We start from the raw sequence: 111,994 nt of genomic DNA, 5'->3' as shown, positions 1-111,994 counted from the left end.
GTTGAGCTGGCAGTTCTTGCGGAAGGCGGTGGACGGGGAGTCGCCGCCGACCTGCGCGAGGTAGTCGCTGTAGGTCACCGTGAAGGCCGTGTTGTCGGAAGAGACCGCGACGGCGGCCGTTCCCTTCGGACATCCGGAGCCGTTGACCGTCGCGACCTCGATCACGATCTTGTCCGGCGGCGGGTCGGTGATGACGGACGGGCTCTGCTGGGCGGGGAGCGCGGAGGCGAACAGCGCTGCCATCGCGCCGCTCACGAGCAGTCCACCGGTCATGGGTTCTCCTATCCATTGCTGTCGGTGCCGGGCGGTCGGGCACAGAGGTGCCGACCGCCGGGTGGGGGGTGCGGTCTGTCGCCATGGGGGCGAAGGCCGTCACGGACCAAAGGCGCTGGACCGAGCTCTGGTTCGACGGGCGGCTGTCGTGCGGTTGAAGCGTTGTGACGCCCCATATGGTTGAAGCATCATGCGCATGACATAGCTGCCCGAGGCTCCCGGGCAGCGGAGCCCGGGAGTTGCTCGAATGGTAGGAACCAGTGAAGACATGCGACTAGAGCGATGTCCGGCCATTCGGAGCGGCCGTGGTGCCAAGGGCGCGGCTCAATCCAGCAACCGGAGCGCCGTGTCCGCGATGCCGAAGGACACCGACTGGCCCCATGTGAGGCTCAGCGCATCACCCTCCATGCCGTCGCCGAAGACCACCAGCCGGTCCGACTCCACCGTCAGACGCAGTCGCTGCCCCCGCCCCAACGAACCCGACACCTGCGCCGTCCCGGTCGAGGGTGACGGCCAGGCCTCCCGAACGAACCACACGAGCCGCGGATCGGTGGGCGCGGGAAGGGCGAGCGTGCTGCTGCGCTCCTGCCACAGCGACCGTAGCCAGCCCGTCGCGCCGGTGCCCGTGCCGATCAGCACCCCCGAGGACGCCTGGGCCTCCGCTCCGGCCCCCTTCATGTCCGTGCTCAGCCGGTAGCGGGCCGTCTGGTGGCCGGGCCGCCCCAGATAGATCTCGTTGAGCGCAGGCAGCCGCTGGGTGTCGTCGGCGACGGCCTCCACCATCGTGAGCTCGTCCGCCGCACGGCCCGGCAGGACGGCCGAGCGCAGCAGCCGCCCCGCGTCTTCGGCCCGATGGCGCACCAGGACGCCCGGATTGCGACCGGGTTCCGTGTCGATGCCCACCACCGGCTGGCCGGAGAGGTACTTGGCGGTGTTGGCGACCAGCCCGTCCTGGCCCACCACGACCACCACGTCCTCGGGGGCGAAGAGGAACCGGTCCAGGTCGCTGCGCTCGACCCGGGCCTGCCGCCACTGCAGCGGAACGGCGGCCGACACCTCGGCCAGGGCGCGCTGCGTCCCGCGGTGCCGCTGCGCCACCTCCGCGATGCTCCGGCCCCGCGACGACAGGAAGAAGTCGGCCTGCCCATGGGTGCCGTGCCGGGCGAGCAACTCCTCGTACTCGGTGACCCGGTGGACCAGAACGGCACGCGGGGCCAGGCTCACGAGCGTGCTCCGCCGCCGGCCCCGCCCTGTCGGCCCTCGCCGCTCTGCCGAGCCTGGCCATGGTGCTCTCCCGGTCCGCTGAGTCTGGCCAGCAGGCCGGTCAGGACGTCGGGGGAGAGGGTGACGCTGTCGATGCGCGGCAGATTCTCCGCGAGCCTGGTCACGGCGAGCGCGTGCAGGGTCGCGCAGTCCACGTCGCCGTGCACCCGCAGCCAGGCGGACTGCGCTCCTGCTCTGGCCTCGCCGACCTCCTTGGCGGCAGCTGCCTCGGCGCGGGCGAGACGCACCTTGCGCTTCCCCTCCGCATCGGCGCGTACGGCGTCGGCCGCCGCGCTCTCCTCGGCCTGACGGCGTGCGTTGGTGCCGTTCTGCTCGACCAACTGCTCCTCACGCCGGGCCAGTTCGATCTTGCTGGCGAGTTCGTTCTCGGCGATGGCGCGCTCACGCTCCACCGCGACGGCCCTGCGCTCGTACGTCGCGCGGTCCGCCTCCTGCTGGATCTGCTCGCGCGCCGGTGTCCGCAGGGCACGTTCGACCTCCGGCTCGGGGCGGATGGCGACGACCCGGACCGCGACCACCTCGATGCCCGTGGCGGGCAGCCGGGGCTCGGCGGAAAGCCCGTCCGTGATGCGTGCGCGGACGGCTGCGACACCGTCCGCGAGGGCCGCCGACAGCGGGGTGCGGGCGAGGATGTCGAGCGCGTGCTGCTGCGCGGTCTCCGTGAGCAGTGTGGCGATCTGCTCGAGCGGTGCCGCGCGCCACGCCCCCGTGTCGGGGTCGACGGAGAAGTCCAGCCGTGCGGCCGCCGTCGCCGGCTCGCTGATCCGGTAGGTCACCGTCGCCTGGACCGCGACGTCCTGGAAGTCGGACGTGCGGGCGTGAAAGGAGACCGCCAACTCACGGTCGTCGACCGGAACTTCGGACAGGGCGGCGGTGAGTGCGCGGAACCAGAAGCTCAGGCCGGGTCCGTCGTGGACGAGCCGTCCGCGCCTGTGGTGCCGTACATGAGCGGTGGGCGCGGCGCGCAGGTGGCGCCAACCGAGCCGTGCGGTGATGTCTGCCATGACAGGGCCCCTCTTTTCGTCTCTTCGACGATATAGAGTCCATGGGGTTATCGTCAATGCGACGAAAGGCGGTTGCGGTGCGGTACGAGGCCGGCGACGCGCTCCTGTCGATCCCTCAGCCGCTACGCTCAGCCGCGATGTTCACCACCCAGGGTCCCACTCTCCGCGAACTCGCCGTACAGGCGCTCTCCTCGATCGAGCGCGGCTACGACCTGCTCGCCCCCAAGTTCGACCGGACGCCGTTCCGCACCCCGGACCGGGTGCTGGAGGCGGTGACCCATGCGCTGCGGCCGCTCGGTCCCTTCGCGGCCGGACTCGACATCTGCTGCGGCACCGGGGCGGGCGTCGGTGTCCTGCGGCAGCTGTGCGAAGAGCGCGTCACCGGCGTCGACTTCAGCGCCGGCATGCTCGCCGCCGCGGCTGCCGCAACATCCGCCGACACGGCCGGGCCGGCCGTCTCCTGGGTGCGGGCGGACGTGCGGGCGCTGCCCTTCGCGCCGGCCTTCGACCTGGCCGTCAGCTTCGGCGCCTTCGGTCACTTCCTGCCGCGCGAGCGCCCGTTGCTCTTCGCCGAGGCCTACGGGGCACTGCGGCCCGGAGGCGTGTTCTCGTTCCCGGTGCTCGCGCCTCCAGGGCCGCGTTCATGGCTCTACTGGGCCCTGCTGGGATTCGACGTGACGATGCGGGTGCGCAACGCGGTGTGGCGACCGCAGTTCGTGATGTACTACCGCACCTTTCCGCTTTCTGGAGTGCTCTTCGACCTGGACCGGGCCGGATTCGCGGTGGAGCTGCGGCCATTGCCCGAGCTGGGGCGCCTTGCGGACGGCGGCCCGCGGGCCCGCCTGGTGGTGGCGCGCAGACCCGGGGACGCGTGACGGGCGCGTGCCTGAGGGACGGCAGACTCCCGGCGGATCCGGAGTGGGAAGTGAAGTTCCGGACGCAGCCGGGTCAGCCGACCGTGTGGACGCGCTGCGAGGTCAGCTCGTAGCGCGCGCCGACGACGGCCAGCTTCCCGGTCGCGATCCTGGCCGCGAGGTCCGGCTCCCGCCTGAGGTGGTCGGTCACCCTGCCCACATTGCGGGTGATCGTGGAGTCGATGCGTGCCTGGCCCTGCTGGGAGTGGTCGATGGCGGGCCGTATCCGGTCCGCGATGTACTGGATGTGCGTGGGGAGTTCCTCGCCGGTCTCCTCAGCGTGCACCGCCGCGGTCACCGCACCGCAGGACTGGTGCCCGAGCACCATGACCAGCGGGATGTCCAGGTCCAGGACGCCGTACGCGACGCTGCCGAGAACGGCCTCGTCGAGCACCTCGCCGGCGGACCGCACGGTCATCAGGTCCCCGAGGCCCTGGTCGAGGACCAGCTCAGGAGGTACCCGTGAGTCGATGCAGCCCAGTATGACGGCGAACGGATGCTGACCGGATATCAGGGTCTCGCGCACGGCGGCCGTCTCGTGCGGATGCCGCTGGCACAGGCTCCGCCAGCGGCGGTTGCCGGCGGCCAGCTCCCGCAGGGCCTGCGCGGGTGTTCCGGGGCGGTGGCGGGTTGCCGCGGGGCGGGGCGCTGCAGGACGGGGTGACGCCGATGCCGGCGCGGTGCCGAGTGCCAGAGTTCCGGAGGAGGCCAGGGCGCCGCCCGCGATCGCGGCCCGCAGCAGGGTGCGGCGGCTTCCGCCGACGGGCGTGTTCGTTCGGAGTGTCTGCTTCACGAGTCGAACGTAGATCGCTCCCTGGCCGGTATGTTCGGATCGCCGGGTCCTTTGCGCATACTTGAACAGGCTTTACCTTTCCCCCACTTCGGGTCGCATACATGAACCACAGCCGGTGGCGCCCGCACATGACGGGACTCAGACCAGCGGCTTCACCGACATCAGCAGATGCCGGTGGGAGTGCTCCACTGTCTCCCCGGCGGTGGTCTCCCCCGCGGCGGACGCGCCGCTGAGCAGGGCGCGCCGGCCCGGGCCCAGAAGCTGGAACCGTACGACCGTCGCGTCGAAGGAGGACAGGGCGTCGACGAGATACGAGGGATTGAACGCCACTGTCATCTCGGGCGCTCCGTCCAGGTCGGCGGGCAACCGCTGGGAGGCGACATCGTCCTCGTAGCCCGCCTGGAGGCGGACCGAGTCCGCCGAGAACGCCAGCCGCAGCGGGCTGTCGCCCTCGGCCACGACCGCCACGCGCTTGACCGCGTCGAGCAGCGGCACCCGGTCGGTGAGAGCCACGACCCCTTCCGGGAGGGCGAACAACTTGTCGTGGCGCGGAAGTCGGCCGTCGAGGAGACGTGTGGTGATGCGCATCCCCGCGTTCTCGAAGCCGATCGTACCCCCGTCCAGCGCGATGCGGACCATGCCGGACCGGTCCAGCGAACGCGCGATGTCGGTGAGCCGGCGGGCCGACACCACAACATCGGCGGACTCCTGCGGCGAGCGGGGCTTCCATCCGAGCGTGCGCACCGCGTACCGGTACCGGTCCGTCGCGGCCAGTGTCATCGTCCCGCCGTCGACGCCGAGGCGGATGCCGGTCAGCACGGGCAGCGAGTCGTCGCGCCCGGCGGCCACCGCCACATGGCCGACGGCGGCGGCGAACACCTGGGCGTCCACCTCCCCGCGGAGCTCCGGCAGCGCGGGCAGGGCCGGACAGTCGTCACGCGGCAGCACCGACAGACCGAACCGGGCGCCGTCACAGCTCATCGAGAAACGTGAGCCGTCGACCGCGCACAGCACCGGCCCGCCCGGCAGCACCCGGCAGATGTCGAGCAGCCTGCGGCCCATGACGAGCACCCGCCCGGGCAGCACGACGTCCGCCTCGACCTCGATGCGGGCGGACGCCTCGTAGTCCAGCCCCGAGATCCGCAGCAGACCGGCATCGGCCTCCAGCAGCAACCCGCCCAGCACCGGCACAGGGGACCGTGCGGGCAGTACCCGGGCCGCCCAGGCGACCGCCTCGGCCAGCTCGCCGCGCTCGATCCGGAACTCCATGCGCACCTCTTTCATCGACGGAGCGGCGACGCTATCGGCGACCACTGACAACGACCGGTGCGGCGGGTGGCAAGATCTCCGGTTCAAGGGGACACGCTCAACGGCGTGAGCAGGGTGTGAGGCGTGGACGGGGTGTTCGGCGTGGACGGGCGGGCAGCATGAACGGCGGCGGCAGCGGCATCCGGTCCTGGAGGCCGCACCGAAGGGGCGTGGACGGCAGCGGCCGCTCACGCTTCGAGCGCGGTCGTGTCGTCGCGGCGCTCGCAGTCCTCCTCGCCCTCCTGCTCGCCCTCCACTCCGCCGTACCCAACGCCGTCGGCCGGATCGGCAGTCTTCTCGAGACCTTCCTGCCGTGGCTCGGACTCGCCGTGCCGGTGCTGCTGGTCGCCGCACTGCTGCGCCGCTCCGTCACCGCGCTGATCGCAGTGCTGCTGCCGGCCGCCGCGTGGCTCGGTCTCTTCGGCGCGCTGCTGCTTCCTCCCTCCGACAAGCCGGCCGATCTTGTCGTGGTGCAGCACAACGTCAGCGACGTGAACACCGACCCCGCCGGCACGGCGCGGGCCCTGGCACGTGTGAGTCCGGATCTCGTCGCGCTGGAGGAGCTGATGCCCTCCGCCCTGCCCGCCTACCGCAAGGCGCTGGCGCCCGGTCTTCCCCACCACGCGGTCGTGGGCACGGTGGGGCTGTGGTCGCGTCATCCGCTGGAGGACGTACGGCCGCTGGACATCAAGCCGCGCGGCGTCGGCCCCGGCTGGAACCGCGGGCTGCGCGCCACCATGGTGACCCCTGGGGCGACCGTCGCCGTCCATGTCGCCCACCTGCCGTCGGTGCGCCTCGGTCTCCGGCACGGTTTCAGCTCGGACCGTCGCGACGAGAGCGCCCGACTCCTCGGTGCCGCGCTCGCCGCGGAGAAGCAGGACCGGGTGATCCTGCTGGGTGATCTCAACAGCACCGTCGACGACCGGGGCCTCGACCCGGTCCGCGCCCATGTGGACGTCGCCGCGCCGGGGTTCGTCTACAGCTGGCCCGCCTCGTTCCCCGTCGCCCGGATCGATCAGATCATGACCCGGTCGGCGTCGGTGACCCGTCTCCGGTCGCTGCCCCCGACGGGCAGCGACCATCTGCCGATCGTTGCCCGAGTCACCCTCTGAGGCCCTGCGCTGCGGCGAGTCGGGCGTGAACCCTCCGCGCGGGCTGCTGCCGGACGCTCCGCGCAGGGGCTGCCGGCGGCCCTGCGCGTCGAAGCCAGGGGGCGGATGAACGTCCGCCGTGCCGCGCCCGTACTCCATGGCAGCGATCGAGCCCGAAGGAGGTCCGCAGCCGATGACCGGACGCCGCCGCGCCCCCGTTGCCGTCACCGCCGCCGCACTGGCCGGCACCGTGCCGCTGGCCCTCTTGGCCGCCACCGGTACCGCCCGGGCCCACGGGGCGCCCACCGATCCGGTCAGCCGCGCCGCCGTCTGCGGGCTCGACGGCGCGCAGCGCGCTTCGGCGGCGTGCAGGGCCGCCGTGGCCGCGAACGGGGGAGCGGCGACGGGTGCGTGGGACAACCTGCGGCTGCCCGGTGTCGGCGGCAGGGACCGCGAGGCCGTGCCGGACGGGCAGTTGTGCAGCGCGGGCATCGACGCCTACCGCGGGCTGGACGTCGCACGGGCCGACTGGCCGGCCACCCCACTGCGGGCGGGCGGTGAATTCACGCTCACCTACCGGTCCACCATCCCGCACAAGGGGACGTTCAGCCTGTACCTGACCGAGCAGGGGTACGACCCGGCCGAGCCGCTGCGGTGGGCCGATCTCGCCGCCCGCCCCTTCGCCACCGCCACGGACCCGGAGCTGGAGGACGGGGCATACCGGATCAGCGGGCGCCTGCCGGAAGGATTGACGGGGCGTCATATGTTGTACACGGTATGGCGGAACACGGACACCCCCGATACGTACTACGCGTGCTCCGACGTCGTTCTCACCCCCGGAGAAGACGGGCAGCAGGCCGCCGAACCGGCCGGTCCGCCTCCGGGCGAGGAACCCGGTCCGCAGGCCACCGGCCAGGAGGAGCCCGGTGAGATCTCCCCGTCTGCCGAGCCGAACCCTGCCGAACCCACCCCAGCGGACAGCGCCGCCGGGCCCGCCGGTACCCCAACTGCCTTTCCCTCCGCGGGACAGGCGGTTCCGGCGTCCTCCGACCGCGCCATCGGCGAGCGTCCTGCCGTCCTGTTCGGTGCCGGCGCCGCCGCACTTGCCCTTGTGTCCGTCTGCGGATCCGTGGCGCTCAGGCGCCGAGCGCGACTCTGACTGCTCCGGGGGCGGGCCCGAGCCGACTGGCCGTTTCGAAAGCGGCCGCGCCGACGAGCCGTTCCCTGGCGGCGCGGCGCCGACAGGCAGCGGCCCCTTGGCGCGCCCGCGAACAGCCCAATTCACGGTAACGAACCGGTGTCCGTCCCACGATGGGAGCAACCTCCGCGACCCGTCGGCCATCTCCTCTCCATGCAACGGGCTGCGGGGAAGCAGTCCGCCCGCACCACAGCGCATGGAGTGAGATGACAACGGTCCATACTTCGGTCGTCGTACCGTGCTTCAACGAGAGCGAGGTGATCGAGGCCTTCCACAAGGAACTCGTCTGCGCTCTCGAACCGACCGGCACGGCTTTTGAGATCTGCTACGTCGACGACGGCAGCAGCGACCGGACCAGGGCACACCTCAAGGAACTCGCGGCAGCGGACCCCCGGGTCCGCTACACCTCCTTCAGCCGGAATTTCGGCAAGGAGTCCGCGATGCTGGCAGGGCTGCGCATGTCGCGCGGGGACGTGGTCGTCCTGATGGACGCCGACCTGCAACACCCGCCCCACCTGGTCCCGCGCATGCTGGAACTGCACCGCCACGGCTACGACCAGGTCGTCGCGCAGCGGGACCGCACCGGAGAAGGCGCCGTACGGACCGTGCTCAGCCAGGCCTACTACCGCGTCGTGCGCCGCTTCATGGACGTCGAAGTCATCGACGGCGCAGGGGATTTCAGGCTCCTGTCCCGCAGGGCGGTCAATGCCCTGCTGGCCCTGCCGGAGTCCAACCGCTTCTCCAAGGGGCTCTTCTCCTGGATCGGCTTCGACACCGTCACGTTCACCTACACCAACGTGCAGCGTGCCGCCGGCAGCTCCAAGTGGGGCGGCCGGCGGCTGCTCAACTACGGGATCGACGGGCTGCTCTCCTTCAACAGCCGCCCGCTGCGCATGGCCATCCACACAGGGCTGTGGCTCTTCCTGTCCGCCCTCGCCTACGCCCTGTGGATCATTGCCAACGTCGTCCTCGACGGTGTCGAAACCCCCGGCTACGCGACTCTGATCACCGCCATCGTCGGCCTCGGCGGCATCCAGCTCACCACGCTCGGGGTCATCGGCGAGTACGTGGGCCGGATCTACCACGAGGCCAAGCGCCGGCCCCACTACGTGATCCGTGAGACCGACGAAAGCGCCCCCGCCAAGCCGCAGGAGCTCGTCAGGGAAGCTGCGTGGAGTAAGTGACCTTGTCCAGGCGGTAGTAGTCGGCGACGCACTGGGCCGGCCACACCCTGCGGCCCTGCTGGCTGAACGGCTCCAGCATTCTCGCCACCGGGAGCGGCGTGTACGGGAGTTCCTTCGCTCCCCGCGCCGCTCCCTCGTGCAGAGAGCGGTCCTGGCGGTCCCACCGTTCGGCCCGCACCTGCATGTCGTGCGCCAGGCCGACGAGCGGACCCACCAGGCCCAGGACGGTCACGGCGCACACCGCAGCGGCCGCTGCCGTAGCCGCCCCCGTGCGCCGCCCACGCACGCGCAGAGCCCGTCCGAGGAACGCCCCGCCGGCCACCAGCAGCAGGACGTACAGCAGCAGATAGTCGTTCCACGTCCGCTCGGTCGTCACCACCTTCGCGCCGAAGACCGGGTAGGTGATGACGGTGCACAGGTAGCCGGAGACGAGGAACGCCCCGGCGCCGAGGACACCCAGCAGCACCGGCCTGGGGGGCAGGAGAGCCACCGTGCGGCCCGCACGGCCGCGCGCCACCAGCCCCAGCAGCACTCCCGCCGCGACCGCGCCCAGGTACTGCCACGTCGTGAACACGCTCTGGAGGATGTGCGCGTAGCCACGCAGGGAGCCCACCAGGGACTCCGGGGCGAACATGGAGGCGCTCTGGGCCCCGTACCGCTCCCGCCGGTTGAGCGAGCCGGGGGACGTCATCAGCACGACGGTGCCGACGGCGACGCCCGCCATGCCCGCCAGCGACCAGAGGCGCACGAAGCGCCGTACACGGGCGGCGAAGATGCGGTGGGCGAAGAGCACCACGGCGGCCAGCACCACGAGGGCGACCACGGAGGCCTCTTCGGAGAGCGTGCCCATGAAAGCGCCCGCGGCCACCACGGTCACCACCGCGGCGATCCGGCCGCGCCGGCCGTGCGCGCGCAGCAGGGGCAGGGCCGCCGCGCAGGCGAGCACCGGAGCGACCGTGTGGGAGACGGAGGCGGCGGGCCAGTAGAACGTCTTGTACGTGTTGGGCGTGGCGAACAGGAAGACGGCGGTGACCATGGAGGCCACCAGCAGGGGCACGCCCATCGGCACCCGGGTGCCGGTGCGGCGCAGCACCGTGACGGTCAGAGCCCACAGCAGGCCCAGCATGAGCACGCCGCTGACCAGCCCGAACCACTGGTGCCCGGCCACGGGGAACTTCGCGTAGAGCCCGACGAGCAGGCCGTTGCCCACACGGCCGTTGTCGGTGAAGTAGAACTTGCCGACCAGGCCCGAGATGCCGTCCTCCCGGACGAGGGGCAGGAAGCACCACTCGTCCGCGCTGGGCCGCACATGGCGGCCGAACCACGAGGCCAGTCCGAGCAGCCCGAGCGGCAGCAGCGCCAGTGCCATGGGCCAGAGGGTCCGCCTTCGCACGACGGGGCCGGGGCCGCCCCCTTGCTCCGGTGCGGGTCTTTCGCCCGGTTCTCGTGCGACGTTGACGCTCGATGCGTCGACGGACATACCACCACTGCCTTTCGGGAAACCATGGAATCGACACCGAAGAGGTGAATCCCCGGTGTCGCGTTCCATCTTCCTCGCCGCAAGATCGCCAGGCCGTCATCGGCAAGCAGTGTCCACTCGTCGAACCGATGAAGCAGCGCGGCCCCGGCGGGCCCGTGTCGGGTCGTGAACCGAGGGCCGCTCACGCGGAGTTCAGGCCGCGCCCTCCGTGCGGGCGTGGGCGAGGGCCGACGGGGTCAGCTGGCCGACGATGGCCGGGGCCTCCCGGACGAGGGCGTCGTTCTCCACCGCGTCGACCATGAAAAGGGCGAAGTCCACGCGACGGGTCAGGTTGCTTGCGAGGACGGGGTCCCCGACATGCCGACTCCACACCGGCAGGCCCTGGCTCTCGCCCTCCTCCAGGTCACTGCCGCGGACGACCGTCCATCGGGTGTCGCTGGCGAAGATTCTTCGGCATGCCTCCACTTGGTCGTCCAGGTCCGCCACACGAGCCAGTCGTGCCAGCCGTCCGAAAACTGCCACGATCGTTCTGAGCTTCCGGGTGTACACGTCCTTCCCGTCGCGTGTGATGTGCCATCCGCAGGAGAACACCAGCCGGGCTCCCGCAGGCGCGTGGTCCAGCACGGCCTGGGCCGTCCCCGAGGAGTAGCGGTGCATCCCCCAGGGGACCAGTACCGTGAGCACCGCCTGGCATCCGCCGACCGCCCGTGCGACGACCGCACGGTCGTCGGTCGCTCCGGGGATCACCGCGATCCGCCCCTCGAACTCGGCGAGCTTGTCGACGCTCTGCGCCCGGCACACGCCGACGACCTCGTAGCCCCGGTCCAGCAGGTGCCGCACCATGTACCGCCCGAGCTTCCCGGACGCGCCGACGACGCACACCCTGGTTCGCGGACCCCGTCTTCGGGCCTCCTGCGAGTCGATCGTTTCCATGACCTTGTCCCTCCCTCTCCCCACCCCGTGCTTACGGCGTAAGGGTGTGCCTTACGAAGTAAGGTTGTCAACCGGCGACGCCGGCCCGAGGAGGATTCCACCACCGACCCCGCGACCCCCGTGAGGCCGCGGCCGCACGGCCCGCGGCCTCACGGCGCGACAATGGTCGGGTACGGGACGCGCGCTGCCGTTGCCGAGAGGCGGGAATGTGATGCGCTACGTGACGGTAACTGCTCTGAGCCATCCCGGGCTGGTCCGCGATCAAAACGAGGACAGCCTGGTGGTCGGCCCGTGGACGCTGTGCGCCACGGTGACCGAGAATCCGCAGACGCTTGTCTTCCCTCTCGGCACTCCGCTCGTCGTCGCGGTCGCCGACGGCATCGGAGGGCAGCCGGGCGGCGAAGTGGCCAGTGCGCTGGTCGTCCGGCAGCTGGCGTCGTCCGGCCCTTCCCTGGACAGCGAGGAAGTCGTCCGTGACGTGCTGAATGCCTGTAATCACGCCGTGTACGCGGCGGCCGACCGCGATCGCGCGCTGACCACGATGGGCACCACTGTCGCGGGCGCCGTGGTGCTGGAGGAGTCACTGCTGGTGTTCAACGTGGGCGACAGCAGAGTGCTCGACGCGTCCGGGGACGTTCTCCGCCGCCTGAGCGTGGACGACAGCCCTCCGCTGCTGCCGGGGCAGCGCACCACGTCACTGGTCACCCAGGCGCTCGGCGGCGCACACCGGTTCAGTGCCGTCGCGCCTCACGTCACGCTGGCGCCGCTCTCCGCCGTCGATCGCTGTCTCGTGTGCACGGACGGCCTGACCGACCCCGTGCCCGAGGACACGCTCGGCGACCTGCTGCGCGCCCATGACGGCGGCAGGGCCGCGTTCGAAATGTGGAAGGCCGCCATCGAGGCAGGGGGGCCCGACAACATCACCCTCGCGTTGATCGGCATCGGCACGTGACGGACCGATGCCGGGCCGGTGCCGGACCGCCGAGCTCGTGGAGAGGTGGTGCGAGTGGCCCTGGCCGTGCAAGAGGGGAATGATCGGCAGCTCGCTCCCGGTCGGGCCGGTCAGCACCGGTACATGAAGTCGACGCTCGCCGTGTGCCGGGACGGAGAGATGACCCACAGCTCCGCCCCGGCCCGGTACTCGCCCCGGCCGTGGAAGGTCCACAGCAAATGGAGGCGGGCCTGCTTCTGTCCTCGCACCACCTTCTCCTGCAGCGGTCCCGAGCCGGTGCCGTCGCTGCGGACCCACTGGTAGGTGAGCGTGCCGGGCCGCCCGTCGGTCCGCACCGTGCCCACGACGTCCGCGGTCCCGTCGCAGCCCGGCCCGGCGGGAGACGTCGTCACCATCACCTCCCGTACGGCGACCTCCGGGCCGTAGTGCTGCCAGGCGAGGAAGCCGAGCACCGCCGCCAGCACTGCGGCGGCCAGCGCGTAGCGGCGCAGGCCACGCCGTCGACCGCCGCCGGTCTCGGCGGGCGGGTGGGCGGAAGTCCCGGTCCACAGGTCGACAGCCGTGGTGCCGCTGCCGCGCTGCCGCACGAAGGCGGTGACACCGGGGCCGAAGCGCAGCACGTCGCCCTCGACGCGGTCGGGAACCGGAACCGGAGCCGGAACCGGAGCCGGAACCGGAGCCGGAACCGCGTTCTCGCCCGGCCGTTCGAACCAGTGGCTGGCCAACTCGGTCGCGCTGTACTCGTCGTCGGCGCCGCCGGGAGGAACGCGTCGATCGTTCACTGGACCGCGCACCCCCGTCCCGCGCGGAGCTGCTGGGTGGACGAGCCGTTGGCGGCGGCCGGGTCCGTCGTCGCCTGCACACTCCAGTAGCAGCCCTTGCCCTGGAAGGTGTGGTCGAGGGCCAGGGTGTACTGCGTCGAGCCGCTCCGCTCGAACGACTGCGTGCTCTCGACAGCACCCGGTTCGCCCTTCGTGTCGCCGGTGAACCACGAGACGACGATCCTCACCGGCCCCGCTCCGTCCGTGGCGACGTCGACGGAGGACGTGGCGGTCGCCTCGCCGGTCCGCTGGAAGGCCGTGACCGAGACGGACTTCACCCGCACCGGAGCGAGCGTCGGAGGCGGGCTGGTGGTCACTTCCGTGGACGGCTCGGTGGACGCGGTCGGGGCGGACGGCGTCGCCGGCGGGGGAGCGGGCGGCCCGGTGGTCGTGCTCGCGGAAGCGGACGGGGACCCCTCGGTGGCCGGAGCGGTCGGCGAACCGGCCGACGGAGAAGGCTCTGTGGAGCCGCCCGTGTCCGGCGACACAGTGCCCTCCTCGTCCGGCAGCGCGCTGGTGGTGGCGACGGCCTGAGCCGTCGCCTTCGGCGACGCGTCCTCGCCGGCCCGCGCCGCGACGGCGACCAGTGCGGCCACGGCCAGCGCTGCGACACCCGCCAGGACCTTGCGCAGAGCCGGTGGCAGCCATCCGCCGATGCCGGTGCCGATACCCGCACCGGCGCCAGGACCCGCGCCGCTGCCGGAGCCGATCGCGGTCGTCGCGTGGTCGGTTCCCGCGGAGGGTCCCGCGGACGGGAACAGCAGGGGCAGCAACGCGGCGAGCGCCGCGAGCCTCCGCTGGCCGCGCGCCTCCCAGTCGGGGCCGTATGCCGCTCGGGCGATCTGCTCCAGCTCGGCCACGAAGGCCGCCGCGTGCTCGGGACGGTCCGCGGGCGACTTGGCGAGTCCGCGCCGGATGAGCGGCCGTACGGGCTCCGGAGTGTCGCCCTCCGGGATCGGCGCGCCGATGTGCTGCAATGCGAGTTCGGCGACGTTCTCTCCGCGGTACGGCTTGTGGCCGGTCAGGCACTCGTAGAACGTGACGGTCGCCGCGTAGACGTCGGCCGCCGGTGAGGCGGGCTCACCGTTCCACTGCTCCGGGGCCATGTACGCGGGGGTGCCCGCCACTCCCGGCGTGGCGCCGCGGCGCGCGGCGATGCCGAAGTCGACGAGCTTGGACGAGCCGTCCGCCGCTACCAGTACGTTCTCCGGCTTGTAGTCGCGGTGCACCACCCCTTCGCCATGTGCGGCGGCAAGCCCCAGCAGGGAGCCCTTCAGGACCACGAGCGCCGCCTCCGGGCCGGTCGCCCCCTCCCGCAGCAGCAGGGCACGCAACGCGACACCGTCGACGACCTCCATCACGATGGCGGCGCCCTGCGGTGCCTCCACGTACTCGTAGAGCCGCACCACGAAAGGCGAATCGAGGTTGCCGAGCAGCTGCGCCTCCGCGCGGAACTCGCGGACGAAGCCGGCGTCCGCGCGCAGTCTCTCGTTGAGGTACTTCACCGCCACCGGCACAGCGGTGGCGTCGTGGACGGCGAGTACGACACGCCCGCAGCCCCCCGACCCGAGCTCCCGGGACTCCGTGTACCCGGGCACGGACCACGCGTTCATAACGTCCCCCACACATGGGAGCCGCAGTGCGGCGGTTCCCGTTGTACGCCGTGCCGTCGCGCCGTCAAGGCGGTCCCGCACGGAAGCCCACGTGCTGTCCCCCTCACAGACACATTTCCCTCACGCCCGGTTCCCGCCAGGAGTCGCCCGGTTCCCTCCGGAGACGCCCGGGTCCACTATTGGCATGGACCTGCCCGATTCTATCGGCTACGCTCCGGCGGAGCGCTGCTGAGAGCGCTCTCAGAAGGTGCGCTTGTTCCGCCCCCGCCTCGCAGGAACAACCGAAAGGTCAACGCCTTGAGACGCATGACAGTCATACGCACGGGCCTGTCCGCACTCCTCCTCCTCGGCGCCTGGGCCGGCGTCGGCGCCGGCCCGGCCGCCGCCGCGCCCGAACCGGCTCCCGCCGTGGAGCCGCAGCTCTCCCCGGGCCTGCTCGCCGCCATGCAGCGCGACCTGGGGCTCGACGCGAAGCAGGCCGAGGCCCGGCTCGCTGCGGAGAAGACCGCGACCGTCGTCGAAGGGAAGGCGCGGCGCGCCGCCGGAACAGCCTTCGGCGGCTCCTGGTTCGACGTGAGAACGAGCAAACTGACCGTGGCCGTCACCGACGTCCGCAAGGCCGATGCCGTGCGGGCAACGGGTGCCAGGGCCGCGCTGGTGTCGCACAGTGCGCGGCACCTCGACTCGGTCAAGCGTGAGATCGACGGGCTGAAGGCCCCCGCAGGGGTGAGTAGTTGGCATGTCGATCCGCAGGCCAACCGGGTCGTCGTGAACGTGGTCGCCTCCGAGCGGCGTGACAACGATGTCCAGGCGTTCCTGGGCCGGGCGCGGCAGGCCGGTCCGATCGCGGTCGAGGAGACCGCCGAGGCCCCGACGCCCTTCGCGGCCGGAACCGTCGGCGGCGACCCGTACTACACCGGCAACGTCCGCTGCTCCATCGGCTTCTCCGTGCACGGCGGCTTCGTCACCGCCGGGCACTGCGGCCGGACGGGCGCGGCGGTCCGCGGCTGGGACGGCTCACACATCGGCACCTTCCAGGGCTCGTCGTTCCCCGGCGACGACTACGCATGGGTGAGTGTCGGCAGCGGCTGGTGGACCGTCCCCGTGGTCCTCGGGTGGGGAACCGTGCCCGACCGGCTGGTCCGTGGCTCGGCCGAAGCCCCGATCGGCGCGTCGGTCTGCCGCTCGGGCTCCACGACGCACTGGCACTGCGGCAACGTGCTCGCCAAGAACGAGACCGTCAACTACAGCCAGGGCGCGGTCCATCAGATGACCAGGACGAGCGTGTGCGCCGAACCCGGAGACTCGGGCGGCTCGTTCATCAGCGGCGACCAGGCGCAGGGCGTGACCTCTGGCGGCTGGGGCAACTGCAGCGGCGGCGGCCAGACATGGCACCAGCCGGTCAACGAGATCCTCGGTCGCTACGGCCTGCGCCTCCACACGGCCTGACACAGCGGGAGCACCACCACCACTGGCCGGAGGCCGTCCATGCGGCCGGCCTCCGACCACCACCTACGCCCGCAGCACCCGGCCGAAGTAGTCGGCCGGCTCCGGGCCCCCGGCCGGGCCGAGGCGCAGCCCGACATGGCCGTCCGGGCGGACCACGAACCCGGCTGGGCCCTGCACGCCGTACAAGCGCCGGAACTCGCCACGGCCGTCCCGCCACGCCTGCACATCCGTGCCGTCGCCGCTCGGGTCGGCCCGCACATCGGGATGGAGAACGAGGTGGCAGTCCACCTGCCCGTGCGTCAGACGGAAGGCTGTGACAGCCAGTTCACGCAGGGGCCGCAACGCGCCGTCGTCGTCCGCGTACAGCAGCAGTGCGTGTCCGTCGCATCCGCGCAGCACGTCGAACAGGCGCACGGGGAACGTGGCGATCGGTCCGACGAGCCCGCCGCAGTCGGGCGCCCGGTCGCCGGCGTCGGGTCCGTCATGGTCCGAGGTGCGGGCCCCGACGACGGGGCTGCCGGGGTAGCCGACCAGTAGTTGGGCCTCCCGCATCATGAGCATTTCCGGATCGTCCGGGTCGGCCTGCACGCCGCCCGCGCTGGCATGCCGCACCGTGCGGCCCACCACTTCCTCGCCGACCGGCCGGCGCTCGGCGTCGTAACTCTCGAGCAACCGGGGGTGCGCGGTTCCCGCCACGGCGAGGGCCAGCTTCCACGCCAGGTTGTAGGCGTCCTGGACGCCGGTGTTCATGCCCTGGGCGCCGGTCGGTGGATGGATGTGGGCGGCGTCGCCCGCGACGAACACCCGGTCGTGCCCGTAACGGTCCACCAGACGGTGGCTGATGCGGAAGACGGACGACCAGCGCAGTGCGGAGGCCGTGGTGGGCTCGGGTGCCAGTCGGTCCAGGACGGCCTGGACATGCTCCAGCCCTGGGGTGCGGCCGCCTTCCAGGCCGTGCGCAACCCCGTCCGCTTCCGGCTGTGCCTTCACCGACAGCTCCGGCGGGACGAGCATGGACATGCGGTAGCGGGACCGCCCGGGCAGCGGGATGCACACCAGGATGTCGTCCATGGCACCGTCGCTCCGGTGTATGGAACGCACGCCGTAGCCTGCCGGCAGACTCCAGTCCACCTCGACGTCGGCGAGCATGTACTCCTCGGGGAACGCCCCGCCCTCGAAGGTGAGTCCCAGCCACTTGCGGACGATGCTGTGCGCCCCGTCGCAGCCCACCAGGTAGCGGGATCGGACCTCTTCCTCTGCACCGGACGGCGTGGCGATCCTGCTCCACACCCCACCCGCGTCCTGCTCGAACGACACCAGTGTCGTGCTCCGCTCGATCCGGGTGTCCCAGCGTGCGAGGTGTTCCTCGAGGATCCGTTCCGTCTCGTACTGAGGCAGCGCGGCGAAGCCGTACGGGATGTCCGGCGGCAGCTTGAGGTCGATACGCCCCTGGTCCGCGCCGTTGACGTAGATCAGCTGGCCGCGCATCGGCGCTGCGGCGGCCGAGGCCGTGCGGGCCACGCCCATCCGGTCCCAGATCTCGAAGGTCCTGGGCTGGATACCGACGGCCTTCGCGTACGGCAGGCGGGCCGGCAGCCGGTCTATGATCCGGCACCCGACGCCCCGTCTGCGCAGCTCCACCGCCGCGGTCAGCCCGACCGGGCCCGCGCCCACGACCAGCACATCGGTGTGCACCACTGGCATCTCCTGTCGAAGAGCCCCCCTGCCCGCCGACCACCGTCGCCCCCTCGTGTCATCGTGCCCTCATGCCATCGTGACCCCGCCGACGGCGTCCGGCGAGTCCTGCGAGGGTGCCGCCCCGGCGTCGATCGGCGCGTCTCGCCGGTGGCGCGGAACAGGAACCGCGACGCCGGCGTCCCGGTTACCGGCTCGTCGTCCGGGAGTCGACCACCCGTCCCGGGCCGATCACGTCAAGTCCTCGTCCCGCACGCAGGCGTTGAACGCAGTCGGTCCTGTCCGGCGCGCGGGACCGGGTACCGTGCTGATGTGGTGATCACAGCGGAGAACCGGGGGAACCGGGAGAACACGGCACCCGGGACCGCGCTGCTCCTGGCAGCCGCTCCCACGGGCAAAGGACGTCTCATCGACGCCGCGTCCGCGCTGCCCGCCCTCGCGGCCGTACCGGCGGACGTCCTCGCCGGCACGGCAGGCGCCACCGCGGCCACGGTGATCGAGCTCGCGGACCCGCTCGACCCCCAGACCGTCCTCACCCGCATCCGCGCCGCGGCCGCCGCACCGGGACCGCTGCACGTGTATCTCGCAGGGCAGTTGCACGTGGACCGCAAGCAGCGGCTGCTGCACCTCGCCCTCGGCCGTACGGCGCAATCGACGCTGCGCTACACCGCCCTGCCCTGGCACTGGCTGGCCGGTGAGATCAAGGCCAGGCGGCCGGGCACCACCACGGTGGTCCTCGACCTCGTCGCGGACACGGAAGCCTGGCGGCAGGTGACCGGCGGCCACACGGACCTCGGTCCCGGAAGCAGGGTGTACGGGAGGATCGCGCCCGCCACCGGTCGCCGTACCGTCGTGGCCCCCCTCTATCTGAAGGCGATCGCCGCGATCTGGCGCAGCGGTGCGCGGCCGCCGCTACCACAGCTGCATGAACAAGCCGTCATGCAGGCAGGCGCCGACGGTGCACTGGTTTTCGCTGCAGGCCCGGGAACCGTCACCGCACACGAGTACGCGCGTGCCGACGTGTCCGGCCCCGGACCGTCGCCCGCCGCACCGCCGCCCGACGGGACTGACCCGCACCCGGCGATACTGGCCGCCGCGGCGGCGGGACGCCACGCCGAGGCCGCGGCCGCCGCCGCGGCCCGCGAGAACGAGGCGCTGCGCGCCCATGGTCCTGGGTCGCCGCAGGCCCTGCACTGGCTGGAAGTACGGGCGGATCTCGCGCGCCTCGCCCAGGAACCGGCGCGCAGCTGCGAGTTGTGGATGACCGCCGCCGACGTCCGTCTCGGACGACAGCAGACCGTGGACGATCCGGAGGTCGAGGGGGCCGTGGACCGCGCCCACCACCAGTGGGAGCAGATCCGCGACGGGGCGCGAGCCCGTCAACTCGCCCCCGGGCTGGTCGCGTTGCGGCGGCGCGTACCGGGCCGCCAGCGCGGCGCGCTGCAGCTGCTTCAGCGTCGCCTGGAACAGCTCCACGACGATCGCACCGGGACGGCGCCTTCGACGCCGTAAAGGCGAACCAGGCCTTGCGGGTGGCGGCTCCGGTCAGTGATGATCTTGCCCGGATCGGATGTGAACCAGGGGAGGACCGAACCATGCGAGTGAAGGACTTCGACCACTTGGTGCTCAATGTCCAGGACGTGGAGCGCGCTCTGGAGTTCTACTGCGGACTGCTCGGCCTGGAGCCCGTTCGCGTCGACGAATGGCGGGCGGGCAAGGCGCCGTTCCCATCCGTGCGGATCACGCCCACCACGATCATCGACTTCGTCAGCCGGCCCCGCGGCGAGTCCAACGTCGACCACATCTGCCTGGTCGTCGACCCGCTGGACTGGCAGCAGGTCATCGACTCGGGGACGTTCACCGTGCTGGAGGGGCCGGTCGACCGTTACGGCGCCCGCGGTGACGCCCAGTCGATCTACGTGCAGGACCCCGACGGCAACACCGTCGAGCTGCGCTGGTACCCGCAGGACGTCGCCGAGTAGCCCGGTCGCGCTCATGCTGCCCGACACCGAAGGCGGGCCGCCGCCCAGTCGGCGTGGTCGTGCGCTTGCCGTCGCCGCCGTCCGCCACCCGCAGACGGAGCCGCTGCGCTCCGGCGACGGACGCCTGCACGTGGACGGCCGCACCTCCTGACCTGAGCACGTCGGTCACATGAACGCGCCTCGTGTCGGCGTACCCCTCGAAAACGACACTGCCGCGCCGGCCCGTTTCGACGTCCACGCCGACATCGGCGGTGAACGTCGAGCAGTTGCCGCCCAGGTGGACCTCCACAGCGTTTCCACACAGTGCCTTCGTTGCGTCCAGGGCGTCGCGGGCATCGGCGTACGGAGCCGGCGGCGCGTGGGCACCTGCCTGCCCCGTTCCCGGCGCGCCGCCGACCGTGGCCGCCTGGCCGGGCCCGTGAACGCACCCGACCCCGGGCGCGGGAAACCGCGACCGGGGTCGGGTGGGGGCCTGCGCGGCCCGGGGCGGACCGAGCGGGGGGTGTGCGCGGCCGAGCGGGGGCGCTCCTCGGGCCGGGGAGGAGAATCAGTAGGCGGAGTCGACGTTGTCGATGGAGCCGTACTTGTCGGCCGCGTAGTTGGCGGCCGCGGTGATGTTGGCGACCGGGTCGGTCAGGTCATGCGGGGTGCCGGCGACGTGGTAGGCCTCGAACGTCGGCTGGATGACCTGGAGCAGGCCCTTCGACGGCGTGCCGTTCTGCGCGTTCACGTCCCAGTTGTTCTGGGCGTTCGGGTTGCCGGAGGACTCACGCATGATGTTGCGGTGCAGGCCCTCGTAGCTGCCGGGAATGTCCTTGGCCTTCATGATGTCCAGGGCTTCCTTGATCCAGCCGTCGAGGTTGTCGGCGTACTGCTTCTTCCCCTTGGCCTTCTTCGCCGCCGGAGCGTCCGCCGCCGACACCTGAGCCGCCGAGACGCTCGCCGACACCGGTGCTGCCTGAGCGGCCGAAGGGGCCAGCATGAGGGCCGCTGCTGCGGCACCCGCGGTGGCCATGCCTGCGACGGAAAGCCTGCGGAATCGGGCGATGCGGCTGGTGTTCTGGGTGGTGGCGGTCATACGGGAGTAACTCCATCTGAAGACGACGTGGGGATGCCGACCGGATGCGGTGCGGCGTAGGCGGGAGACCTCCGCCTGGCGGCCGGAGCGGTCGAGCGGACATGTTCTGCTGTCCGGCTCGGCACCGGGCTCCCCGGAACGACTGCCATGGTTAGGGGCGCCTCGAGGGCAGCGCAAGGATGTGACGTACTACCCGACTACGGAGTAAATGTCCGAAATCAACTGGCCCGGCGCGTCCGGTGCCGGATGGAGGGCCCTGGGGCTACTACCTTCCGTAGGACGTGACGTGGCTCCTATGCTGGGCATCACAGCCAGGACGCTTTTCGGGGGTGCCCGCACGACTCACCGTCGGCGAATCTCACGCTGCGTGCCTGTGCCCGCATCGCATCCGCAGGCCCCAGCCGCAGAGGCATGCCCCGCACGTCGTCACGGCGGCCCACTGACACAATCCGGCCGTGGATGCGCATACGAAGGCAGGCGAGATACATGCGGCGGACCGGATGGTGCCGGGCTTGAAGCCGGACCGCCCCATGGAATGGGCCATGCGCCCCGCGCAGCCGGCGGATGTCGAGGCGATCGCGGAGCTACGAGCCGTGGTGATGCGCCCGGACCTGGAGCGGCTGGGGCGGTTCGACGAGCACCGGGTCCGGCAGCGGCTGCGGGATTCCTTCTCCCCGCAGTGCACGTCGGTCATCGTGGTCGGTGGCTCCTTCGCGGGCTGCGTCACATTGCGTCCGGCCGAGGGCGGGCAGTGGCTGGAGCACTTCTATCTCGCCCCAGGTGTCCAGGGCCGAGGGCTCGGCTCGGCCGTTCTGCGCACACTGCTGGACAGGGCCGCTACCGAGGGCCTGTCCGTCCACCTGAACGTCCTGCAGGGCAGCGCCGCCCGGCGGCTGTACGAGCGCCACGGGTTCACCGTGGAGACTCAGGACCCGATCGACGTCTACATGGTGCGACGACCGGGAGCGGCAGCCCTCGGAACGTGACGTCTTTCCGAAGGCAGCAGGTGGGCGGCGGGACCCCATCGGTCCCGCCGCCCCGCCGTAGGCTTCCCTCCCCTGCGTCAGGGACGCTTCTCGGGCACGCCGCTACAGCCCTGCCGCGCGGGCAGGCCGTCGAGCATGGCGACCGTGTCCAAGGAGGTCGCCGCCGACGGCATCCGCGTCAACTGCGTTGCACCCGGCACCATTTGGACCGAATTCGGCCCTGCTTCATCCACCGGGATGGGGTACTCAGGCTGCTCCCGGCCGGTCGCGGCAGAAGAATCGGCCGGGTGGGCCCGAGGCGGCGGCGATCGCCGGTGGCGTCGGCGCATGTGCGCCTGCGCGGGTATGTGCCGCTCGGGCGCCTACCGGTCGGACACGTCCCGCAGTACGCCGATCTTGTCGATGCGGTGCTCGGGGTTGCCCTTGGCGTCCCGCCAGAAGTTGCCGGCCGCGTCGTCCTCCGGCGTCGCGCAGGTCGAGATCGTGATCATCGCCTTCGTGGGCCGCTCGCCGGGACGGCCGGGCACCGGCGCCCGCTGCTCCGCGAGCGAGCGCTCGGAGCGGAAGGACGTCTGCCGTGTCTCCGTGATCACGTACTCGTACACGGAACCGCCCGCAGCGACGAACACGGAGTCGCCCTTGCCGACGGAGGGCAGGTCGCGCAGCGGCCCTCCGGCCGACAGACGGTGGGCGGTGACCAGGTAGTTGCCGATCTCACCCGGCCCGACACCGCCTCGGTCACCGTACGGGCTGGCGGCCACGCCGCGGTTCTGGATCCGCGTGCCCGGCCAGTCGTCGGTCGTGCCCTCGTACGGGACGACACGCAGGTCGGTGAGACCGATCGACGGTATGGACAGCACAGCGGTCTCGGTCCGGGGGTCTGCCCTGGGTGCCGCGGCCGCGGCGGGCTCGGAGGCCGCGGCGGTGCCGGGCCCGGATGCGCCGGCTGCGGTCTGCGTCGTGGCGGTGGCCGGGTCCGTCGGTCGCGGCGGCGCCGGCGCGGAGGCGGGCGATGCGGCGGGAACGGTGGCGGACCCCTCGGCGGGGGCGCCGGTGCAGCCGCCGGCGAGGACGGCGCTGAGGACGCCCGCGAGAGCGGGGAGAACCACACGGGAAGGGATCATGAGCAGCCGGGTTCGGTAGGCGGAACGCTTCTTCGGTCGCGGTCGCGGTCGCGGTCGAGCCGGCCAGGACCGGGATGCGATCAAAGATGCGACGAAAGCAGCATAATCCGAGCAGATGTTCCTATCCTGGTCAATGCCCGTCCGCTCCCTCACCGCAGCGCGATCGCCGTCCGCACCGCTGTCAGTACCCCGTGCCAGCATGGGAACGTGACGAATCTTGCCCACCTCCGGCAGCTGCGCCTGGCCAAGGACGCGATGGACCGCGACTGGGCCGAGCCGCTCGACCTCGAGGCGATCGCCGCCCACGCCGGATACTCCCGCTACCACTTCGTGCGGGCGTTCAAGGCGGTGTACGGGCAGACACCTGGCCAGTACCTCTCGCGCCGCAGGGTCGAGCGGGCCGAGGAGATGCTGCGCACCGTCAATCTGTCCGTCACAGAGATCTGCACGCTCGTCGGATTCAGCAGCCTGGGCACCTTCTCCGCCCGCTTCAAGAAGCAGACCGGTCTCTCGCCGAGCGAGTACCGCGCCAAGCATGTCGGCCGCGGCGCCGCGCTCATCCCCGGGTGCTACGCGATGCTCTGGGCCGGCGGCTTCTCGCCTGCGCGTCCCACTGCCGGGCAGGACGTGAGTTCCGCGGCGCCCCGCAATTGTGAAGAAGCACGCTGAGTCAGCCGCTGCCTACGGTGGCAGAGCAAGAGAACGAGGACTGCGGCTCCGGCGGCCTTGAGCGACTGGACAGCCAGGTCGCGTTCGGGCCCCGACTCCGTCAGCGCCCTTCGTACGGACGCCCCGGCCGCCGACATTTCCCACGCAGCGTGCCGCCACCACGCCACGGCCACCCTCACCTCCGGTTCACTCGCCGTACCGACCGTCCGTCGGGTCGGCCGGTACGGCGGGTGCCCCGGTGCCGGCGCACAACGCATGGTGAGGCGTGAAATGGCGACGAATCGTCGGCAACGGTCGGATCAGGGGGAGCGGAGCGGCCCGACCTGTCAGCAGATCACGTTGAGCGCACCGGGTCGGACCCTCGCCGTCACCGGGAGCGACGCGTCGACCTCGCCGTCCGCGCCATAGGGGACGGGACGGTCCGCCTCGATGCGTACCTCCTTGCCGCGCAGGATCTCCACCTCGGGCCGTTCGAGGTGAGCGCCCGTCTTCAGCTCGTTCATCATCGTGAAGAACAGCCGCTTGGGGGCGTGCCGTATGACGACGACGTCCAGCAGCCCGTCGTCGACCCGCGCGCCCGGCGCGATGTTGCGGCCGAATCCGTAGAAGCCGGAGTTGGCCGCCACGACCGTGTAGCCGCGCCGTTCGTGCTCCGCCCCGTCGACCGTGATGCGGTATGCGGCGGGCCGCCACGCCACCACGGCCCGCAGGCCGCCCGCGTAGTACGAGGCGGCCCCCCGCAGCAGCCGGGAGGTGTTGGCGTGCCGGTTGGCCACCGCGTCCACGCCCGCGTACACGCTGCCGAGCACGGACGTGGCGTCATGGACGGCGGAGGTGACCTCGATGGTGTCGACCGGCCGCGGCGAGCCGTTCAGCAGCAGCTCGGCGAGGGCTTCGGGCTGGGACGGCAGGCCGAGCGCGCGGGCGAAGTCGTTGCCCCGCCCGGCGGGGACCAGGCCGAAGACGGCGTCGGTGCCGCTGAGCGCCCCGCCCACGCAGCCGGCCATACCGTCGCCGCCGACGGCAAGCACGACATGGCCCTGCCCGCCCGCCTGCCGGGCCACCTCCCGCGCGTGTTCCAGGCTGCGGCTGTACTGCGTGTCGAGCCGCGCCCCGGCCTCCCTCAGGAGGCGGGCCAGCGGAAGCAGGGCCGCCGTGCCGCTCGACCCGCCCGCGGCAGGGTTGACGACGGCGGTGAACTGTCGCATGAATGCGCCTCCGGAAGGCTGGGGCCGGTCAGCGGACGGGGATGAGGACGCCGGGGTTGAGGACCCCGGCAGGGTCGAGCTCGGCCTTGAGAGCCTGCAGGATACGGACCCCGACGGGGCCGATCTCCTCGGCGTACCAGTCACGGTGGTCCGTGCCGACGCCGTGGTGGTGGCTGATGGTGCCGCCCGAGGCCAGGATCGCGTCGTTGGCCGCTCGCTTGGCGGGTGCCCAGTGGGCGACCGGGTCGTCGCCCTGGGCCGAGACCACCGTGAAGTACAGCGACGCGCCGTTCTCGTACACGTGGGAGATGTGGCACATCACCAGGGGCGGCGTGCCGGCTTCGGTCAGGGTGGTCGTGAGCGCCTGCCGCACGGCTTCGTAGAGGCCCGGCAGGGCGGACCAGAAGCCGGCCGTCTCAAGCGTCTCGGCGAACGCGCCGGCGTCGAGCAGCGAGTCGCGCAGATACGGCGCGTTGTAGCGACCGTGTGCCCAGCGGTCGCCGGGCTCTTCGCCGGCGTACTCACCGCCGCAGGCGAGCAGCACCTCCCGGGCACGAGCCCGGCGGTCGGCGGTGTCCTCTTCTGTGCCCTCGTAACCGGCGATCGCCATGCAGCCGGCGGGCGGCTGCGCCTGCGAACTGCCGATCCGGTCGGGCTGCGCCAGGCCGATGAAGGTCTCGGTCTCGTCCGACAGACGCAGCACGGTCGGCCGCGGGCCGTCCTGGGCGAGCTTGCGCAGGGCGGCGGCCCCGGTTTCGAAGGACGGGAAGCGCCAGCCCTCGTAGACCCTGGACGCCGGCTGCGGCCTGATCCGCACGGTCACGGACGTGATCACGCCGAGAGCGCCCTCCGAGCCGAGGATCAGCTGCCGCAGGTCGGGGCCTGCCGCAGAGCGTGGCGCACGGCCGAGTTCGAGGGTCCCTTCGGGCGTGGCGACGGTGAGGCCGAGCACCATCTCGTCGAAGCGGCCGTATCCGGCCGATGCCTGGCCGCTGGAGCGGGCCGCCGCGAAACCTCCGACCGAGGCCCATTCGTACGACTGCGGGAAGTGCCCCAGGGTGAATCCCCGCTCGCCGAGCAGCCGCTCGCACTCGGGCGCACGCAGACCGGGCTGCAGGGTCGCCGTCCGGGAGACCTCGTCGAGGGCGAGCAGTGCGTCCAGCCGGCGCAGGTCGAGGGCGATGAAGCAGCGCTTGCCCTCGGGCGCCAGACCGCCGACGACGGACGTGCCGCCGCCGAAGGGGACGGCGGCGAGCCCGTGTGCCGCGCAGACGCGCAGCACGGCCACCACCTCGTCGTGGCTGCCCGGCAGCACGACGGCCGCGGGGACGTCGTCGACCTCACCGGCCCGGATGCGCAGCAGGTCGGGCGTCGACTTGCCGCGGGTGTGGCGGATACGGCTCTCCGCGTCGGTGCGTACATGCGCCGCGTCGCCCACGCACCCGGCGAGCGCCCCGCGGACCGCGTCGGTCAGCTCGGACGCGGGGACGTCGATCGCGTCGAGCGAGGCCGGTGCGCCTGCGCGCGGCGTCACACCGAGCAGATCGCGCAGCAGGCCGATCACCGTGTCCGGCAGCGGGGCCGCCTTGGCCGGGTCGCCCCAGCCGCTCCACAACATGTCCACTTGGGCTGTTTCCTCACCGTCGGTTCGCGGGGCGCACTGCCGCGCGGCCTGCACTGGCATTACACTGTGACAGATGACGCCCATTCGTCACAACCATTCGGACGGAGACACCGTCCTCGACGCCGCACGCGACTGCGTCCTGGCCGTCGGCGTGCGCAGGACGACCCTCACCGACATCGCCCGGCGCGCCGGGGTCTCCCGCATGACGCTGTACCGCCGCTGGCCCGACGTGCGCACCCTGGTCGGCGACCTGATGACGCGGGAGTGGATCGCCCTCGCCGTCGGCGCCATGCCCGGCCACGATCCCGGCACCCCCGCCCGGACGCGGCTCGTCGACGGACTCGTCGCAGGAGTCGCCGCCTTCCGGGCCCACCCGCTCTTCCACAAGATCATCGACGTGGACCCCGAACTGCTGCTGCCCTACGTCCTCGACCGCCGGGGAGCCAGCCAGGACGCGCTGCTGGGACTCATCACCGGCGGCCTCGAGGAAGGCCACGCCGACGGGTCCGTCCGGCGCATCCCCACCGACCGCCAGGCCCGCTCGCTGCTGCTCGTCGTGCAGTCCTTCACGCTCTCGCTGCGCACGATGACCGACGAGGCCGACCCCGAACTCACCGAAGCCGCCTTCCTCGACGAACTGCGGATCATCCTGGAGAGGACCCTCGCACCATGAGCAGCCCGGACCGGCCCGCCGCCACTTCCGCCACCCCCGCCGCCTCCTCGCTGAACGCGGCACGCCGCAGCCGGGAGCTCGCCGAACTCGCCGACGGAACCGAGGTCGACGTCCTTGTCGTGGGCCTCGGGGCCACCGGCGCGGGCGCCGCGCTCGACGCCGTCTCGCGCGGACTTGCCGTCGCCGCGATCGACGCACACGACCTGGCCTTCGGCACCTCCCGGTGGAGCTCCAAGCTCATCCACGGCGGACTGCGCTACCTCGCGACCGGCCACCTGGACGTCGCGCACGAGAGCGCCGTCGAACGGGGCATCCTCATGCAGCGCACCGCCCCCCATCTGGTGCGGGCCCAGCCCTTCGTCCTCCCGCTCACCCCCCTGGTCTCCCGCGGGCAGGCCGCACTGGCCTGGGCGGGCTTCCGGGCCGGGGACGTGCTGCGCGCCTGTGCCCGCACCTCGCGCACCGCGCTGCCCGCGCCCCGCACGCTCTCCGCCGTGGAGACCCGGCACATGGCCCCTGTGCTGCGGCCGACCGGACTGCGCGGCGGGCTGCTCTCCTGGGACGGCCAACTCACTGACGACGCCCGCCTGGTGACCGCTGTCGCACGGACCGCCGCGGCCCACGGGGCCCGCATCCTCACCCGTACCCGCGCGCTCGCCCTGAGCGGCACCGGCGCCCGGGTCCGCGACGAGGTGACGGGGGACGAGCTGGACATCCGGGCCCGCACCGTCATCAACGCCGCCGGGGTGTGGGCGGGCGGGCTGGTCGACGACATCCGCCTGCGACCCTCCCGCGGAACCCATCTCGTCCTGCGCTCACAGGATTTGGGCAGCCTCACCGCCGGCATGCACATCCCCATCCCCGGGGAGGCCAACCGGTTCGTCCTCGTCCTTCCGCAGGGCGACGGCCGGGTGTACGTGGGACTCACCGACGAGCCGGTCGAGGGCGAGGTCCCCGATGTGCCCGAGGTGCCGGAGACGGACATCGGCTTCCTCCTCGACGTCCTCGGCTCCGCCCTCGACGTGGCCCTGGGCCGCCAGGACGTGGTGGGCGCCTTCGCCGGGCTCCGGCCCCTCCTGGACACGCGAGCGGCGGGTCCGGACGCCGCCGCCGGCCAGGGACGTACGGCCGACATCTCCCGCAGGCACGCGGTGCTCACCTCGCCGGAAGGGGTGGTCACCGTCGTCGGCGGCAAGCTCACCACGTACCGGCGGATGGCCGAGGACGCCGTCGACGCGGCCCTCGTGTCCGGCCGCCTGACCGCCGGCCCCTGCCGTACGGCCGCCGTGCCCCTGGTCGGCGCCGCCTCCGCCGGTACGCTCGCGCGGCTGGACGCGCCCCGGCGCCTGGTCCGCCGCTACGGGGCGGAGGCCCCGGCCGTCCACGCCCTCGGCCTCGCCGATCCCGCCCTGGCCCGGCCGGTCGTCGAAGGTCACCCCGTCACCGGGGCCGAACTGGTGTGGGCGGTACGGCACGAGGGCGCCCTCGACGAGTCGGACGTCCTGGACCGCCGCACGCGCATCGGCCTCGTCGACGAGGACCGCCGGGAGGCCCACTCCGCGGCCCGCGAGGCGCTGGACCGCTGCACCGTCTGACGCCGCACCTCCGGCGCGTCCTGCGGGCGCGGCTCCCCCGGCCCCGCGCCACGCTCGGCCCTGAACGCCCTCGCCCTCTGAGCGCCAACTGCTCCGGGCGAGGGCGTTGTTGCACACGGTCACCTCCCCGATACCGGTGCCGGCCCCTGGAGCCACCCGGCGCAGATGACCTCGTTCCCCGTCGACGCGCGCACCCGGCCCACCTGTTCGCCGTGATGTCCCGTAATCTTGCGGTTTGATGTGTCGCCTGGGTCACGTTAGGGCCATAGCCTGAAACCTGTGGGGCTGATGGTGCGTCTGTCTTGACGGCGCCGGAAGGCAGCGGACAGTAGCGTCGCGGAGCTGTTGTCCGGCCGTCTTCGCCGTTGGGACAACAGCACTCACATGGTCACGGTACGTACTGAAACCACTACGTCGTAGCCACGTACTGTCACATGAGAAGCCCGGGCAGGCTCGCACGGGCAGGGGAGGAACCAGACATGAAACCGTTCGCGTGGAACTACGCTCGCCCTGCCGATGCGGCGGTCGACATCGCCCCCTACGCGTATGACGCCGCGCTGCAGCTGAACGTTCTGGCCGACGGCCGTCCCGCCATCATGGACAGAGCACTGCTCGCGGCGGCCGGCACGACGACGTCGAAGGCCGGCTCCGCCACCCACTTCGACGACTGACCGGCTGTGCGAAGTGACGGTGCTGGTACTCACATGCGAAGGCGATGTCACCGCCGACATGGTGGTGGCGGAGCTGCACGAACAAGGCGTCCCGCTGGTGCGGTTCGACCCTGCTGAACTCCCCAGCGGCGGGGCCATGTCGGCGGAGTACGTAAGGGGGGAGTTCCGCGGGTATCTGTCGAGCGGCGGCCGTGTGGCGAGCATGGAGGGCCTGCGCTCCGTATGGATCCGCAGGCCGGGGGAGCCTGCGGCACACGCCGCGGAACCGTCCGACTGGCTGACCGTCGAGAGCTCCCACGCCCTGTACGGAATGCTCGACAGCACGGGTGCGCGATGGATGAACCACCCCAGCGCGGCTGCCAAGGCGCGCCGCAAGCCCTGGCAGTTGCGCATCGCGCACCTCAGCGGTTTCGCGGTGCCCGCCACCCTTGTCACCACCCATCCGACGATGGCGCGTCAGTTCGCGGAGCAGTACCGGCATGTCGTCGTGAAGTCGGTGTCCGGCAAGTCGCCGGGCAACCCGCCGATGGCGCTGCCGACCACGCTCGTCCCCCCTGACGCGGACTTCTCCGGTGTCGCCGCCGCGCCCACGCTGCTGCAGCGCTACATAGCCAAGCGCGCCGACATCCGGCTGACCAGCGTCGGCGACCAGCACTTCGCGGCACGCAAAGCGGCGGAACCGGGGCAGGTCGACGGCCGTTACGGGGACACCGGCCACGAGTGGCAGCCCGTGGAGACGCCCCCGCAGATCGCGCGCGCCGTCGAGACCTACAAGAAGCACGCCGAACTCGCTTACGGCGCCTTCGACTTCGCAGAGGATTCCACGGGGACGTGGTGGTTCCTGGAGTGCAACCAGGGCGGCCAGTTCGGTTTCGTGGAGCTGGAGACCGGCCTCCCGATCGCCCGGGCGGTCGCAACCTGGCTGGCCGCGGATGCGGTGTGAAGAGGGCCGCCGCCAGGACCGTCCTTCGGGCCGAGGAGACCCGTCAGGCTTCGGCAGTGGCGTGCCGGTCCGTGATGAGACGCATGACCTTCCCGCTGACGGGTGCCTCGAGCTCGCCGCGCACGTCGAGCAGCCGGACGACGATGTTGTCCCGCTGGAAAATGGTGCTGCCGGCCACGAGACTGTCCGGACGGGCGGCCTCTGCCTCGTCGGCCTCGGCCAGGGCGCGGGCCGCCCCCATTCCCTGCCCCGGCTCTACCTGGTGGATCATCGCCAGCCGCCGGACGCCCGGCTCATCCGGCCGGTCGGCCATGACGTGGTGCACGGTCGGCAGTGCGGCGCGCATGAAGAACATGCGGGCGGACTCCGGGTCGTCGAGATCCCGCTCGACCTCCAGATACGGGTTGATGGCCTCCTCGACGGCCCGTACCTCCGGCTGCCGCGCGACGTGGTGCAGGGCCGTCATGAGGTCGCCCTGGACCTCGATGGTGCGTACGACACGGTTGCCGTGCATGAAGAGCGAAGTGCGGTGCAGTCGGGTGTGGGCGTCCGCGCGTGCCTGCGGTGACGCGTAGGCCGCCAGGATGTCCGCGACGGCCTGCTCGCTGCCCGGCTTCACGGTGAAGGTGAGCGCGTGCCGGACCAGACCGTCACTCACGCGCGGCGCCGTCTGGAGCCTGCCCAGTCGCCGAGGGGCGGCGTGGGCCATTCCGGTTTCCCGCAGGACGCTGTATCGGAAAGACCGGGTGCTGCGTGCACAGACACTCAGCGGTTTGACCATCTCGAGGTGCTCGTCGCTGTTCACCCAGGACAGGAAGGGCACAGCGCTCTGCCATTCACTGGTGATGAGCCACTGCGAGGGATTCTCGATCGACTGGCACAACTGGTCGCTGATGTGGCCCGGTACGGACGCGACCTGGTCGCACAGCTGATCGTACGCGGCGAGAAACTGTGGCTCGGTGCCTTCGTGCAGATCCATCAGAAGTACGACCCTGAGCATGGCACCGTCGAACGACGAAATCGACACGCGATCAGAGACTGCGATAGTCATGTGCTCCTGCCTTCATCCATTCCGATGGTTCCGCTGGGCACAGGAAACGCTGACCTGCCACCTTTCGGCCCGTTGCGGAAGAAAGTGAGGGTGCACCCGATTCTCGTCGGGCCATATCGATGATGCGAGGGGGAGTGATCCATTTGAGGGAGCGTCCGCGCACGGAAGCCGAGCACCCGCGGTACGGCACAACGGGCCCTGCCGGACGGGCCAGTGGGCGCCGGCAGGTAGGACGATCTGCATGAATCCCCGCTTTGTGCAGGTCAGGTCATCGTCACGCGAGAGGTGCTCGGCGGTCGCGAATGGCTGCTCCATCCCCTGCGCGTGGTCTTCGACGACGGCTGCACCCTCGCCGCGTATCTGGCCCGGGGAACCCCGCTTACTTTCGGGCTCGGTGAATTCAAATGGGGATTGCATCCATGGATTGAATTCGCCCACTCCTGACAGTCCACCGGTGTTCTCCAGCTGCAACGCGCACAGGACGGGTATGCGGTCCGGGCGCGTTGGCAGGCAGCCGAACTCAAGGACTGGTACATCAATTTCCGGAAGCCCATGCGTCGTACGGAGCGCGGCTTCGACACCCTCGACCCGGAACTCGACCTGGTCCTCCCGGCCGACGGCTCCGGCTACGTATCCAAGGACGTCGACCACTTCGAGGAGCGGGTGCGCGCGGGCGGCTTCGACCTGGGTGAGGCGGAGGCCGTGCGCGCCTCGGCGGCCGAAGCCGTGGACTTGATCGAGCGCGGGGACTGCTGGTGGGAACAGTGGCGTGACTGGCAACCACCGACCCGTGCCATGGTGCCCGGGCTCGTTCCTCTGGGGGACGACATGGCGCTGCGTGGCGGTGCCTGACCGATCCCGCCGATCTCCGCGGACGGCTTCCGCCATGGGGACCGGCCGGTCCGCGGTGCACAGGTCGACGCATCGTCGTTCACGGGTGCGGCGCACGCGACACTCTGGCCATGGGCCGTCGGCGCGGTCATGCCCTAGCGTCGGCTCATGACCGAGTTCAGCAGCTTCGCCGTGCACGTCCCCGACGCCGGCCTCGAGCCCGATCCGATCGATCCGGCGCAGATCGTGGAGGGCACCCCCGACGTGTCGGGGAAGGTGCTGTGGGAGTCCCCGGACGGCACGCAGATCCGAGGCATCTGGGAGATCACCCCTGGGGTGGTCACCGACACCGAGGCGGACGAACTCTTCGTCGTGGTCAGCGGCCGCGCCACGATCGCCGTCGAGGGCGGCTCCACCTTCGACGTCGGGCCGGGGGACGCCTGCGTACTGCGCGCGGGGGACCGGACGACCTGGACGGTGCATGAGACGTTGCGCAAGGCGTACCACATCACGCTGAGCTGAGACCGGCTCTCATCGACCTCTTCCCCGCCGGGGCGCTGAAGGGTGTGCGGGGCGGACGCGTCAGCGCGCGTCGCGGTCGACCAGCAACTGCTCCACGCGGTCGAAGCGTTCGTGCAGCGCCCGTACTTCCGCGTGCATCGCGGCCTCACCCTGCTCGGCGTACCGGTGCGCCGTCGCACCCAGGGCCCGGGCGTCCTGCTGCGCCCTGCCGACGAACCAGGTGGCGAGGGCCGCGGTGATCATGCCGAAGGTCGTGATTCCGGCCAGCATCACCACGGCGGCGATGACCCGGCCCCACGCGGTCACCGGGTAGAGGTCGCCGTACCCGACCGTCGTCGCGGTCTCGACGGACCACCAGACGGCCTGCGGGAAAGAGGTGATGGTGGCATTGGGCGCGTTCTGCTCGGCCGACACCATCAGAGCCGATCCGGCCAGCAGTACGACGGCCGTCACGAGTGACACGCACAGGGCCGCCCGCACATGGAAGGCGCGCCACCACCGGTTGCCCAGCAGGCGGCCGAGGAAGAGCGCGAGGAACGGCTGCTGCATGGGCAGACCCTCCGGGCCGCGACGGGTGGGGACACCGTGGGGAGGCTACCGCCGCGTCGCGTATGCCGGCCGGTACGACACACGCCCGAGAAGTCGGGCCCCGGCCCTCGCCGTGGCGACAAAAGCTGCGCCCCCTGGTGGGGGCCACCCGGCCTCGTTGAGGCGCGGGCTGCGGCCCACGACCTTCGACAACGAGGAGCGGACCCGCCCCCTCGGGTCGGCTCCGTCGGGCGTTGGCCCATGACGGTGGTCCTGTAAAGCTCCGGACTCGCTCACGCCGGCGTTTCCGCATGTCGGATTCCACCGCTCGCCTCACCTGGGCCATCATGAGCCGCCATCGGCCGACCGAAGTCTGCGAAGAGGTGGACCATGGCAGGACTCCGGATGGGACAGGGTGTACTGCGCCGCAAGCCCATCGAGCAGATCGAAGAAGGCGCCCCGAGCGAACAGCTCACCAGGACACTCGGCCTGACGCAGCTGACGGCCATCGGTGTCGGCGGCATCATCGGCGCCGGAATCTTCGCGCTCGCCGGGGCGGTCGCGAACGGTACTGCCGGGCCCGCGGTGCTCATCTCGTTCCTGATCGCGGGCGTGGCGAGCGCGGCCGCGGCCTTCTCGTACGCCGAGTTCGCGGGGATGATCCCGAAGGCCGGATCGGCGTACACCTACGGCTATGCCGTGCTCGGTGAGCTGGCGGGCTGGTTCATCGGCTGGGACCTGCTGCTGGAGTACACGGCGATCGTGGCCGTGGTCGCCATCGGAATCTCGGGCTACTTCGGGTTCCTCCTCGGTGCGATGGGCGTCGACCTGCCGGCATGGATGCTGGGCGCGCCGGGCACCGGTGAGGGGCGTGAGGTGGATCTGTTCGCGATGATCCTGTGCCTGTTCACCGCCTACCTGCTCACCCTCGGCATCAAGAACGCGGCCCGGTTCGAGACGGTCGTGGTGGTGCTGAAGGTCCTGGTCGTCCTGCTGGTGATCGTCATCGGCTTCTTCCACATCGACACGTCCAACTACAACCCGTTCTTCCCGTACGGCGTCGGCGGGGCGTTCACAGGTGCGGCGACCGTGTTCTTCGCCGTGTTCGGGTACGACGCCATGTCGACGGCGGCCGAGGAGTCCAAGGACGCGCAGCGGCACATGCCGAAGGCGATCATCTACTCGCTGGCGATCTCGATGGTGCTGTACGTGCTGGCCTGTCTGGTGCTGACGGGGATGCAGAACTACACGGAGATCGACCCGGAGAGCGGGTTCTCGACGGCCTTCGAGTCGGTGGGGCTGGCGGGTCTCGCGAACCTCATCGCGGTGGGCGCGATCATCGGCATCCTCACGGTGATGTTCACCTTCATGCTGGGCGTGACCCGGGTGTGGTTCTCGATGAGCCGCGACGGTCTGCTGCCGCACTGGTTCGCGAAGACGCACCCGACGAGGCACGTGCCGGTGCGTGTGACATGGATCGTCGGCGTGGCGTCGGCACTGATCGCCGGGTTCCTGCCGATCGGTGAGGCGGCGGAGCTCACCAACATCGGCATTCTGCTCGCGTTCGTCGTGGTGTGCCTCGCGGTGATCGTGCTCCGTCGCCGGCAGCCGGACCTGCCGCGGAGCTTCCGCTGCCCGGGCATGCCGTTCGTCCCGGCGATCGGTGTGGTGTTCTCGCTCTGGCTGATCACCTTCCTGGCCTGGCAGACCTGGCTCCGGTTCCTGGTGTGGCTGCTGATCGGTTTCGTGATCTATTTCGGCTACTCGTACCGGAAGTCGAACCTTGCCAGAGGCGAGAGCGGGGCCGCACCGAAGCAGCCGTGATGTGACCGGCGACCCACGCCCATCCTGACGGGGTGGCCTCGAGGTGAAGGGACGAGCACGTCACCGAACGCGGGCCTCCTTGGCGGCGGTTCGGCACCCTGGCCTGCCTCAGGAGCTCGTGAGGACGACGAGTCGCTGGGTAGCCCGTGTCATCGCGACATAGCGGTCGACCGCTCCCTCGGTACCGTTGCCGAACGCCTCCGGGTCGATGAGGGCGACCAGGTCGAACTCGAGTCCCTTCGACAGCTCCGGAGTCAGCGACCGGACGCGGGACGTCGCCCGGAACGTGCTCTCGTCGGTGTCACCCACACCGATGACGCATGCGGTTCCGTCGGTGTGCGAGGCGAGCCAGGTGTCGAGGACCGAGTCCAGTTCCGCAACAGATCCGTGCACGACGGGGATGCCGCTGCTGCGGATCGAGGTCGGCACATTGGCGTCCGGGAGTACGGCTCGGATGACCAACTCGGCTTCCGTCATGACCTCTTCCGGCGTTCGGTAGTTGATGCTGAGGGAGGCCACGTCGATCCGGTCGAGCCCGATCCGTTCGAGCCGTTCCTGCCACGACTCCGTGAACCCGTGCCTGGCCTGGGCGCGGTCCCCGACAATGGTGAAGCTCCGAGAGGGGCAGCGGAGCAGCAGCATCTGCCATTCTGCGTCGGTCAGTTCCTGTGCCTCGTCCACGACGATGTGCGCGAAGGGGCCGGCGAGAGGTTCCGGCTCGGTGCCGGGCAATGCGGTCTCGTCGATCAGGCTGTCCCGCAGGTCCTGTCCGTGCAGCATCGTCACCGCGCCTTCTCCGTCGTCGTCGGCCGCGAGCACGTTGTCGATGACCCCGGCCATGCGCTCGCGTTCGGCGGCGACGGAGGCCTCGTGCCGGCGCTTGCGCAGAGATGCCTCCGGGTCGCCGAGCCGCTGTCGTGCCGCGTCCAGGAGCGGCAGGTCGGACACCGTCCAGGCCTGGGCGTCCTCGCGCTGCAGCGTGCGGACGTCGTCGCGGCTGAGCCAGGGAGCGCACATCCGCAGATAGGCGGGTACGGACCACAGGTCGCCGACGAGGTCTGCCGATTCCAGCAGCGGCCACGCGCGATGGAGGGTGCCGACCAACTCCTTGTCGTTCAGCAGTGCCCTCCGGAACTGCTCGCGCGGGACGTCGCCGTTGTGCTTGTCCATCAGGATCGAGACCAGCTCTTCCCAGATCAGGTCCCGTGCCTCGTTGTGCGGAGCGCTCGGCCCCGGAGCCTCGAACGCCTCGGCCCAGTCGTCGGCGCTCAGCCGGATGTCGGACCAGGGTGTCGAGACCGTCATCCCCTGGGCGGGCGGTTCCTCGTAGAACCTGACGGCCTTCTCGATCGCCTTCACCATGTTCGCGGACGACTTCAGGAGGGCCACATCCATGTCTGCCTCGGCCTTCGCTGCGGCTCCCTCGGGGACGAGGTCCCGCAAGGTGCACGTCTGGACGCCCTCCTCGCCGAGGCTGGGGAGAACGTCGGCGACGTAGGCCAGGTACGGCTGGTGCGGACCGACGAACAGTACGCCGCCCCGGCGGTGGCCGAGGCGCGGGTCGGAGTAGAGGAGGTGGGCGGAGCGGTGCAGTGCGACGACGGTCTTCCCTGTGCCCGGACCGCCGTCGACGACGAGCGCGCCGCGGGAGCCCGCCCGGATGATGGCGTCCTGGTCGGCCTGGATGGTGGCGAGCACGTCACGCATCCGGGCGGACCGGTTGCTGCCCAGGCCGGCGATGAAGGCGGACTGGTCGTCGAGCGCGGCGTGCCCTTCGAGCCCGTCGGCGGAGAACACCTCGTCCCAGTAGTCGCTGATCCGGCCGCGGATCCAGCGATACCTGCGGCGGCTCGCCAGACCCATCGGGTTGGCGTGGGTCGCCGCGAAGAACGGCTCAGCCGCGGGGGAGCGCCAGTCGATGAGCAGCCGGCGGCCCGTGCTGTCGGTGAGACCGAGGCGACCGATGTACACGGGCTCGGGGTCGTCCTCGCTGACGATGCGTCCGAGGCACAGATCCAGACCGAAGCGACGCAAGGCACGCAGCCGACCGGCCAGCCGGTGGACCTCCAAGTCCCGCTCCATCGCCTCCCTGCCGACGCCGCCGGGCGCCCTGCGTTCGGCATCCAGGCGGTCGGACAGGTCGGCGATCGTCTGCTCGAGGCTCTCCGCGACGGCCGCGAAGTGCTGCTCGTCGTCGGCGATCAGCAGGGGGGCGGCCTTGGGGGAGAGGTGGCCGGGAAGGTCGAACGCGCTGATGGTCAGGGGGTTCATGTCACCAGCTCCGAACCGAGGTCGCTCCCGCGAAGTCCGGCTGCGCGCCCACCGGCACCCGGCCTGGCGCCCGCAGCCGCAGCGCGAGTCCCGCAATCGGTTCGTCGTCACCGCGCGACCCATAAGCGGACAAGAATGCATGCACTTCGTGAATCTCCCATTTCTACGTGTATTTGGGCTCGGCCGGTGATTGTGCCGCACCACCGGGGCCTTGCCGCAAGGCCCCCTGTGCGCTATAAGTTGAGAGTGGAAAGGAGTGGGTACTCCCCTTTCCCCTGATCGTCCGCAGTGACGGACACCCTCCTCGCGAAGCGGCAGCGCGCCGCGTACGGCGATTTCTTCGCCCCAAAGAGGATTCCCGCGCCCCTGCCTGCCGCCGCGGATCGAGAAGTTCTCACACTCTTCGCGGTGGCCGGCTCGCACGTCGTCGAGAGCGCCGCCGAGCACCTCTGCGAGTCGAAATCCTGCTCTTCCAGCGCCTGTTGCGCATGCAACGCGCCCGTTTCGCAGCTCCGCAGAACGTCTGTCTGGGAATTCCCGCAGCCGAGTGAACCTCGGCGGCATTTCCACGGTCTGAGATCACGGCACGTGCCGAAGGGGCAACGACCGTAACAGCCAGGCCCTTTGGCAACCGACCCGGAAATGGAGACCAACCCCCCATGAGAGACTTCCTGCCCCGCCGCCACGCCCGCCGGATAGCCTCCGTCGGACTGGCGTCGAGTGCGGCGCTGGCACTCGTCGTCACGGCCGCCGCGACGGCCGCGGCACAGGCGGCGCCTTCCGACGAGCGGACCAAGCCCAGCATCAAGATCATCGGCGGCGTGGAGCAGTCCGACTCCGCCTACCCCTGGATGGCGGCCGTGCTGGTCAAGGGCGCGAAAAGCCCGGTGAAGCGTCAGTTCTGCGGCGCCAGCCTGATCAGCCCTGACGTCGTCATGACCGCCGCCCACTGTGTGACGGGCACCAAGGCGAAGGAGATCGAGGTCACCGTCGGCCGCACCGTACTGTCCCAAAAGCGACAGGGCCAGCTCCGCAACGTGACCGGCATCGTCTCGCACCCCCGCTACCTCAAGGGGGACGAAGCATACGACCTGGCGCTCCTCGAGCTGGCCAAGCCGGTGAAGGGCATCGCCCCCGTCAAGCTGCCGACGCCCGGCACCGACGCCCTCCTGCGCCCCGGCGCCAAGGCCAAGGTCATCGGCTGGGGCAACACGGACACCGAGCTGCCCAGCTTCCCCGACCGGCTGCGCGGAGTGAACGTGCCCCTGCTCTCGCACCCTGAGTGCACGGCGACGTACCCGGGCTACAACAAGGCCGTCAACGTCTGCGCGGGCGTGGAGGGCAAGGACTCCTGCCAGGGCGACAGCGGCGGCCCGCTGTTCCGCAAGGTGTCCGGCCGTACGTACCAGATCGGCATCGTGTCGTACGGCGAGGGCTGCGGCGAGCAGGGCGCCCCCGGCGTCTACACCTCCACCAGCTCGGCCAAACTGTGGAAGACCCTCGACGAGTCCCGCGAGGGCAAGCGGATCAAGAAAAAGCTCGGCCGCTGACCGTGACAGCGTGCCAGACGCGGTGGCGGTGTGACGCGCTGCCGTAGTGACGGGTGCCGGGCCGGTGGGACCGCCCCGGCACCCGGAACGTCCGGCGATGAGGGGCGCGGGCGGGATGCAGGCACTGTGCACGCTGCGTAAACTCGAATTCGGACATCAGTCCAGCGGTCGTCGGGATCACTGGTTGCCGCAGAGGCCCGGAGGTCCTGCAGCACCGGCGAGGCACCTCAACGACAGAGTCCTTGTCGGTTCGCCCTCCCGCCGCCATGCGGCGCAGCGCTGGGCATCCGCCGAGCCCGTTCTCGTCGCTCTCGCCGAGGGCCTCGGGATCCGTGGCGAGCAGCAGACCGGAGACCCCGCGGACGATGCCGTGGCGACGGTGGTGGCCGCTGTCAACGACGCACTGCTGGAACTGGAGGCAGAGCGGCAGCGGCGGGGTTTCGAGCAGGCTGCCTTCGACAACATCTGGCGCGGCCTCGAATGATCCGCCCACAGGGCAACTCCCGCGCAACCAGCTCGAGCAACGCCCACCCGTACAGGCCGCGCCGCCGCACCTGACAGAGCGCTGACTACGCTCGCTGGAAGGGTGTTCACCGGGTAAGTCGCCTGACGAGCCAGACACCGCCGCATATCAGCCCGATCCCAGCAGCGCCCCAACGGCAGACGGTGCCCGCCGATGAACCTGCGGGGAGAACGGCCTCCGCGACCACCTGACCGATAGTTGCGAACGCCGCCAGAATCGCAAGGAACCCGATCCCTGCGATCGTGAGGTCTGCCTCATCATGTTGCCGGGATGTCCGTCGCTCCATGTCAGCATCCTTCCTCGCAGGTCGGCGAAACGCCAAGGGTGTTCTCGCCAAGCGATGGGCGTCCCGCCGCCCTCGCGGCAATGACGCTGTAGCCGCCGCCGGCGCAGACGCCCGGCGTTCCGATGCGCTCGGCGTCGACGTGGTCGAGCGACTGCATGTAGTCGACAGCGGCACGGACGTCCTCGACGCGGGCGTAGGGGTCCTCCAGGTGGTGCGGCTCGCCGCCGCTGTCGCCCTGGATACCTCTCGACGTGGGCGCGGATGTCGGATCGGGCGGATGGTGGCATGCGGGCACCTTGCGTGGAACGTGGAACGGGCGTGGGCGCCGACGAGTGCGGTGGGCCAAGGGGCGGCGGTGGTCATGTGGCCACCTCCGGCTCCGCGGTGCGAGGCCGGTAGCCACCGGCTTGCAGGGTGAACATCGCCGAGTAGGCACCGCCGAGGGCCATCAGGTCGTCGTGGGTGCCGGACTCGGTGATGCGGCCGTCGTCGAAGACGTAGATCGTGTCGCAGTCGACGACGCTGGCGAGCCGGTGGGAGATCAGGACGGTGATCTGGTCCTCGCGCAGTCGTCCGCGCAGCACGGCCTCGTAGACGGAGTGTTCGGAGGGCGGGTCCATGCTTGCGGTCGGCTCGTCGAGGAGCAGCAGTGGCGCGTTTTTGTACAGGCCGCGGGCCACCGCGATCTTCGCCCACTGGCCGCCGGACAGCTGCTGTCCGCCCTTGAACCGTTTGGACAGCAGCGTCCGCCAGCCGTCGGGCAGCGAGGCGATGACGCCGTCGGCGCCGGAGGCGTGGGCGGCGGCCAGGGCGCGCTCGGGGTGGGCCTCGGTGAGGGTGCCGGTCGCTGCGGTGATGTTTGACAGGGCGCTGAACGGAAAGCGAACCGGCTCCTGCAATACGCACGCGACCTGACGGTGCAGCGACTGGGCGTCCATGTCCCGCACGTCGACGCCGTCCCACCGCACGCAGCCCTGCTGCGGCTCGTACAGTCCGGCCAGGAGCTTGGCGCAGGTGGACTTGCCCGAGCCGTTGAGGCCGACGAAGGCGACCTTCTCCCCGGCCGTCAGGGTCATGTGGATGCCGTTGAGGGCCGGAGAGTCCTTGCCGGGATAGGTGAAGTGGACGTCGGTCACCGTGACCGTCCTCACCGCCGACGGTGCTTCCAAGGCTGCCTGCATCGGCAGGAGTTGGCGGCTGCGTTCCTGCACGGCGAGGAGGTCGTCCACCCACAGGGCGTGCTCGTAGACGAGGTGGGCGACCTCGACGAGACGGGTGAGTGCAGCCTGGCCGGACTGAATGGCGAGGACCGCGCCGGCCCCGGCGGCCAGCGGAAGCCATCCGGTGATCAGCATGCTCGCCAGAGCGGCGTAGGTGATGCCGCTGCCGAGTCCGCCGACGGCCCGCCCCGCGAGGTTGAGCAGCGCCGAGTGCACGCCCAGCCGGGTGTCCTCCTCGGCGATCTTCACGGTCAGGCGCCGGTGTTCGTCCAGCAGAGCACCTTGCGCGGTGTCCGAGCGCAGCTCGGCGGCGGCGTCCACGTCGAGCATCAGCCAGGAGAAGACCCGGACGCGGCGCTGCAGGGCGTTCCACCGCTTGAAGGACGCGAACCGGGCTCGGGCGCTGCGCACGGCGGCGAAGCCGACGGGCAGCACGGACAGCAGGAGAAGCGGCAGGAGCGCGGGATGGAGGACACCGAGCACACCGGCGGTTCCGACGAGCGCGAGCGCGGCGGAGGCGAGGGAGACGACTTGGCCGACGATCTGCCGTGCGTAGAACAGCCCGCGGTCGTTGGCGCGGTGGACCTCGTCGTGCCAGCCGGCGTCCTCGACCGCCTCGAGCCGTACGTGCGCGGTGAGACGGAGGAACTCGCACTCCAGGGCGGTGCGGATCTTCGGTGTGACGCGGGCCTGCGCGACCGCGACGGCCGCCTCGAGTGCAGCACGGGCGGCCAGTAGGCCCACCACCAGAAGCAGTTGAGGAATGGAAGCCCGCACGCGGTCGGGGGTGGGTCCCTGGGCGAACAGGTGCTGGAGGACCGCTACGCCGGCGATCAGCCCGAAGGCACTCATCGCGGCCGATGCCAGCTGGCACACGAGGATGCAGAGGGTGGCGCGCCGGTCGGCCTTCCAGGCGAGCCGCCCGATCAGGGCGGTGATCTCGGGCAGGCGTACGAGGACCTGGCGCACGGTGGCGCCGGCGGCGGCGCCGTCGTGGACCGACCAGTACGCCTCTTCCAACTCGTCGGTCAGGTTGTCGTCCTGGGGGCCGGCGGGCACCGTCGCGGGCGGGGGAGGCAGTGGGGCGGTGCGCGGTGCCGGGATGCTGCCGGCACCGGCAGGGGCATCGGCATCCGTGGGATCGCTCATGCCGGTCACCTCGCATCCGGTTGTGCTGAGAGGCGGGCGCCGCAGGCATGGCAGGCACCGCAGGCACCGCAGACATGGCGCCGGACGCACGCGGAGTACGGGACGGCAGGCCGGCGATGTTCGAAAAGGATGGAGGGAGGTACGAGGGTAGGCGTGGGGTTCAGGAGGTCCTCCAGATGGGTGCACGAGGGGTACTGGTGCTCCAATAACGGCCCCTGGATGGACCCGTAACGGGTAGTTCCGGGGCAGAACGTGGAAGGGTGTTCTATTAGGCGCTCGTGGTCAACTGCGTCTGGCCTCGGGTGCAATTGGACGCCGGTGACGTCACCACCCTCTCCGCTCTCCACAACATCGAAGCAGGAGCATCCACGTTCGCCCTATTCGAGCAATCACCGCAGCTACAGGCGTTCCGGGAGGCACCGTAGGCAGGGACAACACACCCGGGCCGGGCTGCCTCTGCAGCAGTCCCGATCGGCCGAGCGCAGCCACGGCTACCACCGAGTACTGCATGAGTTCACCGAGCAGATCGAACGGCTGCTCACCGCCTTCCTGCTCTTCGCTCTCGGGGCTACCTCGCCACTACTGGCTTGCCGAACCTCACCTGGCAAGGAGCACTCGTCGCCGTCCTGCTCGTGCTGATCGTCCGCCCTGCCGCGGGGTGGGTCAGCCAACTCGGTTTCCCCGCCGGCCCCCGGGAGCGGCCGGTCGCCTCCCTCTTCGGTATCCGAGGAATCGGCTCACTCTTCTACCTCGCCTACGCCCTCGGCCACAGCGACGATTTCACCGCCCACGCGCAACAGCTCTGGTCCGTCGTCGCCTTCAACGTGCTCGTCTCCGTCGTTGTGCACGGCACCGCAGCCACACCGCAGCCTCGACCGGCTACGCAGGACGTCATCCACACCACCCTGACCGGCGGGCGTCGGAGGCTTCCGGGCTAAGAAGTCACGCGGCTCGTCAGTGACGTAGCCGGGCGGCTGCGGCCAGAATCGGGGTGCTCACGACGGTGGCTGCGGCGCCGAGCGTGGTGTCGGTGGCCAGAATCCATCGGACTGTCTTCATGGCCAGGGTGAGGACTTCGCTGCCGCGCTGGCGCATGCCGGCCTCGAACTGGCCGACGGCGTCGGTGAGAGTGGTGCCGTCGGCAGCGTTGCTGACGTGCTTGAGCAGGCTGGCGGCGTCGCGGATGGCCGCGCCGGCTCCCATTCCGGCGGTGGGTGGTGTGGCGTGGACGGCGTCGCCAAGCGCGGTGATGCGGCCCGCGGGCCAGGGTGCGAGATCGTCCGCGCGGGTGGAGGCGGCGTTGAAGCGGAACCCAGCCACGCTGAGCGGGTCGGCACGGGTTATGATCTCGAGCGTGTGCTCGGCCCAGCTTCGCTCGCGGAACCGTCCGAGCAGCGCGGTCTTCAACTCGCCGCCACGCAGGTCACGCAGGGATTCAGTCGCAGCGGATTCGGGGAACATGGCGCCCCAGATGTAGGTGGGTCCGGTGGTAACCGACATCCGCAGCTCGGGGGCGACGAGCGCGGCGTTGCCGACCGGGTCGAGGAAGCCGATGTAGAGCGCTGCTCCGCGCGGGCCGACCGCCAGCCCCGATCGCGGCCTCAGCCGCTGCTGCTCGCCGGGGCTCAGGTCTTGTAGGAGAGTACGGCCGGAGAACCCGATGATGCCCGCCGGGCTGTTAGTCGGGCCTCCCGCCAGGTGGCGGGCGACCACCGAGTGGGTGCCGTCCGCGCCCACCACCAGATCCGCCGAGACCGGCGAGCGGTCGGTGAACAGAACCCCGGGCGCGCCGTCGTCATTATGGCCAACGTCGGACACGCTGCATCCCAGGTGCAGGCCATCACCGACCGCTTCGGCCAGCAGCATCCGCAGTGTGATCCGATCGACGTCGACACTCCCGCTGCCGCTGAGGTCCGGCCCATGGCCGAGCAGCCGGCCGCGGCGGTCCCAGAACGCGTCACGCTCGCGCAGCCGCAGCGCCGAACCCGATGCCAGCAACCGCTGCATGATCTTCGGTTCCACCAGATCTTTCAGCGCCGACTGCGCCCGCTCGTCCAGGGTGATGTGGTAGCCGCCCGTCGCCCCCACATCGGTGTCGCGGTCGAATACCGCCACCTCGAACCCCCGGCGACGCAGTCCCGCCCCCAGTGCGAGCCCGCCGATCCCGCCACCGACCACGACCACACGCATACCCGACCGTCCTTTCCGCCACTGCTCGCCTGAACAGAACCCACCCTGACATCGGTAGTGGACACCTAGTGGCCACTACCGGTCATGATGGGACGATGGCGAACACCTCACACCGGGCGTTGCGACTGCTGTCCTTGCTCGGATCAGGACGGCAGTGGCCGCTGCGCGAGCTCGCCAGACGGCTCGGGGCCAGCGAACGCACCGTCCGCCGCGACATCGAAACCCTGCGCCAGCTGGACTACCCGATCGCCACCATCCACGGCCCCGACGGCGGCTACCGGCTCGGCGCCGGGCACACCCTGCCGCCACTGTTGTTCGACCACGATCAGGCCCTCGCGGTCGCGGTGGCCCTGCAGACCGCGCCCAGTACGATGTTCGGCCTCGGAGACGACGCGGCGCGGGCACTGGCCACTCTGCACCAGGTCATGCCCCCTGCGCTGCGGGCATCCATGGAGAGCCTGCGCCTGACGCGGCTGGAGAACTACTGGGAGTTCCCAGCGCCCCCCATCGACCCGGCCGCCCTCACCGCCGTCGGAACCGCGGTACGCCACCGCCACCTACTCGTCACCGAGACACTGCGTCCCGACGGCACACGCCCCGAATCCGGTGACCCCGACTTCCTGCCCGCCCACCGTATCGAGCCCCACCACCTGGTCGTCTGGGCCGCGCGGTGGTACCTCGTCGCCTACGACCTCACCGACGACCGATGGTGTGTGCACCGCGTCGATCGACTGCGCCCCCGCCCTACAACGCAGCGCTTCGCCGCCCGCAAGCTTCCCGGCGACGACCTCGCCCACTTCGTGATGAGCAGCCACGACCGCGGCGACACCCCCGCCTCCTGGCAATGCACCGGTACCGCCCGTCTTCACCTGCCCGCTCACGTCGTGGCCCGCTGGGCACCAGGCGGGTCCGTCGTCGAACACCTCGACACCGACTACTGCCGGCTCACTCTCGGGGCCTGGTCCTGGGCTGGCATCGCCGGGATCCTCGCGACGTTCGACACCGAACTCACCGACCTCCACCCAGCCGAACTCGTCCAGGCATGCCGACGCCTCGCACACCGATGGGCCAAGGCTTCGGCGTAGCCAGGTGCTGTCCGGTTCACGTTGATTTGTCGCGCCTCGCGGTGCTCCGAGAGCGGGGTCGGTTACATGGCCTTGACCAGCGACAATGATCCTCATGGACATGGTCGTTGAGATTCATGTGCCCCTTGGGGAAGCCCCAAGCGCTCCGGAAGGTTCCTATCCCTTCCCGTGGATCGACCAGGTCGAGGACTTCCTCGCTGAGCAGGAGGCGGCGGAGGTGTATGACGATGGCGAGGAGTGTGACGGGGTGTACGTCTTCTTCATCACCGGAGCCACTGAGGAGGTTCTCCTGGCCGTGGCTTCTGGCACGGCTGGGCTTCCGGACATCCCGAGCGGAGTGTTCGCGATGGTCACGACCGATGAGGCGGAGGAGATCGGCCTCGGACGACGTGTCGAGCTGCCGCTCGGTTAGCCCTCTGCAGAAACGACGGCCGACCAGGGAGTCTTCTCTCTGCCGGTGGACGGCTCCTGGCGAACAGGACAGGCACGGTTTCCAAGATCATGGAGTTCTCTACGCCCCGTGACCTGCCTGGAAGGCTGTGCCTGCTGACGCATCATCGCTGATCCCACCTGCCCTTGACCAGCTCCGCGAGCGGCCCCAGGTTGTGCCAGGGGAGGCGCCGGGTCTGCTGGAACGGCTGGCCGAGGTGCCAGATCCTCGCGATCCGCGCGGGGTTCGGCACGCCCTGCCCGTCGTGCTCGCGCTGGCCGCGTGTGCGGTGTTGGCCGGGGCAACCTCACTGCTCGCGGTCAGCGAGTGGATCGTGGACGCACCACCGCAGGTGCTGGAACGGCTCGGCGTGCGGCCTGATCCGGTACTGCCGCGGCGGCTGGTCGCTGAGCGTTCGTGACGCCGACGAAAGGGTCACGGAGGTTGGGCGTGGCTGACAACCGCGGCTGAGACCGGATCCCGCCGTCGTCGTGCCCCGGCCTGGCAGGTCGGCGCTACCCGCGGTGGATCACGGCGCTCTGCGCCGCCGGAACGCCCCACGCCAGGACCACCGCGGGCCTTCCGCCGCCCCCGGCCGCCGAGTCGAACCTTCTTCCGTCCGTGAGCAATCCGACACACCGTCTCCTCACAGCCTGCCGCCCGCCCCTGTCGCACGGGACCCGACCTGCGCAGATGCCCGCCCCGACTGTCACCGGAGCGATGCCGCCGACACCCGTGCGGAGACGCAACGCGCGAAGTAGTGGCGATCAACGCCGAGCAGAACGGCGGTCGCGTACGTACTGGACGTACAACCGGGTCGGACCGGAAGTCGGACGAAGGACGAACGCGATGACGCCAATCAGCTGGGGCCGGTGGCCTCGACCGACACGCAGGAGCGTTGCCCTGGTCACCTGCGGGGCGCTGGCCGCGGCCGGGCTATCGGCCGCTGGTGCGGCGATGCTCCAGCCACAGACCGCGACGGCATCGAGCCACCGGGAGGCCCCGTTGATATCGGGGCAGCCACAGTTCGACAACACGGACGTGTACGCATTCGTCAGCCCGGACCATCCCGACACCACGACGGTCGTGGCGAACTGGCTGCCGTTCCAGGAGCCTGCGGGCGGCCCGAACTTCTTCCCGTTCGCAGGAGACGCCCGCTACAGCATCCACGTCGACAGCGACGGTGACGCGCAGGACGATCTGCTGTACCGGTACACGTTCAAGGACCACCGAAAGAACGAGAACACCTTCCTGCACAACACGGGTGTCGTGGAGAGCCTGGACGACCCCGACCTCAACTTCACCCAGACCTACGACATCGAGCTCCTTCGGCTGGAGCACGGCAAGGTGGTCTCCTCGCACCAACTCGCCAAGCACCTGCCGACGGCTCCCGCGAACGTCGGCAAGGCATCCATGCCCGACTACCAGAAGCTGCGCGACCAGGCCGTCCACGAGATCCCGGGCGGGCTGAAGACCTTCGCAGGCCAGGCCGACGACCCGTTCTTCCTCGACCTGCGCGTCTTCGACCTGCTGTACGGCGGCGACCTGTCGGAAGTCGGCAACGACACGCTTCGCGGTTACAACGTCAACACGATCGCGCTGCAGGTCCCGAACGCCTTTCTGCGGGAGTCCGAGGCTCAGCCGGTCATCGGCATCTACTCGACGACGGAGCGCCAGAACGCCGAAGGGCATTGGACCCAGGTGTCGCGGCTCGGCATGCCCCTGGTCAACGAGGTCGTCAACCCGGTCAAGGACAAGGACAAGTTCAACGCCTCGTCGCCCGAGAACGACGGTGACTTCCTGAAGAACGTCACCGAGCCCGAGCTGCCGAAGCTCATCGAGGCGATCTACAAGATCAAGGCTCCGGCCGAGCCGCGCGAGGACCTCGTCTCGGTGTTCCTCACCGGTGTCAAGGACATCAACCAGCCGCCCGGCGGGACACCCTCCGAGATGCTGCGGCTGAACACGGCGGTCAAACCCACGGGTGAGCCGAAGCGCCTGGGCGTGCTGGACGGCGACAACGCGGGCTTCCCCAACGGGCGACGCCTGACGGACGACGTACTTGACATCGCCCTCCAGGTCGTCGAGGGCGAACTCGTCGGTTCCGAGAACGACCTGGGCGATGCGGTGGACGCCAACGACAAGGCGTTCGGCCACTCCTTCCCCTACGTCGCCCTGCCTGCCTCCGGGTCCGACACCCGGACAGCCGCCGACGCCGGGACGAAGAGCGCCACCGGCCTGACGGGCGGAGTCTCCGGCCTCACCGGATCGTGGAGCGACGGCACCGTGCTGGCCGCGGGAGGCGCCGGAGCCCTGCTGGTGGCCGGGCTCGGAGCCCTCTGGCTGCGATCGCGCCGCCGCACCGCAAGCCGCTCCTGGCTCGGCTGACCCGACGGGACACAGGTCACCCCGAACGGCCCGGCGGCGCCATCCGCCCCCCACGGCGGCGCCGCCGGGCCACCTTTCGCTTCGACCGGAACGAGGAAGTTGACACACATGCCCGTACGGAAGCCGCTGCTTGCGCGAGTACGTGAGCGGGGGATCGGCCCGCACCTGCGCATCGCCGCCATTGCGGCCGTGGCCCTGGGACTCACCGCCGCCTCGATGGCACTCGGTGCGGACGCCGGCTCCGGCCGCCCGGCGCGGAGCGCGCCCGTGCTCGCCGCGGGACTCCCCGTGGAGCGGCTGCCGGCAGACGATCTCGCGCGGGGAACGGCGGCCCTGCAGCAGCACCTCGACGCACAGCCCAAGGATGCCACCGGGTGGGCGACGCTCGGCGTCGCGTACGTCGAACAGGCAAGGATCAGTGGTGATCCCACGCGGTATCCGAAGGCCGAGAAGGCGTTCGTGCGTTCGCTGAAGCTGCGTCCCGCCGCCGAGAACGATGCCGCGCTCGCGGGGCAGGCCGTGCTGGCCGCCGCCCGGCACGACTTCGCGTCCGCCCTGGACCTCGCGGACCGTGCTCTGCGGGTGAACCAGTACAGCGAGCGGGCACTCGCCGGCCGGGTCGACGCGCTCGTCGAACTCGGGCGGTACGACGAGGCGTACCGGGCCGTGCAGCTCGCCGACCGCCGCCGCCCCGGCATCCCGGTCTTCACGCGCTACGCGTATGTGCTCGAGCTGCGCGGCGACGAGGAAGGAGCCAGACGTGTGCTGACGCGGGCCCTGAGGTCCGCGACGGCTGCGGCGGACCGGGCGTACGTCGCCACCGCGCTCGGCCAACTCGACTGGAGCCAGGGCCGGTACCAGCAGGCCCTCGACCACTACGCCGAGGCACTGCGCGCCGATCCGCAGCACTTGCCGGCCCTGGAGGGGCGTGGGCGCACGTATGCCGCACAAGGGGAGGAGCGCAAGGCGCTGAGAGCTCTCGAGGAGGTCGCCCGGCGCCAGCCGCTGCCGGGGAGGGTCGCAGCACTCGGGGAGCTGCACGAGGCGGCCGGGGACCGGACCGAGGCCGCTCGGCAGTACGAGCTGGCCGGCACATGGATGCGGCTGGCAGACGCAGGCGGTGTTGCCACTGACCTGGAGTCGGCCCTCGTCGCCGCCGACCACGGAGACGCCGCCGAGGCACTGGCCTCGGCGCGCGCCGAGTGGAAACGCCGCGAGACCGTGCACACCGCGGACGCGCTCGGATGGGCACTCCATGCCAACGGCCGGGACCGGGAGGCCCTCGTCTATGCGAGGAAGGCGACGGCGCCCTCGCCCGGATACCGCAACGCGTCGTTCCTCTACCACCTGGGCATGATCGAACGAGCCCTCGGTGACGACACACAGGCCGCGCGCCATCTGCGCGCAGCGCTCGATCTGAACCCCGGCTTCTCGCCCGTCGGGGCGCGCCGGGCCGAATCGGCGCTGAAGGCCCTGCCGGACCCGGCGGGCCCGAGCGGGCGGAGCGCGTCATGAGGCGCCGCAGCGCCTTCCGCGCCCTGGCTGTACTCATGGCGGGCACCGCACTCGCGTTGGTGCCCGCCGGGGCCGCCGGGGCGCATCCCCTCGGGAACTTCACGGTGAGCCAGTACGACGGCATCGTCGTGTCACCGGGCCGGTTGCGCGTGGACCATGTGGAGGATCTGGCGGAGATCCCCGCCGCGCAGGAACAGCCCCGCATCGACACCGACGGGGACGGCCGTCCGGCCGAGGCCGAACTGTCGGCGTGGGCCCGCACGCGGTGCGACGCGGCGGCGCGAGGAGCACGGCTCGTCGTCGGTGGAGGAGAGCGGACCACCGTCACGGCCGGCCGGGCGCGCGCCGAAGAACGTCCCGGGCAGGCCGGACTGAAGACACTGCGTGTGACCTGCGAGCTGACGGCACCGCTGGCACGTGGCGAGGACATCCGTATCGCGTACCGGCCCGCGGATGCCTCGACCGTGGGAGGCTGGCGGGAAATCACCGGGCGCGGTGACGGAATGACCCTCCACGGCTCGGACGCGCCGCAGCGGTCCGTATCGCGTCGGCTGAGCGCGTACCCCGACGACCTCCTCTCCTCCCCGCCCGAGCACACGGCGGCTGCCTTCACTGTCCGGTCCGGTGGACCCGCCCTCGCGGACGGCGGCAGCGAGGCGGACAGGAACGGATCACCGGTGGCGGGCGTGCTGCCGCGTGGCGCGGACCGCTGGGCCGAGGCCCTGACCGGGCTGGTGGCCCGGCACGAACTGACCGCAGGCTTCGCGGCGTTCGCACTCGCCGTGGCCCTGTGCCTCGGCGCCCTGCACGCGATGGCACCGGGCCACGGCAAGACGATGATGGCTGCCGCCGCCACGGCCGGCGGCCGGACCTCGCTGCGTGATGTGCTCACGCTCGGTGCGTCGGTGACCCTGACGCACACGCTGGGCGTCTTCGCCCTGGGGGCGCTGATCACCGCGGGCTCGGCGGCCGCGCCCACCGTGGTCTCCTGGCTGACGGTGGCGAGCGGCGGGCTGGTGGCCGTCGCGGGGCTGCTGCTCGTCCGCAGGGCATGGCGACGGCGCCGCGAACCACACGCTCACGGGCACAGGCACGGGCACCGCCACGAGCTCGGCCATGACCGCGAGCATGTTGACGGTCCTCCGCAGGCCGCCGGGAGTACGGATGTACCCGCCGCGAAGCGGGTGCCGGCACTGGCCGCGGTCGGCGCCGGACACGGCGCTGCGGTGAGTCCGTCCGACGCGGCGCCCGTACCCACAGGCACTGGCCACCACCCTGGCCATGACCACGCGCACGGCCACCACCCTGGCCATGGCCATGCGCACGGGCACTCTCATGTCCCTCCCGCTCCCGGTCTGCGTGGGGTGGTCCTGATGGGTCTCGCCGGCGGACTGGTGCCGAGTCCCTCGGCCGTCGTCGTCCTGGTGGGGGCGGCGGCCCTCGGCCAGGCCTGGTTCGGGTTCCTGCTGGTCGTCGCCTACGGTGCCGGACTCGCGCTCACGCTCGCGGCAGCCGGGTTCGCGGTGGTCCGCCTGCGTGAGACCACCACGCGCAGGCTGGCGCTGCGACCGCGTGGCCGGCTCTTCTCGCTGGTCGGCCGAACCGCACCGATGGTCTCGGCCGTCGTCGTCCTGACGCTGGGATGCGGCCTGCTGCTCAGGGGTGTTGCCACGGCCCTCGGCTGAGGTACACACACCCGAGGACTCGTGACGGGGCACCTCGGCACCGAGGTTCCCATCCGGGAGGCGGATGTCCCGGTGCGCCGAGAACGGTCGCGTCGCGGTTCCGTGCACGACCGCGACGTACCGTACGGCCGGCACCTGATGCGGCGGAACCTCAAGATGAGCACGAACCGGAACGACATGAGCCTGATCCGGACCTCGATGCCGCTGTGGCAGCAGCCGGACGACTCCCTCTCCTTCGGCTGCTCGCGGGCTACCGGCGCAAGGACAAGCGGGCGGCTCGCAGGAAGGAAGCGTTCCCGATCACCCTGGCGCCTGCTCCGTAGCGACGGGTGGGAAGGGGAACCCGGCGGTCCCGCCGGCGTTGGTGACCGTGATCCAGCAACGGGACTCCCGAATGCAGTGGGCATCGACACTGTCAGGATCGTCATCCCACGGCTCAAGGTCCACCCATCGCCAAGAGTCGGCCGCATGCGCCACAAAATCTGGTACTCCAGCTGTAGTTCGTGATGATCCGTGGGGCAGAGTGGGGAGCATGTCTACGTACGAGACGATGTCGTTCCACCTTGAGACCGAGCGGCTGATACTCCGGCCGTGGGCCGAGTCGGACGCCGCTGAGTTCCGTGCCCTCCTCTCCGAACGCGGCAAGGGAACCCCCACGGTTGAGCACATCCGGACGTCCATCGCGGAGCTGCTCGCTGCAACGGAGACCACGGGGATCGCCCTGCTGCCCATCCAGCGCCGTGACGAAGGCGACTTCATCGGCTACTGCGGGCTGATCATCGGCCGCTCCACCGTGGAGGAGCCTGAAATCGCGTATGAGTTGTTCCGGCGCGCGCATGGGCGTGGCTACGCCACCGAGGCGGCCGGCGCAGTGCTCGATGCCGCTGTGGCGACCGGGCGGAAACGGCTCTGGTCGACCGTCGGTGTGTGGAACACACCGTCGCTCCGTGTCCTTGAGAAGCTCGGATTCGAGCGGCATCACGTTGCTACAGACGACCGTGGTGAGCATGTATGGCTCACACGCTCGTTGCCGTGACACGAGGTCGCGCCCCGGGACCTCGTACTCACGTGATCGAGTGCGCTCAGGCAGAGTAAGCGGCCTGACGGCAGTGGTGGCTGGCTCGGGATCGGGCTTGGTGGCGGCGGCGCCAGCGGGACCATCCGAGCCGGTGGGCCGTGCCGTAGCCGGCCTCGGGACTCGTAGGCCCCGGACCCCGACGGACAAGGGCGAGGGCCGGCCGGCAGTTCCCCAAGACACCGGGGGGCGCTTTCACGGAGTGAGCCTCGAGGCTCACCCCCGATCCTGGCATGACACCGCTCGAGCATCCCCCGGCCCAGACCGCGCCCTTGACGCCCCGCCAGGGGGCGGGATCCTCAACAGGACGACACCGGCACGGGTGAGGGGAGCAGGGCATGCACTGCCCGAGGTGCGGAGGCACCGCCACGCAGGGCCCGGACGGGTCATGGTCGTGCGCGAACTGTGGCCCTGTCAGCGGCAACACCCCCGCCGTGGCCGCCAAGCCACTACCCTCCGACGCATGAGCGCGCCACAACCCCACGTCCCGGCGGCCGATGCTGGGCCCGACGGCCCGCAGATCACCGAGACCGCCTGTGTGCAATGCGGCACCCACCTCGCCGGCCTCGACGGCCGGTATGCGTGCGGGTCCTGTGGGTGGACCAATCCATGGTCGGAGGGCTACAGGGCGCTGCCGACCGCGGAGGATGATCCGGACCATCCGGGGCCGGGCAAGACGCAGGCCCGCCGCTCGAACTGAGCGACGGGCCAGGGGCGCGAGGGCGGGCGGTTACTCGGCTGTCGGCTCGCCCCGTAGGGCTTGGCGGACGTGCGGGTCACTCCGGCCGATCGTGCGGGTGATGGTGTTCCGGTCCACCCCGCGGGCGTGCGCGGCGCGCATGGCGGCGTTCCTGCGGGCCACGTGCGCTTTCGTACGCGTCCTACCGGCGACGGTGCGTTGCAGGGTCTTCGCTCACCACAGGCATGCGTGGCCGGCCCAGATGGTGATGGCGCTGGGCGTGGGTGCGGTCTGATTGGCCAACATGTCCCCCTCGTGTCGGTGTGCTCCGTCTTTGAGGTGAGGGCGCGGGGCATGGTGGGCATGGGCGCGATCCGGCCTAGTGGAGGCACGACGCCCCCGACCAACGGGCCGGGGGCGCTGCTGAGGGGCCTGATCAGTTGTCGCGATCGACGTCCCCGTCTTCCGCGTGGTCGAGCATGTCCTCCGGATGCTCGTCGACCTCGTCCAGCCCTGACTTCTCGATGCTCCAGCCGATGACAAGCGTGTCGTAGTCGTCCTCGGAAAGGCTGTCGCAGGCCTCTGGCTTGCTGGTGTCGCCTTCGGCACGGGCCTTGATGGCGTTGAGGCACTTGGCCTGCTGGTCGGCTTCGCTCTCCCCGCATGCGGTGATCCCGAGGCCGGCGATCAGGAGTGCGGCAACGGCAGTGATGGTGCGTGTGCGCATGATGGCCCCGGTCAGTAGTTGCCGTTGGACAGAAGCTCGCCGTTCTTGTCGTACACGGTCACCAGACCGTTCTTGGACTGCTTCCAGTCGGCGAACGCGGAGGCGAGGATCTTGCCCTTCGACGAGTTCGGGCCGAGCAGGCCGCCCGAGTAGTCGGTCCAGATCTCCGCGGTGTCGAGGAAGTCGTTCTGCTCGTCGGCGCCCTGGACCTTGATGACGTGGCCGGCGGCGGTCTTTTCGGCAGGGGTGCCGTTCTGGGCGATGAAGGCCTTGAACTGGTCGGCCTGGGACAGCTCTTTCTTAGGTTGCTCCTTCGGGGCGGGCTTCGGGTCGTCTTTCGCGGGCGTCTCCGGGGCGGTAGACACCTTGTCGGGCGTCTTCGCCCCGCTGCTGGTGTCGTCTCCGCCGCCGATGAGGGCGCCCATGACGATCAGGAAAGCGAACACTCCGCCGACGGTGATGCCGGCGATGGCCCAGTTCGACAAGCCCTTCTTCGGCGGCGGCGGGGGCTGGTAGGGGGCGGGGCCGCTGGCGTAGGGCTGCCGGCCGTAGGGCGGTGTCTGGTGCTGCGGGTATCCGTAGCCGGGCTGCTGGGGCTGCTGGCCGTACGGGGGCGGGGTGGGCTGAGACATGCGAGGACTCCTGGGAAGCGGTGATGGGCGGTGCAGGTAGGGGCGGTGGAGCGGCGGGGTCAGCCGAGGCTGGACGCGAACGCGCCCGACTTCGCCTGCTCTTCGCTCATCTCCACCCGGCCGCGGTGACTGATCTCCACGGAGTAGAACTTCCGGCCCGCCGGGATCCCGTCGACGGCGATCTGGAAGGTGCACGTCCCGGCCGCCTCGTCGTGCGTCGACACGAGGAGCATGCTGTTGCCGACGATGGTGCCCTCGGCGTCGTACACGTTGACGTCGGTGCCCATGGTGATGTCGTCGTAGCCGCCGGAGCCTTCGCAGCCGCCGTGGTCGGTGCCGACGACACCGTCCTCGAGGACGAACTCGCCGCTGAGGAGGAACGTGGCCTCTTGGCTGGGTTCCGCAGGGGCCGCGCCGGCGGTGGCGGCCGGGGCGGTGGATGTGTCGCTGTCATCGCCGCTGTTGCTGGTGATGAGCCATGCGCTGCCGACGAGGGCTGCGCCGGCGGCGGCTCCGGCTATGGCGGTGACGATGGTGTGCTTACGCGAGGTGCGGGCGGGGCCGGCGGGCGCCGGGGGGACGGTCGCGGCGTCAGGGATGCCGGAAGCCGGCGTGGCGGCCGTGGGCGGGTCCTGCGGGGCATCCTCGGGGCTCGAGGCCGGGGACGGCTGTGCGTCGGTCATGGGCTGCCTTGTGTGTACGAAGTGCCGACGGTGTGTTCGAACCGTGACGGCATGGTGGTTGAGGTGTGTGACTCGCCCGGGTGGTTGATGGTTGCACGGTCGCGCCCGGTTCATCCGGCGGATCGTTACGGCTTTTGCCGGGCGAGGAGTTCACGGAGCGCCAGCGCCGCGCCGAGGCCGGCCGTTACGGCGGCCGCGGCGGTGGGCGCCCCGCGTCAACTATTCGCTGTGGCGGGATGGGGCCGTCCGTAGGGTTCATGCATGGCAGACGAGAGTGAGCGGGCCGTGCAGGCGCCATCGCGGTGGCGATGCGGGTTCTCGAACCTGACGTGCGTGCTTCCCCGGTCCTCGTCTCGGAGCAGGAGGGGGGTGACGACGGCGGCGTACATCGCGAAGCTGGACAGAGTGAGGGCGGCGGCCAACATGCCGGTGACTGGTGTCGACTTCCCTGAAGGCGGCAAGGCTCGGTGTCGGGGAACGGCTTTCAGCGGGTGAGGTCAGCCAGGCTGTTCAGTGCAGTGTCGATCTCGGCTGGAGTGTTGATAACGGCGGTACCGATCCGGGTGTAGGTCGAGGTGGACAGCCGCACGCGGTGGGTGGCGGCGTGGTCGACGACCTGCTGATGGGTGTGTCCGGCCACGCTGAAACAGTTGATGCCCGCTGACAGCTCCGCGTCGGCAGGGGTGTGCACGGTGACCCCGGGGATGCGGCTCAGTCCTTGTTTCACCCGCGTCGACAGCTGTGTGATGCGTGCGGCAACGCGTGCTCGGCCCAACTGCTCATGCAGCGCTACCGCCACCGGCAGGGCGAAGGCATGCTCGAACGCCAGAAACCCGCCGGGCGACAAGGGCGCTGCTCCCCCGCCACTGATGAAGCTCACGAACGTGGGCCGCAGCTGGTCGAGGACGTCCGGCGCCACCCAGACCAGCCCCGTTCCCCGTGGACCGAACAACCATTTGTGCGTTCCGGCGATCACCACGTCCGCGCCCAGGCCGGCGGCATCCTCGTCGATCGCCGCCAGACCGTGCACGCCGTCGACGACCAGCAGGCACCGGTCGGCAGGGCTGCGGCCTTCATTGGCTCGGCGCACCACCTCGGCCACCGCACGCACCGGCATCCGAAGCCCCGTGCTCGACTGCACCCAGGTGATCCCTACAACTCTGGTGTTCGGGCGAATCGCCTCGCCGACTGCCGCTGCGATGCCGTCCGCCGTCGCGGTGGCCGGATCGGCGAACCAGGAGCCCAGGCGCAGCGTGTTGCCATGCTTGTCGGCGGCCAGTCGGGCGGCCATGCGATGGGAGATGTGGTCGTACTCGGTCAACAGGAACTCCTGTCCCGGACGGGTCACGACGCCGTTATAGAAGACGCCCAGCCCGATGCTCGTGCTCGCCGTCATCGCGATGTCCTCGGCCTGGCCTCCTAGATAGGCCGCGAGCACCTGGCGTACCCGGGGCCATCCAGTAGGACCATCGGGCAGCACCAGCCCCGTGGGCACCGAGAGAGGATTGGCGTCGACCTGCGCACTCAGATGATCCACCGCATCACGCACCACCTTCGGATGCGAGGCCAGATAGAACAACGCAAGGTTCACCCATCCAGGCTCGAGGCGAAACTGCGCCCGCAAGGCGTCCCAGTCCACGCGCCCGTCAATCGTGGTGACCGGCCGCTCCCGCGGTGTGTTCACCCTTGCCGCGCCGGAACTGGGCACAAGGGTGACCGCCACCGCTCCCGCAGATCTCATCAACAGACCGCGCCGACTCGTCATCGACATCCAGCACCCCTTTGCACCGCGACCGGCGGAGCGGCGGCGGAATAGCTGTCCGGTGCCCTTCCAGGGACGAGGCTACGCAAAGTGGCCGCGGGCGCCGACAGCACCATTGCCCAAACGACCTCTATCGAGATGCCGCACAGCACAGACCGCCCGGGGAGACCAGCCATCTTGCCTGGAGAAGCACTCCATCTTTCCCCTGCGCGGGTAGGGCGTCGCGCCATGTCCCGTCGACATCTGCAGTAGTGCGAGGCCAGAGGGATTCGACTACATGGGTCCCGGCGACCGCACACGTCACCAACCGGGTGGACCCTTTGAAGAACTCGCGACAGTGGAATAGGCGAGCTCACCAGTACTGCCATCGCCGTCGCTGACTGCGGGACTGGCATGACAACGCGGCTGGCCGCCCGTCTCTGCGCGGGCTGCGCGCGCGGAGGGCCGTGCCGTTTGGGATGCGTCGTATGAGTGGGCAGTCGCGTCACGGCACCAGGCCCCATGGGCTTCGGGCCTACGTGCTGCTCGTGCTGGCTGTCCTTGCCGGGGTCGTGGCCATGCACGGCCTTGGACCAGCGGTCGCGTCGGCTCCGCCCGGCGCGACATCTGCCGCTGCACACAGCACGGCCGGCGCCGTCGAATCCCCGGCCCACGGTGGCGAAGCCGACGGGTGCGACTGCTCTCACGTCGAGGATCACGGTCGCGGTGGCGGCGGTCACGCGGAACATGCCGACGAGACGTGTGCGGCGAGCGGTACGAGCGCCGCGCCCGCGCTGCCGTCACTCGCCCCCTCGGGGGCATTCGCGCCTCCCACGATGGATGTGCCGACAGCGGCCTTCGCCGCCACGTCGGACGGCCGTGCGCCACCGTCGTTGAGTGACCTGCAGCTCCTGCGCATATAGGGGAAGCACCGGTGTGCCCGGCTTACGAAGCCGATGCCGCCGTACGTGCCACACCCACCTTCCCCAGCACAGGAGCAGTATCACCATGAGCACGCACCGTTCCATGATCCGCCGTGCCGCCGCCGTGGCGGCCGCAGCCACCGCTGCCGTCGTACTCGCCGCGTGCGGTGGGGGAGACGGCAGCGCGTCCGGCCACAACGGCCACAACTCGGCTGCGTCCCCCAGCACCTCCTCGTCGGCCCCCGCCAAGGAGGGCACACAGAACGCGGCGGACGTCGCCTTCGCGCAGGGGATGATCCCCCACCACCGGCAGGCCGCCGAATTGCTCGGCAAGAACTGAGGGCCATGGCACCCCCGGCGGGGGCGGCAATGCGTCGCCCCCGCTGTACCCCTGGCCCGAGGACGTACGTGTGCCCGGGCCACCACCCTCAGAGGATCAGGACCCCGTAATGATCACGTCGATCAGGCGGCCCTCCGGGCTGCCCGCCCGTCGCCGGCAGGTGGCCGCCGCCCTCATAGCCGTCTGCGCGCTGCTTCTCGCGGCGTGCAGCTCCGACGACGAAGAGCCCACCGCCGCCGCTTCGGACCCTGGCACCGGTCATCTGCACGGGCTCGGGGCAGACCCGGCCGACGGCACGGTATACGCCGCCGGCCACCTGGGAGTCTTCCGCCTGGCCGATTTGAAGGCCACACGCGTAGCGGACCACTACCAGGACACGATGGGCTTCACCATCACCGGACCCGCCGCAACCGGGCTTCCCGGATGCGGCCGGCCCGGTTCCCGCCCTGGGTGTCGTTCCGGTCATGGTTGTGGGGCCGGAACCAGGCGCTACCTGCACTCTCGTCCTCGGCTCACTGGTTTCAGGCCAAGTGCTCGGCCGATGTTGGTCGTTCTGCATGCGGCTGCGACCGGCGTCAGAGGATAAGATCACAGCATGGTCACGGCTCCGTCCTCCCGCATCTCGCGGGCCCGCTCGTCAGCGGGTCCGTTGCAGCTGCTGTGGGTGGCCATGACGCTGTTCGCCTTCGTGTACGCGCACGGCGTGAGCATGGAAGGCGTCAGCGGTCATCTGGATGCAAGGGCCAGTGTCTCCGTGGCAGTCGAGACGCATCGAACGGCACCTGGGGCCGCACCCTTGCAGCACCATGGCGGTGAGCACGGCCCCGACCATGTGGCTCAGGAATGCGTGCCAGGCCAGCCGCAGCAGGCTCCAGTGCTGGATGCGCCGGTGGCCTCCGCCCTTCTGGCGGAATCAGCGCCCCTTGTCAGTCGACCGGCTTCTTTCGGTTTCGGTGACACCGCATCGGCGAGACCCCTGCCGAGCGCGACGATAAGAGCCACGATTCTGCAGATCTAGAATTCCGGTGGCTCCGCGCCGGTTCGGGTCCCGCCTCTCTGCCCCTCCCATGGGCAGCTTGCCCACCAGGGCAGGCGTGACGAGGCCCGCCCCCCCGTCAGCCCTCAATTCCCGCCCAAGGCACCAGCGCGCCCGTGCGCGACTCCTCTTGCGGTGACACCTCAATGCCCAGCCCGCCTGCCGACTCCTCCTGCTCGGCGGACGAGTCCTGGCAGGCAACAGCTGCCGTGCGCCTGGGCAGTCGACCGTCCCGCCGCCTCTGCGCCCCATGGGCCGGTGAGAGGCGAGGGAGAGGTCGGCACCCCGACGCGCCATCAACGAAAGACGAGAGCAAGCGATGCACTCTCCCGATACGACCCACCCCACCAAGCCCGGCCAAGCCGCCCTGTCAGGGCTGGTCGGCAATACCCCGTTGCTGCGCGTAGGCGAGCCCTTCGCGCACGCAGGCCACGGCTTCTGGGCGAAGCTCGAAGGCTTCAACCCCGGAGGCATCAAAGACCGTCCTGCTCTGCACATGGTCGAACGCGCCCGCGCGCGCGGCGAGCTGCTACCAGGAGCACGAATCATCGAGTCGACCAGCGGGACGCTCGGGCTAGGTCTGGCCCTCGCCGGCATGGTTCACGGCCATCCGGTCACCCTTGTCACCGACCCGGGGCTGGAAATGTCGATGACCCGACTCCTGACGGCATACGGCGCGCAGGTCAATGTCGTCTCCGAACCACATCCGACCGGTGGCTGGCAGCAGGCCCGGCGGGACCGGGTCGCTCAACTGATGGTGCAGGAACCGGGCTCCTGGTGTCCGGACCAGTACAACAACCCCGACAACATCTCCGCCTACACCCCGCTCGCGCTCGAACTCGCAACGGAGGGTATACATAGACGAGTAGTCATACCCCTAGGGGTATGACTCTCATAGTTGGAGGAACCATGTCCTGCTGCACCCCCGACGGAAGCTGGCCACCGGCGCGGCTGCAGAAGCCGTTGTCGACGGCCGCACCACCGTCTACAACGTCGCCGGCATGACCTGCGGTCACTGCAAGGCCACGCTCATGAAGGAGATCGGCGCCCTCAGTGGTGTCCTGTCGTCGAGGTGGACCTGAGCGCCGGTCAGGTCGCGTCACGACCTCCGACGCGCGCATGAAGGAACTCGCGATCGAGAAGACCCGTAAGCGGGGCAAGCCCACTCCCAACAGTCGGTGGATCGACCGCCAGACCGCCCAGCAAGTGGTGGACTACGCCGTCGCCGGAAACAAGGCCCGCATCGACAAGTGGCTCAGAGAGGGAGCCAGGCAGCCGCTGGAACTCAAGGGAACGTTCGGGGCGAAGAACTCCCTCGGCGACGTCATGACCCACACTGGGCAGCACAGCAAGGCGGGCAACGGCTACGTGGTCCTCCTGCATCGCGCACCCGGCCATAAACCGGGGGGCTACTACGTGTCCACGGCCTACCCGGTTTGAGCGGCGTTACGGGAGTATTTGTGCACGACCAGACCATGAGCAGGGATGACCTCTGCTTCGATTTCGGCCTCACCGCCCTGGGCGGCTCGTTCCACGGCGACTGGGTGCTCTACGCAGAGGACCAGTGGGACCACATCGCCCAGCGGTACGGTCACGCCGGACCGCACAGCGCCAGGGACCGCCTGCTGCTGAGCGACGACGTCCGGCGGCTGGTGACGTCCACTCTCACCGGTGCCGAGCTGAACGCCCTGTGGCGGCTGACCGACAGCAGCGCGCTCGACGGCAGCCCGGACATCAGCGGCCAGGAGCGCGATTGGCTGGGCCGGGTCCTGTCGGTCGTGACACAGGCGCCGGAGCCGCGCGACCCGTACGAAGTGCCGCCCGCCGTCGTCGAGCCCTGCGCCCTGGGAACCGGAACGCCGGAGACCGCCCCGCGGTCCCGCATGCTGACCTACGAGCACCGGATGCTGGCCAGCCACGTAAAGGACCTGGCGGACAGGCTGAACCTGCGCCAGGAGGCGGTCGGAGTCACGCTGCCGCAGGCACGCGACGTGCTGGCACGCTGCGCCGAGGAGGTGTGCAGCGAGATCGCCTTCCGTTTCCTGCTGCACGGCTTCGAGGCCTTCGGGTCCTTCGTCTCGCAGGACCTGTACGGCCGGCTGGAGCGCCTCGGTGAACGGTTCGGATACGGCCCACACGTCGTGGACCGGATCCAGTACCTGGTGGAGTGAGCAACGCGGCGGCTCCGCCCGGCAGGCCAGGCCAGGCCAGGCCACCAGGTCCACCGGGCGGAGCGGCCGTCCCGCCGGTCTACCCCACTCCCTGAGGACCGCTCACAGTTTTCGAGGTCGAGGAACCTCGCGCAGGGCTGCTGGTAATGCTCGGCGGCCCCGGCTGCCAGAGGAAGCGGCCTTCGGCGTCGGAGGAATCCGTCGTCGGAGCCGCCCAGGATACGGTTCTTGGTAAAGCGCGCCGCCAGCAGTCGGTCCGCGGTCGGTCGGTGGTCGGGCACGGCAGCTCGGACGCCCTCCGGCCCGGTTCACTTGCCGCCGGGCCGGCGCAGGACCAGCCAGGCGAGGAGCGCGACGAGTGCGGCGTACTCCAGCCATGCGAAGAGGACGGCGAGCCCTTCCGTCGTCATGACTGGTCTCCCGTCGGCGAGGCGCGGACGGTGAGTCGCCGCTCGTGGAAGGAGAGGACGTCCGTCCAGGAGATCCGCCGGCTCCGGCGGTTGAGCAGGGTCGCGATGGCGGCGACCAGGTAGGGCCCGGTCACCTCGTGCTGTGCGTAGCCGAGTCGGTAGGCGAGGGCGGACGGCCCGACCACGACGGCTTCGATCCGCCACGGCTCTCCGTCGGACGGACGCGAAAGGCGGATGTCATGGACCTTCCCCAGCCGGCGTCCTCGGGTGTCCTCCACCACGGATCCCAGCAGGTCAGTCGCTCTCACGCTCACCCCCGGGCAGCCTGGAGACGAGGTGACGGCGCAGCCACCTCTCCGGCCCCAGAAGCCGGGGGAACGCCTGGGCGCGGGTGTCGACGGCGATCACGGTGCCGATTTCGCCGATCAGTTCGGCGGGTACTTCGACGGGCCCGTCGCCCGGTGAGAGCCGCCGGGCCATGGCGGTCCACCAGAGTCCTGCCCGGCCGCCGAGCCGTGCTCCGAACGCCTGCTGGCCGACCAGCAGGGCCGCGAGGACCGGCGGGCCGTCGGTGCCCCCGGCGGTGAAGAGGAGGTCGTCCACCTTTCCCAGATACGTACCGTCGGCGTCGACGAGTTGACGGTCGAGGAGTTCCAGGCCGGCGTCCAGGTACTCGGTCATGGTCACAGTCCCGCCTTGGTCGCGATGAGCAGGGGCAGGGCGGCCAGCGCGCCGGCCACCACGAGGAGGAGGTACACGGTGCCCACCGCGTTGGCCAGGCGCCCGTTGACCCGGTCCCCGAGGTAGCGGCGGTCGTTGGCGATAACAAGGATCGGCAGGTACGTCAGGGGCAGGACCGCGGCGCCCAGGTAGACGGCGTAGATGGTGACGGTCACCGGGTTGATCGTGGTGAGTGCCACCGCCACCGCGCCGAGCAGGGTCACCAGCAGCAGCGTGTGGAAGCGGCTGGCGTCGGCGGGGCGTGCGACCTTGCCCCAGGTCCAGCCGAAGTGGTGGGCCACGGTGTAGCTCGAGGAGAGCAGCGTTTCGATGGTGGAACCGAACACGGCGGCGACGATCCCCAGGATGGCCAGAGCGAAACCGACCTGCCCGAAGGCCAGGACGACGGGCAGCACGGTCTGGCTCAGATGCTCGACCTGGATTCCGGCGGGCTGCAGGACCTGGTAGGCCACCACCTGGATGCCGATGGCCAGGATGCCGCCGATGGGATAGCCGATCCAGCAGTTCATCCGGACTTCGGTGAGGTTGCGGGCCCGCCAGCGGTGCTCCACGGCCGCCGAGGAGAAGAAGAACACCTCATACGGCGTCATCTGCGCGCCGAGCATCACCAGCGCGTAGAAGAAGTAGGTGGGTACCCCTTCACCTGCCGGTACCTGCGGGTGCGTCACGTCGTGGAGCATCTCGCCCCAGTCCGGCCCGAGCTGCCAGACGGCCACCACGAAGACGAACAGCGCCATTCCGGCCAGGCCGTATGCCCGCTCCATGAATTCGAACGGCACACGCCAGATGACGAGCCAGGCAAGGAACGCGACCGGGGGGACCCAGAGCAGGTAGTGGACGTCCGTCAGGAGTTCGATGGCCAGGGCGATGCCGCAGAGTTCCGCGACGAGGGCGATCGCGTTGACGAGATAGGAGATGACGACGGTGGTCAGGCCGATGCGGGCTCCCATGCGCTCACGGATGAGGTCGAACACCGTGCGGCCGGTCACCACGGCCACGCGGCCGGCCATTTCCGAGTAGAGGGCCACACCGATCACCGCAACCACCGTGACCCACACCAGGGCGAGCCCGAAGCGTGCTCCGACGAGAGCGTCGGTGATCAGGTCGCCGATGTCGATGAAGCCGCCGATCGCCGTGAAGACGCCCAGCGCCAGGCTGAGGATCTTCTTCACGTCGGCCTGATCTGCTCGAAGCGCGACAGCCGGGCCGAGAGCGCGGGCAGCCGTTCACCCAGCGAGGCGAGTTCGGTGGCGTTGCCGTCGCGGGCGGCGATCCGGAGTTCCCCGAGGGTGCTGTGGCATTCGGTCAGCAAGGAGGTGATGCGGCTGCGCAGGCGGGTGCTCTCCGGGGTCGGCGGCTGCACGGAGCCGAGTTGCGTCGAGACCGTGCCGACCGCAGATTCCACGTCGGACAGCGTCCTGCTGGTGTAGGTGGCAGGCGACTTCCCGTCCTCCACCGCGGTGACGACGAGGCGCGCCGTCTCGACGGAGGAGCGCGCCGCTTCCGCGGCGTTGGCGACCTTCTCCTCGTAGTCGGTGCCTGTGCGGGAGGTGCCCACACAACTCGCCAGCGTCGCGAGAAGCATGAGCACCAGTACCGGTACCAGCACCAAGTCGGCGCGGTGCGGGCACATCCCGATCGCCTGCACGTCGGCGAGGGCACGGACCTTGGCCGGCCGTTCCTCGGCAGCGGTCACCTCCCTGCCGGGCGGTTCCCACGTCGTGCGGGGCAACGTTCCTCCGTGATTCCGCCACACCGACCGGTGACGCCGCTCGGTGTCCCTCGCGGCCAGCCTGACGTCCGGAACGGGCCCAGGAGCGCCGCCACCACACCGACGGGCGTTCATTCCACCGATTGGCAGCATCCCCGTGCACCTGGTGAGGCCGGGGGAATCGGGTGGCTGACGTTCTCCCAATGCTCATCTTCGGTTGGGAATCGGAACGGCGGTCCGCTCCTAGGGTGATGCGCGCCGCTCCCCAGCCCAGCTTCGAGAGGACTCCCATGACAGGCACGTCCGCCGGAAGACCGACCGGTCCCGGTTTCGAACGACGTACCCTCCTGCGCGGGGCCGCTGTGGCCGCCGCCGCGTCCGTCCCCTTCCAGGCCCTCGCCGCGCGGACGGCGGCAGCCGCGCCGGTCAAGTTCCCGTTCGATGCCGGCTACGGCCCGCTGAGTCCGGTCAAGGACCAGGCCACCGGTCTGGAACTGCTGCAGCTGCCGCGCGGGTTCGAGTACATCTCCTACGGCTGGACGAACGACCTCATGGACGACGGGGTCCGGACCCCGGGCTCGCACGACGGCATGGCGGCCTTCCGTTACGGGGATCGCGTCCACATCGTCCGCAACCACGAGCGCGGCGCCGGGCCCGCCTTCACCGCCCCGGCGTACAATCCCGAGGCCGGCGGCGGGACCACCACCATGGTCTTCGACCCGGACGCAGGCCAGTGGCTGGAGTCCTACGGCAGCCTCGGCGGCACCCTCCGCAACTGCGCCGGTGGGCCCACCCCGTGGAACACCTGGCTCACCTGCGAGGAAACCTTCTCCACGACGAGCGGCAAGCGCCACGGCTACATTTTCGAGGTGGCCTCCGAGGGCAAGGGCAACCCGGAGCCCTACCGGGCAATGGGCCGGTTCAACCATGAGGCCGTCGCCATCGACCCGGCCACCGGCTACGTCTACGAGACCGAGGACCGGGGCGACGCGTCGCTGTACCGGTTCGTCCCGGCGGTGCCGGGTGACCTCTCCAAGGGCGGCCGGCTGGAGGCCATGCGCATCGGCGCCACGACGTACGACACCCGCCGAGACGGGGAGAAGGCGTACGGCACGGTTTCCTGGGTGCCCGTGGAGGACGTCGACCCGGCTGCTGACACGGTGCGCCGCCAGGCGCAGGCGAACGGTGCCGCGGTGTTCAGCCGTCTCGAGGGCGCCTGGTACGGCAATGACCGCATCTACGTGATCACCACCGACGGTGGCCCCGCCCGCCAGGGCCAGGTCTTCGAACTCGACCCGGCCGCGGACGAGTTCCGAGTGCTTTTCGCCTCTCCGGGCGCCTCTGTGCTCAACGCGCCGGACAACATGTGCGTCAGCCCCCGTGGCGGCCTGGTCCTCTGCGAGGACGGCAGCGGGACCGAGTACGTCCACGGGCTGACCACGGACGGCGAGATCTTCCGCTTCGCCGCCAACGACGTCGACCTGCGCGGCGGGACGGCGGGCAAGGCCGTCGCGGCGGCCGACCACAGGGGATCCGAGTGGGCGGGCTCCGTGTTCGAACCGAAGAACGGCAACTGGCTGTTCGTCAACATCCAGACCCCCGGCATCACGTTCGCGATCACCGGCCCCTGGCGCCAGGGCGGGCTCTGATCCGTCCCCCGGGCACCGTCCGGACTCCCGTCCACGCCCCGCGCAACACGCTGAGGCGGCCGCTGTCCTGCCCCCTTCGGCCGGGGCAGGACAGCGGCAGTTGGCGCAGCGTCCCCCCCCGTACCGGGACTGGCTCACCGCCCGCCCGGTCGCAGCACAACTCCGGGCCGGGCCATAGCCGCCGAGGGGCAGCAGGAGGACCGTCACGGCAAGGTCTGATCCCCGGCCTGGTCACCGCCGGGTGTCGTGCCCTGCTGGACTGGGCGTTCCTCACCCGGGGGATGCACCGTGCCGAGTGGCACTGCCGCGCCGACAACGAGCGGAGCTCCGCGGTGGCCAAGAGGCTCGGCATGACGCTCGAGGGCGGCGCGAATCCTGGCCGGTCGGCGGTACCCGTCACGCCAAACAGATCTGGGCGGTCCTCGCCTCTGAAGGGTGTGCAGCCGAGCCTGGAATCCGGCCCGGGCACGGCAAATAGCCACCCTGCCCTGTACCTGGCCGGGGCCATGGTGTGGGATGGCCGCAGATAGCAAGAGCGAAGGGGGAAACGTGGCACGGACTCAGAACCTGCGGGAAGCCGCGCGGGCGTACGCGGGAGGTGCGAGCCCGCAACAGATCGCCGAGGAGGCTTTGCGCCGCCGCGCCGGTGGTGCGAGCGGTGACAGCGGCAACGGCGACGACGGAGGCCGGCGGCAGTCCGGCTCGGCCGGTGCGCAGCCCGGTCAGGGGAGTCAGGACGAGGGCATGGATCCCGGAGACTTCCCCGCCGCCCGGGAACAGGGCGGCAGCATCGCCACCGTCATGGCGCAGAAGACCGTCCCGCTGGACGAGGCCGGCGAGGCCCTCAACCGCAGCGAGCAGCGGAAGGAGGACGGCGAGCAGGTGCACGCCATCTGCCCGATGGTGATGCCGCGCGGCCGCTCCTTCCTGAGCATGCTGCCGGTCGTGTCGCTGCTCGTGCTCGGCGCCGTCGCGTCCGCCGTCGTCGCGGCGGCGGGAGACGGCCTGCTCACCCATCCGCTCTTCGGCATCCACTACTGGGTGATCTCCGTACTGGCCGTCGCCTTCGTCTGGGCGCGCCAGGGCATGGTGATGGTCCCGGACGGCTGCCAGGCGCTGATCACCCGCTTCGGAAAGCTGGAGAAGGTGGTGGGCCCCGGCCGGGTGATCCTGCTGAGCCCGTGGAAGCGGGTGTCGTACATCGTCAACACCACCCGCGAGTACCCGTTCAACGCACCGGTGCGCGAGGCGCCGACCAAGGGCGGAGTGAAGGCGTCGATCGACCTGTTCATCCAGTTCCGGATCAGCGACCCCACCGAGTTCGTCTACACGCTGGGCGCTGTGCGCGGCTTCGAGGAGAAGCTGAGCAACGCGGTGAGCGAGACCATCCGCAGTCTCATCTACGAGCAGGAGGCCGCCGCCATCTACGACATGGTCGGCGAGGACACCGGGCGTCTGCTCGAGCAGCTGAACCAGCAGTTCCGGCCGGCCGTCGAGCTGACGAACGCCAACATCACGCACGCCGAGCCGTCCGACCGCGCCTACCGCATGGACCTGGCGTCGCCCGAGATGGTGCGTGTGGCGAAGGAGGCGTACACCCACGAGTACGCCCTCCAGCTCCGCAAGGAGCAGGACGAGGGTGATCTGACCAAGGAACTGGCCACCCGGCAGGAGACGCTCTCGGCGATCCAGGCGGACATCGCGCAGTACCAGGCGCAGATGGACACCGCCGTGGAGCGCGAGACCAACCGGGCCGAGGCGCTGGCCCGCCAGCGATACGTGCAGGCCGAGTCGGAGGCGAAGGCCAACGCGGCGCTCCTGGAGGCGCAGGCCCTCGACATCCGCGCGGTGACGGCTGCCGAGGCACCGGAGATCCTGGAGTACCGCTACCAGCAGCAGGTGCTGGACACCCTGGAGCAGGTCGCGGACCACCTTCCGCGGCTGGTACGGATCGGTGGCCGAGGGGAGCGCGGGGAGGCCGCCGGTGTCGACTTCCTGCAGCTCGCCAAGGAGCTGATCGGCGAGCACGGGACGGAGCTGTTCACGGACGCGGACATGGCCACCATGCGCGCCCGGCTGACCGAGGTCGCCGCTCGTATCGCGGATCGTGAGATGGAGATCAGCGCTCTGCTGGAGGCCGACCGGCCGGTGGTACCGCCCGTACGCGGTGAGGAACCCGACGCCACGGAGCAGTCCGGCCCCGGGCCCCGCTCCGGGTCCCTGTCCCCGTCCGAGCCCGAGGAGGGCGCCCTGTGAGCACCGCACGTATGAACCGCAGGTCGGTCATCTCCGAAGCGGTCGCCCCCTGGAGCGAGATCGCCCAGCTGCTGCGCGGCGGCGAGGCCGGCACCCTGATTCCGGTCATCATTCCGCGTCACCGCCGCCGGCTCTGGTGGATGCTTCCGCTCTGGCTCGGTGTCTTCGCCCTTCTGTCCGGCGTGATGCTCACCCTTCGGGAAGCGGAGGCGGAGTCGGAGGGCAGCGACGTCGCCGACCTCGCCTACGGCGCCCTCGCCACCCTCGGTTACGCCGGCGGCTGCGTGCTCCTCCTCGCGGGCGCCCTCTGGTGGTGGCGCTCCTCGATCGTGGAGATCGAGCAGGGCACGAACGGTGTGCTGACCCGCTACGGCGCCGTCACCAACACCCTGGAGGCCGGCCGCCACTACCTGTGGCACCCGTGGTCACGGGTGGACTTCGTGGTGGACACCGCCACCGAGATCCCGTACTCCGCCCCGGTCATGGCCTGCCCGACCCAGGAGAACGTGCCGCTCCGGTCGATCGAGTTCTTCCTGAAGTTCCGCATCACCGACGCGGTGCTGTTCGTACGGACCATCGGCGCGGGCAACTTCGACCTGGTGCTCTCCAGCGCCGTCCAGGACGCGATCCGGCAGCGGGCGCGCCTGATGCGTACGGAGCGGGCCTACGACCTGCGCGGTTCGGACGTCGCCGACATGCAGGAGCTGCTCAACCGCCAGCTGTCCCGCTACGGGGTCCGCATCACCGGCTGCAACATCCCGGACGTACAGCTGCCGACCCAGTACCAGCAGCATCTCGCCACACGCGAGCGGGTGGCGAAGGAACGCCACGCGTACGAACAGGAGTGGGGCCTGACCCGTAAGCGCCGGATCGACAGTCTCGGCATGGACATCGAGCGCGCCAAGAAGGTCCGCGACGCCCGCATCGTCGAGGTGAAGGCCGCGCTGAACCGGGCGCGCGAGGCGGTGGCGCAGCTGCTCGAGGAGCAGGAGACCAACGCGCAGCGCGTGCGTTTCGAGATCGAGACGCGCGGGCGCAGCGGGCTCATCGCCGCCGAGAACGAGGCCCGTGCGCAGCGAGCCCTCGCCCAGGCGTACCGGGACAACGCCGCCGTGCTCCAGTACGAACTGGCCCGTCGCCGGCTGGAGGTCGGTGCGGAGCTGGCCACGCACGCCCCGCAGCCGGTGGTGGTCCGTACGGACGGACCGGGCAGCGGCGACACCTCCGCCCTGTCGACCCTGCTCACGGCGCAGCTGCTGCCGCGGCTGTCGCAGGCCCTGCCGACCGGGGACGGCGTTCCCGCCGCGCGGTACGCGGCGGACGACGAAGGATAGAGCGGTAAGCCGACGAAGGACAGAGCGGCGGAAAGCCGTTCAGGGCCCCTGCCGGTCGACAGACCGACTGATCGCCGGCAGGGGCCGGGCCCGTCACCATGACGCGCTCCACGCGGCGGCGCACAACGACCGCTCCACCTCGTCGGTGTAGACGGCAGCGGCCAGCCATGCGCGTGCGTAGCGGTCCGTGTCCGCCGGCAGCAGGCGGCCGAAGGCGTCGCGCGAGCGGTCCGCGGCGGCGGCATGGAGGTCGTCGAGGAGGTCGCCCGCTGTGGTGAGGCCGACCCGGCGGAGGCGGCCGCTGTCGCCGGACCCGCTTCCGGGGAACGCCAGGACGCGGCGGCCTCCGGAGACGGCCTGGTGCAGGCGGCGGCGCAGCAGGTGCAGCGGCGCTTCGTCCACGATGGGCGTGGCGGCACCGTCGGATGGCGTGCTCTGTGCGGGCAGGTCCGCGTGCTGGAGGCGGTCAAGACCGAGGTCCACTCGGGCGGTGGGGTCGCCGGGGTGCTGGGCGGCGAGCAGCAGGGCGCGCGGGAGTGGTCCTGGCGCCAGGCGGGCGATGACCCGCAGCCGGCTGCCCCGGGCTGCGGCCAGGAGGCGGAGGTTGTCGCGGTAGGGGAGGGCGGGGCTGTCGTGCGCCGTGATGAGCCGGAGGGCCAGACCGCCGCTGTCGGCCAGAAGACAGTCGGCGGTCGTCTCCCGTGCCGTACCCGTGAGTGTCACGTCGAGGAACAGCAGGTCGTGGCCGCCGTCGAGGGCCCGGGCGACCTGCTGGTCGACGGGTACCGCCCACAGCCGGTCCAGCGGGTCGCCGTGCCACGCGACGCCGGATGCACGCACCGCCCGTACCCCCGCCCCCGCGCCGAGTCGGCCCGTCGGGGAGACGGTGGCGCCGGACACGGCGAGGCCCGCACGGGACAGTTCACGGTGTGTCAGGGCGGTGTCGCCGATCCGTACGGCCCGGTCGGCGGCGCCGGACGCCCGCCCGGGGCCGCCCGGTGCCACATCGGAGACCGTGTGGAGGCGGCCCTCGGCGTCGGCGGTCCAGGTGACCGCCCCCGCATATCCGGTCGCCGTGAGGACGGGCTCCGAGAAGAGGCCGTACAGGCGCAGTGATCCGTCCGGGCGGTACGGCTGCCGTACCGTGCCCCGCAAGAGGGCCAGATCCGCGCCCGTGGCCTGCGGCAGGCGGTGGGCGACGGCGAGGACGTCCCGGTGGGCGCCTGCCAGGTCGGTGAGACGGTACGCGGGGTCGGCGGAGCGGGCCGCGCGTACCCCGGTGACCACGGAGACCGCCGCGGCAGCGGCCCTGGGGAGGCCCGCGAGCCGCGCGGTGTGCGCGGCCCGCAGCAGCTCCGCCTGGAGGACGGCGCCGGCTCCGTCCGTGCCCGCTTCGAGCACGGCGGCCGCGGCGTCGTGCAGCGCCCGTGCGGCGGCGCGCTGTTCGGCGGTGGGGGTGGTCTCTGCGGCCGCTTCCTCGGGGGCGTCCTCGTCGTGCGAGGCGGTCTCCTCCACGGCGCTTGCCGCCGAAGTCCCGTCCGCGGCCGAAGTCCCGTCCGCGGCCGAAGTCACCTCCGCGGCCCCGTCCGCGACCGGTGCCGCGGAGGCCGCGGCGGCGCGGTGCAGGCAGTCGGGTGCCAGCAGACATCCACAGCGGATCGCGTCAGCGCCGGTCACCACCCCGCCGGGGGCGTGTATTTCGAGGTCGGTGTCGTCGTCGACGGCGATGCGTACGGTGTCGCCGTCCCGGACGGCCGGGCGTGCCGCGAGCTTGGCGACGCCCGCGTCGAGCCGCTTGCGGAGCCGGGGCGACAGAGCCTCGACGAGTTCGGCGGTGACGGACGGGGCGACCGGAGGCAGGTCCGGGCTCATGCGATCTTCTCCCCTACCCAGCGGGCGAGTTCGAGCGGACTGAGGGCGGCAACGGGCATACCTGCGGCGACGAGCTGTCCCGCGACGCCCGTGGAGTACCGGGGCAGGCCCGTGTCGTCGAGGCTTGCGCAGCCCAGGACATGGCAGCCCGCCCCGACCAGCGCGCGGACCTCGGCGAGGAGCCCTCCCAGGGGATAACCCTCCTCGAAGTCGCTGACGACCACGACGAGGGTGCGCGAGGGTACGGTGACCAGTTCGCGTGCGTGCCGCAGACCGGCTGCGATGTGGGTGCCGCCGCCGACGCTGACCTCCAGCAGCAGGGACAGCGGGTCGTCGACGTGTCCGGTCAGGTCGACGACCTCGGTGGAGAAGGCGAGGAAGTGCGTGGACAGCGTCGGTACACCGGCGAGCACCGAGGCGGTCAGCGCGGCCCAGACAGTGGACGCCTCCATGGATCCCGACACGTCGGTGACCAGCACCAGCCGCCAGTCGGCGGCCCGGCGGGCGCGTGTACGGAAGACCGGCCGCTCGGGGATGACCCGGACCGTGCCGTCGGGGCCGCGCTGCGCGGTCGCCAGGTTGGCGCGCAGGGTGCGGGGCAGGTCCAGGCCGCCCCCGGGCCGGCGGCTGGGGCGCGGCAGGGCGGTGCCGTGCAGGGCGGGGCGCAGTCGCGTGGCGAGTTGGCGGGTCAGTGCGTCGACCAGGCGCCGCACGAGCGGGCGCAGTGCGGCGAGCCGGGCCTCGGGCAGTCCGCCCGCGTGCCGAAGTACGGTGCGCAGCAGGTCGACCGAGGGCCGTACGCCCTCCGCGTCCAGCTCGCCGAGGACGTCCTGGCGCCCCGACGCGGCGGCGGCCGCCAGGACTTCTTCGCGGATGCCCGGTCCGAACAGCGCCGCCAGTTCCTGCGACCACTCCCGCACCCCCGGATAGGGCACCTGCCGGCCGCCGCCCGCCCCGCCGAGGTCTCCCCTGCTGCCCTCTCCGCGTCCGGTGCCGTACAGCTCGTCGAGCGCGGTCGCCAGCGGGGCGGCGGACGGGGGCAGCCGGTCCGTGCGACGGCCGAGGACCAAACGCCAGCGGTCGGCGGGCGTCAGGAAGCGGTCCTGGACATCGGGGGAGGCGACGGGGGCCGGCGAGGCAAGGGAAACGGGCGAGGTGCCGCGGGCCGGGGAGGTGCCGGAGGCCGGCGTACGGGCCGCTGCCGCGCCCGGCGGCGGCAGCAGACCCAGCGACCGCAGGCGCTCGCGGGCCCCCAGGTCCCCCCGGGTCCAGACGGCGAGGGCGGCCGGGTCGACACCTTCGGTGTCGGCAAGGCGCGGGGCGTCGAGGCGCTCCTCGACGGCCGCGAGGAGGCGGTCGCGGGCCGCGGGGCTCAGGGTGTCGAATCCGCCGCGCAGCGCGGGAAGCCGCTCGAGGAACTCACGGTCGGGCAGCTCCGAGACGCGGTCGAGCAGGGGCTCCAGGGCGGGTGCCGCTGCCTCCAGCAGCGGCCCGGCAGCGGCCAGCAGCCCGCTGAGCCGGGCGGTGAGCGCGGAGCGCGTGTCGGGGTCGGTGGCCCCGTCGACCCAGGACGCCACCCGGTCACCGAAGTCCCGCGCATCCTCCTGCCCGAGCAGGACGCGCACCGCTCCGGCGGCGCCACGCATCAGCGGGGAGCCCCCGGCGGCCAGGCGGGCGAGTGCGTCGGTGAGCCGGATGCCGCCCAGCAGGTCCGCGCGGTGGGCGAGTTCGAGCAGGGCGTGGGCGTCCGCGGGGTCCTCGGACCCGGTGAGACCGTCGGTCTGCCGCACTGCCGCCGTCGTGAGCTGCTCGGCCACGGCGGCCGCCCGGGCGGTACGGTCCGTGTCGGCGTCGAGCCCCGGGACGTGACCGGCCCGCAGCCGGTCCAGCAGCGCCAGTCCCGCGAGCAGTTCGGACAGGGTGCCGGACAGCGGAAGCACCCGCGCCGTGTCCTCGAGTCGTTCGTCCGCAAGAGCGGGCAGGCCGCACTGAGCCGCCTGTGCGAGCCCGTCCAGGACCTGCGCCGACGTCGTTCCACCCGCGTCAAGCTCAGCGCGCCGCCGCTCGCGCAGCACTCCCTCCGCCGCCTGGGCGGGCATGACCCCGCGCACGCCGGCCGCCGTCAGCATGGCCGCCGTCGCGGGTGTCCAGCGCACCTCCCAGCGTGAGGTGAGGGCCTCGGCGCCGCCTGCGGCGACGACCTCCTTGGCCTCCCCGTAGGGAACCCCGCACACCGTCAGCCGCTGCAGCAGCAGTTGCCGGCGCCGGTCGAGGTCGGACCGCAGCGGGTCCAGGCGCAGGTCACGGGCCGCGCCGGGGCCGGTGGCCTCCGGGCCGGGCAGGCCCAGGGCCGCCACCTCGGCCTCGACCGCGGGGGCGAGACCGCTGCGCGGCGCATCCGGGGCGGGGCGTCCGGTGCGGGTGCCGACGAGGACCCGCTCCATGGCCCGCGCCACCGCCCGCCCCCTCCCGTACGGTTCGCCCTGCGCGAGAACCGTCTGCACGGCCTCGACCAGCTCGCCGCGGCCCGCCGCGGGCAGTCCGCGCAGGCGGGCGAGGTCGGAGGCGAGGCGGGTGATCTCGCGCGCGTCGGCGGGCCCCGACGGATGGCCGAGGTCACGCAGCTGCGCGCACACCCGCACGGCGGCCCGCGTCAGCGCCTCCTCCAGCCCGGCCGGATCGCCCGCCGCACGCAGCACCATGTCCTGCCACTCGGGGTCCCGGATGCCCGCCGGGTAGCCGGACCGCTCGTCCAGGAGGGCGTAGGTGTAGGGGATGAGGGACGTCGTCCATGCGGGGCGGGGTGCGCCGGGACTGGGAGGCCCGGTCTCCGACGTGGCCTCATCAACCGCCGTCGTAGGGTCGATTGTTCCCGTGCTGTCCCCGGAGTCCGGGCGGAGCAGTGCGGGTGCGTGGAAGGCCCCGACCACCGCGGCGGCCCGCTGCCCCCGCGCGGTGGCCCGAGCCAGGTGGGCCCGCATCCACTGCTCGCGCCGCAGATCCAGCTCCGGCACCCCGCCCGAGGAGGCCGCGTCCTCGCGCAGGGCCCACCCGGTGAGCAGAGCCGCCCGGCGCAGAGCCTCGGGCGGGGAGCCCGGGGCTGTGGCTTCGACGAGCCGGTCCCAGAGGTCGTCCCCGGCGCGGCCGGAAAGCCGGGCCCGCAGGGCCGCGGCGATGCCATGGCCGCCCGAGCCCGGGATTGTGCCATGCCGTCCCTCGTCCCATGCCCGGCCGGCGAGCGGCAGGTCGCAGGCGATCAACGGGACGTCGTGCCGGGCGGCCCAGCGCACGGCGGCCAGTTCGGGCGAGAAGTCTGCGAACGGATAGAAGGCGGGGCCCTGGCCGCCACTCCCGTGACCGGGGGCGGCGGCCAGCGCGACCGGGGCCCGCGTCTCTTCGTGTCCGAGCCACGGCAGCCACTGCTGCATCTCGGCCGGCAGCTCGACCAGCAGGACGTCCGGTTTCGCGTCGTCCAGCAGCACGGGCACGGCGGCGGCCAGGGACGGCGCGTGGTGCCGTACACCGATGAGGTAGGGCGCCGCCGGGTCGGTGAACGCAGCGAGCGCCCCGTCCGCGGCGCCGACGACGGGGGAGGGGGACACGGTGTCAGCCCTCCAGGACCGTACGAAGGTCCCACAGGGTGCGCCACGTGGCGGAGCCCTGTTCGGCGCGGCGCCGGACGGGGCCGTCCCAGTAGCCGCGCAGCCGGGCCGCGTCGGCGGGGTCGTCCTTGCGCACGACACCCAGCAGGTGCCCCGGCAGGAGGCCCAGCACGTCACGGTCCCCGGGGAAGTACGCCGCGGCGAGAGCCAGCGCTCCCGCGACGGACACGGCCTCCGCGGTGCTCATCACCGTCGACGGCCGCTCCACCTCCCAGCCTTCCGCCGACCGGCCCTCACGCAGGTCCCGGAAGGCGGTGACGAGGGCCTCCAGGACTGCGTGGTCGACCTGGAAGGGCGCCCCGGCCCGCTCGACGGACGCCCGCGCCTGACTGCGCACCAGAGCGGTCTCGGCGTCCAGGTCCGCGATGGGGCCGACCGTCTCGAAGTTGAAGCGGCGCTTGAGAGCCGCGGACATCTCGGAGACGCCCTTGTCACGCAGGTTGGCGGTGGCGATGAGGCTGAAACCCGGGGCCGCGTGCGCCAGGGCGTCCTCGGTGCCCGCCAGTTCGGGGACGGCGATGCGCCGCTCGGAGAGCAATGACACCAGGGAGTCCTGCACTTCGGGCAGGCAGCGGGTGACCTCCTCGACCCGGGCGACGGCGCCCCGGCGCATCGCGGTCAGCACCGGCGAGGGCACCAGTGCCTGCCGGCTGGGCCCCTGCGCCAGCAACAGGGCGTAGTTCCAGCCGTACTTCAGCTGGTCCTCCGTCGTGCCCGCCGTGCCCTGCACGACCAGACCGCTGGTGCCGCACACGGCGGCCGACAGCAGCTCCGACAGCATGGACTTGGCGGTGCCGGGCTCGCCGACGAGGAGCAGACCGCGCTCGCCCGCGAGAGTCACCACACACCGCTCGACCAGGGCCCGGTCGCCGACGAACTTGCCCTCCACCGCAAGGCGGCGCGGCACCCCGTCGGGCACCGCCGCGCTGTCGGGGAGCTTCAGGGCCCGGCCGTCGCTGCCCATCACGAACGTGACGACGGCGCGCGGGGTGAGCCGCCACGCCGGCGGCCGCGGCCCGTCGTCGTAGGCGGCGAGGAAGGCCAGCTCGACGGCGTGCCGGTCCTCGGGCGGGACGATCTGGCGGGTGAGGTCGGGAGAGGGGGAGGCGGGGGAGAGGGTGGCGGTCATCGTCGCGTGTTCTTCCGGTTGCGGTGGGACGGTGGTCATCGGCGGCGGCCCTTGCGGGTCGCGCGGGTGGTCAGCTCCTCGTAGGCCGGGGCGTCACCGGCGCGGACGCGGGCAACCGCGCGGGTGAACAGCTCCGGCACCGGCATCAGAGGCACCGTGCGGGAACGGGTCCTCACGGGGTAGAGGCCCTCCTTCCAGATCTCCACCGGCAGTGCGGGGGCCTTGAGGTCGAGCCAGCCGCCGGGCAGGAAGAGGGAACGCCCGGCGCGTGGCCGCTTGGCCTCGACGACCAGGTCCGTGGCCGCGAGCTCGGCACGGGCCTTCTTCATCCTGGCGGGCTTCCAGCCGGTCCAGCGGGCGCAGTTGCGGTCCGTGGGGTCGGGCAGGGCCAGCAGCTGGAGGTAGAGGGCCGCAGCGTCCTCGCCCAGGCCGTGGGTATCGGCGACCTCTCCGACCAGCTCGGGCACGCCGGCGGTCGGGTCCTGCGCGTAACCGGCGGGCAGCTCTTCGGGATCGGTCCCGGCGTCGAGCGCGCGGGCCAGGTCCTCGCCGAGGATTGTCCGCAGGGCCCGCAGGCCTTCCCCGCGTCCCGCTCCGACGAGCCCTTCGACAAGACCGAACACGGCGTCATCGGGACCGTCGAGTCCGGCCGGGCGCACCAGGACGGCCTCCTGATCGCCGTACCAGGGGCGCAGGACCAGCGCCTCGCCGAGCCGGGTCAGGCCGTCCGCATCGGTGCCCCCGGTGGCGGGCAGGCCGAACGCCTTCCGGAGCAGGGGTGCGGCCTGCCCCTTCTCCGCCCAGCTGATGTCGAGGTCGAGCAACAGGCCCGGGTCGGCGATGCGGCGGCGCAGCGCGGCGAGGCCCTCCGGCAGGGCGGCGCGCAGCGGATGACCGTAGGGCAGGCCGTAGGCGAGCGCGGCCAGCGTGTGCACGGCACGCGTCAGGTCGTACTGTCCCGGCAGGGCGGCGGGGTCCGCGGCGACGAGATCGCCGTTCTTGTCGGGGCGTTGGACCGTGGTGCGGCTGAGCCAGGGGGTACGCCGCGGGTTGAGCACTTCCTCGGCCGAGACGGCGGGCACGCCCGCGAGGTCGAGGTCCGCCATGATGTCCTCGGGGAGCCGGACGAAACCGCCGAGCCGCTCGGCCCACACACGGCTCGCCGCTGCCGTGTCAGGGCCGGACGTCCACAGGTCGGCGGGGGTCTCGGGCAGCAGGGCGCCGACGAGCGCCGCCCGGTCGCCGGACGACAGGGAGCCCAGCAGGGCGTTGGCCAGATCCCTCTGACGTGGCTTCAGGCCGATCGTCGTGAGCATCTCGGTGGACATCCCCGCGGGCGTGCCCGCGAGCAGCAGGGCTGCCTGGAGGGGGCCCAGCCCGCCGCCGGTCGCGTGGGTGAGGGCGTCGGGCGCCTCGGGCTGCCAGGGCGCGGCGCCCTTGTCGCGGATCAGCCGGGTCACGGCGGTGAGCGCGTCGGCGGGGAACTCCGGCGGGTGCGCCGCCTCCTTCACCAGTGTGAAGTGGGCGACCGCGCCGAACAGTCCGGCCGGATCGTGGTCCAGCGCCAGCCAGTGCACGCGCCCGCTCTGCCGGTCGACGTTCTGGTTGCCGAGGACGACGACGGTACGGCCGCCCAGCCGCAGCACCTGACCGACGCGCTCCTGCTTGTCGTGGGGCTCGCTCAGGACGATCTCGCGCAGTCCGCCGCCGGGTGCGGCCAGCGGCCCGTCCGCCACCGCCTCGAGCAGCAGGAGCAGCGCCTCCCGGTGCGTCTCGGACACGCCGGGGGACGCCGCGCGGTAGGCAAGCGGGCGCAGCACGTCCAGCACGGACGGCCACGCCATTCCGATGCCCGGGATCGTGCGGTCGTCGCTGACCCATCCGCCGGGAGTGAGGCGGGAGCGCTCGGGCAGCGCGATGCCGTCGGCGGGCTTCCCGGACAGCACACGGTTGACGGAGCGGATCTGGCGCAGCGTGCGCCAGCGCAACCCGCTGCCCCACCAGCCCTGCTGGCCGGCGAGGCCGGCAGTGGCCTCACGCAGCGTCTGGTCGTCGCCGTGTTCGGGGCTGAGGTCGGCGAACATCCCCTCGGCGTGTCGCCGGTCCCCCTGTGGCCGCTCGACCGGAGGTGCCACGAAGGCGGCGGTCGACTCGGCGAGCCGCAGCACCGCGCGCACCAGAGCGGCGACACCGGTGAGCAGGTGCGGTTCGGTGAGGGCGGGAAGGCAGCGGGACACGGCCTCGCGGAGGCACGCGTCGGCGGTCGGCAGGGCGGGCTTCTCGGTGTCGGAGGTCGCGGTGGCGCCGCTCCCGGCGGCCGACGGCCCTCCGGCAGCAGCCACCATCGCCGCGCGCTCCGCCAGCGCCTCGGCCCCCGTACGCAGCAACTCACCCGCCTGCTCGTCGCTCAGCGCGCGCAGGAGCGCCGACGCCTCCTCGTCACGCGGCCGCAGCGCATGCCAGAAGGCGACCGGCGGGACCAGCCGCGTACCGGCCGCGAACTCGCTGCCCTGCTCGAGCGGCGTCACCCGGCCCAGCTCCACCGCCGCGCCCAGGGCCCCGGCGGCATCTTCGGGACACACCGCCGCCCCCGCAGAGTCCTCCCCCGTGTACAGAGCGACCTGCCGGTGCAGGGCGACGGCGACGAGCTCGGCGCCCCCGGGCAGCCGCAGCGCCCCCAGCGGAACACCCGGCACCCGGTCCCGTACGGCCGGCAGGCAGACGGTCCGCCCGTCCGGCGTGCCGGCAGTCGTGCGGGCCTCCGCACCCTCGCCCTCCGTGCGCACCCAGTGGCCCAGGACCGTCCCGTCCGTGCCGAAAGGGCTGTCCTCGAGACCCGGCTGCAACGGCAGTACCGAGCACTGCTGTTGCAGCAGGGTCGCGCCCTCCCGGATACCGGTCCGCAGGAACGCGGGCAGCGAGGCGCGCCCGTGCGTACCGGTGGCCGGGTCGTACTCGAGCCACACCTGCTGCCGGCCCTGCCTGCCCTCGCGCCAGTACGAGGTGCCGTCGCCGAGGATGCGGCGGCCGGGCGGCAGGACGGTGTCACCGGCATGCAGTGCGCGGCCACCGGTGGCGCGGCCGCCACCGGGCATCGGGATGGAGGGTGCACCGGCGTCGCGGGCGTCGTGCCAGCCGGGGAGCCGCTCGCCGGTGAGCGGGAACACCTCGGCGGGGCGGGCCGACCAGTATCCGACCTGCTTGTTGTCCTGATACCACATCACCAGCAGCTCGCCGTCCGTGTAACGGAACGACGGACGCTGCCACCGGTTCAGCTCCACGGGCAGGCGCAGGTCGTGCTCCAGCAGGATCTCCTGCGGGCCGACGACGATCGCCTTGTGCCTGCGGGAGAGGATCAGCGCGGGCCAAGCCTCGTGGACGGCCAGAGTGTCGTCGCGGTCGCGCCGCGTCTCGGCGTCGAGCCGCCGCAGCGCCTCGTCCAAGGCAGGCCAGCCCAGTTCGTCCAGGAGGCCGGCGCGCAGGGTACGGCCGAGCAGCGGCGTGACCTCGTGCGCGGCGGCCTGGGTGACGGCGGCCGGGCTGACTTGGGCGGCGACCGTACGGAACGGGCGCATCCGCTCCAGCGCGGTGCGCGCCGCGGGCAGGGCTGACGCGGAGCCCAGCTCGGCCGCGGCGTCGTCCAGCCACTCGCGCAGTACGTCGGCGAGCACGGGGTGACCGGCCAGGCCCTGCAGCAGCCCGGCGTCCGGACGGTGGCCGCTCAGCGTGCCGACGGCGCCGTACAGCAGGCGCCGGCAGCGTGCATCCGAGGCGGTGGCGGTCAGGTCCCGCCGGCCCGGCAGAGTCTCGCGCAGCCACTGGTTCAAGGGCAGGAAGACGTCCTTGTCCGGGCCGGGCAGTGTCAGCGGCACACCCTCCGCGACGCACAGGTCCAGCAGATCCAGGTCGGCGCCGGCCTGCCAGCGGCCCGTGAAGAGGTCCACCGGCCGGCCCTGGGAGCGCAGGCGCGGCGCCATCCGCTCGACGAGCGCGAGCGTGGCCGGCGAACGCCCGCTCACCGCGCTGCCGTGCTTGCGGTACACGGCCCAGCGGCTGAGCCAGTCCGCCGCGTCGACCTGCTCCGCCGCCGCCCCGGCCTCGCCGGTCAGCAGCAAGTCGGCCCCGGTCTCTGCGAGCAGCGCCAGCCAGAACTCGTCGTCCTTGGTGGAGCGGCCCAGCCCGGCCGGCATGATCTCCAGCAGCCGGACCCGGACGGCGGGCTGCTGCTCGGCCAGGACGGACAGCGTCGCCCGGTACGTGTTCCAGAAGGACGCGGGCGCGCGGACCGCCGCGGGCGAGGCGAGCAGGTCGGCGACGAGGGCGCACTCCTCGGTGACCCGGTCCAGCCCTGACGCCTTGATCAGCCCGCGGGCGTCCTGCGGCAGCGAGGCGTACGGCGGCATGCCCGCCGCACAGCGCTCCACGGTGAGCTGCCGGAACTGGGCCCAGGCCGCGGTGGGGCTCAGCCGCGTCGCCAGGGCCTTCACGTACTCCTTGAGTGCCTTGACCGTCAGTGCTCCGGCGAACGCGAACTCCAGGAACACCGCTCGCTGCCGCTCCTCGTCCACCGCCAGCCCGTGCACCCGCTCGGCTTCGCGCGCCTTGCCGAAGAAGGCGGCCGCGTAGGTGGTGTTCTCGTGCTGGAGGAAGACGCGGGCCGCCTGCTCGTAGAATGTGGGCAGAAAGTGCGGCACGGCACGGCCCAGCCGGTCGCCGAGCGCCTCGAACCCCTCTTTGGCCGTACCGGGGCGGGACTTGGCCTGCCGCGCGAGCCGCTCGACGTCCTTGACCAGCGCGAGCGCGTGGTGTCCGTTCGCCGGGTCGTGGACCAGCGCCCAGGCGGGGAAGCCGAGCGTCTCCCGGCGCACCTGCCCGACCTCGGGCGTCTGCGGCTGCCGGACAAGTCCGAGGAAGTCCAGGGCCAGGTCCTCGGCCTCGCCCAGCATGCCCGGCACGAGCCGGACGACTTTTCGCTCGTCCAGCGCGGGGTGGATGTACGTGCGCACGGTCAGGACGTCGGCGTCCTCCCGGTCCGTGGTCGCCGGCGGCAGGACGGCACCCGCGTCGAGCAGGGCCGCGGCAAGGGTCTCGTCGTACGTCGTCATGCCGCCTGCTCCTCGTCCTCGATGTCGCGCCCGGCGTAGAGCGCGGCCGCCATGCGCATGCCCTCCGACCAGGCCACCGGCCCGACCTGACCCAACCTCAGCACCCTGCCGGCCGGGTCGGTGAACACCAGAGGGCCGGTCTCCGTCTGCTCGTAGCCGTCGTAGTCGCCGACCCACACCCGGGCCTCGACTCCGCGGCCGTCCTCCAGCACGGAGCAGACGGCGTGGCCTCCGCGCACGCGGTAGCCGAGCTGGGCCGCCCGGCCGTGCAGGAACCGCAGTTCCTTGAAGGCGCCGCCTGCGTACTCCTCGACGGACGTGGCCTCGGTGTCGACCGCGGCCGGCCGCCGCCACACCTCACGGAACAACTGCTGAGCGCGCTGCTCCACGCCGAGCTCGACGGCGAACTCCCGCAGCTCCTCCAGGTCGTCGAGAAGCACCGGGTGCGGCAGCCGCACAAGAGCGGGGGTGATGCGGACGGTGTCACCGTCCAGGTCGACCAGCCCCAGACCGCGCTCCGGGTCGGCGTCCCGAAGGAAGCCGGCCACCTCGCCGTCGGCCCCGGTGACGACGAGGTCGCGCAGCGCGGCCTGCCAGGCCGGATCGGGCCACACGCCCGCGAGAACGGCGAACGGCACCGGCAGTGAACGCACCATCCACCGCTCCACGGCCGCCAGACACCCGCGTTCGTGCCGCTCCAGCCACTCGACGAGCTGACGCAGACCCACAACGGCCGGATCATCGGCGATCTTGGGCGGCACGGACTTCAACCGCCGCCCCGCCGCATTGCGGCACACCACTTTGCCGTCGTCGAGAGCGACTTCATAGCCGCCGGCCGACACCCACCCCATGTGCGCCTCCCGCACCCGCAGTGATCAACTGCCGGGAACTCTAGGACAGGCCACTGACACCGACGCCGGTGGACGCCTTCCGGCGGTCATGGCCCGGACGTCCGCACTGTGCCGCAGGGCCGTCGATGTCGTTTCCGGGACCTCTGAGTACGGGTAGTCATGCCTGTGCGCAGGGGCGCGCGAAGCTGGTGGAGAGCAGGCAGGCACGGGGGTGTGGGCCATGGGGGCGGGTCGGGGGCCGGCCGCCGGCGTCCCGGTCGTGGGGTGCGCGGTGGTGACGGCCACCGAGCTGCTCGGCGCGAGCGATGTCGAGCTGAACGGCACGATGCTGATCAACCTGACCTCGGGCGACTCGGCCCAGGCCCGGGAAGCCGCCCAATGGGCCGAGCAGCGAGGCGCCCGCTACCTGGACGGCGTCATCATGGCCGTCCCGCCGGCGATCGGGACCGCAGAGGCGATGATTCTGCACAGCGGGCCGCAGCCGCACTTCGAGGCGCACAAGTTGGCGGACGTTGAGCATCCAGGCGGGTCTCCGGACGGATACCAGTGACTACGCGTCACCAGTAGTGTTTGATACGCACGCGGGGCACCGGCGAAAGTTCCCGGCGCCCGGCCTGAAAGCCGGTGGCAGGTGGACACCGAGAGAGCTGCGGCCATTGCTGTGGACGCTGATCGTGGCGGCAGGCAGGTTCGGCGTAGGCCTCAGCGATTTGCCGAGTCAGTGAGAGTGACACCGTGATCGGGTGTCACCTCGGCACCGTGACCGGAAGCGAGTTCGGTGAGGAGCAGGGCGATGTCGTCAGCTCGGTACGAGGAGCCCCGGGCGTTGTGCAGAAGCCGGTCGGCGAGTTCGTCCGGTGAGTCCGCAGGGGCGTGGGCCAGGGATGCTCTCAGGCGGTCGATCCCTACCTTGATGTCGGCGCCGCGTTCCTCGACCAGTCCGTCGGTGTAGAGGGCGAGGACGGACCCTGGTGGGAGGTCGATCCGGGTTGCTGGATAGACGCTTGCGCGATCCACGCCGAGGAGTGGGCCGATGTCCAGTTCAAGGGCGCTGGTCGTCGCGTCGGGACGGCGGAGCAGGGGTGGGGGGTGGCCGGCGGTGACGGCGTAGGCATGGTGGCCGTGGGGTTCGAGGTGGATGTAGCAGCAGCTGGCCAGCAGCCCGGGGTCGAGGTCGACGAGGGTTCGGTTGACGCCCGCCATGACATCGCCGGGCGTATGGCCTACCGCCGCGAAGGCCCGTACGGCGCTGCGCAACTGGGCCATGGTGGCCGCGGCGGCGATGCTGTGCCCCTCCACGTCTCCGATGACAAGAGAGACCCCCATACCGGTGGGGATGACGTCGTACCAGTCGCCACCGATGTCCATTCCGCTGGTGCCGGGCAGATAGCGCGCGACGGTGCGGATACCCGGGACTACTGGCAGCCGGTGGGGCAGGAGCGCTTGCTGCAGGCCGCGCGCGAGGGCGAACTCGGAGTCGTAGAGCCGCGCTCGTTCCAAGGCCTGGGCGATCAGCCCGGCGAGTGCGGTGAGGACGCCGCGGTCCTTCTCCGTGAACCGGTGGATCTCGTCGAAGCCGAGGACGCAGGTGCCGACAGGGTGGCTGGAGGCGATCAGTGGCAGATACGCCCAGGAGCGTACGTCGCCCGTGGGGATGCCCGGGTAGCCCTGGGAGAGGTCCTGCTGCGACTCGATGAAGAGCGGAGTGCCAGAGGTCAGGGTCTCCGTACCGGGCAGGCGCGCATGCAGCGGTACGCCCTCCAGCCAGTCGAGGAAGTCTTCGTGGTGGCCGGTGTGGAAGAGCAAATGCATCGTTGCGTCGCGGACCACGTAGATCGCCAGCTGCTGGCCTCCGAAGGCTGGTAGGAGCTGGTCGGAGATGACTTCGCAGACTTCGCGGGCGGTGACCGCCTCGGTCAGCGCGCTGCCCAGCTGCAGGACGTGGTACATGACGCCCAGGCGCGCCGGTGTGGCATCGGTTGCTGTCTTGGCCGAGGAGGCGGATGGCGTTGAGGTCGAGGGTGAATTGACGGGCACCACCCGGCCGGTAACTCCGTCTGCTTCCGGATGGAGGGAGAAGGCGAGCCACCGGTCGGGCGGTCGGCAGGCCAGGAAGGAGACCGGCGCCTGCGAGATCATCGCGGACCGGTGCCGGTACTCGAAGTCGGGATCGGACAGCCACGGCAGCACGTCCGAGAGAAACTGCCCCAGCAACTCGCTGCCGCGCACGCCCAGCAGCTGCAGGGCGCTGTGGTTGGCGTAGGTGACCCGCCCGTCGGGGGCGAGGGAGAACACCCCGTCCCGCAGCCGTTCGACCGCGGCGACGGCCGCGCTGCCGGCCTGCGCGTCGACGACCGTGCCGACCAGGTGGGTGCGTGCCCGCGCGCTGTCGGCCTCCGCTGCGCGGCCCCACAACTCAACCGTGCGGTACCCCTCGCCGCCATCCGTGCGATCCCGTATGCGCAGGCGCCGCGCTTTGATCCGGCCCTCGGCGGCTGCCGCGCGGGCGGCCGCTCGAAGGGCGGCGCGGTCGCCGGGGTGCAGGCAGGAAGCAAGCGTTTCGGCTCGTCCGTCGAAAGCGCGGGGGTCGAGACCGAAGATCGCGCAGAGCTCGTCGTCCACGGTGCAGGTGCCGGTGACGAGGTCCCAGTCGAACAGGCCGGCCCGCACGGCCGGTGCCGAGGGAGCCGGGGTCTCGACGGGAATCGTCTGCGGGTCGCACTCGACGGGATCGCCGGTACGGGCGCGGAGGTCGGAGAGGGAGTCACCGAGCCGGTTGGCGATGGTCCGCACGTGGCGGCGCTGAGCCTTGGACAGCCCTTCGCCGCCGGGGGACGCCGCCCAGACGATCGCCAGCGCACCGAAGGTCTCCTCACCTGAGCGCACCGGCACGGAGCAGGAGCCGAAGGCGTACGGCAGAGCTACCGCAAGCTGGGGATACCGGCGCATCGTCTCCTCCGCGTCGGCCAGGTGGACCGTGCGCCCGGAGCCATAGGCCGCGGCGACCGGGATGGGACTGCTCACCGGAATGAGGTGCCAGCCACCGAGCAAAGAAGGTGGCACCCCGCACGTCGCGGCGAGCACGATCGACCGGCGGTCGCGGGAGCGGAGAAAAGCGCTCCCCGCGTACGCACCGGTTCCTTGGACGGCTTCGACGACGGCTGCAGCGAGCAGATCCTCACGCTTCGCCGTTTTGCCGACGATCATTTCGCTCATAGTTCCAGTGTGCGCAGGTCGGGCCCACCGGCCCAAGGCAGCCCAGCGAGACGCACCGATCGCAGGGTCCGTCGCCGCGATCCGGCCATGGCTCCGCCCTGGATCCCCGAGACACCCGGGCAAGATCACGCAAACCGTCGACGGTACGGGCCACCTGTACGGTCCGGACACGGGGGAGGGCAAAGACCCGTAACTGACAGCTACTGAGCGTCACCGATGATCATGATCACCCGGATTTGCTCGGACGGCGCACAAGGACTCGCTCGTCGCCCTCTACCGCGGCGGGGCCATCGGCCTTGACGCACCTCGATGCCTTGAAGCACATGTGTACGGCGGCTTCGACGAGTGGGGCCTCCACGGCGGCTGACCGCTCGCCGGCGCGCCGGATCTGACCACCTGGTTGGCCGGACGGGCCAACTACCGCGCTCAGTGCCACAGCGCTGCAGTTGGCCGGTGAGCGTTCTGGGTGGACCGGGTGCGGGTCGAGGAGCGAGCGGGGGCGTCCGGCAGAATCCCGCTGTGACGTCCATGGGGGTCCTGACCGATCTGGAAGCCGGCATGGCAGAGCTGTCAACGCCGATGCGGGTGTTCGTGGCGACCGGACGGTTCACTGAGCCGGACCCCGACCTGCCAGAGCTGGCTGGCCGGATCCGCACGCTGCTGGCCGAGGTCGCGGTGGACGAGGCCTGGCGGCGCTTCCTGCTCGGGTACGCCCCGCCGTCCGCCTTTGAGATCTGCGCCGCACTGGAACCGGTGGAAACGCACGAGGCCGCCGCGTTCCTGGTCCGGGTCGCGGCCGTCGACCTGGTCTGGCCGAGCCACCGACACCTACCCATCGAGACCGCCGAGCGCGCGGCGGACCGGGTGGTGTCACTGCTCGGACCGGAGGCCGGCTGGTGGACCAACCACGATGCCGGGTGCGGCGCCATGAACGGGCTCACCCCACTGTTCGACAGCCTGCTCGCAGGAACGGACGGTGAGCACTTTGCGCTGGCGCTGCAGATCGCCGACGACTGAGCGCCTTGCCCCGTAGGAGTGATCCTCAGTCTCTGCGCGTGCGGACGTACGGTGTACGCGCCAAGGACGCCCGCATTCCTGCTCGCGACGCTGAGGCGCACTCTCGCCCCGCTCATCCCGCCCACGGGCACCGGCTGGGGTTCCCGTAGCGTCCGATCCATGATCGCCCTCGATGCCCTCGATGCCCTCGTCCGCCTCTGCCCGCCGCCCGCCGATCCGCCGCCCACTGTGGACTGGGCGCAGGCGGAGCACGCCCTCGGTGCGGCTCCGCTTCCTGCTGCCCGGCCGGCCGCCCAGCCGACCTCGACGCGCATCCCGCGGTCGTCGTCACAGGTCTCGGCTGTGCGATGGCCACTCACTCGGCGGCCCAGTCGGCGTTCGCGCCGCAGACGATCAGGCACGGCAGGTCGCCGGGAACTCGGCCAGCCAGCCACGCGGCGAACGGGACGGCCGCAGCCGGTTCGACCGCGATCCGGCACTCCTCCCACAGCCGGTCGCGTGCCCGCAAGATCTGCTCATCGCCGACCAGCACAGACGACACGTCGTGTGTGGCCAGGACGGCGAAAGGGATCGCGCCGACCCGGCTCGCGCCGGTCGCGGAGGCGGCAACGGAGTCCACGGCCGAGTCCACCGGCTCTCCCGCGGCGAGCGCGTCGTGCAGGCAGCGGCAGTATTCCGGTTCGACGGCGACGACACGGCGCCCGGCGATCGCGAGTGCCGTACCGGCCGCGAGCCCACCGCCGCCGACCGCCGCCGCGATCGCATCGACACCGGGCGCCTCGGCCACGATCTCAGCCGCCACGGTTCCCTGCCCCGCGACGACGGCCGGATCGTCATAGGGGTGGAGGAACCGATGTCCCGGCCGCGCCGCAGCATCCGACGCCGCCGAGGCAGCCTCAGCGAAGGTGGCACCGTGCCGCACGAGCCGCGCACCGGCAGCCTCGATGCGGCGGGCCTTCGCCGCCGGAACCGTCTCCGGCACATAGACCGTCGCGGACACGCCGAGCAGCGAAGCGGCTGTCGCGACCGCCAGGCCGTGATTGCCACCGGACGCGGCCACGACGTGGCCGTCCAGAGGCCCGGAGAGCATCGCGTTGAGTGCGCCGCGCAGCTTGAACGACCCGCTGCGCTGGAGGTACTCCAGCTTCAGCAGGACACGCCGGTTGCCGATCTCCAGATCCAGCAGCGGAGTACGACGGGCGTAAGGACGGATCCTGTCGGCGGCCGTGCGGACATCGGTGGCCGAAAGGATGTTGGTAGGACTCTTCACGGGGTCAATGCTTCACGGGCATTCCCTTTAGCGCCAGCAACGATCAATAAGTCACCGTTAGCGATGCTTACGATGAGTAGGTGATGCGAGAACTGGACGTCAACCGCCTGCGGGTCCTGATGGAGGTCGCGCACGCCGCGTCCATCGCCGAGGCGGCGCGCAATCTGTCCTTCACGCCCTCGGCGCTCTCACAGCAGATCTCCAAGCTGGAAACGGAACTCGGCACCCGTCTGCTGGAACGTCGCCCCACCGGCGTCACTCTGACCGCGGTCGGCGCTGTCCTGGTGGAACACGCGGAGCGTGTGATCGGAGAACTCCGGCAGGCGCGCGCGGCGGTCGATGCCGCGATGGGGGCTCAGCCGCAACGTCTCGCGCTGGGCTCCTTCGCCACCGCGGCGCAGGTGCTGGTGCCGACGGCGCTGGCCGCGCTCCAACGCCGGTATCCCCGGGCCGAGCTGTCGCTTCTCGACATCGAACCGCCCGAAGGCTACGGGCTGGTGACCTCGGGTGACCTCGACGTGCTGATCACCCATCGCTACCCCGGCGTGGCACCGGCACCGCATCCAGGGCTCGACCGGCAGCCGCTGCTCCACGACCCGCTTCGACTGGTGCTGCCTGCCGACCACCGGCTCGCCAGGGGCACAGCCAGTCGCGGCATCAGCCTCAGCCGGCTCGAGAACGAGACGTGGATCTCCGGCGCACCGGGCATCCCGAACAGGACGTGCCTGGAAACGCTCGCCCGCCAATCCGGCATCGAACCCCACATCGCCTACGCATCCGCCGACTACCACGTCATTCTGGAGCTGGTCGGCGCAGGACTGGGGATCGCGTTCGTCCCCCAGAGCGTGCTCGCCGGTGCCGACCGCTCCCGGGTCTCGGTCCACGGTCTGCGCGGGTTCACTCCGGCCCGCGAGATCAGCATCGTGCACCGGCGGCGGCCGACCGCACTCATCCGGGAACTCACAGCCTTCCTGCACACTGCCGCGAGCGCCCTGAGCCAGAAGGGCCCGCCCGAGTAGCCGTAGTCCGCCGAATTCTCACTGCTGGCGGTTGAGACGCAGGCACTGACCGGCCATCGGTCTCACGCAACGACCATCGGCGGGATCGCCACGGTGGACGGCGCCGCCTGCTCCAGCCTGGTCTTGATCGCGTCGACTGCGGCGGGACGGTGGCCTTCCTGGTCGATGACGCCGACAAACTGTTCGAGCAGTTCGGACTGATCCCTCACATATGACTCGAGCCGGATGATCGCCCCCTCCGCTGCCCGAAGCCCCTCTCGGGCGGTGTGGATCAGCGCATGGCTCTTTGCCCGGTCGTCCTGGAGCGGTGTTTGTAAGCACTTCTTTGGGCTCCACTGCACGGAATAGAAGTGGCTCCACGGCGTAAGAAGTTGATCTGGCTCCACTCCGCGAAGCGATGCGCGGGTCTGGGACGTTGGATAGGGTACGGCGGGAGGTGCGGGGATGAGTTTCCGGCTGGCGGCGTACGCCGTGTGCATCGAGGACGGACGGGTGCTGCTCGCCCGTCACGTACCACCGGAGGGCGAGAGCAACTGGACTCTTCCGGGCGGCAGGGTCGAGCAAGGGGAGGATCCGTTCGATGCGGTGATCCGGGAGGTCGTCGAGGAGACCGGCTGCTCCGTGGTGGTTGATCGCCTGCTGGGCGTGGACTCGAGGGTGATCCCCGCGGCCGTCGCACGGGCGGGAGTCGAGCACCAGAATGTCGGCATCTTCTACCGGGTCCGCATCACCGGCGGCCGACTCCGGCCTGAGCCGAACGGTGAAATTGCGGGGTCGGTCTGGACTGCGATCCCCGAGGTCGCTTGCTTGCGTCGTTCATCGCTCGTCGACATCGGCCTCGCGCTGGCACAGACCCTTCCGGCAACCGGCCACGTCGCTCCTGTCCTGGTCGGCGGCCTGATCCAGCACTGAGGCAGCACCACCATCTGCCTGGCTTGCTTCATTCGGCGATGTTCCACCAGGAAAGCCTGCGACGTGCCCTCGTTGGAGTGAATGCGCTGGTCCGTCTGCCCGACGACGGCAGCACTATGGCTTCGACGCCTTCTGTTGCGTCCCTGGCGAGGACGGCGCCCATGAGAAAGGCGGGGTCGAGCACGAGGGCGGCCGGTTCAGGCGCACGCACCTGGTCCCGGTCCCCGACGTCGCCACATTGGAAGAGCTCAATGCCCGGATTACCGAGATCGATGCGGCCGAGGACGAACGGATCCTCGCGGGCAGACTGACCACTGTCGGCTTCAACTTCGTTGATGAGACGGACCAGTTGGCGCCGCTGCCGCTGGAAGAGTTCGAGTGCGGCATCATCCTGACACCGAAGGTCGACCGCAGCAGCAGGATCACGGTCAGGCAGTGCCACTACTCGGTGCCGACCCGCTTCATCGGCCAGAACGTGCGCCCTCCGCGAGGCAACGAACTCCTCGTCTTCGAGCGGCGGGAGGTCGTCGCCCGCCCTCCCGCGGCTGACCCGCCGAGGCGATTTCCGCGACGAACTCGACCACCATCTGGAGATCCTGCTGGCCAAGCCCGGGGCAATGGCCGGCTCAACCGCGCTGGTCACGCTCGCCAGAACGGTTCGTTCACGGAGGTCCACGAAGCATTCTGGGCCGAAGCACGCGCGGCCGGAACTCGCGCGCTGATCGAGGTTCTGCTGCTGCACCGACGGATGCCTGTAACTGCCGTCGAGCAGGGCATGGCCGCCGCGATCCGGGCGGGCTCCAGCAGCCCGGACGTGGTTGCCGTCGAGGCCCGCAGAGCAGTTGCCCTGGCCCCCGCCCCACCCGAGAACCCAGACGACGAAGGTGACCCGCCGCCCTGGGCCGAGCCCAGCGGCGTGGCGCCTCCCGCAAGGGAGGCCGGCCACAGCCATTTCGGGCCCGGCCGTCAAGTCCCAGTGCCGACCGCACCATCGCCCGCACTCGCCCAGCCGCCGCAGACACTGAGCCTGCGTCATCTTGATAATCGCTGGTCAGCAGGGCTGGCGTGACGTTCGTTCGGGGTGCTCGTGCAGGTCGTGGGCGACAGTCTGCGGTGTAGATCGTCTGGCAGGGCGGTTTCGCCGGTTCCTGCCTGCCGCTGCCGGTAGGGCTCCTACGATCCGGGGCATGGTGGACCCCGAGACGCTGGAACGGATCGCCGCGCGGCGCGCGGAGTTGGACGGGCTGGAGGAACGGCTGGTCAAGCAGTTGGAGGAGGTGCGGGCCGAGCGGGACGAACTGGCCGTCGCGATCCGGGTCCTTGAGCGGATGAGCGAGCGGATCACCGAGGAGAGTGCTGCGGTCGCGCCGGTATCTGCGCAGGTGGGCGGCCGGGCGGTGCTGATGATCCCGCACCGAGAGCCGGGTGTGGAGGAGACGGCGCTGCCGCCGGAGTACCAGCGCATCCTCACCGTCGTACGGAAGGCCGGCGGGCCGGTCATGGTCCGGCAGGTCGGCGAGGAGCTGGGGCTGGACACCGGGGTGCGGGGCAAGCTGGAGCCGCTGCGCGGGAAACTGAGCAAGCTGGCCGACCGCGGCTGGCTGCACAAACGTCCCGACGGGAAGTTCGCCTCCCGCCTGTGACCGCCCGCACCACCGGTAACGGCACGTTGGCGGGGGCGTAACCGAGTTGTCCCCGGCGGCGGTTGGAAATGTGTGAAGAACGCCAAAGAGCACGCCGAGGACACCGTCTCCCTTGTCTACGAGTGCCGGCGCGGAGATGCTGCCGTGGGTGAAGACCCCAGCAACTCCGACGGCGAATGCTGCATCGCTCCCACGGTCCCGGCGGGCCAGTTCGGCCCCGAGCTCGCGATCCGCTTGATCGACGGCACCTGAGTCACATCACGTGCCCGACCGCCCCGTTGGCGCCTTGCCAACGGGGCGGAGGGAGGGCTTCAATATCGGCCGCAGGGGCGGATTCCCCTGCCTACAAGGGCGATCCGGTTCGGGACCGGCGTGCCCGGATCTTTGCCGCCGCATCGCGGAGCAGGCCGGGTGTCAGCCGGCGGTGGACGGCGGAAGACGGTGTCCAGATGATCCGGCCGAGGAGCCGGTCATAGCGCAGGACCGTGGCCAAGGACACCCGCCCATCGGCTACCCGGACGACGAGGTTGCCGCTGAGAAACCACGAAGCCGCCTCGAGCCTGACCCAGCCTTCGCCACGTTCGGCGAGCCGCCAGCCGGCCACGGTGTCCGGCGATCGCCCCCGGCTGAGCCGCAGACCGAGCAGGCCACGCCAGATCACTCGTTCCGGGAGGCTGGGCAGGTCGCCGAACATCGCCCGGGCCCACTCCTCCGGGCTCGCCCCAACGTCCGCGGTGAGGGTGAACATGTCGACATAGTCGGCGTCGGGCAAGGAACTGAGGGTGAGCACCGGCGCCGCGACATTGCCCTTCCCCACGGCACTTTCGATGGTTTCCGGGCTGCCGCCTTCCTGATCTGGGCCACCGCGCTCCTGCCACGCGCGTTCCCATTGCCGGGTCAGTGCCGGGTAGACGATGAGATACCGGAACGGCGCGACGGCGGCCATGTACAGCCGGCCGATCAGGCCGTTGGGCTTCACGAGGACCGCCATGCGCAGCTCGTGCTCGCCGCTCGCGGTCGGCACCCATCCGAGGTGCATGATCGTGTGAACGGTTTTGTTCGCCAGTTCCCGGGCGCACTCGTTGTCGAGCCCGTACACCGGGGTGAACGGGCCGTATTCAGAGCCACTCGGGACCTCGCGGAGGTCACGCGGCAGGCGGTCGCGCAGCGACGGAACCCGCGCCGCGATACCCCCTTCGCGCTTGTCCAGGCCAAAGAGGGCGCCGACCTTCCAGCGCACCGCGAAGAGGAACCGGACCAGTGGGGACTGGCTCGCGGGTCCGTCGGCCGCATCCATCGCGGCGAGCATCGTGGAGAAGTCATCGGGTCCGGCGCCAGGCGTGCGGTAGGCCCACACATCCTCCAGCCGGAAGTCTCGGGTGAGCTCGTGGATCCGCCACGGCTGATCGGTGTGGGCTGCTTCTGGGAGCCTCATTGCCACTACCGCCTTCACTGTCGTGAGACATATACGGGTGCGTATATGGAAGCCTAGTACACTTATACGGCACCGTATATTTCTGGAGAAGTGAGGTGGGGCACGTCGTGGGCACTATTCGCACGCCGCGTGGCAGGTGGGTCGAGGAAGGGCTGCAGGCCCTGGCCGACGGCGGCCCGGATGCCGTCCGCATCGAGACGCTGGCGAAGCGGATCGGCGTGACGAAGGGCGGTTTCTACGGGTGTTTCGCCGACCGCGGCGCGCTGCTCGAGGCGATGCTGGACGCCTGGGAGCGGGAGAGTATCGATGAGGTGCTCGACCGCGTCGAGCACGAGGGCGGCGACCCCAAAACCAAGATCCAGCGTGCGGGCGCACTCACCTTCTCCAACCACCGTCTGCTGCCCATCGATCTGGCGATCCGCGACTGGGCCCGGCGCGATGAGGCGGTCGCCGAGCGCTTGCGAAGGGTCGACAACGGGCGCATGGCGCTGCTGCGCCAGATGATCGGCACCTTCTGCTCCGACGCAGATGAGGTCGAGGCCCGCAGCCTGCTCGCCTTCTGCGTGGCAATCGGTGAAAACTTCCTCGCCGCCGACCACGGCGAGCGCACCCGAGTCGAGGTTCTCGCCCGCGCCGCCGACCTGCTGCTCAACCGGCCTGCACCAGGTCGCGCGTGAAGCGCGAGGAGCCCAGGCAACGGGAAGCGTGACCTGGGTTCCTTCGGAGCGGTTTGAGGAGCCTAGCGGCTCAGTAGACCTCCATCCCGTACCAGGACAGCGCGGTGGGCGGCTGTCTGCCGTGTAGATCGTCTGGCAGGCGGTTCGGCGGTTTCTGCCCCTCGCTGTCGATGAGCCTTCTACGATCCGGTGCATGGTGGACTCCGAGGTGTCGGAGCGAATCGCCGCGCGCCGCGCGGAACTGGACGGACTCGAAGAACAGCTGGTCAAGCAGTTGGCGGAGGTGCGGGCCGAGCGGGACGAACTCGCCGTCGCCAAACGGGTTCTGCAGCGGTTGAGCGAGCAGATAGTCGAGGAGCGTGCGGCGGCTGCGCCGGTGACGGCATCGGTGGGCGGCCAGACGCTGCGAATGGTCCCGCACCGTGCGTCGGGCGTGGAGGAGACCGCGCTTCCGCCGGAGTACCAGCGCATCCTCTCCGTCGTACGGCAGGCCGCCGGGCCCGTCATGACCCGGCAGGTCGGCGAGGAGCTGGGGCTGGGGCTGGAGACCGGCGTGCGGGGCAAGCTGGAGCCACTGCGTGGAAAGCTGAGCAAGCTGGTGGGCCGCGGCTGTCTGCGGAAACTGCCTGACGGCCGGTTCGCCACCCGCCTGTGACTTCCGGCGGCGGTCCTTGTTTACCAGTGCCGCCTGCCGCTGTCGACGCGCACCCTCAACTACCTCGCTGACCTGCTGCGACGCCATCTCAAGGCGATACGGTCGCGCTGGCGGGCCCTACCGCCCGGGAGGATCGCGGTGATCGTCCTGGCCGTGCTGCGGCACGACCAGCGCCTGGCCGACTTGGCCGGCGGCAACGACATCTCCGCCACCACCATCCGCCGCTGGCGGGACGAGGTCATCGGTCTGCTCGCCGCGAAGGCCCCGCGCCTGGACCGCACCCTGAAGAAGATCGCGGGGCGCGGCGGCGAGGTCGTCCTGATCGACGGCACTCTCATCCCCACCCAGCGCCGCACCGGCCAAGCGAACCGGCCGAACTACTCTGGCAAGCACCACCGCCACGGCCTTCACTTCCTCGCCCTGACCGACGACAACGGCCGCCTGATCTGGATCTCCGCCGCCCGCCCCGGCCGCACCCACGACATCACCGCCGCCCGCCACGACCGCATCCTGTCCCACCTGCGCGAAGCCGGTCTCGGGGCGTTGGCGGACCTCGGCTTCCTCGGCCTGGACGACGACGCGGACGACCCTGTGGTCGTCACCGGCTACAAGGCCACCCGCGCCCGCAAACTCACCACCGGCCAGATGGAAGCCAACCGGGTCCTCGCCGCAGGACGCGCCCCCGTCGAACACGGCTTCGCCCACCTGAAGAATTGGCGGGTCCTCACCAAGCTCCGCACCGACCCCGCCCGCGCCACCCACCTCCTGCGCGCCCTGCTCGTCCTGACGAACCTCGAAGTCAACCGGTGACAGACGATCTACACCGCAGACTGCCGCCCACGACCAGCACGAGCACCCCAGAGGACCGTCACGCCAGCGCCCCTGACCAGCCAACTTCTAGATGGCGGAGGTTCAATGCGGGTCTGGCCACCCATTGGCGGGCCAGGGCGGTCAGCTCACCGATCAAGGCCGCTGTGGCCGGGCTCCAGCGAGCCTGGCGCAGATGCACCGTCATGGTCCAGGCGACCGACTACGCCCCCGGCGACCCGATCTGGGATCACACCGGCACCCGGCGCAGCTTCGCCTCGCTGGAGCCGTACGCGGCCACCAGCGACCTCGCCCGGCGCCACCCCAAGACCTTCCGCCACGTATGCGCCGACGGCCACTCCATGCCCGCCCCCCTCCCACGGCCACGGGATGCGTGCCGACCGCGCCCCGGCCGGCTACCGGCAGCGCAGCGGCAACCAGCTCCTGCCCTCGCCGACCGCCCGCCGCCGCGGGCCAGCCCCGGGAGGTGGCCGGGGGCGGCGGGCAGCCGCACCGCGCCGATCTGGCCCGGTCCTGGGCTGAGTTACGCGGCTCGGTCGTAGGTGTAGTGCCGGGTGTGGTCGAGCATGTCGGCCGGGGTCACATCGTTCCAGGGGCGCATGGTGTCGTGGAGGTCGACGACGTGCGCGGTGCCTGACTCGGGGAGGTACGGGGAGTCGGGGTGCAGGGCCTGCCACTCGGTCCAGAGCTTGTCGATGAAGGCGTGGTGCAGCCAGAACACCGGGTCGTTCGGTGAGACTCCGGTGGCCATCTGGCCGCCGACCCAGACGTGCACGCGATTGTGCAGATTCACTCCACGCCAGCCTTCGAGGTGGTTACGGAAGCCGTCGGACGCGCTGTTCCAAGGCGGCATGTCGTAGGTGCTCATCGCGAGGACGGTGTCGACCTCGGCGCGTGTGGGGAGTTGGCGGCCGCCTGCGCCGAGCGCCCGGCGCAGGTAGTCGCGTCTGTCGACCCGTATGGAGATGCCCCAGCCGCCCGTGGCGGCGGCGAACGGCCCGTCCATCACCTGTCCGTCCCTGCTGCGGCCGCTGCCACCGAGGAAGTCCGCCGCCCAGAGCGAGGCGGCGGGGGTGCGGTCGGCGGTCCAGTCCCAGTACGGGAGGGCGACGGACGGGTCGATGGACTGCAGGGCATGCTCGAATTCGATGAGGAAACGTCTGTGCCAGGGCAGGAAGGACGGGGACCGGTGGCCGACCCGGTCGCCGCTGTCGGTGTCGCCCATGATGAAGGCGTTGTGGGTGGTGACGAACGAGTCGTACCGGCCGCTGCGCTTGAGTGCGAGGAGTGCGTCGACGAAGGCGCGCTTCTCGGTGCTGGTCAGCTCTGCCTGGTTTTTGCGTACGGTCATGGTGGCTGGTGCTCCGGGCTCAGGAGAGGTTGAGAGGGACGAGGGCCGCGCCCTGGAGTTCCCGGACAGCGGCGCGGGCCGCGGCGCGCGGTGTGGGGAGCGGCTCGTAGTGGGTGACGACGCTGATCCAGGTGCCGTCGGTGTTGCGCATGAGGTGTAGTTCCTCGCCGTCGATGTGCACGGTCCAGCCGCCGCTGTGGTGGTCGTGGTGGCCGCCGCCGTGGCTGGGCGCGCCCTGGATGCGCCGGCCCAGGTAGACCTCGTCGAAGGCACCTGATGCGTCGTGCGTATGCGGCGTGGCCGGTGTGTGCGGTGCTCGGTCACGTGCGCTGCCGATGGCGGGCGTGGCGCTGATGACGGCGAGGCCGCCGACGGCGCCGACGGCGCTGAGGGCCTGGCGGCGGGTGAATCGGGACATGGAGGGTCTCCCCAGGTGCAAGCTGCTTCGGGACTGCGGTGCGATCGGCACCGCAGTCGCCATGCCTACCTGGGCCCGGCCAGTGAGCCGAAACCGGCGGTACGGGGTTGGTCGCCAAATGGACAACTCAGTATGTGTGGTACAAACTTGAATGGAGTTGATCTTGCTTTGGCGCCACCTTCACCTCATCCGTGCGGCGAATATTCCGCCGCCGACGTGGTCAAGATGTGAAGAATTTGCGGCAAGAGGTCGCAAGTTGTGTCCATCCTCACGTTCTCAATATGACTGGAACATATGCATGCGCCCGGCGCTCGTGAAGACGATTCGAGCGAGCTCCAAGGCCCCGCGGCCGGAAGCGAGGTGGACCGAGCTTCCGGGGCGGCCTGCCAGGAGGGGGCCACCCCTTCGGGGCATTGCCCGTCACGCGAGCCGATGTCGGTACTCACGCCGCCCTCGTGTCGCGGGGTCGGCAGCCGCGGCGTTTACGGGAACGGCGCCTTCTGAGCGGCCCTGGCCCACAAGCGGGCACTGCCCGAAGCATGCACGGTGGCGCTCCGCATGGGGCGGCGCGCCAGACCGGTTGCTGCTGTGCCCATCGGTCGCCGAAAGTCCGGAGCGTATGACCGGCCTCCAGCCGGTACACGGTCGGCCCGGGCCGGTCCCGTCCACTCGTCGGTCGTCGCCCGGCCGCCCGACCAGGTGGACCCAGGCTCGCTGCGTCTGGGGTCGCGCCTGGAGAAAGCCGTTGAGCTGCTGCCCGTTGCCCCGAACACGGCTTGGCCTGGTGGGCGATGCGCTAGCGTCGAGACTCGCATCGTGGTTGTGACATCCCGCGACTCCTTATTTCGGCGGGCTCTGGCCTGCAGGCTCTGGCCTCGGTCGGCGATTCTGCGCGCACGCCCCGGGGCTTGCCGCAAGCCCCCCGGCGCACTATATGTTGATCACGGAGAGGAGTTGGGTGCTCCCGTCCCTTCCTCGTCCGCTGTGGACGAGCATCCCATCGTCAAGCGGCGGCACTCGTACGACGTGACGTCGGCCCGGGATGCTCTCCCAGAGGGGCGAGCGTCCTACTGCCCTACGCGGCCGTCGATGCATTCGCGCAGCAGATCGGCGTGCCCGCAGTGCCGGGCGTATTCCTCGATCCGGTGGACCCACAGCTCCCGGACAGCGGTACCGTCCTGACCCACCCGTGTGCCCAGATCCGGGTACTCGGCCAGCAATTTATCGGTGGCGGCCTGTTCGCGAGCAAGATCGGCGAATGCTCCGTCGACGAGCGCCTGCTCAGCAACTGCTCCCTCGAAGTCGGCATCACCCGGTCCGTACAGCTTCGGTGTCGGACCTCCTGGCAGAATCCAATCGCGCCAGTCCCGCTCCACCTCGGCGAGATGGCGGACCAGACCCAGCAAGGACATGGTCGACGGCGGCACCGACCGGCGCGCCAGTTTCTCCGGATCCAACCCCTCGCACTTCATCTGCAGGGTCAGTCGATAGTCGCTCAGGAAGTCCTGCAGCGTCGCCAACTCGCCGTCCGCGCTGACTCCGTCACGGTTGCGGGGGTCCTCGTCGGGGTCCGCCCACATGTCGGGGTAGACGCTGGCCTGGGTCCATCGCTCGGGTACGTCGCTCATTGTGTTCACGATGCTGAGCAGTGGTCAGACATGCAAGCGCGATTTCATGCGTGCCTGCAGGCGCCGGGCGCCCGTACCAAGCTCCGGCTCGCCCGTCCTCGTGTCGTCCAGGACCTGCGGCCCAGGTACGGGTGCGGCCTCCCGGTGCGGCGGGCGCGGTGGTTTGTCAGTGGTGGCTCGTGGTGGAGGAGTCGCTCGACTACAGCGCAGGGGGAAGCATGTCCGCGACCGACCAGCGTCGTCATGCCGAGGCGCGCACTGCAATCCGTCGATCGGCCACGAGCCGACACGCCCCTTCCTGGCCCCAGGTGAGCGGCTGGACGGCTACGGGCCGGTGAACTTCCGCCCGTTCACCGGCTCGTCGCTGCTGACAGTCCGTGAACATGTGGTCGTGCTGGGCGGTGACCCCGCGGAGCTCGAACCGGTCCTTCCAGGATGTCCCGGACGATTGCGACGCCCGTGTCGACGCCTTCTGGCGCGAGGTGGAGGCACGAGGCTGAGGGGCGACAGCATCTGCACCGGCCGCGATCCAGGAGCCGTCCACGGGTCGCCCCTCCGACCGGGCGCGGCGTGTAAACCCCCCTGAACAGGCGGGCCCCGGCCGTCCGCCTTGTCCTTGACCCTCATCCCGGGGCTGGCGAATACTCGCGCATGTCCGCTCATCCGAGCGAATTGGCGTATAGCTGACCACAGGTTCCGAATCGACACAGATCCGGCGAACAAGATGCAGAGGTGGCCCCCGACCGAGGCCGACCGCTCCGCGCCGGAAGAACCTTACGAGGGGGAAGCCCATGAACAGCGGTCCGGAGAACTGCCGTTCGTGCCACGTCGATGCCCACAACGACCACCACCACCATGAGCACCTTCCCGGGCAGTCGCAGCAACTGCTGGGCCGGTTGCGTACCGCCCTGGACAGTCTGGACGGGCTCACCGATGCGCTCTCCGCGATGGTGCCGCCCTGTTGTGACCGGCGGCAAGAAACCCACAGCGCATCTGAGGCCGGAGGTGACGACGTGTTCACCGCGGTGCGCGCCGGAGCGCGCTTCGAGCTGCTGGAGGCGCGCCCCACCCTGCCGGCGGGCTGCCTCACGGGTACGCCTGCCCACCACCGCCTGATCGTCGACCTACCCGCGGTGGAGAGTCCGGGCGCCGCCGCGCGGCTCGCTGCCGCGACCGGCCGCGGCGCCCTCGTGCGCACCGTCGCCCTGCTGCCCCTGCACATCGCCGTCGCCGACCGGGAGCGCCTCGCGGTCGCGCTGGACCTGGGCCGCGGCCCCGCCGTGGTGCACACGACTCGCGCACCCGGGACCGCCCAGGACGTGGCCCGCCTGTTTCTGGAGCACTGGTGGCCCAGGGCCCGGCCGTGCGCACCGGGGTTCCTCGTCCCCCGGGGTGCGCTGACCGGGACCGAGGCCGCCGTCATCGATGGCCTCGCGCAGGGGCTGACGGACGAGAGCGTCGCCCGCCGGGTCGGCGTCACCCCGCGAACCGTGCGCCGCCATGTCGCCGCCGTCTCCGAACGCTTCGGCGCCACCTCCCGGCTCCAGCTCGGACTGATCCTCGGCCGTCGGGCCACCACCCCCGCGACGCCGGACCCGGCTGCCGGCGGCCCCGCCCCGACACGAGTCGCGCTGCCGCCGCCCGGCACTGCGGTGCCGGTGCCGGTTCAGGGATAGGGCAGGGGGTTCGTGTTCAGATCCCCGAACGCCAGCGGCCGCTCCCGCCGACCCGCTTCGAAGGGGACCCGGCCGTACCGTGGGTTGCCGAGCCCCGGGGCCTGCGGCGGGTACGGCGGGCTCAGTTCCGGCATCACCACCTTCATCAGGCTGGTATGCCGGAACTGCGGCAGGGAGAAGTCGAACGCGATCGGGTCCCAGCCCCGCTCCTCGAGCAGCCCCATCAGTGCGTCCCAGCGCCTCTCGGGCGCCTCGCCGGCCCGGCGCCGGGGCAGCTCGGACAACGGGATCTCCTCGCCGCCGTCGTAGAACCATGAGACCCGGTCCCTGTTCTCCTCGAAACCGTAGAACGGAATGACCTGGATGTAGTTGGTGAAGTCCGCGGCCTGCGCGTCCTTGCCGATGGCGAACTGACGGCCGAACGCCTCGGTGAACTCCCAGTCCGGAGTGGCCAGCGAGATACGCAGACTCCGTTCGGCCTGGGAGTACTCGGTCAGTGCCGACAGCATCGCCTCCTCCGTGTCGTCGCTGACACCGCCGCCCGCGAAGTAGCTGTAGCGGCGCAGCCAGCCGTCCCGTTCCACCGCCGTGAGCACGGGATAGTCGTGCAGGTCGAGATTGTGCAGGTAGAAGCCGATCTCGCCGGGCTGCTCGCCTGCCGTCCCCAGCAGGCGCCGCAGGGCCCGGTTCTTCAGCGGCCGGTCGATCACGACCCGGTCGAGCGGGACGCCTCCGTACCACCGCAGATTCACCGCGTCGCGCTCGAACAGCTCCAGCACGCCGTGCCACAGCGCGTCGCGTCGGCTGATGTGGCTTGCCAGCCCGCCGCTCGGGGCGAGACCGATCATCGGCTCGTCCGGCCCGTGCAGGTAGAAGAGCATCACCAACTGCGCCGGGACGTACACCTCTTCACCCGAGCGCAGCCGCCTCCCGGCGATCCAGCCCAGCTCGGTGTCCTCCGTCCACGCCTCGTACAGCGGGTCGATGGCCAACTGCTCCGGGGCGAAGACCGGGAACTCCTCCGGATGCAGGCACGGCACACCCTTGCCTGTGAGCGTCCGGTACGAACCGGTCAGGATCCGGTCCATGTACGTCAGGTACGCCAGCGAGCCGAGCACCCGCTCCACCGCCTCGCCCACCGACGACGCCGTCGTGCCGAACAGGTCGTGGCCCTTGCCCCCGCCGTACACCTGGCCGCCGAACCCGGTGCTGAGGCCGGGCAGACCCAGCAGCCTGGACATCACGTGGTCGAGGTCGAAGTACTGCCCGTGCGCCACGTACATCGGCTTGCCCAGCCCGGAACGGAAGTACGTCGTGAAGGTACGCAACGGACCGTGCGGGTGGTAATGGTCGAGGACCTCGTTGATCGCGCCGAACTCCACGTCGTTCAGGGACGGTTTGAGCAGCCGGTCCCGGTGGTTGAGCCATTCGCTGCGCAGCGCCGGCGTGCGGGCGCCTGTATGGGGCGGTGTGCTCATCGGGTTCCCTCCCAGGTGGACTTGCGACGGGCGATCCAGACGATGACCCCGGCCGCGACCAGCACCAGCGCCAGCTTCGGTAGTTCGGCGGCCATCGGCCGGCCCAGATAGGCGTCGACGGCCGCGTCGATGACCGGCGTCATGGGGTTGACGGCGGTGATCGCCTGGAGCCAGCCGGGGAACGAGTCGCGCGGGACCGCCGCGCCCGACCCGAGGAACAGCACGAAGAACAGCCCGGTCCCGATGATCTGCACGCTCCGCGCGGGCAGATCGAGGCTGCCGAGCAGTACCCCGGCGGCGAACGTGAACGCGAGACCGACCAGCACCGCGAGCGCGAACTGCGCGGGCGAGGCCAGCAGCACCCCGTAGGCGGCCGCGACCACCGCCAGCAGCACCCCGGTGGCCAGTGTGAACATCAGCAGCCCCACCACCACCTGCGACAGCCAGAACCACCACATCGGTACCGGTGCCAGCCGGTAGCGGCGCAGGATCCCGCTGGCCCGGCACTCGGCGATGTTGATGGCGACGCCGAGCACCCCCAGGTTCACCGCGATGGTGACCACGATGTGCGCCACGTACTCGTCGATGTAGCGCACCCCGTCGCTGCTCTCCGTGCCGTATGCGACGCCGAGGAACAGCAGCATCGCCATCGGGAAGACAAGGGTGAAGAACACGGCGGCGGGTTCCCTCAGGAACAGCAGTATCTCGATACGGCACAGCCGTCGCAGCCCGCGCGGCGCACGGCGCGCCAGGGGGACGACCGGTGCCGGGGTCTCAGTCACGCTCATAGGGCGTCCCCGTCCGGGTCAGATAGAGGTCCTCGAGGTCTGTGGGGCCGGTGGAGAGCGCGGCGAGGACCGGGCGTACGTCGTCCCGGGCGGGGTCGCCCGGCCGGGACTCGCCTTCCAGGCACGCGCGCAGTACGGCGACCGCCTTCTCGGCGAAGCCGTCCCCGCCGTACGCGTAGTGGGTGCCGGCCACCACCCGGGAGGCGGCCCAGCCCGGCACCCGGCGCAGCACCTCCTCCGTCCAGGGCCGGTCGGGCAGTCGGACGCGGGTGGTGAGCCCTGCGGCGCCGAGCAACTCGCCGACCGGGCCCTCGGCCGCGATACGGCCCCCGTCGAGCACGTACACACGATGGCAGCGGCTCTGCGCCTCGTGCAGATCGTGCGTGGCCAGGAGGACGGCTGTCCGGGAGCCGGTGAGCTGCTCCAGCACACCCCACATCTCCAGACGGGCATGTGGGTCCAGGCCCGTCGTCGGCTCGTCCAGGAGCAGGACCGGTGGTCGGCCCAGCAGCGCCAGGGCGAGGGTGAGCCGGCGCTTCTGCCCGCCGGAGAGCCGCCGGTAGAACACCCTGCTGTGCGCGGTCAGCCCGATCCGCTCCAGCAGATCCGCGGGGTCCCACGGCTCGTCGTAGAACCCGGCGAACAGGTCCAGCGCCTCACCGACGCGCAGCCGCTCGGCGAGGCTGGACTCCTGCAACTGCGCGCCGAACGCGAGGTGGTAGGCAGCGGGGCCCGCCTCGCGCGTCAGCCCGGCGACGGTGACCGTGCCGCTGTCCGGCCGGCGGATTCCCTCCACGCACTCCAGGAACGTGGTCTTGCCGGCGCCGTTGGGGCCCACGAGCCCCACGATCTCGCCTTGGTGGACGCGGACGGAGACCCCCTTGAGCACCGCATTGCCGCCGTAGCTCTTGTACACGCCTGCCGCGTCGAGCAGCACGCGGCCGCCGGACGGCGGCGAAGGGTCCGGCGGGTCGGACGGGTCCGGTCGGCGGGACGTCTCGTTCGTCGTCATGGGTGTGTCTCCTGTGGGTCGCGGGGACCTGGGGGCGGGGCGCCGCCGTGCGATGGGCCCGCGGTCTCCGGTGGGCCGTTGTGCGGCGGCGGGCCGGTGTCCCGTCGGCCGCTTCCATGTGGTCCGTTGACGTGTGGACCGGATTCCCTCGGTCCGGTGTCCTGCGGGCCGGGCAGGGCGTCGGCCGGCCACGGACCGGCGAGCGTCTGCGCCGCCGCCGGCAGTGCCGCGAGCGCGGGCAGCGCCTCCAGTTCGCCCCTCAGTGCCAGGACGCCGGTGGCCCAGGGGCCCGCCGCCTCCGACCGGTCGGCGAGCGCGTCGACAGCGCCGCCTGTCGCCGCCGTCAGCACGGCTTGGCGCGGCAGCCCCGCCCGCTCCCACCAGGACAGTTCGTCGTACAGCCCGTACCCGGGGACCAGAGCCACGCCCAGCGCGTCGCTGCCCGGCAGCAGCGTCACCCCGCTCGCGTGCGCGGTCGCCAGCGCCTCCAGCAGGAACGCCCAGCCGGCGTCGAACTCCTTGCGCGCCGCGCCCTTGAGGTGCTCGAAGCCGAAGTGTTCGCGGGCATACTTGCGTCCGAACACCATGCCGGGCCCGCGCATGTCCAGCAGGTACTGGTGGAACGGCGCAATCGGCACCAGCCGGTCCAGCCGGGGCTCGGCCACCGCTTCGTCGAGCAGGGCCGACCTGCGCCAGGAGTGCAGCAGCGGCACGAGCGCCACGCCGTGGCCGGCCAGCACCCTCAGCTGCTCGCCCGCCGCGCGCCGCACCGCCGGATCGGCGAACGCGCGCACCACGGCGCCCGGCCCCCGCCCGCTGCCTCGGCCCTGCCCGGACGGTCCGAGCAGACAGCGGGGCAGATCGCGCACCACCTTCACCCCCGCCTTCGCCGCTTCGGCGGCGCCGGCGAGCCCCGGCTGGTGCGTCACCCCCATCCCATGCGCCCGCGCCGCTGAGACCACCACGGCGAGGAGACCGGCGTCCAGCGAGGGGCCGGTGGCGATCGTGTACGCCCCGTCCGCCGCGAGCGCCTCGACGGCGCGCCGGGCGGCCGCCGCCCCACGCACGAGTCGCGTCGCCGTCGCCGCGACGGGCGGGCCGTCGAGAACCGGCCCTGTCCAGAGCAGCAACGGGCCGCCCCCTGCGTCGAGTTCGGCCAGAGCGGCGCAGGGCTCGGTGTGACCGCCCACGGCGAGGACCACGCCGACGCCGGCCTCGGCAGACATCTCCATGCAGACCCGGTGGGGTGCCAGGGCGTCGCCGTCGATCATGCGGTTGAAGTAGCCGGTCACCCGGGCGCAGGCGTCGACCGGGCCCGGCAGCAGCACGCCGTGCCGCCGCACGGGGTGCCCCGCCGGCGGTGGGGTGCCCACACCCCAGTCGGCCACCCGCCCGTCGGACACCAGGACCCAGCCGTCAGCCGACCAGCGGCGGCCGTCGCACAGCAGCGGTGCCGTGTGCACCGTCATCGAGCATCCCTCCTTCCGGGGTGTCGACGCCCTTGCGGCGCGTCATGCGCCGGCAGGCCAGGAACTGGAACACCAGATGGGCGGTCAGGGCCGGCAGCAGCGTCCCGGCAGCAACCGTCAACGCGCCCCACACCAGACCGTGCACCGCCTTGGCCGGTACGGCCGACAGCCCGAACGACGCGTGGTGCACCCCGAACAACAGGGCCTGGAGCACGAGCGCTGCCCCGAGTGGCACCGCCTCCCGGAGCCCCGTGAGCAGGTAGCCGCGGAACAGCACCTCCTCCGCGACGGCAGTCACCAGCCCGAGCGCAAGGAGGCCCCGCGGGCTGCTCGCCCACGCCCCCGCCGCCCGCATTCCGGCGGCCTCGCCGCGCGCAGGCCGCGGCGCGGCTCGGCCGGCCGCTGTTGCCGGCGGCGTGTCCGTGTGGGCGGCGGGGCCGCCCCCGGGCCGGACCGCCGGGTCCCCCGCGCCCGGCGGTCCGGCGAATCGGCGGGTCAACACCCGCTGGGACAACATCAGTTCGCCGATGTAGCCGACAGCGCCCGCCACGGCCCCTCCGACCACCGCCGCGCCGAGCAAGAGACCGCCGCCCGTCCCGAGTGGCTCCCGGGCCCACAGGCCCAACGCTCGCGGATCGAACCCGGTGAGCGCCGCCGCGATGAGCGCTGCCGCCGCCACGACCCCGGCGTACAGCACGGGCGCGAGCCGCTCGACCGTCCTGCGCGCCGCACGGCCGCCGGTCATGGACCTCCCGTACCGCATGCCGACCGCGATCACGGCGCCGAGCAGCAGCGCGAACGCGGGGAGGACAGTGACGACCAGCAGCAGCCGACCCATTCGGTCACCGCCCGCCGGGCAGGCCGCAGGCGAACATCAGTGAGACGAACGCGTCCCGGCCGTCCAGCCGCAGCAGATCGTTGGCCGCGTCGTCGTCGAATGCCGCCACCGCACAGGTGTTCAGCCCGAGAGCTGTGGCGACCAGATAGAGGTTCTGGGTGAGCACCCCCAGGTCGACGTGGACGAAGCGGTAGGACCGGACGCCGTACTTCCACTCCACGCGGGACATGTCGACCGACAGGAACAGCACAGCGGGCGCGTGGAACAGCCAGTCGGCCGCGATGCCGGCCTCGGCTACCTTGCCTCGCATGTTGCCCGTGTCGACGTGCACGAGTTCCGGTGCGGACGGGCGGTAGCAGTACAGACCTTGCGCCAGCCCGTCGACCGCGTTCGCCACGACGTACAGATCGACAGGGGCGAGACCACCCGCTGACGGAGCCCGGCGCACCGGAAAATCGCGCACGTTGTAGCCGGGCCGATGACCACGGATGCCGGCGGCCTGCTCCAGCAGGGCCGCCAGGGTGGCGAACTCGAGCGGCCGGGCGGCGAAGGTGGTGCTGGAGTGCCGCTGTTCGATCGCGTCGGCGAGGGTGATGTCCGGCAGTGCGCGGGGCGCGGGCAGCGGTACGGCCGGCAGGCCCTTCAGCGGCGGTTCGGCCGGACGCGGGCGCGCCGCCTGGAGAGCCCGGGGGTCGATCATGTCGTCGCAGACGCCCGATCGCAGCCTGCGGTGCACCAGGTCGCGCAGCCGCAGCGGCCGGTCATCGGCGTCCGCGGCCGCGCCGTCGAGGAGGCTGCGCACGGCGGGCAGGTCACAGGCGCGGGTGCCGAGCGCCGCCGCCAGTTCCTCGTCGCCCGGCCGCTCCGGCGTGTCAGGAATCTGCGGGGCCGGAGATGCCTGGGGAGTCTGCGGTGCCGGTGGTGACTGGGGAGCGGTCGTCATGCGGAACCTCCGGTGTCGGGGCGCGCCGCCCGGCCCGCTTCCTCGGAGGGAGCGGCCGGGCGCAGGGCCACCACGGCCAGAGCCGAGCGCTCCAGGCCGTCGCAGTGCAGCAGGGTGTCGAGTTCGTCGTCGTAGAAGTCCGTGACGGGCAGCGGGGCGTAGCCCGCTTGCTGGGCGAGCCCGCACACCACGTCGGTCAGGACACCCGCGTCCATGAGCATGCGGCGGTATCCGCGAGGACCGCCGGCGAGCATGCTGCGCCAGGGCACGCCGGTGACGACGACGGCGGCCTCGCTGGCGCGCAGGGCGTCGGCGGCGGGCTGGTCGGCCATGACCGGGGCGAGCGCCGCCGGGCCGTCCAGCCGGCGTTCCACCCACAGGGCGTCCTCGCCCGGCTGCTGGCGGCACAGCGCGTCCGCCGCGACGACCATGAGGTCGCAGCTGTAGAGCAGGGTCACCAGTCGGCCGCCGGCTCCGAACGGGGCACACAACGTGCCAAGTGAGTCGGGTAGTTCACCGTGAGGTCGCCGTACCTCGTTCGAGGGGCCGGTGAAGTCCTCCGCACGGTGGCGTCCGCACGTGGTGAAGTACCAACGGCGTACGCCCTCCTGCTCGGCGTCGGTCAGCCGGTGGTCGGGACGGTGCCTCGACAGCCGACTGTTGAAGTGGAACAGCTCGGCGACGTCGTCCTGCGCGGGTGCGACGCGGTTGACGAACCCGGCGGCCTTGCCCGGCGCCAGTTCCACGACATTGGGGGAGGGGATGAGGGTCTGCTCCAGCGTCCGCCGCAGCAGGTGGTCGAGCCCCGGCGTATGGACCGAGGTCGTGTTGACGGATGACATGGGTGCCGTCTCCTCGCGGGACTACAGGAAGGGGTGCCGGAACGAGGGGCGGTGCTCGGTGCAGACCGGGCAGCGGGGCAGCCGCAGCACGTGCTCCTGCGTGATCTCCAGCCGTTCGAAGTCGACTCTGATCGCGCGGCCCACCAGGAAGCTCGCGCCGTCGACGAGGAACGGGGCGATGCCGATCGCTGCCCAGGACGCTCCGATGGCCGCGTACGGCCCCAGCAGCGGAGGGATGCCCTCGGCCGTGCGGCCCGCCAGCTCCTCGCTGTACAGCTGGTACTCGCTGCGCAGCGCACGGGAGGATTCGTGCTGGATCTCGTGCTCGTTGTAGCAGGGCGATTCGCCGGGCACGACCAACGGGCCGACGATCAGCTCGCTGCCGTCCGCGTACACCGGTAGCCAGGGCCGGCCCGCCGCCACCGCCGCACGGTTGACCCGGTGCAGCAGGGAGGGGCGGAAGCCGTCGAGGGCGAGGACGACAAGATCGGACCCGTCCAGCAGGTCGGCGAGCTGCTCGTCGTCGTCCATGCCTGCGTCCACGCAAGTGTCAGTGCCTGCGCTTTCCTGCGTACCGGCGGAGTCTGCGGGCAGGACGGGGACATCGCCGACACCGAGTCCGGTGAGCTGCGTGGTGAGCTGGGCGCCGACTGCGCCCTGGCCCAACACGGCCACCGAAGTGTCGGCCAGCGGGCGCACCGGCCGTCCACCGACGATGCTGCGGTACATGGTGAAGGTGGAGGAGCCCTCCGGCACCAGCACCCCTTCGTCCGTCAACTGGCCCACCAGCGCACTCAGTTCCTCCTTGCCCGCCCGGTCCGCGAAGGTCCCCACGACCTCGTCGGGCAGCTGCGGGACGGCGAACTCCCGCAGCAGCGGCCCCAGTACGCGGTGCCGGCCGTCGTCGCGCAGGACCCGCGAATAGCGGGAACGTGCACCGTGGCGCAGCAGCACCTCGTCGTCGGTGCACTGCACCAGGGTCAGGTACGGGTTCCTCACGAGCCGGTCCCCGGTTTGCTGCGGCGCACCGTCCGCCGGCGTCATGGACGCGGCCGGAACGCCGCCGTCGAGCGTTTCTGTCACGGGTTCTCCTCGGTGGGCTGCGCGGATACGGGGCAACCGCCGGGTCCGGCGCGGGCCGGACCCGGCGGCCTGGCACTAGAGCAGCTTCTGCGCGACCGTGCAGTGGCAGTGGCAGCACCAACCGCCCGGCGCGACCGTCGCGTCCGCCGAGAAGTACTTCTCCTCGATCTTGTCGATGATCCGGAGCATGGGACACCTCCTCTCCCGGTTCGGCGATGCCGGAAGTTCGTGGATCGGTCCGCGAACCCCGGCACCGATGGACGCCCCGAACCTAAGGAGCGGTCCGGGGCCGGGACAACGTCTCCGCGGCGTCCTGAAGCGGCGATGACCTGTGGCGGACGTGCACGTGGACGCGGACGTGGACGTGGAGGTGTGCGTGGGCGCGGAAAAAGGACCCGTAGCCCGGGCCCGGGCTACGGGTTACGGGCACCTGCGCGGGCGCCGGGGGCCGGCGGCCGGCGGCGGTGTCTCAGCCGGCGCCCTCACCGAGGCCGTCCTCGCGGACCCGTGAGGCGAGGTCGATCTTCGTGTACGCGGGCCGCCCGGCCTGCTGGTACTTGTACTTGACCCGGTCGAGGTAGTACTTGGCCGTGTGCGGACTGATGCCCGCCCGCCGTGCCGTGCTCTTGAGGGTGAGACCGGAGGCGTAGTCGAGCAGGACCTCACGTTCCTTGGGGGACAACGCGGGCCGGCCGGGGCTCGTGTCGTGTGCCCAGGCGAACGCGAGTTCCGCCGAGTGCGCCGTACCGCCGCTCGCCACCACCGTGACGGCCTCCGTGAGGACGTCCAGGTCGTGGTCCTTGGTCAGATAGCCGTCCGCGCCCGCCGCGATCGCGGAGACGATCCGGACCCGGTCCGCCACCGTGCTGATGATGAGCACGCGGCAGCCCATGGCCCGGAGGCGGCGGATGTTGGCGGCCGGTTCCGAACCGTCCTTGAGCAGCAGGTCGAGCAGTACGACGTCGGCCGCCGGTCCCTCGCCCGTCGCAGCGCCGTCGAACGCCATCAGGTCGTCGACGGTTGCCACCGTCGCCACCAGCTCCATCCCGGGTACCGCCGCCAGCCAGGAGCGCAGGCCGCCCAGCAGCATCCGGTCGTCGTCCACGACGGCGATCCTGATCACCGCGGCCATCGCAGCTCCGCGGGGGCCGGTCCGCTCACCGTGGCCATCGCAGCTCCACGACGGTGCCCTCGCCGGGCGCGCTGTCCACCTCTGCCCGGCCGCCGGCCTCCCGCATCCGGGCGTGCACCGACTGCGCCAGCCCCAGATGACCGGCCGTGTCGCACGTGCCAGGGGCGAAGCCGGCCCCCTGGTCGACGATCCTCACCGTCACGCCGTCGCCGTGCCCGGAGGCGGTGACGAAGGCATGGCCCGTCCCGGCATGCCGCTGAACGTTGTTGAGCGCCTCGCCGGCGGCGTGGGCCAGCGCCGAGACGACCTCGGGCGGCAGAGCGGGCAGGTCGTGGTACTGGGCCGTCACCTTCAGCTCCAAGTCCTCGGCGGCCCGCACGGCGCTCTCCAGTGCGGCACCGAGACCCGGCACAGGCCCCTCCTCCTCGGCGCGCTGGACCAGCCTGCGCAGGTACGCCGCTTCCCGCGCACAACGCGCCCGAACATGGTCCGAGTTGGCGTCGACACCCCCACCGGCGATGGTGGTCAGCGTGGCGAGCACCGTGTCGTGCAGGGCGCGGTGATGGGCCATCCGCTCGGCGTACCGCGCTCGTTCCGCCTCCGCCGTCATCGCCTGCTCGGTCGCCGCGTCGAGCAGGCTGCCCTGCCGGCGCACGTACCACCACAGCACCCAGGCCATCGCCGCGGAGGACAGTACGGAGTTGGTGTGCGCGACGGTGACGGCAGCCCCCGCGCCGGTCATGCGGTATCCGACGACGTGGGTCACGGCGATCAGCAGAATGGCGCCCGCCGCGGGCCACCGCCCCAGTCCGACGGCGGCCAGCGCGCTGGACGAGCCGCCCAGCAGCATCACCCAGCCGATCGTCGGGGCGTCCTGCGCGGCCGCCCAGAAGTACGCGGCGAACGGCAGGACGCACCCCACCAGCAGCACGTCGGCCACGACGGCCGGCGGGCGGAACCAGTTTCCCGACCGCGTGGGGGCAAAGACGAGCACACTGCACACGACGGCCGTCGACAGGAGCAGCCAGCTCACCGGACGGCCTTGTGGGCTTCGGACCACACCCGTGAGACCGACCAGGAGATGGCTGGTTCGGTACAGCAGTGTCGCCAGCACGAGAAACGACTGTGCGCGCTGGAGCCCTGAGCCGATCCGCACCTGATGTCCCTCCGCGACGACCGGATGTCATCCGATCACCGCTATGTCGGGCTCCGCTCGAATCTTGGTGAAACAAGGCAGCAAAGTGGCGTGAAATGACCGGATCCACGCTGTGGACGGCCCTCTTGGCCGCACGTGCGCCCCCCGTACCGTCCGGGTCGCCGTCACTGTCCGAGTCGGCGCCGACGAGCCCCCGTGGGCGCGGGCAACGGAGCGGACGACCGCCGGACCGTGACGTGCCCGCGCTGGTTGGGGGTTGGCGCCGTGTTCGGTGTCGTGTTGCTGCGGCGCTGTCCCGAGCGGGGGCGCATCACCTGGATCGGCAGCGCCGAATTCGCGGCGGCCGGCGAAGCGAGCTCGTCGTCGAGCAGAGCCTGCAGCCGGTCGGCCGGCCGGAAGCCGTGGGTGGCGGGTGGCCGGCCGGATCGCGCTGTCCTGGTGGCGGGTCGGCCGGTCGGCGTCGGGGGCAAGTTCCGGACCCGGTGTGGCCGGCTGGTGAAGCAGGGGATCCTGCGCGTCGGCGAACCATTCCGCCGGCCCGTCGACCGGGAGGCCGGGGACCTCGGTGAGCCTTTGCCGGTGGCTCGCGGTGTACTCCAGGTAGCGGCGCAGCAGGAGTGCCGGGGGAGCGATGGGGTGGTTCTGTGCGGAGCAGGACGTGTATGGCCAGGTCGTCTTCGTCCCGAGTGAGGCCGCGAGGTCGTCGGGTGGGTTCGGTTCTGTGGCTGGGTTGGTGTTGGTGTTGGTGTTGGTGTGGGGGTTAGGCGCTGTTTCTCGGATCATGTGCGGAGCCAGATCACGAGGGTGGCGAGGGTGACGGTGCCGAGGTAGATGTAGGCGCGTTTCTCGTAGCGGGTGGCGACAGCGCGGAAGCCCTTCAACCGGTTGATGGCACGTTCGACGGTGTTGCGCTTCTTGTAGAGCTCGCTGTCGAATCCGGTGGGCCGGCCGCCTCGGGAACCTCGGTTCTGCCGGTGTCTGCGCTGGTCGAGGCGTTCGGGGATGGTGTGCCGGATTCCGCGTCGTCGCAGGTAACGGCGGTTGCTGCGGGACGTGTAGGCCTTGTCCGCCAGGACATGATCGGGTCGGGTGCGAGGCCTTCCGACTCCGGCGCGGGGCACGGAGATCTGCTCCAGCACGTGCTCGAGCTGGGGGCCGTCACCGTAGTGGCCGGGTGTCAGGACGAGG

Annotated in this window: 103 protein-coding genes and 2 pseudogenes (1 of these 105 cut by a window edge); 50 read left to right on the top strand and 55 right to left on the bottom strand. The window is 71.1% G+C overall.

Translation table 11 applies throughout. The annotated features are described in order from the left end of the window. The 3 genes from ACZ4SA_RS05260 to ACZ4SA_RS05250 all read right to left on the bottom strand — a co-directional run. On the bottom strand, nucleotides 1–273 hold the 5' end (the start) of the coding sequence (locus tag ACZ4SA_RS05260) for a DUF4360 domain-containing protein (RefSeq protein ID WP_468270029.1). Its footprint begins 378 nt before the window's first position; the window shows 273 of its 651 coding nt (coding positions 1–273); it begins with the start codon at nucleotides 271–273; the stop codon falls past the left edge of the window. Nucleotides 274–597: 324 nt separating this feature from the next. Continuing rightward, on the bottom strand, nucleotides 598–1,497 hold the full coding sequence (locus ACZ4SA_RS05255) for a hypothetical protein (RefSeq protein ID WP_468270027.1): 900 nt from the start codon (nucleotides 1,495–1,497) through the stop codon (nucleotides 598–600). Continuing rightward, complete coding sequence (locus ACZ4SA_RS05250) at nucleotides 1,494–2,561, bottom strand: SPFH domain-containing protein (RefSeq protein WP_468270025.1); 1,068 nt, start codon at nucleotides 2,559–2,561, stop codon at nucleotides 1,494–1,496. The genes ACZ4SA_RS05255 and ACZ4SA_RS05250 overlap by 4 nt, the downstream gene beginning before the upstream one ends. 137 nt (nucleotides 2,562–2,698) lie before the next feature. Between ACZ4SA_RS05250 and ACZ4SA_RS05245 the strand changes: the two genes are divergently transcribed. Further along, on the top strand, nucleotides 2,699–3,436 hold the full coding sequence (locus ACZ4SA_RS05245) for a class I SAM-dependent methyltransferase (RefSeq protein WP_468270023.1): 738 nt from the start codon (nucleotides 2,699–2,701) through the stop codon (nucleotides 3,434–3,436). 73 nt (nucleotides 3,437–3,509) lie between these two features. Here the strand turns inward: ACZ4SA_RS05245 and ACZ4SA_RS05240 are convergent, their stop codons facing one another. Further along, the gene (locus ACZ4SA_RS05240) at nucleotides 3,510–4,268 is read right to left on the bottom strand and encodes a carbonic anhydrase (RefSeq protein WP_468270021.1); all 759 of its coding nucleotides are present in this window, start codon (nucleotides 4,266–4,268) and stop codon (nucleotides 3,510–3,512) included. A gap of 138 nt (nucleotides 4,269–4,406) precedes the next feature. Then, a complete protein-coding gene (gene dnaN / locus ACZ4SA_RS05235) occupies nucleotides 4,407–5,537 on the bottom strand; it encodes a DNA polymerase III subunit beta (protein ID WP_468270019.1) in 1,131 nt (376 codons plus the stop codon). Nucleotides 5,538–5,695: 158 nt separating this feature from the next. On the opposite strand from dnaN, the gene ACZ4SA_RS05230 reads away from it, so the two are divergent. The 3 genes from ACZ4SA_RS05230 to ACZ4SA_RS05220 all read left to right on the top strand — a co-directional run bounded on the left by ACZ4SA_RS05230 (nucleotide 5,696) and on the right by ACZ4SA_RS05220 (nucleotide 9,049). After that, on the top strand, nucleotides 5,696–6,688 hold the full coding sequence (locus ACZ4SA_RS05230; RefSeq protein WP_468270017.1) for an endonuclease/exonuclease/phosphatase family protein: 993 nt from the start codon (nucleotides 5,696–5,698) through the stop codon (nucleotides 6,686–6,688). Between the two features lie 172 nt (nucleotides 6,689–6,860). Continuing rightward, complete coding sequence (locus ACZ4SA_RS05225) at nucleotides 6,861–7,826, top strand: lytic polysaccharide monooxygenase auxiliary activity family 9 protein (RefSeq protein WP_468270015.1); 966 nt, start codon at nucleotides 6,861–6,863, stop codon at nucleotides 7,824–7,826. 245 nt (nucleotides 7,827–8,071) lie between these two features. After that, entirely contained in the window at nucleotides 8,072–9,049 is a 978-nt protein-coding gene (locus ACZ4SA_RS05220) for a glycosyltransferase family 2 protein (RefSeq protein ID WP_468270013.1), read from the top strand. Here ACZ4SA_RS05220 and ACZ4SA_RS05215 read toward each other — a convergent pair. Then, complete coding sequence (locus tag ACZ4SA_RS05215; protein WP_468270011.1) at nucleotides 9,024–10,529, bottom strand: DUF6056 family protein; 1,506 nt, start codon at nucleotides 10,527–10,529, stop codon at nucleotides 9,024–9,026. The genes ACZ4SA_RS05220 and ACZ4SA_RS05215 overlap by 26 nt on opposite strands. A 192-nt stretch (nucleotides 10,530–10,721) precedes the next feature. Beyond that, nucleotides 10,722–11,462 carry an NAD(P)-dependent oxidoreductase gene (locus ACZ4SA_RS05210; RefSeq protein WP_468270009.1) on the bottom strand — a complete coding sequence of 247 codons (741 nt, stop codon included), beginning with the start codon at nucleotides 11,460–11,462 and terminating at the stop codon, nucleotides 10,722–10,724. A 211-nt stretch (nucleotides 11,463–11,673) separates the two neighbouring features. On the opposite strand from ACZ4SA_RS05210, the gene ACZ4SA_RS05205 reads away from it, so the two are divergent. After that, the gene (locus ACZ4SA_RS05205; protein ID WP_468270007.1) at nucleotides 11,674–12,414 is read left to right on the top strand and encodes a PP2C family protein-serine/threonine phosphatase; all 741 of its coding nucleotides are present in this window, start codon (nucleotides 11,674–11,676) and stop codon (nucleotides 12,412–12,414) included. A 110-nt stretch (nucleotides 12,415–12,524) separates the two neighbouring features. Here the strand turns inward: ACZ4SA_RS05205 and ACZ4SA_RS05200 are convergent, their stop codons facing one another. Continuing rightward, nucleotides 12,525–13,196: a hypothetical protein gene (locus tag ACZ4SA_RS05200; RefSeq protein WP_468270005.1), complete on the bottom strand. Its 672-nt coding sequence runs from the start codon at nucleotides 13,194–13,196 to the stop codon at nucleotides 12,525–12,527. Beyond that, nucleotides 13,193–14,848, bottom strand: coding sequence for a serine/threonine-protein kinase (locus ACZ4SA_RS05195; protein ID WP_468270003.1), 1,656 nt, complete (start codon nucleotides 14,846–14,848; stop codon nucleotides 13,193–13,195). Before ACZ4SA_RS05195 ends, ACZ4SA_RS05200 begins: the two co-directional genes overlap by 4 nt. A gap of 306 nt (nucleotides 14,849–15,154) precedes the next feature. Here ACZ4SA_RS05195 and ACZ4SA_RS05190 point away from each other — a divergent pair, with 306 nt between their 5' ends. Next, nucleotides 15,155–16,297 carry a S1 family peptidase gene (locus ACZ4SA_RS05190; RefSeq protein WP_468270001.1) on the top strand — a complete coding sequence of 381 codons (1,143 nt, stop codon included), beginning with the start codon at nucleotides 15,155–15,157 and terminating at the stop codon, nucleotides 16,295–16,297. Nucleotides 16,298–16,360: 63 nt separating this feature from the next. Here ACZ4SA_RS05190 and ACZ4SA_RS05185 read toward each other — a convergent pair whose 3' ends face one another. Continuing rightward, on the bottom strand, nucleotides 16,361–18,001 hold the full coding sequence (locus ACZ4SA_RS05185) for an FAD-dependent monooxygenase (RefSeq protein ID WP_468269999.1): 1,641 nt from the start codon (nucleotides 17,999–18,001) through the stop codon (nucleotides 16,361–16,363). Nucleotides 18,002–18,304: 303 nt separating this feature from the next. Here ACZ4SA_RS05185 and ACZ4SA_RS05180 point away from each other — a divergent pair, with 303 nt between their 5' ends. The 3 genes from ACZ4SA_RS05180 to ACZ4SA_RS05170 all read left to right on the top strand — a co-directional run bounded on the left by ACZ4SA_RS05180 (nucleotide 18,305) and on the right by ACZ4SA_RS05170 (nucleotide 20,125). Continuing rightward, on the top strand, nucleotides 18,305–19,504 hold the full coding sequence (locus ACZ4SA_RS05180) for a hypothetical protein (protein WP_468269997.1): 1,200 nt from the start codon (nucleotides 18,305–18,307) through the stop codon (nucleotides 19,502–19,504). Nucleotides 19,505–19,587: 83 nt separating this feature from the next. Then, nucleotides 19,588–19,974, top strand: a complete 387-nt coding sequence (locus ACZ4SA_RS05175) for a VOC family protein (protein ID WP_468269995.1) — start codon at nucleotides 19,588–19,590, stop codon at nucleotides 19,972–19,974. Between the two features lie 13 nt (nucleotides 19,975–19,987). Beyond that, nucleotides 19,988–20,125, top strand: coding sequence for a hypothetical protein (locus ACZ4SA_RS05170; protein WP_468270345.1), 138 nt, complete (start codon nucleotides 19,988–19,990; stop codon nucleotides 20,123–20,125). Here ACZ4SA_RS05170 and ACZ4SA_RS05165 read toward each other — a convergent pair. Further along, nucleotides 20,096–20,212 (bottom strand): annotated as a pseudogene (locus ACZ4SA_RS05165) (hypothetical protein); the annotation flags it as partial. The gene ACZ4SA_RS05170 and the pseudogene ACZ4SA_RS05165 overlap by 30 nt on opposite strands. A 309-nt stretch (nucleotides 20,213–20,521) precedes the next feature. Continuing rightward, the gene (locus ACZ4SA_RS05160; protein ID WP_468269993.1) at nucleotides 20,522–21,052 is read right to left on the bottom strand and encodes a transglycosylase SLT domain-containing protein; all 531 of its coding nucleotides are present in this window, start codon (nucleotides 21,050–21,052) and stop codon (nucleotides 20,522–20,524) included. 542 nt (nucleotides 21,053–21,594) lie between these two features. On the opposite strand from ACZ4SA_RS05160, the gene ACZ4SA_RS05155 reads away from it, so the two are divergent. Further along, a complete protein-coding gene (locus ACZ4SA_RS05155; RefSeq protein WP_468270327.1) occupies nucleotides 21,595–22,038 on the top strand; it encodes a GNAT family N-acetyltransferase in 444 nt (147 codons plus the stop codon). Nucleotides 22,039–22,400: 362 nt separating this feature from the next. Here ACZ4SA_RS05155 and ACZ4SA_RS05150 read toward each other — a convergent pair whose 3' ends face one another. Then, on the bottom strand, nucleotides 22,401–23,162 hold the full coding sequence (locus tag ACZ4SA_RS05150) for a class E sortase (RefSeq protein WP_468269991.1): 762 nt from the start codon (nucleotides 23,160–23,162) through the stop codon (nucleotides 22,401–22,403). A 255-nt stretch (nucleotides 23,163–23,417) separates the two neighbouring features. Between ACZ4SA_RS05150 and ACZ4SA_RS05145 the strand changes: the two genes are divergently transcribed. Continuing rightward, a complete protein-coding gene (locus tag ACZ4SA_RS05145; RefSeq protein ID WP_468270325.1) occupies nucleotides 23,418–23,831 on the top strand; it encodes a helix-turn-helix transcriptional regulator in 414 nt (137 codons plus the stop codon). 326 nt (nucleotides 23,832–24,157) lie between these two features. Here ACZ4SA_RS05145 and ACZ4SA_RS05140 read toward each other — a convergent pair whose 3' ends face one another. Both ACZ4SA_RS05140 and ACZ4SA_RS05135 read right to left on the bottom strand, forming a co-directional pair. After that, nucleotides 24,158–25,039, bottom strand: a complete 882-nt coding sequence (locus ACZ4SA_RS05140) for a diacylglycerol/lipid kinase family protein (RefSeq protein WP_468269989.1) — start codon at nucleotides 25,037–25,039, stop codon at nucleotides 24,158–24,160. Nucleotides 25,040–25,067: 28 nt separating this feature from the next. Further along, nucleotides 25,068–26,663, bottom strand: coding sequence for an FAD-binding oxidoreductase (locus ACZ4SA_RS05135; protein ID WP_468269987.1), 1,596 nt, complete (start codon nucleotides 26,661–26,663; stop codon nucleotides 25,068–25,070). Nucleotides 26,664–26,736: 73 nt separating this feature from the next. On the opposite strand from ACZ4SA_RS05135, the gene ACZ4SA_RS05130 reads away from it, so the two are divergent. The 4 genes from ACZ4SA_RS05130 to tgmB all read left to right on the top strand — a co-directional run bounded on the left by ACZ4SA_RS05130 (nucleotide 26,737) and on the right by tgmB (nucleotide 30,545). Further along, entirely contained in the window at nucleotides 26,737–27,336 is a 600-nt protein-coding gene (locus tag ACZ4SA_RS05130) for a TetR/AcrR family transcriptional regulator (protein ID WP_468269985.1), read from the top strand. Beyond that, nucleotides 27,333–28,931 (top strand): glycerol-3-phosphate dehydrogenase/oxidase, encoded by a 1,599-nt coding sequence (locus ACZ4SA_RS05125; RefSeq protein WP_468269983.1) that lies wholly within the window; start codon nucleotides 27,333–27,335, stop codon nucleotides 28,929–28,931. Before ACZ4SA_RS05130 ends, ACZ4SA_RS05125 begins: the two co-directional genes overlap by 4 nt. A 479-nt stretch (nucleotides 28,932–29,410) precedes the next feature. Beyond that, the gene (gene tgmA, locus ACZ4SA_RS05120; protein WP_468269981.1) at nucleotides 29,411–29,602 is read left to right on the top strand and encodes a putative ATP-grasp-modified RiPP; all 192 of its coding nucleotides are present in this window, start codon (nucleotides 29,411–29,413) and stop codon (nucleotides 29,600–29,602) included. Between the two features lie 13 nt (nucleotides 29,603–29,615). Further along, nucleotides 29,616–30,545 carry an ATP-grasp ribosomal peptide maturase gene (gene tgmB / locus ACZ4SA_RS05115; RefSeq protein ID WP_468269979.1) on the top strand — a complete coding sequence of 310 codons (930 nt, stop codon included), beginning with the start codon at nucleotides 29,616–29,618 and terminating at the stop codon, nucleotides 30,543–30,545. A 43-nt stretch (nucleotides 30,546–30,588) separates the two neighbouring features. Here the strand turns inward: tgmB and ACZ4SA_RS05110 are convergent, their stop codons facing one another. Further along, nucleotides 30,589–31,596, bottom strand: coding sequence for a SchA/CurD-like domain-containing protein (locus ACZ4SA_RS05110; RefSeq protein WP_468269977.1), 1,008 nt, complete (start codon nucleotides 31,594–31,596; stop codon nucleotides 30,589–30,591). A 465-nt stretch (nucleotides 31,597–32,061) separates the two neighbouring features. On the opposite strand from ACZ4SA_RS05110, the gene ACZ4SA_RS05105 reads away from it, so the two are divergent. Together ACZ4SA_RS05105 and ACZ4SA_RS05100 are read left to right on the top strand one after the other, a co-directional pair. Then, nucleotides 32,062–32,448: a DUF402 domain-containing protein gene (locus tag ACZ4SA_RS05105; protein ID WP_468270323.1), complete on the top strand. Its 387-nt coding sequence runs from the start codon at nucleotides 32,062–32,064 to the stop codon at nucleotides 32,446–32,448. Between the two features lie 147 nt (nucleotides 32,449–32,595). Further along, on the top strand, nucleotides 32,596–32,949 hold the full coding sequence (locus tag ACZ4SA_RS05100; protein ID WP_468269975.1) for a cupin domain-containing protein: 354 nt from the start codon (nucleotides 32,596–32,598) through the stop codon (nucleotides 32,947–32,949). Between the two features lie 60 nt (nucleotides 32,950–33,009). Here the strand turns inward: ACZ4SA_RS05100 and ACZ4SA_RS05095 are convergent, their stop codons facing one another. Continuing rightward, nucleotides 33,010–33,498 carry a potassium channel family protein gene (locus ACZ4SA_RS05095; RefSeq protein WP_468269973.1) on the bottom strand — a complete coding sequence of 163 codons (489 nt, stop codon included), beginning with the start codon at nucleotides 33,496–33,498 and terminating at the stop codon, nucleotides 33,010–33,012. A 369-nt stretch (nucleotides 33,499–33,867) separates the two neighbouring features. On the opposite strand from ACZ4SA_RS05095, the gene ACZ4SA_RS05090 reads away from it, so the two are divergent. Continuing rightward, nucleotides 33,868–35,301, top strand: coding sequence for an amino acid permease (locus tag ACZ4SA_RS05090; RefSeq protein ID WP_468269971.1), 1,434 nt, complete (start codon nucleotides 33,868–33,870; stop codon nucleotides 35,299–35,301). 108 nt (nucleotides 35,302–35,409) lie between these two features. Here the strand turns inward: ACZ4SA_RS05090 and helR are convergent, their stop codons facing one another. After that, on the bottom strand, nucleotides 35,410–37,572 hold the full coding sequence (helR, locus tag ACZ4SA_RS05085) for an RNA polymerase recycling motor ATPase HelR (protein ID WP_468269969.1): 2,163 nt from the start codon (nucleotides 37,570–37,572) through the stop codon (nucleotides 35,410–35,412). Between the two features lie 659 nt (nucleotides 37,573–38,231). Between helR and ACZ4SA_RS05080 the strand changes: the two genes are divergently transcribed. Further along, nucleotides 38,232–39,122: a S1 family peptidase gene (locus ACZ4SA_RS05080; RefSeq protein ID WP_468269967.1), complete on the top strand. Its 891-nt coding sequence runs from the start codon at nucleotides 38,232–38,234 to the stop codon at nucleotides 39,120–39,122. 184 nt (nucleotides 39,123–39,306) lie between these two features. Beyond that, entirely contained in the window at nucleotides 39,307–39,606 is a 300-nt protein-coding gene (locus ACZ4SA_RS05075) for a hypothetical protein (RefSeq protein WP_468269965.1), read from the top strand. A gap of 326 nt (nucleotides 39,607–39,932) precedes the next feature. Here ACZ4SA_RS05075 and ACZ4SA_RS05070 read toward each other — a convergent pair whose 3' ends face one another. Together ACZ4SA_RS05070 and ACZ4SA_RS05065 are read right to left on the bottom strand one after the other, a co-directional pair. Continuing rightward, complete coding sequence (locus ACZ4SA_RS05070; protein ID WP_468269963.1) at nucleotides 39,933–40,226, bottom strand: hypothetical protein; 294 nt, start codon at nucleotides 40,224–40,226, stop codon at nucleotides 39,933–39,935. A 64-nt stretch (nucleotides 40,227–40,290) separates the two neighbouring features. Beyond that, nucleotides 40,291–42,300, bottom strand: a complete 2,010-nt coding sequence (locus ACZ4SA_RS05065; protein ID WP_468269961.1) for an ATP-binding cassette domain-containing protein — start codon at nucleotides 42,298–42,300, stop codon at nucleotides 40,291–40,293. Nucleotides 42,301–42,887: 587 nt separating this feature from the next. On the opposite strand from ACZ4SA_RS05065, the gene ACZ4SA_RS05060 reads away from it, so the two are divergent. After that, nucleotides 42,888–43,238: a hypothetical protein gene (locus tag ACZ4SA_RS05060; RefSeq protein ID WP_468269959.1), complete on the top strand. Its 351-nt coding sequence runs from the start codon at nucleotides 42,888–42,890 to the stop codon at nucleotides 43,236–43,238. A 16-nt stretch (nucleotides 43,239–43,254) separates the two neighbouring features. On the opposite strand, the gene ACZ4SA_RS05055 is transcribed toward ACZ4SA_RS05060, so the two are convergent. After that, nucleotides 43,255–44,490 (bottom strand): FAD-dependent oxidoreductase, encoded by a 1,236-nt coding sequence (locus tag ACZ4SA_RS05055; protein ID WP_468269957.1) that lies wholly within the window; start codon nucleotides 44,488–44,490, stop codon nucleotides 43,255–43,257. 95 nt (nucleotides 44,491–44,585) lie between these two features. On the opposite strand from ACZ4SA_RS05055, the gene ACZ4SA_RS05050 reads away from it, so the two are divergent. Together ACZ4SA_RS05050 and ACZ4SA_RS05045 are read left to right on the top strand one after the other, a co-directional pair. Beyond that, the gene (locus ACZ4SA_RS05050) at nucleotides 44,586–45,575 is read left to right on the top strand and encodes a helix-turn-helix transcriptional regulator (RefSeq protein WP_468269955.1); all 990 of its coding nucleotides are present in this window, start codon (nucleotides 44,586–44,588) and stop codon (nucleotides 45,573–45,575) included. Between the two features lie 94 nt (nucleotides 45,576–45,669). Further along, a complete protein-coding gene (locus ACZ4SA_RS05045; RefSeq protein ID WP_468269953.1) occupies nucleotides 45,670–45,987 on the top strand; it encodes a hypothetical protein in 318 nt (105 codons plus the stop codon). A gap of 142 nt (nucleotides 45,988–46,129) precedes the next feature. Here ACZ4SA_RS05045 and ACZ4SA_RS05040 read toward each other — a convergent pair whose 3' ends face one another. Then, entirely contained in the window at nucleotides 46,130–46,258 is a 129-nt protein-coding gene (locus tag ACZ4SA_RS05040) for a hypothetical protein (RefSeq protein ID WP_468270343.1), read from the bottom strand. Here ACZ4SA_RS05040 and ACZ4SA_RS05035 point away from each other — a divergent pair. The 6 genes from ACZ4SA_RS05035 (at nucleotide 46,223) to ACZ4SA_RS05010 (ending at nucleotide 53,368) form a co-directional block, all read left to right on the top strand. Beyond that, nucleotides 46,223–46,426: a transposase family protein gene (locus ACZ4SA_RS05035; RefSeq protein WP_468270321.1), complete on the top strand. Its 204-nt coding sequence runs from the start codon at nucleotides 46,223–46,225 to the stop codon at nucleotides 46,424–46,426. The two genes, ACZ4SA_RS05040 and ACZ4SA_RS05035, sit on opposite strands and share 36 nt — an antisense overlap. A 428-nt stretch (nucleotides 46,427–46,854) precedes the next feature. Beyond that, nucleotides 46,855–48,393 carry a DUF4331 domain-containing protein gene (locus tag ACZ4SA_RS05030; RefSeq protein WP_468269951.1) on the top strand — a complete coding sequence of 513 codons (1,539 nt, stop codon included), beginning with the start codon at nucleotides 46,855–46,857 and terminating at the stop codon, nucleotides 48,391–48,393. 108 nt (nucleotides 48,394–48,501) lie between these two features. Next, a complete protein-coding gene (locus tag ACZ4SA_RS05025) occupies nucleotides 48,502–49,908 on the top strand; it encodes a tetratricopeptide repeat protein (protein WP_468269949.1) in 1,407 nt (468 codons plus the stop codon). After that, nucleotides 49,905–51,593 carry a nickel transporter gene (locus ACZ4SA_RS05020; protein WP_468269947.1) on the top strand — a complete coding sequence of 563 codons (1,689 nt, stop codon included), beginning with the start codon at nucleotides 49,905–49,907 and terminating at the stop codon, nucleotides 51,591–51,593. The genes ACZ4SA_RS05025 and ACZ4SA_RS05020 overlap by 4 nt, the downstream gene beginning before the upstream one ends. A 532-nt stretch (nucleotides 51,594–52,125) precedes the next feature. Then, nucleotides 52,126–52,629 carry a GNAT family N-acetyltransferase gene (locus tag ACZ4SA_RS05015; protein ID WP_468269945.1) on the top strand — a complete coding sequence of 168 codons (504 nt, stop codon included), beginning with the start codon at nucleotides 52,126–52,128 and terminating at the stop codon, nucleotides 52,627–52,629. A 502-nt stretch (nucleotides 52,630–53,131) separates the two neighbouring features. Further along, nucleotides 53,132–53,368, top strand: a complete 237-nt coding sequence (locus ACZ4SA_RS05010) for a hypothetical protein (protein WP_468269943.1) — start codon at nucleotides 53,132–53,134, stop codon at nucleotides 53,366–53,368. Between the two features lie 30 nt (nucleotides 53,369–53,398). Here the strand turns inward: ACZ4SA_RS05010 and ACZ4SA_RS05005 are convergent, their stop codons facing one another. From ACZ4SA_RS05005 to ACZ4SA_RS04985, 5 genes are all read right to left on the bottom strand, one after another. Then, nucleotides 53,399–53,530 carry a hypothetical protein gene (locus ACZ4SA_RS05005; RefSeq protein WP_468269941.1) on the bottom strand — a complete coding sequence of 44 codons (132 nt, stop codon included), beginning with the start codon at nucleotides 53,528–53,530 and terminating at the stop codon, nucleotides 53,399–53,401. Nucleotides 53,531–53,783: 253 nt separating this feature from the next. Beyond that, complete coding sequence (locus ACZ4SA_RS05000; protein ID WP_468269939.1) at nucleotides 53,784–54,074, bottom strand: hypothetical protein; 291 nt, start codon at nucleotides 54,072–54,074, stop codon at nucleotides 53,784–53,786. A gap of 11 nt (nucleotides 54,075–54,085) precedes the next feature. Continuing rightward, a complete protein-coding gene (locus ACZ4SA_RS04995) occupies nucleotides 54,086–54,706 on the bottom strand; it encodes a hypothetical protein (protein ID WP_468269938.1) in 621 nt (206 codons plus the stop codon). A 59-nt stretch (nucleotides 54,707–54,765) separates the two neighbouring features. Further along, nucleotides 54,766–55,389, bottom strand: coding sequence for a hypothetical protein (locus ACZ4SA_RS04990; protein ID WP_468269936.1), 624 nt, complete (start codon nucleotides 55,387–55,389; stop codon nucleotides 54,766–54,768). A gap of 484 nt (nucleotides 55,390–55,873) precedes the next feature. Then, nucleotides 55,874–57,028, bottom strand: coding sequence for an aminotransferase class V-fold PLP-dependent enzyme (locus tag ACZ4SA_RS04985; RefSeq protein ID WP_468269934.1), 1,155 nt, complete (start codon nucleotides 57,026–57,028; stop codon nucleotides 55,874–55,876). Nucleotides 57,029–57,609: 581 nt separating this feature from the next. Here ACZ4SA_RS04985 and ACZ4SA_RS04980 point away from each other — a divergent pair. Both ACZ4SA_RS04980 and ACZ4SA_RS04975 read left to right on the top strand, forming a co-directional pair. Next, nucleotides 57,610–58,053 carry a DUF6153 family protein gene (locus tag ACZ4SA_RS04980; RefSeq protein ID WP_468269932.1) on the top strand — a complete coding sequence of 148 codons (444 nt, stop codon included), beginning with the start codon at nucleotides 57,610–57,612 and terminating at the stop codon, nucleotides 58,051–58,053. Between the two features lie 85 nt (nucleotides 58,054–58,138). Further along, entirely contained in the window at nucleotides 58,139–58,393 is a 255-nt protein-coding gene (locus ACZ4SA_RS04975; protein WP_468269930.1) for a hypothetical protein, read from the top strand. A 588-nt stretch (nucleotides 58,394–58,981) separates the two neighbouring features. Here ACZ4SA_RS04975 and ACZ4SA_RS04970 read toward each other — a convergent pair. Beyond that, nucleotides 58,982–59,104, bottom strand: a complete 123-nt coding sequence (locus ACZ4SA_RS04970; protein ID WP_468269928.1) for a hypothetical protein — start codon at nucleotides 59,102–59,104, stop codon at nucleotides 58,982–58,984. Nucleotides 59,105–59,748: 644 nt separating this feature from the next. Between ACZ4SA_RS04970 and ACZ4SA_RS04965 the strand changes: the two are divergent. The 4 genes and pseudogenes from ACZ4SA_RS04965 to ACZ4SA_RS04950 all read left to right on the top strand — a co-directional run. Continuing rightward, nucleotides 59,749–60,303 (top strand): annotated as a pseudogene (locus tag ACZ4SA_RS04965) (pyridoxal-phosphate dependent enzyme); the annotation flags it as partial. A 127-nt stretch (nucleotides 60,304–60,430) separates the two neighbouring features. Beyond that, nucleotides 60,431–60,511, top strand: coding sequence for a hypothetical protein (locus ACZ4SA_RS04960; RefSeq protein ID WP_468270319.1), 81 nt, complete (start codon nucleotides 60,431–60,433; stop codon nucleotides 60,509–60,511). Nucleotides 60,512–60,548: 37 nt separating this feature from the next. Then, nucleotides 60,549–60,869, top strand: a complete 321-nt coding sequence (locus tag ACZ4SA_RS04955; RefSeq protein WP_468269926.1) for an RNase A-like domain-containing protein — start codon at nucleotides 60,549–60,551, stop codon at nucleotides 60,867–60,869. 35 nt (nucleotides 60,870–60,904) lie between these two features. Then, complete coding sequence (locus ACZ4SA_RS04950) at nucleotides 60,905–61,600, top strand: hypothetical protein (protein WP_468269924.1); 696 nt, start codon at nucleotides 60,905–60,907, stop codon at nucleotides 61,598–61,600. Nucleotides 61,601–62,006: 406 nt separating this feature from the next. Here the strand turns inward: ACZ4SA_RS04950 and ACZ4SA_RS04945 are convergent, their stop codons facing one another. From ACZ4SA_RS04945 to ACZ4SA_RS04930, 4 genes are read right to left on the bottom strand one after another with little or no spacing between them, the layout of a single operon-like run. Beyond that, entirely contained in the window at nucleotides 62,007–62,318 is a 312-nt protein-coding gene (locus tag ACZ4SA_RS04945; protein WP_468269922.1) for a PRC-barrel domain-containing protein, read from the bottom strand. Next, entirely contained in the window at nucleotides 62,305–62,697 is a 393-nt protein-coding gene (locus ACZ4SA_RS04940) for a PRC-barrel domain-containing protein (protein WP_468269920.1), read from the bottom strand. The genes ACZ4SA_RS04945 and ACZ4SA_RS04940 overlap by 14 nt, the downstream gene beginning before the upstream one ends. After that, a complete protein-coding gene (locus ACZ4SA_RS04935; protein ID WP_468269918.1) occupies nucleotides 62,694–63,923 on the bottom strand; it encodes an NRAMP family divalent metal transporter in 1,230 nt (409 codons plus the stop codon). The genes ACZ4SA_RS04940 and ACZ4SA_RS04935 overlap by 4 nt, the downstream gene beginning before the upstream one ends. Continuing rightward, the gene (locus ACZ4SA_RS04930) at nucleotides 63,920–64,483 is read right to left on the bottom strand and encodes a hypothetical protein (RefSeq protein WP_468269916.1); all 564 of its coding nucleotides are present in this window, start codon (nucleotides 64,481–64,483) and stop codon (nucleotides 63,920–63,922) included. Before ACZ4SA_RS04930 ends, ACZ4SA_RS04935 begins: the two co-directional genes overlap by 4 nt. A 269-nt stretch (nucleotides 64,484–64,752) precedes the next feature. Between ACZ4SA_RS04930 and ACZ4SA_RS04925 the strand changes: the two genes are divergently transcribed. The 4 genes from ACZ4SA_RS04925 (at nucleotide 64,753) to ACZ4SA_RS04910 (ending at nucleotide 69,701) form a co-directional block, all read left to right on the top strand. After that, a complete protein-coding gene (locus ACZ4SA_RS04925; protein ID WP_468269914.1) occupies nucleotides 64,753–66,111 on the top strand; it encodes an alkaline phosphatase PhoX in 1,359 nt (452 codons plus the stop codon). A 281-nt stretch (nucleotides 66,112–66,392) separates the two neighbouring features. Continuing rightward, on the top strand, nucleotides 66,393–66,641 hold the full coding sequence (locus ACZ4SA_RS04920; RefSeq protein WP_468269912.1) for a GNAT family N-acetyltransferase: 249 nt from the start codon (nucleotides 66,393–66,395) through the stop codon (nucleotides 66,639–66,641). A 19-nt stretch (nucleotides 66,642–66,660) separates the two neighbouring features. Then, entirely contained in the window at nucleotides 66,661–68,367 is a 1,707-nt protein-coding gene (locus ACZ4SA_RS04915) for an SPFH domain-containing protein (protein WP_468269910.1), read from the top strand. After that, nucleotides 68,364–69,701: an SPFH domain-containing protein gene (locus ACZ4SA_RS04910; protein WP_468269908.1), complete on the top strand. Its 1,338-nt coding sequence runs from the start codon at nucleotides 68,364–68,366 to the stop codon at nucleotides 69,699–69,701. Before ACZ4SA_RS04915 ends, ACZ4SA_RS04910 begins: the two co-directional genes overlap by 4 nt. Before the next feature lie 93 nt (nucleotides 69,702–69,794). On the opposite strand, the gene ACZ4SA_RS04905 is transcribed toward ACZ4SA_RS04910, so the two are convergent. Genes ACZ4SA_RS04905 through ACZ4SA_RS04885 form a run of 5 tightly spaced genes read right to left on the bottom strand, consistent with a single transcriptional unit; the run spans nucleotide 69,795 to nucleotide 82,320 of the window. Continuing rightward, nucleotides 69,795–71,573 carry a hypothetical protein gene (locus ACZ4SA_RS04905; protein WP_468269906.1) on the bottom strand — a complete coding sequence of 593 codons (1,779 nt, stop codon included), beginning with the start codon at nucleotides 71,571–71,573 and terminating at the stop codon, nucleotides 69,795–69,797. Beyond that, the gene (locus ACZ4SA_RS04900; protein WP_468269904.1) at nucleotides 71,570–75,175 is read right to left on the bottom strand and encodes a vWA domain-containing protein; all 3,606 of its coding nucleotides are present in this window, start codon (nucleotides 75,173–75,175) and stop codon (nucleotides 71,570–71,572) included. Before ACZ4SA_RS04900 ends, ACZ4SA_RS04905 begins: the two co-directional genes overlap by 4 nt. Nucleotides 75,176–75,179: 4 nt before the next feature. Beyond that, complete coding sequence (locus ACZ4SA_RS04895) at nucleotides 75,180–76,364, bottom strand: ATP-binding protein (protein ID WP_468270317.1); 1,185 nt, start codon at nucleotides 76,362–76,364, stop codon at nucleotides 75,180–75,182. A gap of 35 nt (nucleotides 76,365–76,399) precedes the next feature. Further along, nucleotides 76,400–81,469, bottom strand: coding sequence for a hypothetical protein (locus ACZ4SA_RS04890; RefSeq protein ID WP_468269902.1), 5,070 nt, complete (start codon nucleotides 81,467–81,469; stop codon nucleotides 76,400–76,402). Beyond that, nucleotides 81,466–82,320: a DUF4132 domain-containing protein gene (locus ACZ4SA_RS04885; RefSeq protein WP_468269900.1), complete on the bottom strand. Its 855-nt coding sequence runs from the start codon at nucleotides 82,318–82,320 to the stop codon at nucleotides 81,466–81,468. The genes ACZ4SA_RS04890 and ACZ4SA_RS04885 overlap by 4 nt, the downstream gene beginning before the upstream one ends. Nucleotides 82,321–82,594: 274 nt before the next feature. On the opposite strand from ACZ4SA_RS04885, the gene ACZ4SA_RS04880 reads away from it, so the two are divergent. Next, nucleotides 82,595–82,870: a hypothetical protein gene (locus ACZ4SA_RS04880; protein WP_468269898.1), complete on the top strand. Its 276-nt coding sequence runs from the start codon at nucleotides 82,595–82,597 to the stop codon at nucleotides 82,868–82,870. Between the two features lie 152 nt (nucleotides 82,871–83,022). Here the strand turns inward: ACZ4SA_RS04880 and ACZ4SA_RS04875 are convergent, their stop codons facing one another. Continuing rightward, nucleotides 83,023–85,536: a SpoIIE family protein phosphatase gene (locus ACZ4SA_RS04875; protein WP_468269896.1), complete on the bottom strand. Its 2,514-nt coding sequence runs from the start codon at nucleotides 85,534–85,536 to the stop codon at nucleotides 83,023–83,025. Between the two features lie 528 nt (nucleotides 85,537–86,064). On the opposite strand from ACZ4SA_RS04875, the gene ACZ4SA_RS04870 reads away from it, so the two are divergent. Beyond that, complete coding sequence (locus ACZ4SA_RS04870; protein WP_468269894.1) at nucleotides 86,065–86,553, top strand: hypothetical protein; 489 nt, start codon at nucleotides 86,065–86,067, stop codon at nucleotides 86,551–86,553. A 355-nt stretch (nucleotides 86,554–86,908) separates the two neighbouring features. On the opposite strand, the gene ACZ4SA_RS04865 is transcribed toward ACZ4SA_RS04870, so the two are convergent. Beyond that, nucleotides 86,909–87,823, bottom strand: coding sequence for a serine/threonine dehydratase (locus tag ACZ4SA_RS04865; protein WP_468269892.1), 915 nt, complete (start codon nucleotides 87,821–87,823; stop codon nucleotides 86,909–86,911). A gap of 83 nt (nucleotides 87,824–87,906) precedes the next feature. Between ACZ4SA_RS04865 and ACZ4SA_RS04860 the strand changes: the two genes are divergently transcribed. Beyond that, complete coding sequence (locus ACZ4SA_RS04860) at nucleotides 87,907–88,842, top strand: LysR substrate-binding domain-containing protein (RefSeq protein WP_468270315.1); 936 nt, start codon at nucleotides 87,907–87,909, stop codon at nucleotides 88,840–88,842. Between the two features lie 62 nt (nucleotides 88,843–88,904). Here ACZ4SA_RS04860 and ACZ4SA_RS04855 read toward each other — a convergent pair whose 3' ends face one another. Then, nucleotides 88,905–89,183: a hypothetical protein gene (locus tag ACZ4SA_RS04855; RefSeq protein ID WP_468269890.1), complete on the bottom strand. Its 279-nt coding sequence runs from the start codon at nucleotides 89,181–89,183 to the stop codon at nucleotides 88,905–88,907. Nucleotides 89,184–89,286: 103 nt separating this feature from the next. On the opposite strand from ACZ4SA_RS04855, the gene ACZ4SA_RS04850 reads away from it, so the two are divergent. The 4 genes from ACZ4SA_RS04850 (at nucleotide 89,287) to ACZ4SA_RS04835 (ending at nucleotide 91,649) form a co-directional block, all read left to right on the top strand. Next, nucleotides 89,287–89,754: an NUDIX hydrolase gene (locus ACZ4SA_RS04850; protein WP_468269888.1), complete on the top strand. Its 468-nt coding sequence runs from the start codon at nucleotides 89,287–89,289 to the stop codon at nucleotides 89,752–89,754. Between the two features lie 238 nt (nucleotides 89,755–89,992). After that, a complete protein-coding gene (locus tag ACZ4SA_RS04845; RefSeq protein WP_468269886.1) occupies nucleotides 89,993–90,823 on the top strand; it encodes a Mu transposase domain-containing protein in 831 nt (276 codons plus the stop codon). A 118-nt stretch (nucleotides 90,824–90,941) separates the two neighbouring features. Next, entirely contained in the window at nucleotides 90,942–91,397 is a 456-nt protein-coding gene (locus tag ACZ4SA_RS04840) for a hypothetical protein (RefSeq protein ID WP_468269884.1), read from the top strand. 72 nt (nucleotides 91,398–91,469) lie between these two features. Beyond that, a complete protein-coding gene (locus ACZ4SA_RS04835; RefSeq protein WP_468269882.1) occupies nucleotides 91,470–91,649 on the top strand; it encodes a hypothetical protein in 180 nt (59 codons plus the stop codon). Nucleotides 91,650–91,740: 91 nt separating this feature from the next. Here the strand turns inward: ACZ4SA_RS04835 and ACZ4SA_RS04830 are convergent, their stop codons facing one another. Next, complete coding sequence (locus ACZ4SA_RS04830; protein WP_468269880.1) at nucleotides 91,741–92,832, bottom strand: DUF2867 domain-containing protein; 1,092 nt, start codon at nucleotides 92,830–92,832, stop codon at nucleotides 91,741–91,743. A 107-nt stretch (nucleotides 92,833–92,939) separates the two neighbouring features. Here ACZ4SA_RS04830 and ACZ4SA_RS04825 point away from each other — a divergent pair, with 107 nt between their 5' ends. The 3 genes from ACZ4SA_RS04825 to ACZ4SA_RS04815 all read left to right on the top strand — a co-directional run bounded on the left by ACZ4SA_RS04825 (nucleotide 92,940) and on the right by ACZ4SA_RS04815 (nucleotide 94,974). After that, the gene (locus ACZ4SA_RS04825) at nucleotides 92,940–93,509 is read left to right on the top strand and encodes a TetR/AcrR family transcriptional regulator (RefSeq protein ID WP_468269878.1); all 570 of its coding nucleotides are present in this window, start codon (nucleotides 92,940–92,942) and stop codon (nucleotides 93,507–93,509) included. 193 nt (nucleotides 93,510–93,702) lie between these two features. Beyond that, complete coding sequence (locus tag ACZ4SA_RS04820; protein WP_468269876.1) at nucleotides 93,703–94,164, top strand: hypothetical protein; 462 nt, start codon at nucleotides 93,703–93,705, stop codon at nucleotides 94,162–94,164. A 33-nt stretch (nucleotides 94,165–94,197) separates the two neighbouring features. Next, on the top strand, nucleotides 94,198–94,974 hold the full coding sequence (locus ACZ4SA_RS04815) for a transposase family protein (RefSeq protein WP_468270313.1): 777 nt from the start codon (nucleotides 94,198–94,200) through the stop codon (nucleotides 94,972–94,974). A 541-nt stretch (nucleotides 94,975–95,515) separates the two neighbouring features. On the opposite strand, the gene melC2 is transcribed toward ACZ4SA_RS04815, so the two are convergent. The 3 genes from melC2 to ACZ4SA_RS04800 all read right to left on the bottom strand — a co-directional run bounded on the left by melC2 (nucleotide 95,516) and on the right by ACZ4SA_RS04800 (nucleotide 98,389). Then, entirely contained in the window at nucleotides 95,516–96,343 is an 828-nt protein-coding gene (gene melC2 / locus ACZ4SA_RS04810; protein ID WP_468269874.1) for a tyrosinase MelC2, read from the bottom strand. Nucleotides 96,344–96,362: 19 nt separating this feature from the next. After that, on the bottom strand, nucleotides 96,363–96,761 hold the full coding sequence (gene melC1 / locus ACZ4SA_RS04805) for an apotyrosinase chaperone MelC1 (protein WP_468269872.1): 399 nt from the start codon (nucleotides 96,759–96,761) through the stop codon (nucleotides 96,363–96,365). Nucleotides 96,762–97,828: 1,067 nt separating this feature from the next. Beyond that, on the bottom strand, nucleotides 97,829–98,389 hold the full coding sequence (locus tag ACZ4SA_RS04800) for a DinB family protein (protein ID WP_468269870.1): 561 nt from the start codon (nucleotides 98,387–98,389) through the stop codon (nucleotides 97,829–97,831). 791 nt (nucleotides 98,390–99,180) lie between these two features. On the opposite strand from ACZ4SA_RS04800, the gene ACZ4SA_RS04795 reads away from it, so the two are divergent. Next, complete coding sequence (locus tag ACZ4SA_RS04795) at nucleotides 99,181–100,065, top strand: helix-turn-helix transcriptional regulator (RefSeq protein WP_468269868.1); 885 nt, start codon at nucleotides 99,181–99,183, stop codon at nucleotides 100,063–100,065. Here the strand turns inward: ACZ4SA_RS04795 and ACZ4SA_RS04790 are convergent. From ACZ4SA_RS04790 to ACZ4SA_RS04740, 11 genes are all read right to left on the bottom strand, one after another. After that, a complete protein-coding gene (locus ACZ4SA_RS04790; protein ID WP_468269866.1) occupies nucleotides 100,056–101,543 on the bottom strand; it encodes a YcaO-like family protein in 1,488 nt (495 codons plus the stop codon). The genes ACZ4SA_RS04795 and ACZ4SA_RS04790 overlap by 10 nt on opposite strands. Further along, complete coding sequence (locus ACZ4SA_RS04785; protein WP_468269864.1) at nucleotides 101,540–102,331, bottom strand: ABC transporter permease; 792 nt, start codon at nucleotides 102,329–102,331, stop codon at nucleotides 101,540–101,542. The genes ACZ4SA_RS04790 and ACZ4SA_RS04785 overlap by 4 nt, the downstream gene beginning before the upstream one ends. Continuing rightward, nucleotides 102,318–103,343: an ABC transporter ATP-binding protein gene (locus ACZ4SA_RS04780; protein WP_468269862.1), complete on the bottom strand. Its 1,026-nt coding sequence runs from the start codon at nucleotides 103,341–103,343 to the stop codon at nucleotides 102,318–102,320. The genes ACZ4SA_RS04785 and ACZ4SA_RS04780 overlap by 14 nt, the downstream gene beginning before the upstream one ends. Next, the gene (locus ACZ4SA_RS04775) at nucleotides 103,340–104,812 is read right to left on the bottom strand and encodes a hypothetical protein (RefSeq protein WP_468269860.1); all 1,473 of its coding nucleotides are present in this window, start codon (nucleotides 104,810–104,812) and stop codon (nucleotides 103,340–103,342) included. Before ACZ4SA_RS04775 ends, ACZ4SA_RS04780 begins: the two co-directional genes overlap by 4 nt. Continuing rightward, a complete protein-coding gene (locus ACZ4SA_RS04770; RefSeq protein WP_468269858.1) occupies nucleotides 104,760–105,650 on the bottom strand; it encodes a lysostaphin resistance A-like protein in 891 nt (296 codons plus the stop codon). Before ACZ4SA_RS04770 ends, ACZ4SA_RS04775 begins: the two co-directional genes overlap by 53 nt. Nucleotides 105,651–105,654: 4 nt before the next feature. Then, nucleotides 105,655–106,593: a SagB/ThcOx family dehydrogenase gene (locus tag ACZ4SA_RS04765; RefSeq protein ID WP_468269856.1), complete on the bottom strand. Its 939-nt coding sequence runs from the start codon at nucleotides 106,591–106,593 to the stop codon at nucleotides 105,655–105,657. Further along, the gene (locus tag ACZ4SA_RS04760; protein WP_468269854.1) at nucleotides 106,590–107,435 is read right to left on the bottom strand and encodes a nitroreductase family protein; all 846 of its coding nucleotides are present in this window, start codon (nucleotides 107,433–107,435) and stop codon (nucleotides 106,590–106,592) included. Before ACZ4SA_RS04760 ends, ACZ4SA_RS04765 begins: the two co-directional genes overlap by 4 nt. Before the next feature lie 21 nt (nucleotides 107,436–107,456). Then, the gene (locus tag ACZ4SA_RS04755) at nucleotides 107,457–108,518 is read right to left on the bottom strand and encodes a TOMM precursor leader peptide-binding protein (protein WP_468269852.1); all 1,062 of its coding nucleotides are present in this window, start codon (nucleotides 108,516–108,518) and stop codon (nucleotides 107,457–107,459) included. A 469-nt stretch (nucleotides 108,519–108,987) separates the two neighbouring features. Beyond that, complete coding sequence (locus ACZ4SA_RS04750) at nucleotides 108,988–109,650, bottom strand: DNA-binding response regulator (RefSeq protein WP_468269850.1); 663 nt, start codon at nucleotides 109,648–109,650, stop codon at nucleotides 108,988–108,990. 25 nt (nucleotides 109,651–109,675) lie between these two features. Continuing rightward, nucleotides 109,676–110,683, bottom strand: a complete 1,008-nt coding sequence (locus tag ACZ4SA_RS04745; protein WP_468269848.1) for a sensor histidine kinase — start codon at nucleotides 110,681–110,683, stop codon at nucleotides 109,676–109,678. A 902-nt stretch (nucleotides 110,684–111,585) separates the two neighbouring features. Continuing rightward, the coding region (locus tag ACZ4SA_RS04740; protein ID WP_468269846.1) for an IS5 family transposase at nucleotides 111,586–111,994 on the bottom strand (409 nt) is incomplete at its 5' end.

This window comes from Streptomyces sp. NPDC027962, from assembly GCF_055566095.1.
The sequence above is the reverse complement of the archived record's forward strand: the minus strand, read 5'-3'. Positions and strand labels throughout refer to the sequence as shown.

Bases quoted from the DNA above. Each gene is read 5' to 3' on its own strand.
- ACZ4SA_RS05185 (WP_468269999.1), bottom strand. From the start codon at position 18,001: ATGCCAGTGGTGCACACCGATGTGCTGGTCGTGGGCGCGGGCCCGGTC.
- ACZ4SA_RS04760 (WP_468269854.1), bottom strand. From the start codon at position 107,435: ATGTCATCCGTCAACACGACCTCGGTCCATACGCCGGGGCTCGACCAC.
- tgmA (WP_468269981.1), top strand. From the start codon at position 29,411: ATGAAACCGTTCGCGTGGAACTACGCTCGCCCTGCCGATGCGGCGGTC.
- ACZ4SA_RS05110 (WP_468269977.1), bottom strand. From the start codon at position 31,596: ATGACTATCGCAGTCTCTGATCGCGTGTCGATTTCGTCGTTCGACGGT.
- ACZ4SA_RS05045 (WP_468269953.1), top strand. From the start codon at position 45,670: ATGGACATGGTCGTTGAGATTCATGTGCCCCTTGGGGAAGCCCCAAGC.
- ACZ4SA_RS04990 (WP_468269936.1), bottom strand. From the start codon at position 55,389: ATGACCGACGCACAGCCGTCCCCGGCCTCGAGCCCCGAGGATGCCCCG.
- ACZ4SA_RS05090 (WP_468269971.1), top strand. From the start codon at position 33,868: ATGGCAGGACTCCGGATGGGACAGGGTGTACTGCGCCGCAAGCCCATC.
- ACZ4SA_RS04850 (WP_468269888.1), top strand. From the start codon at position 89,287: ATGAGTTTCCGGCTGGCGGCGTACGCCGTGTGCATCGAGGACGGACGG.
- ACZ4SA_RS05130 (WP_468269985.1), top strand. From the start codon at position 26,737: ATGACGCCCATTCGTCACAACCATTCGGACGGAGACACCGTCCTCGAC.
- ACZ4SA_RS04950 (WP_468269924.1), top strand. From the start codon at position 60,905: ATGAGCAGGGATGACCTCTGCTTCGATTTCGGCCTCACCGCCCTGGGC.
- ACZ4SA_RS04975 (WP_468269930.1), top strand. From the start codon at position 58,139: ATGAGCACGCACCGTTCCATGATCCGCCGTGCCGCCGCCGTGGCGGCC.
- ACZ4SA_RS04840 (WP_468269884.1), top strand. From the start codon at position 90,942: ATGGTGGACCCCGAGACGCTGGAACGGATCGCCGCGCGGCGCGCGGAG.
- ACZ4SA_RS04905 (WP_468269906.1), bottom strand. From the start codon at position 71,573: ATGAGCCCGGACCTGCCTCCGGTCGCCCCGTCCGTCACCGCCGAACTC.
- ACZ4SA_RS05050 (WP_468269955.1), top strand. From the start codon at position 44,586: ATGGCGAACACCTCACACCGGGCGTTGCGACTGCTGTCCTTGCTCGGA.
- ACZ4SA_RS04890 (WP_468269902.1), bottom strand. From the start codon at position 81,469: ATGACGACGTACGACGAGACCCTTGCCGCGGCCCTGCTCGACGCGGGT.
- dnaN (WP_468270019.1), bottom strand. From the start codon at position 5,537: ATGGAGTTCCGGATCGAGCGCGGCGAGCTGGCCGAGGCGGTCGCCTGG.
- ACZ4SA_RS04770 (WP_468269858.1), bottom strand. From the start codon at position 105,650: ATGGGTCGGCTGCTGCTGGTCGTCACTGTCCTCCCCGCGTTCGCGCTG.
- ACZ4SA_RS04870 (WP_468269894.1), top strand. From the start codon at position 86,065: ATGGGGGTCCTGACCGATCTGGAAGCCGGCATGGCAGAGCTGTCAACG.
- ACZ4SA_RS05080 (WP_468269967.1), top strand. From the start codon at position 38,232: ATGAGAGACTTCCTGCCCCGCCGCCACGCCCGCCGGATAGCCTCCGTC.
- melC1 (WP_468269872.1), bottom strand. From the start codon at position 96,761: ATGTCCCGATTCACCCGCCGCCAGGCCCTCAGCGCCGTCGGCGCCGTC.
- ACZ4SA_RS04860 (WP_468270315.1), top strand. From the start codon at position 87,907: ATGCGAGAACTGGACGTCAACCGCCTGCGGGTCCTGATGGAGGTCGCG.
- ACZ4SA_RS04780 (WP_468269862.1), bottom strand. From the start codon at position 103,343: ATGACGACGAACGAGACGTCCCGCCGACCGGACCCGTCCGACCCGCCG.
- ACZ4SA_RS04925 (WP_468269914.1), top strand. From the start codon at position 64,753: ATGACAGGCACGTCCGCCGGAAGACCGACCGGTCCCGGTTTCGAACGA.
- ACZ4SA_RS05190 (WP_468270001.1), top strand. From the start codon at position 15,155: ATGACAGTCATACGCACGGGCCTGTCCGCACTCCTCCTCCTCGGCGCC.
- ACZ4SA_RS05225 (WP_468270015.1), top strand. From the start codon at position 6,861: ATGACCGGACGCCGCCGCGCCCCCGTTGCCGTCACCGCCGCCGCACTG.
- ACZ4SA_RS04790 (WP_468269866.1), bottom strand. From the start codon at position 101,543: ATGAGCACACCGCCCCATACAGGCGCCCGCACGCCGGCGCTGCGCAGC.
- ACZ4SA_RS05030 (WP_468269951.1), top strand. From the start codon at position 46,855: ATGACGCCAATCAGCTGGGGCCGGTGGCCTCGACCGACACGCAGGAGC.
- ACZ4SA_RS05175 (WP_468269995.1), top strand. From the start codon at position 19,588: ATGCGAGTGAAGGACTTCGACCACTTGGTGCTCAATGTCCAGGACGTG.
- ACZ4SA_RS04920 (WP_468269912.1), top strand. From the start codon at position 66,393: ATGCACCGTGCCGAGTGGCACTGCCGCGCCGACAACGAGCGGAGCTCC.
- ACZ4SA_RS04830 (WP_468269880.1), bottom strand. From the start codon at position 92,832: ATGAGGCTCCCAGAAGCAGCCCACACCGATCAGCCGTGGCGGATCCAC.
- ACZ4SA_RS04980 (WP_468269932.1), top strand. From the start codon at position 57,610: ATGCGTCGTATGAGTGGGCAGTCGCGTCACGGCACCAGGCCCCATGGG.
- ACZ4SA_RS05155 (WP_468270327.1), top strand. From the start codon at position 21,595: ATGCGCCCCGCGCAGCCGGCGGATGTCGAGGCGATCGCGGAGCTACGA.
- ACZ4SA_RS05195 (WP_468270003.1), bottom strand. From the start codon at position 14,848: ATGAACGCGTGGTCCGTGCCCGGGTACACGGAGTCCCGGGAGCTCGGG.
- helR (WP_468269969.1), bottom strand. From the start codon at position 37,572: ATGAACCCCCTGACCATCAGCGCGTTCGACCTTCCCGGCCACCTCTCC.
- ACZ4SA_RS05170 (WP_468270345.1), top strand. From the start codon at position 19,988: ATGCTGCCCGACACCGAAGGCGGGCCGCCGCCCAGTCGGCGTGGTCGT.
- ACZ4SA_RS04955 (WP_468269926.1), top strand. From the start codon at position 60,549: ATGAAGGAACTCGCGATCGAGAAGACCCGTAAGCGGGGCAAGCCCACT.
- ACZ4SA_RS05230 (WP_468270017.1), top strand. From the start codon at position 5,696: ATGAACGGCGGCGGCAGCGGCATCCGGTCCTGGAGGCCGCACCGAAGG.
- ACZ4SA_RS05055 (WP_468269957.1), bottom strand. From the start codon at position 44,490: ATGCGTGTGGTCGTGGTCGGTGGCGGGATCGGCGGGCTCGCACTGGGG.
- ACZ4SA_RS05250 (WP_468270025.1), bottom strand. From the start codon at position 2,561: ATGGCAGACATCACCGCACGGCTCGGTTGGCGCCACCTGCGCGCCGCG.
- ACZ4SA_RS04820 (WP_468269876.1), top strand. From the start codon at position 93,703: ATGGTGGACTCCGAGGTGTCGGAGCGAATCGCCGCGCGCCGCGCGGAA.
- ACZ4SA_RS05145 (WP_468270325.1), top strand. From the start codon at position 23,418: ATGGACCGCGACTGGGCCGAGCCGCTCGACCTCGAGGCGATCGCCGCC.
- ACZ4SA_RS05015 (WP_468269945.1), top strand. From the start codon at position 52,126: ATGTCTACGTACGAGACGATGTCGTTCCACCTTGAGACCGAGCGGCTG.
- ACZ4SA_RS04970 (WP_468269928.1), bottom strand. From the start codon at position 59,104: ATGCTCACGCCGTGCGCGTACACGAAGGCGAACAGCGTCATGGCCACC.
- ACZ4SA_RS05245 (WP_468270023.1), top strand. From the start codon at position 2,699: ATGTTCACCACCCAGGGTCCCACTCTCCGCGAACTCGCCGTACAGGCG.
- ACZ4SA_RS05205 (WP_468270007.1), top strand. From the start codon at position 11,674: ATGCGCTACGTGACGGTAACTGCTCTGAGCCATCCCGGGCTGGTCCGC.
- ACZ4SA_RS04875 (WP_468269896.1), bottom strand. From the start codon at position 85,536: ATGAGCGAAATGATCGTCGGCAAAACGGCGAAGCGTGAGGATCTGCTC.
- ACZ4SA_RS05125 (WP_468269983.1), top strand. From the start codon at position 27,333: ATGAGCAGCCCGGACCGGCCCGCCGCCACTTCCGCCACCCCCGCCGCC.
- ACZ4SA_RS04775 (WP_468269860.1), bottom strand. From the start codon at position 104,812: ATGACGGTGCACACGGCACCGCTGCTGTGCGACGGCCGCCGCTGGTCG.
- ACZ4SA_RS04995 (WP_468269938.1), bottom strand. From the start codon at position 54,706: ATGTCTCAGCCCACCCCGCCCCCGTACGGCCAGCAGCCCCAGCAGCCC.
- ACZ4SA_RS05020 (WP_468269947.1), top strand. From the start codon at position 49,905: ATGAGGCGCCGCAGCGCCTTCCGCGCCCTGGCTGTACTCATGGCGGGC.
- ACZ4SA_RS05215 (WP_468270011.1), bottom strand. From the start codon at position 10,529: ATGTCCGTCGACGCATCGAGCGTCAACGTCGCACGAGAACCGGGCGAA.
- ACZ4SA_RS04895 (WP_468270317.1), bottom strand. From the start codon at position 76,364: ATGACCGCCACCCTCTCCCCCGCCTCCCCCTCTCCCGACCTCACCCGC.
- ACZ4SA_RS05160 (WP_468269993.1), bottom strand. From the start codon at position 21,052: ATGACCGCCACCACCCAGAACACCAGCCGCATCGCCCGATTCCGCAGG.
- ACZ4SA_RS05010 (WP_468269943.1), top strand. From the start codon at position 53,132: ATGAGCGCGCCACAACCCCACGTCCCGGCGGCCGATGCTGGGCCCGAC.
- melC2 (WP_468269874.1), bottom strand. From the start codon at position 96,343: ATGACCGTACGCAAAAACCAGGCAGAGCTGACCAGCACCGAGAAGCGC.
- ACZ4SA_RS05025 (WP_468269949.1), top strand. From the start codon at position 48,502: ATGCCCGTACGGAAGCCGCTGCTTGCGCGAGTACGTGAGCGGGGGATC.
- ACZ4SA_RS05150 (WP_468269991.1), bottom strand. From the start codon at position 23,162: ATGATCCCTTCCCGTGTGGTTCTCCCCGCTCTCGCGGGCGTCCTCAGC.
- ACZ4SA_RS04960 (WP_468270319.1), top strand. From the start codon at position 60,431: ATGACCTGCGGTCACTGCAAGGCCACGCTCATGAAGGAGATCGGCGCC.
- ACZ4SA_RS05100 (WP_468269975.1), top strand. From the start codon at position 32,596: ATGACCGAGTTCAGCAGCTTCGCCGTGCACGTCCCCGACGCCGGCCTC.
- ACZ4SA_RS04885 (WP_468269900.1), bottom strand. From the start codon at position 82,320: ATGGGGTGGGTGTCGGCCGGCGGCTATGAAGTCGCTCTCGACGACGGC.
- ACZ4SA_RS05000 (WP_468269939.1), bottom strand. From the start codon at position 54,074: ATGCGCACACGCACCATCACTGCCGTTGCCGCACTCCTGATCGCCGGC.
- ACZ4SA_RS05210 (WP_468270009.1), bottom strand. From the start codon at position 11,462: ATGGAAACGATCGACTCGCAGGAGGCCCGAAGACGGGGTCCGCGAACC.
- ACZ4SA_RS04750 (WP_468269850.1), bottom strand. From the start codon at position 109,650: ATGGCCGCGGTGATCAGGATCGCCGTCGTGGACGACGACCGGATGCTG.
- ACZ4SA_RS05095 (WP_468269973.1), bottom strand. From the start codon at position 33,498: ATGCAGCAGCCGTTCCTCGCGCTCTTCCTCGGCCGCCTGCTGGGCAAC.
- ACZ4SA_RS04795 (WP_468269868.1), top strand. From the start codon at position 99,181: ATGAACAGCGGTCCGGAGAACTGCCGTTCGTGCCACGTCGATGCCCAC.
- ACZ4SA_RS05140 (WP_468269989.1), bottom strand. From the start codon at position 25,039: ATGCGACAGTTCACCGCCGTCGTCAACCCTGCCGCGGGCGGGTCGAGC.
- ACZ4SA_RS04765 (WP_468269856.1), bottom strand. From the start codon at position 106,593: ATGACGACCGCTCCCCAGTCACCACCGGCACCGCAGACTCCCCAGGCA.
- ACZ4SA_RS04800 (WP_468269870.1), bottom strand. From the start codon at position 98,389: ATGAGCGACGTACCCGAGCGATGGACCCAGGCCAGCGTCTACCCCGAC.
- ACZ4SA_RS05220 (WP_468270013.1), top strand. From the start codon at position 8,072: ATGACAACGGTCCATACTTCGGTCGTCGTACCGTGCTTCAACGAGAGC.
- ACZ4SA_RS05065 (WP_468269961.1), bottom strand. From the start codon at position 42,300: ATGAGCGATCCCACGGATGCCGATGCCCCTGCCGGTGCCGGCAGCATC.
- ACZ4SA_RS04785 (WP_468269864.1), bottom strand. From the start codon at position 102,331: ATGAGCGTGACTGAGACCCCGGCACCGGTCGTCCCCCTGGCGCGCCGT.